Consider the following 115,343-nt stretch of genomic DNA (forward strand, 5'->3'; position numbering starts at 1 on the left):
TTGACTTGGTCACCGATTTTCTTTCTTAAGACAAGGCCCACTGCTAAATCAATAACAGATTCCTTCGTTGCTCGTCCAGCTCCAAGGATCATCGCCGCTGTACCAACTTCATCTGCAACAATTTCGGATACATAGCCATCTTCTTTGGCTTCAAGTTCAAAGGTATACTTTGCTTGAGGCATTTTTGAAGGGTCATCAACAATTGATGCATCCCCACCTTGTGAGCTTAAAAATACTTTTAATTTTTCAAGTGCTGATCCGTCCTTTATGACACCTTCAAGCAGGGTGCGTGCTTCTGCTAATGAGCCAGCCTTTTCTGCTAAGTAAACCATGTGGCTGCCTAAGGTTAAACAAAGCTCTGTTAAGTCTTCAGGACCTTCACCCTTTAAAGTATCAATCGCTTCTTTGACTTCAAGCGCGTTACCAATCGCAAAACCAAGTGGTTGACTCATGTCAGAAATAACAGCCATTGTTCTTCTGCCAACATTGTTCCCAATTCGTACCATTGCTCTTGCCAATTCCCGAGAATCATCAAGTGTCTTCATAAATGCACCCGCGCCGGTTTTGACATCAAGAACTATAGCATCTGCACCCGCTGCTATCTTTTTACTCATGATAGAACTTGCGATTAGTGGAATGCTATCAACAGTTGCTGTCACATCCCGTAAAGCATAAAGTTTTTTATCCGCAGGAGTTAAATTTCCACTTTGACCAATGACAGCAATCTTATTTTTATTAACAAGGTCGATAAATTCTTCATTTTCAATTTCAACATGGAAGCCTTTTACTGCTTCTAATTTATCAATTGTTCCTCCGGTATGGCCTAAGCCGCGTCCCGACATTTTTGCCACAGGTACACCAAGTGCAGCAACCAGAGGTCCAAGAACTAGGGTGGTTGTGTCGCCTACACCGCCAGTAGAATGTTTATCAACTTTAATTCCCTTAATTTGTGATAAATCAATTTGATCGCCTGATTCAACCATGGCCATGGTCAAATCGGCTCTTTCCTGTTCCGTCATCCCTTTGAAAAAGATAGCCATCGTTAAGGCGCTAACTTGGTAATCTGGAATCGACCCATCGGTATATCCTTTAATAATAAAATTTATTTCTTCTGTTGATAGTTCCTGACCATCTCTTTTCTTCTCTATTAAGTCAACCATTCTCATTATAATCACCACTTTACGAAATTTTCTTATAACAGAATTTTTATCACGCCGCTAACCGGCCGCTTTCGCTTTCTTATTAAGCGATCGTTTTTACAATTTCTTTTATATATTGAAGAAAATCAGCTTTCACTCTTTCCGTTGTTTCAATAACTTCATCATGGGTAAGTGGTTGATCAAGAATTCCTGCCGCCATATTCGAAATACAAGAAATCCCAAGAACCTTCATACCACTGTGACGGGCAACGATTACTTCTGGTACAGTCGACATTCCGACTGCATCTCCGCCCAAAGTGCGCACCATTCGAATTTCAGCAGGCGTTTCATAAACAGGCCCAGGATTTCCGAAATAGACGCCCTCTTTCACCTTGATATTTAAGCGGTCGGCAATTTCCCTTGCCACAGCACGTAATTCTTTCGTATATGCCTCTGACATATCAGGGAAACGGACACCAAACTTGGCATCATTCGGTCCGATTAATGGATTTGTGCCCATATTATTAATGTGATCGGATATAATCATTAAATCACCTGCAGAGAAGGTTTCATTTACTCCGCCCGCTGCATTGGTTACTATTAACATTTCAACCCCGAGTTCCTTCATGACGCGAACGGGAAAAGTTACTTTTTCCATACTATATCCTTCATAGAAATGGAACCTTCCTTGCATGGCAACAACCTCTACTCCACTTAATAAACCAAACACTAATTGTCCAGCGTGACCTTCAACTGTAGAAATTGGGAAGTCAGGTATCTGATTATATGGAATTTTTACAGGGTTCTCAATTTCATCCGCTAGGACACCAAGGCCAGATCCTAAAATAAGACCAATTCTCGGCGTACTCTCATATTTTTGTTTTAAAAATCCTGCAGCATTTTGAATTTTTTCAGCATTCATTTTTATACCCCTTTTGAATTTAATTCATTTAAAAAACTTTTTCCGAAGTTAGGTAGTTTCACATTGAAGTTTTCAGCAACAGTTGCCCCAAGGTCCGCAAAGGTCTCTCTGATCGGGAGTTCCTTCCCTCCGTTCATGCCTTTTGAATAAACAAGTAAAGGTACGTATTCACGTGTATGGTCCGTACCTGGTGCAACTGGGTCATTTCCATGGTCTGCAGTAATCATTAATAGGTCGTCGTCTTTCATTTTTGCAAACACTTCTGGCAGGCGTGCATCATATTCTTCCAGTGCTTTACCATAGCCTTCTGGGTCACGGCGGTGGCCGTATAAAGCATCAAAGTCAACTAGATTTATAAAACTAATACCTGTAAAATCCATATCCAATGTTTCCACTAACTTATCCATTCCATCCATATTAGAAACTGTTCTAAGTGATTGAGTTACACCTTCTCCATCATAAATATCGGAAATTTTTCCGATCGCAATGACATCGACGCCAGCATCTTTTAATTCACTCATAACTGTACGATCAAATGGTTTTAATGCATAGTCGTGACGGTTAGAAGTACGTTTAAAATTGCCTGGTTCTCCCAAGAAAGGTCTAGCAATGACACGGCCAACCATGTACTTCTCGTCAAGAGTCAATTCACGAGCGATTTTGCAGATTTTATATTGCTCTTCAAGGGGAATGATTTCTTCATGGGCAGCTATCTGAAGGACAGAATCTGCAGAAGTATAGACAATCAATGCACCGGTCTTCATATGCTCTTCGCCCAACTCCACGAGGATCTCAGTGCCGCTTGCAGGCTTATTGCCGATAATTTTTCTGCCTGTTCGTTTTTCTAATTCAGAGAGGAGCTCATCTGGAAAACCCTCTGGGAATACACGGAAGGGGGTTTGAATATTTAAACCCATTATTTCCCAGTGACCTGTCATGGTATCCTTTCCGTTAGAGGCCTCCATCATTTTTGTATAATACGCTAACGGTTTTTCTGCTTTTTCAATTCCTTTAACTTCACGGATATTACTTAAGCCTAACTTGCCCATATTTGGCATGTTCAGACCATTCATTCTTTCCGCAATATGACCAAAAGTATCTGCGCCCTTGTCACCAAATTTTTCAGCATCTGGTGCTTCACCGATACCTACCGAATCCATTACGATAATAAAAATACGTTTATATGTATTTGCAGCCATTCAATTCTTCCTCCTTTTTCCGTAGAAAACGTTTGCAAATATTAACATTACACCACAATAGGTTACCCTCATTTGTTTAGTATTATAAATCTAATCTAAATCTACTCGTCAGAAGTCTGACATCTCTATTGTACTAAATGTTTTAGAAATTACAAGGAAAAAGCCACCGAATTTCAGGCAGCTTTTTGACAATTATATGATTTTTATAGAACTCTCATTCTATTAAGCTCGAGGATGAAATTTACTATATACGTCTTTTAACTTTGTTTTTGAAACATGTGTATATATTTGTGTGGTAGAGATATCTGCATGACCTAACATTTCTTGGACTGCTCGTAAATCAGCACCATTTTCTAACAAATGCGTTGCAAAAGAATGGCGAAGGGTATGTGGTGTTAGTTCTTTATCTATTCCGGCTTCTCTAGCAAGCTTTTTCAATATTTTCCAAAACCCTTGGCGTGTTAGCTGCTTTCCTTGATGGTTTAAAAACAAAGCATGATCTTGTTGCTTTGCGGATGTAAACCGAGGTCTCCCATCTTCCAGGTAATGTTTTATGGCATCAGCTGCAGCACGTCCAATGGGAATAATTCGTTCTTTATTCCCGTTACAACGAACAAACCCCATCGTTAACTGAATATTATCAATCTCAAGACCTATTAGTTCACTAACACGGATACCTGTAGCATATAGCAGTTCAAGCATAGCCTTGTCCCTTATTCCAAAATGATCTTGTGTATTAGGTGCGTCCAGCAGGATTTCTACTTCTTGTAAACTCAATACATTGGGCAGTGATCTTTCAAGTCTGGGTGTTTCTATTTGAACAGATGGGTCTTGATCTGTTGCCTTGGCCCTTAATAAAAATTGATGAAATGCACGGACAGAGGCGATGTGCCGTGCCAATGTTTTCGAGGATTTCCCCTGTTCTTTTAGAAATCTTAAAAAGTGGACAATATGTACACGTTGTACATCAATTAAAGAATGGACGGATTCGACATTTATCAAATAATGAAGATAGTTTTTTAAATCTCTCTCATACGCCATAATTGTGTTTTTGGCTGAACCTTTTTCAACGGTTAAATAATCCATAAAATCCTTTATTTGCTCGTCCATCGCATTTACTCCCCATTTAAATAAAACAACATCAGCCGATCTAACAAGGAAGAATCCTCCTCATACACTGCGTTCGAAACTTTTAGCGCAGCTCCTTCCGGTTCATCATAGCGATGATAATTTTGATATTCTTCATTTACCAACATAATACCATAATAGAAAAGAATCGTGCACCCTGTGAATATGATAAAGACCTTTAAGGTTTTTAATGCTGCTTTTAAAAATAAGATCATCCCGCTTCCCCCAATTTCCAATCATCTAGTAAAATGTATGCCAAAATAGATAAATTTTATACCTAGTCATTGGTAATATAGGGGAAGTTCTTTTTTAATCTGTTAAACTTGTCTGTTGATTTCCGCTCCATGCACTTCGCTTTCCGCGGGCGTTCCGGGGAGCCTCCTCGGCGCTAAGCGCCTGTGGGGTCTCCCCTGCCCCGTACTCCCGCAGGAGTCTCGCGCATTCCGCTACAATCAACAGAGTGTGTAAAATCTTTAACACAGCCAAAAAGAAAAAAGCCCTTTTTTCAAGGAGCTTTCATTGGTTAATCCGCTTTTTCTTCCTCTTTATCTTTATCCTGGCATCGGTAACAGATCCCATGAAAAGTGAGGCGATGATCTTTTATTTTAAAATTCCATTTGCGTTCCACAACTGCTTCTACATCTTCAAGTAAATCCTCTTGAATTTCATCAACGGCACCACATTCAATACAAACAAGATGATGATGAAAATGGGCTGCACCCTCCTGGCGAAGGTCATAGCGAGAAACCCCATCCCCAAAATTTATTTTATCAACAATTTTTAATTCCGTTAATAATTCCAACGTCCGATAAACAGTTGCTAAACCAATTTCAGGCGATTTTTCTTTCACGAGGAGGTATACATCTTCCGCACTTAAATGATCCTCTTCATTTTCCAATAAAACTCGAACGGTTGCCTCACGCTGAGGTGTTAGTTTATAGCTTGCTGAATGCAACTGTTTCTTAATTCTTTCAATTCTAGTTTCCATCCTGAAGTCCCTCCCTCGCCACTGTTAATTCTCATTATAACAGATGACAATTGAGAATCAAAATAAAATTATTATAAACTACAATAAACAATATTCTATATTAAGTATTATATAATAATTACTTTAAAACGGTTGAACTAATGATGGTTTTCATTAACCAAGGCGAAAGATAGGCCTCTATCCCAGATGCTGCAGTTATAAATATTACCGCTACAATCAAGGTTAAAATATAACTTTTAAAAAAAGGAAGGATTGGCTGGGCATATTTTTTCATAAACTGCTTTTTGATCATTCGAAGTGAGAAAATCACTGATAATGCTGCCATCATTATGAATACGGGAATAATAATCAGATTCTGAGGCAAAATCGAAACAAAGGCGAGCATAAAGCCCTGCCAGCCCATTTGACTGACAAGAAAACCCACGGTAAACCCAACTACCATTCCTTTAATAAATAACAGAATAAGAATCACTGGAAGACCGATGATTGAAATTCCTAGTATCCACATAAGCCCAATAAACTTACTATTATGGAAAAGGCTTTGCAGGAATAAATCATTGTCTTCTGCTTCTTTTCCGCTCGAGACTTGGCCAAAAAATTGTGATAAATAGTAGAATAAATCTTCCTTCTGAGTAATGCTCATACTGTTTACAACAATTGCCCCAAAGATTACTCCCATTAAAAATAAGACAACAATAAACAAAAAAATTGAGGAATGCTCACGGAAATAACTAGCGGCATCGGACTGGTACAATCGTTTTTTCATTTGCGTATCCTCCTACTATTCTCAGTTCAGTTAATACATTGTATGCCAGTCTAGTATATCTATTCCCACATTTTAATAGATTACATAATAAAACCCGATAGCTTTATGCTACCGGGGTTCATCTTTTTTTAGTCTGAAATTTTTCCGTATTTCCCACCGCCGCCGGCTGCTAGATTTACTTTACCCGCTCTTGCTTTTAGGATAAGGTCGGCGATTCTTTCCGGGACAACCTCTTTCAATCCTTCATAGGGTACATCATGCAAAATCGCCATTTCACTCCCAAAATGATCAACCAGCTTCTCAAGTAAGCGAGGTCCTAAGCCGGGGATAAACTCCAGCGGGACTTGATGGATATAGGGCGGACGGTCTTCTGGACCTTGTTCAGCCGTTTTCAGTTCAAGTATTCTGTCAGCTACACCTTTAATAATTTTCTTATTTCCACATTGCGTACATATTTGATCCTCATCAGCAGCAGGATGATGGCATTCTGCACAAACTGTTTTATGGTATTTACCGAGCAATGGATCAAGACCATAATTTGCGATAATTTTACGTCCATCTTCCTTCTTTAATGCTTTCTGCAACTCTAAAAATGTTGGTTCCTTCATCGCAATAACTTGGTATTCACGGGCTATTTTTGCAAGCGAATGGGCATCAGAATTCGTAACAAATGTATAGTCATGTAATTCCTTTATTTGATCCGCCATAGTCGTATCAGAACTTAATCCAAGCTCAATTGCGTCAATCAATTCCGGGTCCAATACCTCAGTAAGTGAATGACTCACACCTTTCCCGTATAAACTTTTAAAAGGCGTGAAAACATGAGCAGGAATGAAGATTCCACCTAATTCTTTTACCTTTTTTTGCAAAACAAGACCCGTTGCATAGATCCGTTGTGAGCTCAGTTGAATATTTTTTAAGTGACCTGACAGCCAGGATGAGAACTCCCTCATCACGGAAAGATTCGGAAAAAACATAAGCAAGTGGATTGGACCGTTAGATTGTTCGTCATAAATCTCCAATTCAGAACCGGGAATAACCGTTAAATCACCAAACACTAACCCACCGTCCGGATGTTCCACTACATCTCCACTTTGGATAAGACTTTCCATTTCAAGGATGACTTCAGGCGAATGGCTATCGATGATCCCAACCATATTAAGTCCCTTTTCGTGCCGTGCATGCTCAATGATATTCGTAAACGTTAGAGACTTGGCACCGGTGATTTTTACCGGCTTCCCTGTCCAGGTACGTCCAATGTGTATATGTAAATCTACATAGTAGCGATTCATTTATTTTTCAACGCCTCTTGCAATTGTAAGTATTGAACAGCAAAAATCGTTTTAGCATCATATATTTTTTGTTCTTTTACATATTGAACTGCTTCTTCCAGAGTTAATTCCTCTAGATTAACAAACTCGTCCTCATCAAGTGCTGCTGCATTTTCTTTTTTGCTTAGTCCTGTCGCAACATAGACATGAACGATTTCATCGGCAAATCCCGGCGAGGTGTAAAAAGAAGTAAGCCATTCAAGGCTCTCGCACTCATAGCCTGTCTCTTCCTCCAGTTCACGGCGAGCACAAAGCTCAGGCTCTTCCCCTTTTTCCAGCTTTCCGGCGGGAATTTCAACAATGGTTCGTTCCAGTGCTTTCCGGTATTGTTCAACCATTACTACTTTCTTGTTGTCGGTAATGGCTAAAATAGCGACAGCCCCGGGATGTTTAATGATCTCCCGTTTCGATTGTTTCCCGTTCGGAAGCTGTACATCCTGTAAATGAAGACTGATTACTTTTCCTGAGAAAATTTCTTCACTATGAAGTGTTTTTTCTTCGAGATTGCTCATATGGGTCACTCCTGTTCTATTCCTTTAATCTGCTCATACATTTTACCATACTTTATTTGGAGGGGGATGGAATGAAGGTGTACGTTCATGATAAAGGAATCATTCTTGTTGGAAAAGGATGGGAAATACTTCAGAAACTAAAAGAATACAACAAAGATTATTTCACCTTTTCCGAATGGATTGAAAAGGTGAATCAAAAATAAAGTCTTTTGATTGTAGTCTGTCCTTTTCTTTAATAAAATTGTAGGAAAGGACGGGGTGAGTTTTTGAAAAAGAGAAGACTAGGAAATTCAGATTTATATGTGTCAGAACTGGGGCTTGGTTGTATGTCGATTGGAACCGAGGAGAAAACCGCAAGGAGAATTATTGAGGCCTCACTTGAGGAGGGGATTAATTATTTCGATACGGCCGATTTATATGATTTTGGTGAAAATGAAAAAATAGTTGGGGCAGCATTGAAGGAAGTCCGTGAAAAAGTCATTATTGCAACAAAGGTTGGGAATCGCTGGAGTCAAGATCAGAAGGGATGGTCATGGGACCCTTCGAAGTCCTATATAAAGGAAGAAGTCAAACAAAGTCTTAACCGACTGGGTACCGACTATATCGATCTTTATCAGCTACACGGCGGGACAATCAATGATCCAATTGATGAAACCATTGAAGCGTTTGAAGAATTAAAAGCTGAAGGTTATATTCGCTACTATGGCATTTCATCAATTCGACCAAATGTTATAAGGGAATATGTTAAAAAGGCCAGTATCGTATCAGTAATGATGCAATACAGTATTTTAGACCGCCGCCCTGAGGAAGAAGCCTTGCCACTGCTAGAGGAACATGGGCTTAGCGTTGTGACCCGCGGACCGCTCGCAAAAGGTCTTTTAAGTGATAAAATGCTTGAGAAGGTAACTGAGAAGGGGTATCAAGACTACAGCTTAACCGAGTTGAATGACGTCTTGCCGTTGTTAAAGGAAAAGGTAGCAGCCACACGCTCTTTTACAGAGATAGCCCTACAGTATAATCTGGCCCATCCTGTTGTAGCCTCTGTTGTTGCCGGGGCCAGTAGTCCTGAACAAATTAGGAGTAATGCGAAAGCAGTCAGAAGTCAGCCGCTTTCTGAGGAAGAAGTTTCAGTAATTAGAGAGTTAACGAAGGCTGGCATTTATAAAGAACATCGTTAAAAGGAGAGCGTTCGTACGCCCTCCTTTTTATATTGTTTTTATTTAAACTCCTTCCAGTTCATGCCGCTCTCATTTAATAGTTCTGCAAATGATTTGTTTTTTTCTTTTAATCGTCTTTCTTCTCTCTTTCTTACCTCTTCATCCTCTTTTCTTTTTTCTTCTGCTGCTTTAAGCTGTTCTTGTTGCTCTTTTAGTTGCTTGAATAAATTTGGGTTGATCATATCGCCAAGCGTTACCGCTGAATCATCTTTTTTGGGTTTCGATTGATTTTTTTGTTTAGATTGTTTTTTCATTCAAAACGCCTCCATCATCAAAATTTCATTTATATTATACCATGTCACCAAGCATCGCCCATATAAAAAAGCAGGCTATGCTTAATCATAGTCAGCCTGCTCTTACTTGTTATTTTTAATAAGCTTCAAGTACCACGTTTTCGTCCACATACAATGTGGCTTCAGTAGAATTGACAACATCCTCAATCGTATACCCGTTAGCAACTTCCACGAGCCTTAGCCCAGAATCCGTTACATCCATGACCGCACGCTCGGTAATAATTCGATTAACTACCCCTTTACCTGTTAAGGGAAGCGTACATTGTTTCAATATTTTTGATTCACCCTTTTTATTTACATGCTCCATGATAACAATTATTTTTTGTGCCCCGTGGACAAGGTCCATCGCACCACCCATTCCTTTTATCATCTTTCCAGGGATCATCCAGTTAGCTAAGTCACCTGTTTCAGATACTTCCATTCCACCGAGTATCGCTAAGTTGACATGCCCGCCGCGAATCATCGCAAACGATTCGGCGCTATCGAAATAGGCTGCACCACTAATTGCCGTAACGGTCTCTTTACCAGCATTGATTAAATCGGGGTCCACATCATCCTCACCTGGATAGGGTCCGATGCCAAGAAGACCATTTTCAGACTGCAAGACAACCTGTTTATTTGCTGACATAAAATTAGCAACAAGGGTTGGCATACCTATGCCTAGATTTACATAAAATCCGTTTTCTATTTCCTTCTCAGCCCTTATCGCAATTCTCTCTCTAACGGAGACAATTTCATTCACCATTCCGCTCTCTCCCTTCTCCCAACACTATTTTCTCACTGTCAATCTCTCAATTCGTTTTTCCTGTGTTCCTTCGATAATTGTTTGTACATAGATACTAGGGGTATGAATAAAATTAGCATCTAATTCACCAATCTCACAAAGTGTTTCCACTTCAGCAATCGTTACTTTTCCAGCAGCTGCAATCATCGGATTGAAGTTTCTCGCTGTTTTGTGGTAAACGAGATTTCCCATTTTGTCGCCCTTCCATGCCCTAACAAGACTAAAGTCGGCAGTTAGCGCCTCTTCCAAAAGGTATTCTCTCCCGTTAAAAACCTTCGTTTCTTTCCCTTCAGCAATCGGTGTTCCAACTCCGGCTGGTGTATAAAATGCTGGGATTCCGGCCCCGCCTGCCCTGATTTTTTCAGCCAATGTACCTTGTGGCGTTAATTCTACTTCGAGTTCTCCAGTTAAAACCTGTCTCTCAAACTCTTTATTTTCACCAACATATGATCCAATCATTTTTTTGATTTGTTTATTATTTAATAGAAGTCCTAAACCCCACTCATCAATCCCGCAGTTATTTGAAATAACCGTTAAATCCTTTACGCCTTTTTCTGCCAATGCAAGTATCAGGTTTTCCGGTATGCCGCACAAACCAAACCCACCAACCATTAATGTAGCCCCATCATGAATTCCGGTAACTGCATCCTGAAAGGATGTACATATTTTTTTCATTCTGGTTTCTCCCCCTAATCCCATTTTCCCTTTACTATTTCTAGTAAAATCACAGTAATCCTCTTATTTTTTTTCAAATTTTCTATTATTCTCGCTTTTTTGAAATTAACATCACTACAATGAAAGTATGATTATCAGAAGGGGAAAATGAATGCCCAAACTGTCTAATTTAAATTTTTCATGAATAATCAATCTTCCATTAATGCATCTTATTAATTGAGACTAGCTTGAAGGGAGGCTGATTATTTTGAGCCAAAAACGTGATAAAGGGTCCAGCCAAAAGGGAAAAAACTATGCAGACACAGCAGGTGGAGGCAAGCGGGTGATTGCCGCTGAAGAAATCGAAAAAGCCATTCATCCTACCAAAAGACAAAACGCAGAGCAGTAAATCATTCTGTAAACTCGGAAACCGCTCATTGGTGTCAGCGGTTTTCTTTGTGTTAAAATTAAAATGGTTAATTTATGGGCGCTTGGTACTTATTTTACATATGTTATATTAATTCCTACAGGAGGTGCCAATGGTGAGGAAGGCATTTCGAACTTTGTTTGTTTTGTTGTTTTTCTGGTTATCTCTTGGTTTGTATTTTACAAACCGCCTTATGTATATGAAAAAGAAGGATGAGGAATTAATTTTAAGGCGTGAAAAAGAAGCTGGCCGGTATAATCCCGATGAATTTGATTCTCTCCCAAAACGGGAAGTTGATATTTCTTCGCCTTTTGGATACACGATTAAAGCACAGCTCGTAGAACCGCACCAGACCAACCGCTATATCATTATTTCTCATGGTGTGACCGAAACGAAAATTAATTCCATTAAATATGCAAATATGTTCTTAGAGCGAGGGTTTAATACGTTAATTTATGACCATCGTCGTCACGGGGAATCTGGCGGCAAAACAACTAGTTTTGGTCATTATGAAAAATTTGATTTGAAGACAGTCGTCGATTGGCTCAAAAAAGAAAAAGGACCTCAACTTGAACTGGGAATTCACGGCGAATCGATGGGCGCAGCTACCATGCTGTTATATGCTGGACTCCTTGAGGATGGAGCAGATTTTTATATTGCCGATTGCCCATTTTCTGATTTTAAGGAGCAGTTGGCTTATTTGATTAAAAAAGACTTCAAGCTCATCCCTGGTCTTTTACTACCGCTTGGGGATGCCCTTTTACGCCTTCGGGACAAATATTCGATTCGAAATGTTTCACCAATTTCAGTCATTGAAAATATCAAACATCCGATTTTGTTCATTCACAGCCAAAAGGATGATTTTATCCTTCCTACCATGACAAAGGATTTATTTGAGCATAAAAAGGGTCCTAAAATGCTTTTTTTAGCGGCTAACGGCCGCCATGCCCAGTCCTTTAATGAAAACCGGGCTGATTACGAACGGGTGATTGATGAATTTTTACAAAAATATGTAGATCATCCATTGCCAAGCTAAAAACAGACTATCCATCATGGATCAGTCTGTTTTTTCTTTAATTATAAGGCTCATACGGCCATTTAGGATTTGCTGCGGACTCTTTAGTTGAAAGCAATTGCACGCTTTAGAAAAGTCAATTTTCATTTGCTCATCGAAAAAGACCATTTTTGATTTTTCTGCATAAACCGTCCGGTCATTTGTTTCAATAGCAATATCATCTGAATCTAATTCTGTGATAAACCACAAAGCTACTACCCCATTTACGGCGCATCCACAGCCGTCTGTATCGTATTTTAGCTTTAAGTAGCCTTCTCGACTTTTAATTCGCTCATTTATTTTGTTAGCTGCCTCTGCAGTAATAGTTATCTCCAAGTTTATTGCCCCTCTCATTTAGCATATGGTGATTGTACCACATGTTACGTGAGGTTGATTCATCTTTGCTCATAGATTTAGATCTCCGTCATCCGAATGTCAGCAATAGCATTCATCGGAATCCGGTGCACCTCATCAAAGCGATCTATCACATGAAGCCTTTGCGTCAGTTCATCCCAGTAATGGATTTTGCCAATCACGATTTCATAGTTCCGATTCCGGTAATGGGTAATCGTTACATACTGATCATACTCAATCGCTTCGGACAAGATCCCGTTCATGAGCTCCAGATGCTGTTCATCCATTTCTCGTTTCTGTTCGTACCGATCTTCTTTCACCCAATCCCTGAGCAATTTCACATGCTCAGGAAGCATCATCGACGTCCATTTGATTCTTCCACGGTCGCGAATCATCCGCCTCTCCTTCTTTCTCAGTATTCAGTCTTAATTATTTGACTACTGTCTAGCTTTAACGCCGCTAAACGGCCGCTTCCGCATTTATCTTTTATGTCCACCAACAAGTGTAGCCCGATGCTTAGCCGTTCCAGCAGCCGTATATGAAACCGCGCGCAATAAGGAACCTGAACCAAAGCGTCTGCGAACCGTATCCACCACATAGCCGAGCTCTCGCCTCTTATAGGCACCCATGTCGAAAAGATCAAGCTGCAGCTCACGGTCATCAACAATATTACTGATCGCAATCGAAATCTGCCGTACCGTCTTCCCGGTGTAATGCTCATGAAATAATTCCAGACACACACGGTAAAGTTCCATCGTCACATTCGTTGGCTGGCCGATGCTTCTAGAGCGATGAAAACCGCCGCCAAATTCATCCTGACTGTAGCCGACTCCGAGACTTATCGTTCTCCCTGCTTTTCGATGCGTCCTTGCCCGCCTTGCTACTTCCTCACACATTTCTAAAATGACCGTCTTAATTTCCGCTTCCTCTTTATAGTCCCTTAACAGAATTTGACTTTTTCCGAAGCTAATCTGCCCTTGGATTAGCGGTGCACCCAAATCAGACAAATCAACCCCCCAAGCATGGTGATAAAGCTGGTTCCCCATGATGCCGAATTTCTTTTCCAGCTTTTCTAAATCATAACGAGCCAGCTGGCCGACAGTGAAAATCCCCATCCCATTTAATGTTTTTTCGACGCGCCTGCCAATCCCCCACATTTCCCTGAGCGGTGACACATTCCAAAGCTTTGTCTGAACATCTTCATACGTCCACTCGGCCACCCCTCTTTTCTTGGCATCAAGATCAAGACATAGCTTTGCCAGTAACATGTTAGGGCCAATTCCAACAGCACATGGCAGTTGAAACTCCCGCTCAATATCATCCCTTATTTTTTTTGCAATCGTGTCGGCATCGCCCCACAAATGAATGGCACCATCCACTTTAATAAAGCTTTCATCGACGCTATAGACATGAATCGCTTCTTTTGGAACATAGCGGTTAAAGACACGAGAAATTTCCGTGGCAATGCGCAAATACGTTGCCATTTTTGGCTCAACGATTTGAATCCTGGGATCTTGTGGAATCTCAAACATCCGGGAACCCGTTTTGATGCCAAATTCTTTTTTCATACGCGGCGAAGCAGCAAGGACAATACTTCCCTGCCGTTCTTTTTGACCAACTACCGCTAAATAACACTCCATAGGGTCAAGGCCCCGCATGACAGCCGAACAACTGGCATAAAAGCTCTTCATGTCCACACATAAAATTTTATTTTGCGGCAGTGCGCTGTAATCCACCATGGCTTTCCCTCACAATCAGAATATCGAACATTTGTTCCTTTTTATTATATTCATTATCATAAGCGAATATGTGTTCGTATTCAATGGAAATTTTTTGACACCGTTCTTTTATGGAAGTTGAGGAAAACATAGTATAATGGATAGTGAGGTGCATGTTTATGGATAAAAAATTGGTGGCTAAGATGATTAAAAATTGTTTTAAACAGTATTATGAGACGGGGACAATGCCTATTGGAGACAACGATTTGGAGAAGCTAAGCAAACAGATCCTTCAAACGAAAGCAGAGGAACCAGCTGCAGATTTATACGAAATTGTGAATGATACGGTATATGAGTATTTAGCAGATTGATACAAAAAACCGCACTAGTGAAAAATTCACAGTGCGGTCGTGATGGACCAAACTTTCTTGATTAATTGTTGGAGAAAACGATATGTTCAATACTATTCTGGAAAAATAATATCCACAATCGATCCGAATCCTTCTTTACTTCTAATAAGGATATCGCCATGATTTTCTCTGATAATTTTTGAGCAAACAGTGTGGCCTAAACCTGTCCCGCGCTCTTTTGTCGTATAAAAGGGTTCTCCTAATTAAAAGAGGGAGCCATCTGCCTAACGTAGTTCTTCTTCAATAAACTTAAATATGAGGTTGTAAATGATACAGTTTATGAGTTTTTAACAGGATGACAGCAAAAAACAAAAAGCCTCTAAAAAAGAGGCCTAATTAACTTATAAACTATTTCTGATTAAATGCACGCTTGCCAAGGCGCTCAAACAGCCGCGGGAAGAGGACGTACACAACGCTTCCCATATTCATCCAGCGCGGCAAATTAATCTCCCTTGTTTTCGTCAGCATGCTGTCAACGATCTTCTGAGCGACGTACTCGGGCTTGAGCATAAATCTCTGCACATTTTTAACATACGTGCCTTGTTCATCGGCTATATTAAAAAAATCAGTGGCAATTGGCCCAGGGTTCACCGAAGTCACTTGTACATTATAATCGGAAAGCTCCATTCGCAGTGAGTTTGTGTATCCAAGCACGGCATGCTTAGAGGCTGAATAGACACTCGATTTGGGCGTGGCAATCTTACCAGCCTGTGAAGCAATATTGATAATATGACCAAAACGCCGTTCCCGCATTTTCGGCAACACCATGCTTGTACAGGCCATAAGCCCGACGACATTGACATCAAACATTCCCTTGATTTCATCTATTGTTGCCAAATGGGCTTCCCGGAAAATTCCAAAGCCGGCATTATTGACAAGGATATCAATCTCTCCGATTCTATCGAAAATCCGTTGAAAAACCTCCTGCACCTGAGCTGTATCCGAGACATCCAGCTTGAAAACATCCACTTTTACTTGATACTTTTGCTGTAGTACCGTTTGCAGCTGCTCGAGCTTGCCAATGCTTCGTGCAAGCAGAACAAGATTGGCACCGCTTGCCGCACAAAGCTTGGCGATTTCCGCTCCGATTCCTCCGGAGGCACCCGTAATCACGATATTTTTACCTTTTAAATGTTCCCTAACCATTTCTACACCTCATCTGAGTTGACCCAATGCTTATTGCTTAGCTTGATAAAACACGGGCTTAGTATTCATACTAATAATCTCCCCGATAGATGATAAATAGTCAAGTTGTGCGACGGTTTCCGAAATTGTCAGCATCAGTTCGCGCTGATAAACAGAAGGAAACAGGCGTTTACAGATTTCAAAAACGGTGAGCTGCTCTTCTTTTAACCAGCTATGAACCGTCATTGCCCGCTCGTGTTGGCGTATCAAACGTTTTTCAATCAACTCTGCTAACTGGTAGACTTCCTCGCCGTGACCAGTGTAGACACATTGAACCGGATACAATAGCAGCTTCTTCATGGAGTCATTATGTTGCAACTGCGGTTTCGGTCTTTCTGTTTCACCAGGGGCTGGCGGCTCGAGCAATGGATTTGGTGAAATGTGCGCTAAGATTAAATCTCCGCCAATCAAAATTCCATCCTTTTCCCGGAAAAGCGCAATTTGACTTTGAGCATGACCCGGTGTTTCAATGACCTGCCACTCACTTAGCCCAAGAGGTCTCATTCCCTCAACAAGATGTCCAGTTAGTGACCGGTTACATGAATATTTCAATGTTTTTCTTAACTTAGAAAGTAACGAAAAATATTCCTCGGGCAACCCGAATTCTAGAAAATGCACACGGAAGAATTCCTCTTGTTCTTGAAAAAAAGCTTCTGTTTGGTGAATCCATCGTTCATTCAAATAATGACCATATACTTCTAACGAATCCGGAAAAAAATCAAGCATCCCAACATGATCGGGGTGATGATGTGTTAGAATCACCTGCTCAATATCAGCAGGACTTAAGCCTAAATCCCTCATTTGCTCCTTCAGTGACATCCAGGACTGTTCCGTTTTTACGCCCGCGTCTACAAGCGTTAATCGCTCGCCTTTAATCAAATAGACATTGACATCTCCGACCGCAAAAGGAGTCGGCACCGTAATTTTGGCTATTCCGTCTTTCCATTTTGTCATTACTAAATCCCCTTAACATTATTGTCGAATAAAGAACTCAACGATATAGATATGAACATTATGTGACATTTATTATATATACTAAAGTGTAGCGACTTTTTAACCAATTGTCATTATTTCTGCATAACTTTTTAGAAAAAATAAAAAATTCAATAAATTTATCTATTGACAGATGGGTTGTTTATCTTGCATAATCTAGTAAAATTTGATTCGTTAAAGCGATGAATAAGGCCAGTAAATGAGAAATGGCGAAAGAGAGTGAAGTTCGACGGCTGAAAGACTTCACCGCCCTCTTAATCATTGAACCTACCTTAGGAGCACTTAGGAAAACCTAACGCATATCCGGCGTTATCGGAGTCGAGTGAACCCTTCTTGCAATTTAAGCAAGGGTAAATGAAGGTGGTACCACGGAAGCTAGACCTTTCGTCCTTTACGGATGAGGGGTCTTTTTGTTTTCTTAAGAATCGAAATGGAGGAATATTAATGAAAAAAATAGCAATTATTGGTGCAGGATCGATGGCTGAAGCATTCATTTCAGGAATTCTTGAAAATGGGCTAATTAATAAAAAAAATATCTGGATTACAAACAATTCTAATCAAGAAAGATTAACTAACTTAGAAACACGGTATGGAATTCGAACTACTTATAATTTGAATGAACTGTTTGATCAAGCGGACATTGTAATGTTAGCAATGAAACCAAAGGATGTCGCGACAGCCGTCCAATCCATTCGTGAACACTTAACGGAACAAATGCTCGTCGTCTCAGTCTTAGCTGGTGTTTCCATGATGACAATTGAAACATTGGCAAAATTACCACTTGCGATTGTACGGTCGATGCCAAACACTTCGGCTGCTGTTGGAAAATCGGCCACCGCTGTTGCCGTGAATCAACGTGTTACCAAGCAGCAGTTAGAAACAACCAAGAACTTGTTTGGAACAGTTGGCTTGGCTTCTTTTGTAGAAGAAGAGCAGTTAGATGCCGTTACGGGGCTATCAGGAAGTGGGCCAGCCTATATTTATTATCTTATCGAAGCCATGGAAAAAAGTGCAGTGGAAGTAGGACTAGACAAAGAAATGGCCAGTGAACTAATTGTCCAAACATTACTTGGGGCAGCAGAAATGGTGAAAAAATCAAGCAAATCATCTACTCAACTGCGTATGGAAGTAACAAGCCCTGGCGGAACAACTGAAGCTGGCATTAGAGTTCTTGAAGAACACGGGGTCCAGCAAGCATTTATTTCATGCATTAAAGCAGCAACTGCGCAATCCAAAAAAATGGGGGAAGAATTAAGTTCTAGGCTTCAGACTGCAGACCAACCTTCCTAAATTGGACTTTTGCCTTGTTTACATTACACTAGTAAAAAAAGGCTAGGGAAGTGTCGTGGATGCTAACGATCTTATTTTCTTTAGGTATGCTAGTCTGGACTATTTTTCTTTTAGACGGACTAATTGGTTTACGAAAAATAGATCCGCTGGAAAAAGAAGAAGGCATGGAGCTTGGACCGCTATTATCTGTAGTAGTTGCCGCCCGTAATGAGGAAAAACAAATCGAAGCAAGTATCCTGAGTCAGCTGGAGCAAACCTACAAAAATGTGGAATGGATACTTGTCAATGATCGGTCAACTGACATGACTGGAACCATCATGGAAGAATTAACAAAAATAGACCCGCGCCTAAAAGTCCTCCATGTTAATCAATTGCCTGAGGGCTGGCTTGGGAAGAATAACGCCTTGTACACGGGCGCACTTCAAGCTTCAGGGAAATGGCTATTGTTTACCGATGCTGACGTAAAATTTGAAAAGCAAGCCTTCGCAAAAGCGCTCCACTATTTTGAAAGACACAAGCTTGACCATCTGACCGCTGCACCAAACTTAAGTGCTAACCGATTTTGGTTAAAATCATTTGTTGCCTTTTTCCTGTTTGGTTTTTCTTATTTTAAACGTCCTTGGTTGGCAAATAACCCAAAATCAAAAATCGGAACAGGGATTGGTGCGTTTATTCTTGTTTTAAAAAAATCTTATGAATCGTTTGGAACACATGAGAAGATAAAAATGCGGCCGGATGATGACCTGCAACTTGGGATGAAAATGAAAAAAGCAGGCTATCGCCAAAGAATTGTGACTGCACTTCATCTAATCGAAGTGGAATGGTATGGAAGTTTAAAAGAAGCATTAGTTGGACTAGAGAAAAATACATTTGCCGGATTGCACTATCGTATCAGCATGGTGATCTTTGCGATCCTCGGGGTTTTTATCACCAACGTTCTGCCCTTTGTGATGATTTTTTCAGGGAATACAACTGTTGCCCTATTAAGCTTCGGAAATATTGTTCTTTGCGGAATTCTTTATGTGGTTGTCATAAAAAAATTAACCTTATTCTCCCCTATGATGTTTTTGGTCTTTCCAATCACTGCCTTACTGTTTATTTATTCGATTATTCGGGCGAGCCTCTTAACCTTTAAGCGCGGAGGAATTGTATGGAGGGGGACCACCTATCGGTTAAGTGAACTGCGAGAAAAAGATTAGAAGCTTGATTTTTTCATTAAAAAGATCCTTTTGCTATACTAGAAAAGGATAATTTAGATTGAATTCAGGAGGCTTCTGAAATGGCAGTAAAACTATTTTCACCCTATACAATAAAGGGTGTTACACTTAAAAATCGAATAGTGATGTCACCGATGTGCATGTATTCCAGTCATGAAGATGGCCATGTTCAAAACTGGCATCGGACCCACTACACAAGCAGGGCGGTCGGTCAGGTTGGTCTAATTATAGTTGAAGCAACATCAGTAACACCTCAAGGCAGGATATCCCCTAGAGATTTAGGAATCTGGAGCGATGAGCATATAGAGGGCTTTTCTGAGCTTGTTGGTCTTATGAAGGAGCATGGTGCCAAGACTGGGATTCAACTCGCTCATGCCGGCAGAAAAGCCGTATTAGAAGGTGAAATTCTTGCCCCTTCTGCACTTGCTTTTAATGAAAACATGAAAACACCAAAGGAAATGTCCAAAACGGATATTGAAGAAACAGTAGTAGCATTTAAAAAAGGCGCGGAGCGTGCAGCAAAAGCAGGTTTCGATGTGATTGAAATCCATGGTGCTCATGGGTATCTTATCAATGAATTCCTTTCACCACTTGCCAATAAAAGGACCGATGGATACGGCGGTTCGGCTGAAAACCGCTACCGAATCCTCCGAGAAGTGATTGATGCAGTGAAAACCGTTTGGGAAGGCCCATTATTTGTGAGAGTATCTGCACATGATTACCACGCAGAAGGATTAACCGCTGAAGATTACATCACGTTCGCCCAATGGATGAAAGAACAAGGTGTTGATTTAATTGATGTTAGCTCAGGTGCCGTTGTACCCGCCCATATTCATGTTTTTCCTGGATATCAAGTGAAATTCTCAGAGACCATAAAAACTGGCGCCGATATCTCAACAGGTGCGGTAGGATTAATCACTTCCGGAATCCAGGCCGAGGAAATTTTACAAAATGACAGAGCTGATTTAGTCTTCCTAGCTCGTGAATTACTTCGCGACCCATATTGGGCCCGGACAGCAGCAAAAGAATTAGGGGTTCCAATTGAGGGCCCCAAACAATACGAGCGCGGCTGGTTATAAATCAAAAAGAGGGTGTCTACTAAAATGGACATCCTCTTCTTATGTTTATCATCAGCAGGGTATTTATTTTATTTGCGAATACATCTATTTTATTTGCGCAAAGTCCTATTTTATTTGCGAAAAACCCGGTTTTATTTGCGAATCAAAAAAATTAGCGAATGTCCCTATTTAATTTCGAAGAGGAATATTAATTTCTTTAAAATCCTCAGCTATATCTGTATTCGGAAAAACTTCCTTTGCCTCATCCACCAATTCCCGCCAAGCATTTCGATCATAACGGGAGCTTATATGGGTTAGACACAGTTGCTTGCAACCGGCCCTCTTAGCAACTTCTGCTGCCTGATGTGTGGTTGAATGAAAATAGTCATGGGCAAGTTTTTCTTCATCCGCTGAAAAAGTCGCTTCATGCACCAAAATATCTGCATTTTCAGCCAATGAAATCGCATTTTCGCAGTACCGTGTGTCCCCTAGAATCGTGACAATTCTCCCCTTCTGTTCAGGACCTAGAAACTTACTCGGATCAATTGTCCTGCCGTCTTCAAGGGTAACTGTTTCACCATTTTTAATTTTTCTAAAAATGGGTCCTGGCTGTACTCCCGCTTCCTTTAGCTTATCAGCAAGTAATGTTCCAGGCCGATTCTTTTCGACAATTCGATACCCATATGAAGGGATGCCATGATCTAACCGGAGGGCTTCCACAGTAAACTGCTCATCTTCAAAAAGAATCCCCTCCTCAATTTCAATAACAGTTAGCGGGTATTTCAAATAGGTCTGGCTTAATGAAAGGCTGACATGAATATAGTCCTTAATCCCTTTTGGTCCATAAACCGTTACCTCGGATTCTCCGCCTTGAAAAGAGCGGCTTGATAATAATCCAGGCAGTCCATAGATATGATCACCATGAAGGTGAGTAATAAAGATTTTTTCAATTCTACGAGGTTTTAACGATGTATGTAAAATTTGATGCTGGGTCGCCTCACCGGCATCAAATAACCAAACGGCCCCCCGCTCTTCTAACAATTTCAGTGCAATTGACGTCACATTGCGGAGTTTTGCCGGCATCCCCGCCCCTGTTCCTAGGAAAAATATGTCCACTAATAATAGCTCCTCTCAATCCGTTCCTTTTATCCAATATTGTTAATATAGCACAAAAAGAAATCAATTTCTCCCTAGGGGACCTTTAATTAATAAGTGAATAGCACGGACCATTATGTGAAAAATAATCGAGACTTGAATGTTTTATTTTTGCGAAGTCTACAGGAATGCTATAAAATCAAGAAATGTGATATTTGTTGATTTTATAATTTACATAAATAGAAAAGAGGTTTTTACTTTGACGCAAACTGGAAACGTGACTTCATTAATTATGATTTTTGGTGCGACTGGTGATTTAGCAAAACGGAAGTTGTTTCCTTCCCTTTACCGGTTATTTGAGAAAGGCAAATTAAATAAATTTGCGGTTATTGGGGTGGCCAGAAGGTCCCTTGCTAACGATGAGTTTCAACATTCCGTTAAAGACTCCGTATTATCTGCATTAGGAAACAAAGACAAGATTGATGAATTTATCTCCCATTTTTACTATCAATCACATGATGTCGCTGATTCCAATTCATATGCAATATTAAAAAATTTAGCAGATGAGATTGATGGAAATTATCAATTAGAAGGAAATCGCATTTTTTATCTCGCTATGGCTCCAGAATTTTTCGGAACCATCGCCTTGCATTTAAAATCAGATAAACTGACGGACGTAAAAGGCTACAAACGACTTGTGATTGAGAAGCCATTCGGACATGACTTAGCATCTGCAATCGAACTTAATAAACAAATTAGAAGTGCGTTTAAGGAAAAAGAAGTTTATCGTATCGACCACTATTTAGGCAAAGAAATGGTCCGGAACATCGAAGTAATACGTTTCGCCAATGCTATTTTTGAACCGCTTTGGAATAACCGCTATATCTCGAATATTCAAATCACCTCAAGTGAAGTACTCGGTGTCGAAGAGCGCGGCCGTTATTATGAAACAAGCGGGGCCCTTAGAGATATGCTTCAAAACCATATGATGCAAATGGTAGCCTTGCTTGCAATGGAACCACCAATTAACCTTACAACCGATGAAATCCGTTCCGAAAAGGTTCGTGTATTTCGAGCCCTTCGAACCGTTGAGGGGGAACAAGTAAATAATTATTTTGTTCGTGGACAATACGGTGAGGGCACGGTTGAGGATGTCCAGGTTCCTGCCTATCGTGATGAACCGATGGTGGACAAAGAATCGAATACAGAAACCTTTGTCGCAGGGAAAATTATGATCGATAATTTCCGCTGGGCTGGTGTTCCTTTTTACATCCGTACTGGGAAAAGAATGTCGACAAAATCAACAAAAATTGTCGTTCAATTTAAAGATATTCCAATGAATTTATATTACCAAACTGACAAAATTTTAAATCCGAACCTCCTTGTGATTCATATTCAACCAGAGGAGGGAATTACCCTCCACCTAAACGCCAAGAAAGCGGGCGGACATTTGGATGCGCAAGAAGTAAAACTTAGCTTCGCCAATACTGGTATCCATGCAATGAACACTCCTGAAGGCTATGAAAAACTTCTTTTGGATTGTATGCGAGGGGATGCTACAAATTTCACGCATTGGGATGAAGTCGCCTATTCCTGGAGCTTTGTTGATAAAATTTCGGCGGTTTGGGAAAACACGAAGGCTGATTACTTCCCCAATTATCAGTCAGGAACAATGGGTCCCAAAGAGGTGGATGAACTCTTAGAAAAAGACGGCTACTTCTGGTGGCCTGTAACAGCTCTAGACGTTGATATTTGTAAGTAAATAATCAAAAGCACCACTTTGTTATAACAGCAAAGTGGTGCTTTTTAGTCTAGATCATTATTTTTATTAGGAAAGGTCCTCAGAAAATCTTTATTAAAGCTCGTTTCAGTCCCGATATTGTGAGAACCATCCATTTGGTGCGACCCCGCATTTTCAATGATACTTTTCCCGTACTTTTCACGAAGACTAGATAAGGTATTAAGTAACGGCTCTTTTTTCGCATCCTTTTCATAGGAAAATAAATCTAACTGTTTATAGGCATGATCATGATCCACTAAATCATTGCCTGTGATCCCTAACAATCGAATAGCATCTCCATTCCAAGCTTTTAGAAAAATCTGCTGCGCAAAGGAAGAAATGTCATCTTTATGACTGATGGGGTTGGGAAGCTTTTTACTTCTGGTAATTGTCTTTCGATCCTTATAGCGAATTGTAATTCCAAGAGTTCCGGCAAGGACATTCTTTCTCTTCAGCCTGATAGAGACCGTTTCCGCTAATGATGTTAACACACGAAAAAGTTCATGCTGATTACTAACATCCTTAGGCAGTGTCGTTGAATTGCCGATACTCTTAAATTCTTCAATCGATTCCGGGTCAACAGGGCGATGATCAATCCCATTGGCTCTTTCTTTTAATCGAAGGCCATTAATGCCTAGAAGCGTTTTAAGTTGAATCTCATTGCCTTTTGCTAATTCACCAATGGTGTGAATCCCCATTGTCTGTAACTTTTCCGCTGTCTTCTTCCCGACACCATGCATTTCGTTCGTGTTCAAGGGCCAAAGAACGTTTGGTATATCACGCTTACGAAGAATCGTAATCCCCATTGGCTTTTTCATATCTGAAGCCGTTTTTGCTAAAAATTTATTAGGAGCTATACCTATGCTGCAAGGTATATCTAGTTGTTCCAGAATCCTTTTTTGAATGCTTTCGGCGATTTCTATCGGGCTGCCGTATTCAAAGCTTTCCGTTATATCTAAATATCCCTCGTCAATCGAAACGGGCTCTACAAACTCTGTATAGTGCCTGAGAATTTCAAACATACCAATGGAAACGGCCCGATAACGCTCAAAATTAGGTTTCATGACGATTAACTGCGGACAAAGTTTTCTCGCTTCCCAAAGCGGCATCGTCGTTTTCACACCAAATTTTCTTGCATCGTAATTGCAGGTGACAATGATCCCTCTGCGCTCTTCGACATTTCCAGCAATTGCGAGCGGTTTACCCTTCAGATTGGGATCGTAGGCCATTTCAACCGACGCATAAAAGCTATTCATATCAACATGTAAAATGACCTTTCCGTTTTTCGGATACATTTCCTTCATGCTGGCACTTCCTTATTACTTTTTCTTCCCTAATTATATCAAAAAGGAGAACCCTCAGTTAGGTTCTCCTGACAACTACATTATTGATTTGCTACTTCATCGATAATCGCAAGAGTCATTTCTGCAAGCTTATACAATTCTTCAACCGGCATGCGTTCGTTTGTGGTATGGATTTCTTCATAGCCGACTGCAAGATTGACCGTTGGAATATTAAACCCAGCAAAAACGTTGGCATCACTGCCGCCGCCGCTATGCTGTAGTTCACAGCTGCGCCCAATTTTTGCCGCGGCCTTGCGAGCCACTTCTACGACATGATCGCCTTCGCCAAATTTAAAGCCTGGATACATGATTTCCACATCTACCTCAGCTCTGCCGCCCATTTGTGCTGCAACTGTTTCAAATGCATCCTTCATTTTGCTTACCTGGGCTTGCATTTTTTCAGGGATAAGCGAACGTGCCTCCGCTAAAATATCAACACGGTCACAAACGATGTTAGTTGCCTGACCGCCTTCAAACCTGCCAATGTTTGCTGTGGTTTCGTGATCAATTCTTCCTAATGGCATCTTCGCAATCGATTTTGCGGCAATTGTAATCGCGGAAACTCCCTTTTCAGGTGCCACACCGGCATGAGCTGTTTTACCGTAAATAACTGTTTTTACCTTTGCTTGTGTCGGAGCAGCTACAACTACATTACCAACTAAGCCATCACTATCCAGTGCGTAGCCAAATTTTGCTTTCATCAATGAAGAATCAAGTGCTTTTGCACCTACAAGACCTGATTCTTCTCCGACAGTGATGACAAATTGAATCAAACCATGAGGTAGATTTTGTTCTTTTAATTGACGAATGGTTTCAAGCATGACAGAAATACCTGTTTTATCATCTGCCCCTAAGATCGTGGTGCCATCTGTAACCACATAACCATCTTTAATCGATGGTTTCACACCTTTAGCAGGTGTAACAGTATCCATATGACAGGTAAAATAAATCGGGTCAACACCCTCTTTAGTTGCCGCAAGCGTGCAAACTAGATTCCCTGCACCATGGCCTGTTACAGCAGTGGTATCATCTTCAAAAACCTCGAGACCTAACTCAGTAAATTTTTGTTTTAATACCTTTGCAATTTCAGTCTCGAATTTTGTTTCTGAGTCAATTTGCACAAGTTCTAAAAATTCATTCAACAGACGTTCCTGATTAACCATTATATTGATCCTCCATGTTATGTAATCACTAATTGTCTAGCTCCAGCGCCTAGGGGCTCGAGGTCATAAGCCAAGCCGTCAAGAAGGTTAAAGAGCAACCTTCTCGCCGGCTCGTCTTATGCTTGTCGCCCCTGGACAAGGCGCTTCCGCTTTTCTTATATCAGTATACCTCTTTCTTATTCATATCATCAAATGAAAGAGCAGGACGTCAACTTCGATTTATACTATAGTGGAATATTCCCATGTTTTTTGTAAGGTCTTGACTCTTTTTTATTTCTAAGCATTTCTAATCCCAGCACTATTTTCAATCTTGTTTCTCTTGGGTCGATGACATCATCGACCATGCCTCTGCTCGCCGCCACATAAGGATTGGCAAACTTTTCACGGTATTCATCGATTTTTTGCTGCCTGGTCTGTTCAGGATCTTCGCTATTATTAATTTCCTTGGCAAAAATGATATTGGCAGCCCCTTGTGGACCCATAACAGCGATTTCTGCATTGGGCCAAGCAAATACCAAGTCAGCACCAATAGACTTACTATTTAACGCCACATAGGCACCGCCATAGGCTTTTCTTAAAATAACCGTCAATTTCGGAACTGTCGCCTCGGAATAGGCAAATAATATTTTAGCTCCATGGCGAATGATTCCCCCGTGTTCCTGTTTAACTCCCGGGAAGAAGCCTGTAACATCTTCAAACGTTATGATAGGGATATTAAAAGAATCACAGGTCCGGATAAACCGAGCCGCCTTATCAGAGGAATCAATATCCAAGCCGCCAGCCATGACCCTAGGCTGATTACAGACAAGCCCTACAGATTCACCTTTGATACGTGCAAAGCCAACGACAATATTTCTAGCAAAGTCCTTATGAATTTCCATGAACGAGTCCTCGTCAACAACTTGCTCAATGACTTTTCGGACATCGTATGGACGAACGGCATCGAAAGGAATAACATCCAGTAAGTCAGGACGGTAGTCTTCTTCCTCCTGCACCTCAAATCTTGGAGGTTTCTCTTCATTATTCTGTGGTAGGTAACTCAAAAGCCTGCGGACGTTCTGTAACACCTCTACTTCCGAATCGGAATGAAAATGGGCATTCCCGCTAATGGAGCTATGTACATTTGCACCGCCAAGTTCTTCAGCTGATATTTTCTCCCCTGTCACTGTTTCGATGACCTTAGGACCCGTAATAAACATTTGACTCGTTTTTTCGACCATAAACACAAAATCAGTAATTGCTGGTGAATAGACGGCACCACCTGCACACGGGCCCAAGATTACTGAGATTTGCGGAATCACACCGGAATAAATGGCATTTCGGTAAAAAATATGCCCGTATCCATCTAACGATACGACACCTTCTTGAATACGCGCTCCGCCAGAGTCATTTAGACCGATAAAGGGTGCCCCATTTTTCGCTGCTAAATCCATCACATTCGCAATCTTCTTGGCATGCATTTCACCCAATGCACCGCCAAAAACTGTAAAATCTTGCGAAAAAAGATAAATGGGCCGGCCATTTACTTTCCCGTAACCAGTCACTACCCCGTCCCCTGGGCCCTTTTGTTCATCGAGACCAAAATCATTGGTACGGTGTTCAATAAAGGGATTTAATTCAAAAAACGTCCCTTTGTCTACCAAAAGATCGATTCTTTCTCTCGCCGTCAATTTTCCTTTTTCATGCTGCTTCTCAATTCGCTCGTCACCGCCACCGAGTTCAACCTCGCGACGTTTATCATACAACTCATTTATTTTTTCATAGATGTCTATCATTTACCCCTTCATCCCCTTCTTCTCACAGAGTTCAAATAAAACCCCAGATGTTGATTTTGGATGCATAAAAGCAATGTTTGCTCCTCCAGCACCAGGTCTTGGCTGATCATCTATCATTCGAATCCCTTTTTCTTTCATTTCGCTAATTCTTTCTTTAATCGATACAACACCAAGTGCAACATGGTGGATGCCCTCACCGCGTTTTTCGATAAATTTAGCAATGGTACTTTCTTCCGATGTAGGCTCAAGCAGTTCGAGTTTTGTACCTCCTGCCTCTAAAAAGGCCACTCTTACTAGTTGAGTTTCAACCTCTTCAATTCCTAGCAATGGTAGATTCAATACATCGGTATAGAAAGGAAGCGAATGTTCAAGTGATCTTACGGCAATTCCAATATGGTCGACCTTCTTAATCATTATTATCCCTCTGTTCTAAAAATTATATTTAATTCGACAATTATCTTATTCGTGAAAAAGTTCATAAATCCTTCCTAAATTACTTAGTTGTTCCGTTGTTCATTTTTGATTTTCCTTGTACAATAGATATAAAGCGCCAAAATGTTAAGGAGGTACCCATAATGAAAAGTAAGAAAACGAGAAAAATCATTGTTTATTTAATGTTATTCGCTATGCTTGCCTCAACTCTCCTAATCGGAATTGGTACATTTCTATCATAAATATACAAAAGGAAGGGACTGTTCAAATTGAACAGTCCCTTTCCCTATTGTATTGCCCCATTATCTTTGGCAAGCGCCTCAAATGATTTTTTTGAAGAGATAACTAATACCTTTGTTCCTAGTGGAATTAACGGAAAAAGAGACGTAACGACCTCATTCTGTGTGCGAATACAGCCTTGAGAGACGTATTTTCCAATGGATGCAGGCTGATTTGTCCCATGAATGCCATAGGTTCTGCCATCTGTTCCTTTCGCATCAAAGCCAATCCATCTGGCCCCTAGTGGATTCTTGGGATCCCCTCCAGAAATATTCCCTTTTCGAAAATAAGGCTCTTTTGCCTTTACCGTAATAGTGAAAAGACCTTCCGGAGTTAATTCTTGGGTTTTACCCGTCCCGACACTTACAACTGTTTGGACTTTATTTTCATCAATAAACGCCATTTCATTGTTACTTTTGTTAACAATAACAAATGGATCGCCTGGCATAGGGTTTGGCCCCAACGGCCAAAATGGTGAAATGAAAAAAGCAATCAGGATTGGCGATAAGATTTTTATCAAAGCAGCCACCTGCCTTTTTTTCCTAGTTTGCTTCAATCTTTTTCTGTTCATTCACTTTTGAAGAAGTTTTTATTCCTTTAAACGAACTTTTTATAATCAGATAGTCATTCATTTCATTTACTAGTTGAAGTAAGGCTGCTCTCGTTTCAAATTCTTCTCTTGTCTTCGGGAGCTCCATTTCCTCAAATTCCTTTTTCATTTCTCTTAATTTTTCAATATAAATATGAGCTGTATTTCCAGGATGAACATTCTCAGAAAGTTCTTCCAGAAACTCAGCTACCATATGCCCTTGCTTTACTGTACGCGTAATGGAGGTGACAATCGGTAAGATACGTTCGATAATTTCAAATTGCTTCCCTCGCATTTTAAAATAATGAAAATATAAATTTTCATCTCGTAAAAAATGGTTTTCAACATCCTGAAGAGCTAGCGTTATCGCTTCATCTAGTAAACGAGCACTAACAGTAATCTCTTTTCCATCCCAATTACTATCTCCCGTCCGTAAATAACATACCATTTCACCGAAAATGATTTTAAAATTCTCCTCAATTTCGCTTTGATAGTCCTTTAATTTTTTATCAACGCTCGGCATATAAAGATTAATCAGTAGTGCCACGCCAATTCCAATCGTGATCACTCCAAGTTCATTTAAAAAAATTGCCAGGGAGATTTTCTCCGCCATATAAATATGTAAAATAATGACACTGCTAGTCACAATACCATCCGGCGCTTTCAGCATCACAATCGTCGGTATAAAGAAAAATAACATGATCCCAATAACAATTGGGTGATAGGAGATTCCCTCAAAAAATATAGCCGAAAACGGCATCGCTAATACACAGGCTAAAAATCGATCTCCTGCTGTTCGGAGCGATCTCCGCTTCGTCACCTGAATACATAAAATGGTTAATATGCCAGCGGAAGCAAAATTATCCAGCCCAAGCTGCTGCGCAATTAAAATCGAAATAGCAGTACCAACAGCTGTTTTAATTGTTCGGTAGCCAATGCGAAATTTCATAGTAATCTCCCCAAAATAGAAAAAATAAAAAAGATGATCGATTAGACCATCTTTAGAATATCCCTATTAAAGCATTTTTTGCAAGAAATCCTGATATTAAAGATTGATTCTACTACAATACTTTCTCTAAAAAGTCCTTTGCTCTGCTTGTCCGAGGGTTATTAAAAAATTCATTAGGAGAGCCTTCTTCTAGTAATACCCCTTCATCAAGGAAAATAATCCGGTCGGAAACCTCACGAGCAAATCCCATTTCATGTGTTACGATGGCCATAGTCATTCCTGAATGAGCAAGGTCCTTCATAACATTGAGTACTTCCTTGACCATTTCTGGGTCAAGCGCTGAAGTAGGCTCATCAAATAACATTAACTTCGGTTCCATGGCAAGTGCACGCGCTATGGCAACACGTTGCTTCTGTCCACCTGATAAATTATTCGGATAGGCTTTTTCTTTTTCGGTAAGCCCCACACGAGCTAACAATTCGCGCGCTTTTTTTTCAGCAAGTTCTCGCGATTCGCCTTTTACTTTCATCGGAGCATAGGTTAAGTTTTCCAAAACCGACAGATGTGGAAATAAATAAAAGTGTTGAAAAACCATACCGATTTGTTCACGAACTTTCATTATATTCGTTTTGCTATCAGTAATCTCTTGATTATTAATCCAAACTTTCCCTTGCGTTGGTGTCTCTAATAAATTTAAACAGCGTAAAAAAGTGGATTTACCAGATCCAGATGGTCCAATAATCGAAACTACTTCCCCACTATCAATATTGGTTGAAATATTTTTTAACACTTCGTTATTGCCAAATTGTTTATAGAGGTTTTCTACTTTAATCACTGTACTTCAGCCTCCGTTCAAACCGTTTCCCTGCCAAAGTCAGCACCATTACTAAGATCCAATAGATAAATCCAACAAAGATTAATGGTTCAAAATTACGATAAGTATCCGCTCCGACAACTTGCGCACGACGCATCAAATCTAGATAACCAATCGTAGAAACGATTGCTGATTCTTTTGTTAAGGTAATAAACTCATTCATCAATGCAGGTAAGATATTTTTTAGTGCTTGAGGTAAGATTAGGTCCTTCATCATGAGACGATAAGGAACACCTAGTGCTTGTGCTGCTTCGGTTTGACCTTTATCAACCGCTTGAATTCCGGCTCTGATAATTTCCGAAACATAGGCGGATGAATTTAAGCCAAAAGCTAAGATTGATGATAAAAATGGTGAGATGTCATACCCCGTTAATTGCGGGATCGCAAAATAGATTAGCATTAATTGTAAAATTAATGGTGTCCCACGAAAAATAGATGTATATGCATCACCAAACCAATTTAATGCTTTGTTTCGTGAAATTTTAAACAAAGCTAAAATTGTGCCGAGGATAAAACCTAAAATAATTGAAATAATAACAAATTTTAATGTAACCCATATTCCCTCTAAAATAAAAGGAATATAAGGCACAATTTGGCTAAAGTCCAAATTCATGCCTTACACCTCACTTTATAATTTTCTTTGCATCGTTAGTCTAGTTGCCATTCATTTTATGCTTATTGCTGATCTTTTAACCACTTGTCCTTTAATTCTTGGAGTTTTCCGTTCTCCTCCATGTCTTTTAGGACCTTATTTACATCATCAGTTAAGTCACTGCCTTTTGGAAATGCAACTGCCATTCCAGGAGAACTTGTTGTTGGATCATCAAATCCAGCTAAACCTTGTTCCTTTACATATCCTGTTGCAACTGATTTATCCATATAAGCAACCTGGATACGATTTGATAATAGTTCTTGAATTAAAGTTGTTGCATTGTCTAACGGCTTAATCGTAAAATCTACCTTTTTTTGAAGTGTTTTGGCACCCTCTTCTTGAATGGTTCCTAACTGTACTCCAACCGTCTTTCCTTTAAGATCATCGATAGTTTTAATTTTAGAATCTTTAAGTGTGATAAACATTTCACCTGAATGGTTATAAGCTGTTGAAAAATCAACATTTTGTTTGCGTTTTTCTGTTGCTGACATACCAGCAAGTACCATGTCCACACGTTTAGCCTGTAATGCCCCGACTAAACCATCAAACTTCATGTCTTTAATATCTAGTTTATAACCTAATTCTTTTGCAATAGCATTGGCTAAGTCAATATCAAATCCCTCGACCTTACCTGATGGATCTCTTGATTCAAATGGTGCAAAATCTGCTGATGTAGCCATTGTTAAAACTTTGTTATCTCCTGTTTTTTCTCCATTTGCTCCGTCCTTATTACTTTGGCCGCAAGCAGCCAACACCACTAATGTTAAGATCATGGTAAAAAATAAAAATGATTTTTTCATGATGTCTCCTCCTATATTTAATAATATCTGCTTATGCTAATTTGAATTTTTATTCAACAAAACGAATATTAACACATAGATTTTGTTTTGAAAAGATATTATTTTAATATAAAAATATTCAAAAAATTCTGCACTTTGATATATTAAAATAATATTAAAAACAAATAAAAAGCACCCCCTTGACAAGAGATGCCTTTTTGAGATTATGTTAATGATTGCCTACTACTGTTTGCCTAAATTCATTTTTCATTTTTTCCAATTCATCTTTATTAGTTAATAAGTCAAATCCTGTTAAGGCAAGGGCCAATGCCCCTTTAGAAAGAATCTGATGGGAATTGTCAGTGATGGTTAAGTCGGCAAATTCCCTTGTATGTGCGATTAGTCCAGGCGAATCAAGACCAATATAAGGATGTATCGCAGGAACAACATGACTTACATTTCCCATATCAATGGAACCATATGAATTCTTCGCTTTCTTAACTTGCTTCACACCTGCCGCTAAGAGATTGTCTGTAAATAATTTAGATAATACTTGATTGGTAACCATATTATCATAGCTCAATTCGTAGTTTTCAATTTGAACCTCTGCACCTGTCATTAAAGATGCACCTTTTGCTATATTAATTACCTTTTGAACAACCTCGTTTAAATAGGTTCGATCCTTTGCTCGAACATAAAACTGAGCTACTGCTTTATCTGGGACAATATTGGCTGCTACTCCTCCTTCTTTAATAATCCCATGGATTCTCACATCAGAAGTCACATGTTGACGAAGTGCATTGATGCCATTAAATAATTGTATAACAGCATCCAGTGCATTAATTCCCATCTCTGGAGAAGCTGCTGCATGACTTGTTCTGCCACGGAAGTCAAATTGAATCGCATCCATCGCTAATGAATCACCACTCTCATAAGATTCATCAGCAGGGTGTAAAATCATAGCTGCATCAATATCATCAAAAATTCCTTGTTCAGCCATTGGAACTTTTGCACCGTTTGTTTCTTCAGCAGGTGTTCCTAATACAACTACACGTCCGCCAATTTCATCTGCCACTTTACTTAAGAGAGCTCCAGCCCCGGCACTCATCGTTCCAATCAGATTATGACCGCACCCATGTCCAACCTCAGGCAGTGCATCATATTCCGATAAATAAGCAATCGTTGGTCCCTCCTTCTTAGAGTCGTATACCGCTTTAAAAGCAGTAGCTCGGCCAACAATTCCTTTTTCAACTACAAATTTATGTTCCTCAAGGAATTCTATTAACTGTTTGCTAGATTCAAATTCTTGATCCCCTAATTCAGGATGATGATACAAAGAATCACTTATCTCCCATAATCTATGTTTAATGATTTCTAAATAATTTTTTAATAAATCCTTCATGCTAGAATCTCCCCTTTAGTATGATTAAAATTACAAAATAATTAATAAATATACATTAAAAATATCATTTTGACAAGAACAAAAGGCCAAATCGATTGATGATTTGGCCCTTCCTTCATTCGGCTTTTATATTAAACTTCTTCGCAATATTCATCAAATTCTTTTTGAAGTTTTGACACGACTGTTGCTGGATCAAAACCCTCGATTTGATGTCTTTCAACCATTGTAATAATCTTGCCGTCCTTTAAGAGGGCAAATGATGGGGAGGATGGTGGATAGCCAGTGAAATAACTTCTTGCTTTTTCGGTTGCTTCTTTATCCTGTCCAGCAAAAACAGTGACAAGGTGATCCGGGCGCTTATCAAAATGTAAGGCATGTGCTGCTGCAGGACGTGCAACTCCACCCGCACAACCACATACAGAATTAATCATTACTAAAGTGGTCCCTTTTTGCTCCAGTGCTTCCTCAACATCTGCAGGTGTTTTCAACTCTTTATATCCGGCAGACACGATTTCTTGACGTGCCTGGTTAACAACATCATTCATAAAAAAATTAAAATCCATGCTCATTAAATTCACTCCTTAGATTTAAGACTATATCTACATATTAACAGTAAAAATGTGTGATTATCAAATATCAATACTTGTGGTAGCTTATTCTTTTTTTTGAAAAAAAGTCTTAAAAAGACTTTCCACAGCAGAGGCGACTGTTTTTCCACCTGCAATTACTTCATTCTCTAATTTTGGCAGGTGGTTCATAATCTCAGGATGATGATAAAAATGATAGTGCAACTGATCCGTAATCATTGCATGTAGCCATTCTCTTGATTGGGCATTCCTTCTATCTTCCAAGACTCCAGTGAACTTTCCTCTCGATTCAAAAGCTTGAATAACTTCCCATATCTTATCAATACCTTCTTGAGTCAAAGATGAACAGGTATGGGCTTTTGAAATCCAACCTTTTGTCGCTGGCTGCAGAAAGTGAAGGATTCGATTATAATCTTTCCTTGTCAATTCAGCCTTTTGTTTATTATCCCCGTCTGCTTTATGGACAATTATCGCATCAGCAAGCTCCAGGATCCCTTTCTTCATGCCTTGCAGTTCATCACCCGCCCCAGTCAGCACCAGCAGCATAAAAAAGTCGACCATATCCTTGATGATAAATTCACTTTGTCCGACGCCGACCGTTTCTATTAATATCACATTAAACCCCGCTGCCTCACAAAGCAGCATCGATTCTCTTGTTTTTCGATGAACACCACCGAGTTTTCCTGCCGATGGTGACGGACGGATAAACGCTCGTGGATTCCTTGCTAACTGTTCCATACGCGTTTTATCTCCCAAAATACTACCACCCGAGATACTCGAGGTTGGATCAATTGCTAATACAGCCACCTTTAGACCCAAACTGCAGAGATACATTCCAAACTCTTCGATAAAAGTACTTTTCCCAGCACCAGGCACCCCAGTAATTCCAACCCTTATCGAGTTTCCGCTGAAAGGCAGCAATCTTTGAAGTAACTCTTGTGATTTTTGGAAATGATGCTCTGCATTACTTTCTACAAGAGTAATAGCACGAGCAAGCAATCCTCTGTTTCCTTTTAGCACCCCGTCAAATAATTCTTCAACTTCTAGTTCGGAAGAGTTACGCTTTTTAAATCGAATATTTTTTTGCAAAGAAGTTGCTTGACCTTCAAGTTCCTCCCCTTTTCTTACCACACTTGAGCAAAGTTCGGGCTTTCTTGGATCGCTCCATTCAGGTTTTTGATCTGCAGCCATTAGTCTGCCACTTCCTCATAACCGAGTTGAAGATAAATTGATTTGATTACTTTTTGCGCTGCTATCGGAATCACTGTCCCAGGTCCAAAGATAGCCACTGCTCCGTTATCGTATAAAAATTGGTAATCTTGTGCTGGAATAACACCACCAATAACCACTAAGATATCTTCACGTCCTAGTTTTTTCAGTTCAGCTACTAATTGTGGCAATAGCGTCTTGTGCCCAGCAGCAAGCGAGCTCATACCAATGACATGGACATCGTTCTCAATTGCCTGCAAGGCCGTTTCTTCTGGTGTTTGGAATAATGGACCAATATCAACATCAAATCCCAAATCAGCAAATGCAGTGGCGATGACCTTTGCCCCGCGGTCATGTCCGTCCTGACCCATTTTTGCAATCAGAATTCTTGGTCTTCTACCTTCATTCTTCAGGAATTCGTCGGACATTTCTTTTACTATCAAAATTTCTGCCTCATTACTAAAAGCTTTACTATATACTCCGCTAATTGCATGGATGACCGCTTTATGTCGATTTGCTACTTTTTCGATGGCATCGGAAATCTCCCCAAGAGTTGCCCTCTCTCTTGCCGCCTTGACAGCAAGCTCCAAGAGGTTGTACTTACCTGTTTCCGCTGCTTTCGTTAAGGCGGTTAGCGTTTCTTCCACTTTTTTGTCATCACGATTAGCTTTTAATACATTTAATTTTTCAATTTGTTTCAAACGAACCGCTGTATTATCGATATCTAAAATATCAATTGCTTCTTCTTTCTCAAGGCGATAACGGTTGACACCAATGATGACTTCTTTTCCAGAATCAATTTGTGCTTGCCTTCTAGCGGCAGCCTCTTCAATTCTCATTTTTGGAAGCCCAGTCTCAATGGCTTTAGCCATGCCACCTAGACCTTCAATCTCCTCAATATGTGTCCAAGCTCTATTAACCAATTCATCTGTCAATTTTTCAACGTAATAGGAGCCTGCCCACGGATCAATAACATTTGTAATCCCCGTTTCTTCTTGCAAAAACAATTGCGTGTTACGAGCAATCCGAGCAGAAAAGTCAGTTGGCAGTGCAATCGCTTCATCCAAGGCGTTTGTATGCAGGGATTGGGTATGCCCCATTGCCGCAGCATGTGCTTCAATTAATGTACGTGTAACATTATTAAAAGGATCTTGCTCTGTCAAACTCCAGCCAGATGTTTGCGAATGGGTGCGTAACGCTAATGATTTTTCATTTTTAGGATGAAAAGATTTCATCATTTTTGCCCAAATCAATCGAGCGGCACGCATTTTAGCTACTTCCATGAAATAATTCATCCCAATTGCCCAAAAAAAGGATAATCTTGGTGCAAATGAATCTATTTCAATTCCTGCCTTGAGTCCCGTACGTACATATTCCAGACCATCTGCTAGTGTATAAGCTAGTTCTAAATCAGCTGGTGCACCAGCCTCCTGCATATGATAGCCCGAAATACTAATACTATTAAACTTTGGCATGTATTTTGACGTATATTCAAAAATATCAGCTATTATTTTCATTGACATTTCCGGAGGGTAAATATAAGTATTACGAACCATATATTCCTTTAAAATGTCATTTTGTATGGTTCCCGCCAGCTTCTCCTGACTTACACCTTGTTCTTCAGCCGTCACGATGAAAAAAGCAAGAATGGGTAGAACGGCCCCGTTCATTGTCATTGAAACGGACATTTGGTCTAAAGGTATCCCCTCAAATAACGTCTTCATATCAAGGATAGAATCAATGGCCACCCCTGCTTTACCGACATCTCCGACAACACGTGGATGATCAGAGTCATAACCGCGGTGGGTGGCTAAATCAAAGGCAACCGATAATCCCTTTTGCCCCATCGCTAAATTTCTGCGATAAAAGGCATTGCTTTCCTCTGCAGTTGAAAAGCCTGCATATTGTCTCACTGTCCACGGCCGATTAACATACATCGTTGGATAAGGCCCTCTTGTATAAGGAGGGAGTCCCGGCAGATTGTCTATATGCTCAAGGTCTTCACGATCTTCTTTTGTATAGAGTGGTTTTAAACTGATTTGTTCATTTGTCTCGAACAGTAAATCATTAATGGAGGTATTTATCTCTTGGTGTACTTTTTGCTGCCACTCTTCTTTAGTCATAAAACTTTGATTGTCAAATAAAGAAATATTTTGAAAATCAGGCTTTTGTTTCTTCAACCTTGCTCACCTCCAGGTCGTTAAGGATTGACGTAAGCGTTTCATAGCAATTGCTTTTCATATGGATAAACTGCTTAATACCAGCATCCTTCCATCGGTCCAGTCCTTCTTTTTCTGGAAGGCCTGCTAAGTAAAAAATCAACTCAGGGAATTCCGTTTTTAGAGCAGGCAGGATTTCATAACCGATTATTTCATATTGTTCATTCGTACCGCATAAGCAATAATACTTGGCAGGAGTTTCTAAAATAAATTGTCTAGCTTCCTCTAAAGATAATATCGGCTTACTTTCGGCTGCTTTCAAACCGCCTGCTGCAAGAAAGCCCTTCATAAAATCAAGTCTTGCTTTATGCTGCTTTAATCCACCAAGACAAATCATCCCTACAGTCGGCTTTGAGCCTAATTTTACTTCGAGATCCTTTGCCTTTTTTCGCAATTCTTCAAATGGTTCTGCCAATCTCAGATCCGGAATGGCCTCCATTTTTATTAACGAGTTTTCCATATTAGTAAAACATGAATTTCTCGTTTGAGTTTTTTTATGCGTAACAATTTCATCCAGATTAGCGTAGACATTTGTTCCAACAATGCTTTTCTTTCTTGTTTGAACATCTTGATTCTTTTTTTCATAGACAACAGCAATCTCCTGCTGCAGCCAATTTGTTTTTAAAGTTTCTAGAATGCCACCATTTGCTTCAATTTGTTGAAAAAATCCCCAAGCTTTTTCAGCTAAGTCATTGGTTAGTTCTTCTACATACCAAGAACCTCCAGCAGGATCAATCACTTTTGTTAGATGTGCTTCTTCCTTCAAAAGAAGTTGAGCATTTCTAGCAATTCTTTCCGAAAACGAAGTGGCACCTGTGAGATCATCGAAGGGTCGCACATGCAAGTATTGAATGCTCCCAACCACGGCCGCAAAGGCTTCATTTCCAGCACGCAGAAGGTTTACATTCGGGTCATTTACTGTTTTTGTGAAAGAAGAAGTTTCAGCAGCTATATGCATCCTGCCCATATCATCAGTAGATCCGTAAACATTACTTATTCGATTCCAAAGTACTCGAGCGGCGCGAAGTTTTGCAATTTCCATAAAAAAATTGCTGCCAATCGAAAATTGGAAGATCATTTTTGCAAAGATTTCATCCAATTCCATGCCTGCATTCTGAAGGTTTTCAAGATAAAATATCCCTTCGGCCATTGCGATCCCTAGTTCTTGAACAGCGCTCGCCCCACCATTATGATATGGAGCAGTATCTATTAGAATTGTACGCACATTAGGTAATTTCTCATTTGAGTGGACAATGTTTTTAACCCAATCATTGAAAAATTCCTCAGAAATACATCCCTCTTCAGCGAAAATGGCGACGGGATCAGCTCCAATATATCCTCGGAGTTTGTCGATAGCCCCTTCTTGTTCCGCCATTCTTTCTAATTTCGAAAGGAAAGCAATTTGTAAACTTTTTGCGTTAATTGAAAATGGATATTGGAAATAGGATTCTCCTAATAATTTTGCTAGGTTTGTTTCGACTTCTAGTAAAGCTTTTGAGACTTTAAATGAAATAGCCGTTTGGCCTTTATTAAATGATTGTCTGAGTTTCTGCTCCAACTCTTCTGCGGTTTGATAGGAGAGTTGTTGGGCGACCACCCAGTCATTCGTCAAGTAACCTAACGGGTAGGTCCCTCTTCTAAAATCTGAACCTCCTGGAAAATCAGGTACTGGTCTCTCATCTTGATGGGTATAAAGCGGTTTCAAAATAATGTTTTCATATGTAGTAGTTTGTAAGGATTCAACCGTTTTTCCTTTTAAAGATTGCTCTGCTTTAGTTTTCCATTCATGTGTGGATCCTGAAGGAAAAGACTGATTCTTTATTTTTTCCAAACTTTTCATCCCCCTCCCATTATACATAATTGAAATAAAATTCAATTAATTCTACTAAGTACTATTTTATGGTACAAACACAATTCAAGCAATTAAAAACAAAATAACCGCTGCCAAGCATGGAAGCGGTTGTTTTGTTTAGTAAATCGAAGTTGTTGATTTTGATGTATTTTCAAGTATTTCTTTTACGCGTTGTAGGAATCGGCCGCAAACAAGTCCGTCCAACACTCTATGATCAAGTGACATACATAAATTCACCATATCACGGACAGCAATCATTCCATTATTCATGACAACTGGACGCTTGACGATGGACTCCACTTGCAAAATGGCTGCTTGTGGATAATTGATGATACCCATTGATTGAACAGAGCCGAATGAACCTGTGTTGTTTACGGTGAAGGTTCCGCCTTGCATATCTTCTGATCTTAGCTTTCCAGTTCTCACTTTGACAGCAAGTTCAGAGATTTCACGTGCAATCCCCTTAACTGTTTTTTCATCTGCCTGTTTAATGACAGGAACATAGAGAGCATCGTCCGTAGCTACTGCTATCGAAATATTGATATCTTTCTTTTGAATGATTTTATCTCCCGCCCACATCGAATTGATTTGCGGGAATTCTTTCAGAGCTTGCGCAACGGCTTTGACAAAGAAAGCGAAGAAAGTTAAATTGAAGCCTTCTTTTTTCTTAAATTCATCTTTGAGGGAGTTGCGGTACTCCACCAAATTAGTTGCATCCACTTCAATCATTGTCCAGGCATGCGGTGCTTCGTGTTTACTGCGCAGCATATTAGCGGCAATCGCTTTGCGGATGCCTGTCACAGGGATTTCAATATCACCGACTGCAACCGGAATATTAACAGCTTGTGCAGATGCTGTAGGCGTAGAAACTGACTGAGCTGCTGCTTGTGTTGGTGCTTCCACAACTGCTGGCTCTTTGTTAGCCTCAACATTTTGTTCTGCAACTGGAATATTTCCTGATTCAATTAATTTTAATAGATCTTTTCTGGTAATTCGCCCGCCAGCACCGGTGCCTGACACCTTTGTTAAATCGATCCCATGTTCTTGAGAAATTTTTAGAACTGCAGGTGAATAACGGGCCTTGTTTCCTTGGTCCACTGGTTCTGCATTTACTGCAACGCTTTGTGCAGCGGCATCGCTTGTTACCAAAGCCGCAGTTTCCTGGGGAGTCCCACCTTCCATTTCAATCGTGCAAATCATTTCACCAACTGCTAAGGTTTCACCTTCTTCTGCAATTAACTCCTTAACCACACCTGTAAAGGAGGATGGAACTTCTGCATTTACCTTATCTGTCATAACCTCTGCTAGGGGGTCGTATTTATTTACTTTATCGCCAACGGATACGAGCCACTTACTAATCGTACCTTCGGTTACACTTTCCCCTAACTGAGGCATTTTGATTTGTTCAATTACCACTTTTTACACCCTCTTTTTCCTTAATACTCAGCTAATTCGCGCATGGCTTTTTCGACTTTATCCGGATTTACCATAAAGAATTTTTCCATTGTTGGAGAATACGGCATTGCCGGTACATCTGGTCCAGCTAAGCGCATAATTGGTGCATCTAATTCAAATAAGCAATTTTCAGCTATGATCGCAGAGACTTCACTAATAATGCTGCCTTCTTTTGTATCCTCTGTAACAAGAAGGACCTTACCCGTTTTCGATGCAGCTTCAATGATTGCCTCTTTATCAAGCGGATACACGGTCCTCAAATCAAGAATATGTGTTGAAATTCCATCCTTCGCTAATTTTTCAGCCGCTTGAAGGGCAAAATGAACACATAGGCCATAAGTAATAACAGTAATATCTTCTCCTTGGCGCTTTACATCCGCTTTTCCGATTGGAAGAGTGTAATCATCAGTCGGGACCTCACCTTTGATTAGTCGATAGGCCCGTTTATGCTCGAAAAATAATACCGGATCATTGTCTCGGACCGCGGCTTTTAATAGCCCCTTCGCATCGTATGGTGTGGAGGGCATCACAATTTTCAATCCAGGCTGATTAGCAAAAATAGCTTCAACTGACTGGGAATGATAAAGTGCACCATGAACACCACCGCCATATGGGGCACGAATAACCATCGGACAGCTCCAGTCATTATTAGAGCGATAGCGGATTTTTGCAGCTTCCGAGATAATTTGATTAACTGCCGGCATAATAAAATCGGCAAATTGCATTTCGGCAATCGGTCGCATGCCATACATCGCTGCACCGATTCCTACCCCAGCAATTGCTGATTCTGCAAGAGGTGTATCAATGACACGCTCTTCCCCAAATTGTTCATACAATCCTTGCGTCGCCTTAAACACACCGCCTTTTAAGCCAACATCTTCACCAAGAACAAAAACCCTTGGATCTCGTTCCATTTCTTCTCGCATTGCCATTGTGATTGAATCAATATATGAAATTATCGCCATGTTTCATCCCCCTTACAAGTCCGCATAAACATATTTCAGTGCTTCTTCCGGTGCAGAATACGGAGCATTTTCTGCATAGTCAGTCGCTTCATTCACTTGCTTCATCACGCGGTCATTGATTTCCTTCTCCAACTCATCATTCATGACACCAGTTTCCTTTAAATAGGCCCCAAAAGTTATAATTGGGTCTTGTGTTTTGGCTTTTGCAACCTCATCTGGAGCACGGTAGGAACGGTCGTCATCATCAGAAGAGTGTGGAGTTAGACGATACGATATGGTTTCAATCAATGAAGGGCCTTCCCCACGACGGCCACGCTCCGCTGCTTCCTTTACAACTTTATAAACTTCTAATGGGTCGTTCCCATTAACAGTAAAGCCAGGCATACCATATCCAATCGCACGATCTGAAACCTTTTCACACGCTAATTGTTTTTCGATTGGGACAGAGATCGCGTACTTGTTATTTTCACACATGAAGATAACTGGAAGTTTATGTACCCCTGCAAAGTTTGCCCCCTCATGGAAATCCCCTTGGTTAGAGGAACCCTCTCCAAATGTTACAAACGTAACCAGGTCTTTTCTTTCCATCTTCCCGGCAAGGGCAATTCCAACTGCATGTGGTACCTGAGTTGTAACTGGCGAAGAACCTGTGACAATCCGATTTTTCTTTTGGCCAAAATGGCCAGGCATTTGACGACTACCAGAATTAGGGTCTTCTGCTTTTGCAAAACCGGATAGCATCAGTTCCCTTGGAGTCATACCAAAAGCCAATACTACCCCCATATCACGATAATATGGAAGAACATAATCTTTTTCACGATCTAGTGCAAATGCCGCTCCCACCTGTGCTGCTTCTTGACCTTGACAAGAAATAACAAATGGTATTTTACCAGCGCGGTTCAATAACCACATCCGTTCATCAATTCGGCGGGCTAAAAGCATAGTTTCATACATTTCCAATACTTTTCCGTCGCTTAAACCTAAAGCATCATGACGCTTTTCTGTCATTTATTTCTTACCTCCCAATTGTTCGTTATTCGAAAAGCGGAAGTGCCTTGTTAAGGGGCGACAAGCATAAGACTAGCGCTGACAGAAGGCGTACTTTTTGCCTTCCGAAGCGATTGGCTTATGTCTCGAGCCCCTAGGCACTGTAGCTAGACACTAACACTTTTTCAAAGATTTAAACTTTTGCTTTTATTAAGAATGGATTGCTTTCCCATCAACTGCGAGTGCAGCTTCACCAATTGCCTCTGACAAAGTTGGGTGTGGATGAATTGTATGTGCAATTTCCCAAGGTGTCGCATCTAATACCATCGCAAGCCCTGCCTCGGTAATCATATCCGTTACATGTGGACCAATCATATGCACCCCAAGAATATCATTGGACTTCTCATCAGCAACAATTTTTACAAATCCATCAGATTCTCCAAAAACAAGTGCCTTCCCAATCGCACGGAAAGAAAACATACCAATTTTCACTTTATGACCTTTTTCTATTGCTTGATCTTCTGTTATCCCGACGCTTGAAACTTCTGGATTACTATAAATACATCTAGAGACCAAATTATAGTCAAATGGAGTAGGATCTTTCCCAGCGATATGTTCAACAGCTACAATCCCTTCATGTGAAGCAACATGGGCCAGTTGTAATCCACCAATCACATCACCAATCGCATAAATATGCGATTCTTTTGTTTGAAAAAATTCATTTGTTAAAATAAAACCCTTCTCCACTTGTATTTCTGTATTATCAAGCCCAATTCCTTCTGTATTTGCTTGACGTCCAACCGAAACTAGAATTTTTTCTGCTTTAAACTCTTTCAAAGCACCTTTAACTTCTGCAGAAATTGCCACGCCATTATCCTTAACCAACGTTTCTGGGAGCACTTTTGCACTGGTAACAAGTTTAATTCCCTTTTTCTTCATTAAGCGCTGCATTTCTTTTGAGATTTCCTTGTCTTCTGTCGGAATAATGCGGTCAGCATACTCAATAACCGTTACTGTCACACCAAAATCAGATAACATAGACGCCCATTCAATTCCAATTACACCCCCACCAACAATAATGATGGAACTTGGAAGTGTTTCTAACTGCAATGCTTCATCAGACGACATTATATATTCTCCATCAATTTCAAGCCCTGGAAGTGTCCTCGGTCTAGAACCTGTTGCAACAATTACATTTTTCGGTAGCAGCATTTCATTTTCTTTCCCGTTATTCATTTCAACAGAAATTGTACCCGGCATCGGCGAAAAGATGGATGGCCCCAAGATTCTGCCTAATCCCTCATAGACATCGATTTTGCCCTGCTTCATTAAATGCTGAACGCCTTTGTGAAGTTGTTCAATTATTTTATTTTTCCGATCCTGTACTAAACTAAAATCAACCGTTACATCACTTGTGATAACTCCAAAATCTTTACTATGTTTGGTTGTTGCATAAACTTCCGCACTTCTAAGCAGCGCTTTACTTGGAATACATCCTTTATGTAAACATGTCCCGCCAAGTTTTCCTTTTTCTACAATAGCTGTTTTCAATCCAAGCTGAGAGGCCCTAATGGCAGCTACATAGCCACCAGTTCCCCCGCCAAGAACGACCAAATCATATTCTGTTGCCATTTTCTTTCCTCCCCATGTACCTTAAATTTTAGCTGTTTTAAATTTACCTGGATAAACTTTTTCCTCTTCTTCACCTCGTAAGACTCGAAGTGCTCCTTCAGCTAAGGCTTGAAGTTCGTTTTCCCCTGGCTGAACAATAACATCAGCAATCCAATTAATTCGATCGGTGATAGATTTCACAAATCCTTTTCCGTAGGCAAGGCCTCCAGTCAATATAATTGCATCTACTTTTCCTGATAATACTGTACTAGCAGCCCCAATTTCCTTTGCTACTTGATAGGCCATTGCATCATATACAAGCTTTGCCTCATCATCACCAGCTGCTATTCTTTGTTCTACCTTTACCGCATCATTAGTTCCTAGGTAACCAACAAGGCCACCTTGGCCAACAAGCATCTTCATTATTTCATCACGGTAATATTCCCCCGAATAACAAAGTGCTACTAAATCCCCAACTGGAACGGTTCCAGCACGTTCAGGGCTAAATGGCCCATCTCCATGAAGACCATTATTTACATCAATTACCTTACCATGTTTATGGATACCAACGGTAATCCCACCACCCATATGGGTAACAATTAAATTCAAGTCATTGTATTTTTCCCCTAATTCCTTTGCTACCCTTCTTGCGACTGCTTTTTGATTCAAGGCATGAAAGATACTTTTCCGTTCAATTAAGGAAAATCCAGAAATTCTCGCTAGTGGTTCAAGCTCATCAACAACAACAGGATCAACGATGAAGGAGGGAATATTTAGTCCAGAAGCGATTTCGTTTGCAATGATTCCACCAAGATTTGATGCATGCTGTCCGGCGTAACCAGACCGAAGATCTGCTAACATCACATCATTAACGGCATAGGTTCCACCTTCAATTGGTCTAAGCAAACCCCCACGGCCACATACAGCAGACAGCTTGGAAATATTTATCCCTTCATTATCCAGTATTTCCAAAATTGTTGTTTTTCTAAATTCATATTGATCAATTATATTTGCAAAAGAGTTTATTTCCTCTGAATTATGACGAATTGTTTTTTCTAAAATGGAAATATCATTATCGAAAACCCCAATTTTCGTGGATGTCGAGCCTGGGTTGATGACGAGAATCCGATATTCATTATCTTGCAACGTATTTGACCTCCATTTTGGATTTCTTATGATTGAAGTCGAATGGTAATTTAATATAACTATAAGTGCCCTATGAAAGGCAAAGACGCTGAATACCTATTCAGCGCTCTGCGGATATATTTTTGTAAATTCAAATTTTAACTCTTTGAATTTAGATAACTGTCTAGCTCCAGTCCATACGCCGCTAAACGGGCGCTTCCGCTTTTCTTGTTTATCTTGATATTCTATGACTTAAGATATGATGTCCATTTTGCAGGAATTGGCTTCTTGAATTACGAATCCTTGCAATTCTTTCTTCTGCCATTCGATTAGCTGCTACGTAAGTAGGTATGCCATCACGTTTTGAAATTTCGATTACTTTTTCAATCGTTGCATAGAGTTGTTCAACCTTTTTCATTGCCCGTTCTTGGTTGTAACCATAGAGTTCATCAGCAACATTGATTACGCCGCCAGCATTAATAACATAATCGGGAGCATAAACAATTCCCATTTCATGGATGATATCACCGTGACGGGTATCTTTTAATTGATTGTTTGCCGAACCTGCAATAACTTTTGCCTTTAGCTGTGGAATCGTTTCATCATTAATTGTTGCTCCTAGAGCACATGGCGCATAAATATCACATTCTACACCATAAATTTCATCAGGGTCTACCGCAAGTGCACCAAATGCTTCAACCGCACGGTTAACAGCCTCTTTATTAATATCCGTTACAATGAGCTGAGCCCCTTCTTCATGCAAATATTCACAAAGTGTATAGGCTACATTTCCAACACCTTGAATGGCAACTACTTTTCCTTCAAGCGAATCAGATCCAAATGCCTCTTTCGCCGCTGCTTTCATTCCGCGATAAACACCGAATGCTGTTACAGGGGAAGGATTGCCTGATGAGCCAAATGCTGGAGAGATCCCCGTCACATAATCTGTCTCTTCGTGAATTAAATCCATGTCAGCTACTGTTGTGCCTACATCTTCTGCTGTAATATATCTGCCATTTAAGCCTTGGATGTAACGGCCGAATGCACGGAACATCTCTTCATTCTTATCTTTTCGAGGATCGCCGATGATAACGGTTTTACCGCCGCCAAGATTTAAACCTGCCGCAGCATTCTTATAAGTCATTCCTTTTGCTAAGCGTAGGGCATCTTCAATTGCAGCTTCTTCAGATGCATAAGTCCACATACGTGTTCCACCCAATGCTGGCCCTAAAGTTGTATCATGAATAGCAATAATTGCTTTTAATCCAGATTGTTTATCCTGGCAGAATACTACTTGCTCATAATCGTATTGTTCTAAGTACTTGAAAATTTCCATGTAAAATTCCTCCTCGATTATTGACTATCTATTTGTTGTTGCATAGCATAATGCCAGTGCAAGAGAATAAAGCTTACTTTCAGCAGAATCAGCTCTGGACGTTAACACAATTGGTGCCTTTGCTCCGGCTATCACCGCACCGACTTTTGCATTTGCGAAATATATTAATGATTTATATAATACATTGCCTACTTCGATAGTTGGTACTAATAAAATATCTGCATTTCCCGCCACTTCACTATGAATTCCTTTGTGTTCGGCAGCCAGTGTTGATACTGCATTATCTAAAGCTAATGGGCCGTCTACAATACAATCAGATATTTGTCCTCGTTTATTCATCACAGTTAATAATGCTGCATCTAATGTAGCCTGCATTGCCGGATTAACTACTTCCACGGCAGCAATAGGGGCCACTTTAGGTATTTCTATTCCAATCGACCTCGCAAGGGAAACTGCATTCTTAATTATTTGTGCTTTCTGTTCTAAATCGGGAGCAATATTCATTGCAGCATCTGTTACAATCGTAAAACGATTGAAGCCTGGAACCTCAAATGCAGCAATATGTGATAAAACATTTCCAGTCCTAAGTCCGTATTCCTTATTCAAGACTGCCTTTAAGAAAATATTGGTTGGAATATTACCTTTCATTAAGACATTTGCTTCTTTGTTAAAAACGGCCTTTACAGCTAATTCTGCAGCAGCAGCATTAGAATTTGCATTGATAACTTTTAGATAATTATTGCTAATGTTTTTCTGTTTTTTTAATTCAATAATTGAATTTATTTTTTCTTCATCACCAAATAGAATAAAATTGGCAAGATTCTGGTCTAATGCAGCTATAACCGCTTCAATGACTTCTAGATCTTCTGCAGCAGCAACTGCAACAGTGTTTGAACTTACTTGGGCTGCTTTGTTAATTAGTGAATCCAGCAACAAGTTGTCATCAACCCTTTCTCCTCTTACTGCAACTCCCATAATGTAATATGCAATTTCCGTGCCAAATAAATCCCAATGAAAACGCTTTATTATTCATTCTTAAGTGTGAAACAATTTTCATGATACGAAATTTATTGCATGCTATTCTTTTCAATGTTGTTTTTTTCAAGCTTATAATATAAATTCCTCACAGACAATCCCAGCGTTTTCGCTGTCAATGTCTTATTTCCATTTAAGCGAAGAAGTGTCTGCTTAATAATTTTCGTCTCATATTCATCCATCATATCTGATAAGGAACGGTCTATCACAAAGGAATCATTACTGTAGCTTAAAGAAGGTTCATTTGTGCTTTTTTTATTTTTTAGCTCTGGTAGATGATTAACATCAATAAGGAGCTCATAATAATTCATAAAAATAATCGCTCTGCCAAGGATATTTTCTAATTCTCGAACATTTCCTGGCCAGTCATAGTCCATTAACTGGTGTAACGCTGCCGGTGTGATTCCTTCAACGTTTCGTCCATAGTCCTGGCTTATTTTTTGAATAAGCCGCTCATTTAAAAGAGGAATTTCCTCTTTTCGCTTCCTTAATGGAGGGATATGGATTGGCATTCGATTTAAACGATAATATAAGTCTTCCCGAAAGGAGCCTTTAGCAATACCCTTTTCTAAATTGACATTAGTTGCCGCAATAATTCTTACATTAATGGAAATTGGCTTTGTCCCACCGACTCGGATAATTTCTTTTTCTTGAAGTACTCTCAGTAATTTTGCTTGCGTATTCACTGGAAGTTCACCAATTTCATCGAGAAAAATACTCCCATTATTAGCTTCTTCGAAAAAGCCTCTTTTTCCTCCTCTCATTGCACCAGAAAAAGCACCTTCCTCATAGCCGAATAGTTCACTTTCTAACAATGTTTCCGAAATTGCTGCGCAATTGACCCGAATAAATTTGTTATATTTACGGTCGCTTGCATTATGTATAGCATGGGCAAACAATTCTTTCCCGGTTCCTGATTCACCCCTAAGGAGAACGGTTGCAGGTGTTTTCGCTCCTAGTTTAGCTTGTTCAATCGCGAGCATCATTTCATCAGATTGAGCAATTATATCCTCAAAGGTGTATTTCGCTTCAAGCTTGCGGATCAGTTGTCGTGCTCGGTTCAATTCTCTATTCAGTGATTTTATTTCGGACATATCATGAATAACGCCAACACTGCCTTTTAATTTCCCTTTTACGATAATCGGGGCCACATTTACGATTACTTCGCGTTTGTTTGGCCCTACTCTCATCGGAACGCCGCGTACAGCTCTTCTGGTTTGCAACACCTTCATGTGCATACTCTCCCCTTCAGAAATATCTGCTGTAGCTGGTTGACCAATAATCTGATCATGGGACAGTCCAGTAATACGGGAATATGCTGGATTAATAAGAATGCCTCTTCCATTTTCATCCACAACAGAAATTGCATCATCACTAGAATGGATAATGGCTTGCAGCATGGTTTGAATTTCCTTTAAATCCGTAAGTTCCTCAGCAAGATTAACAACCTCAGTAATATCTTTAAAAACAGCAAATGCACCTATTAAGGTCCCATTTTCCTCGATAATTGGAATACGGGTCGTAATGATTTTTCTATCATTACTCAGAACCATTTCTTGGTTTGCTTCAATTCTTCTTGTTTCTAAAATTTGAGGCAGCCTTGTTGTTGGAATAACATCAACAACAAATTTCCCAATTGCCTGTTCACTCTTTACACCCATGATTTCTTGTGCCCGTTTGTTGAATAAAATGACCTTTCCATACTTATCAATAACGATCATTCCATCATTTGCAGCATTAAAGATTAGTTCCTGCTGGTAGGATTCATTTTTGTGCTTTTCAATTAGCTCCTCTTTTTCTTGCATAATTTTTGCGACCAGAAATGCAACGCTTCCTGGAATCAGAATGGTATTTTGACTTTTAGATTTTCTAAGTTCATGGAAAACCGTATCATTTCCTGTTACTTCAATGATAATATCAATAGGATCTGCTAAAAATGGGCGCCAGTCTTCCCCTGTTTTTATCCCTTCTTCTTGTGCGAATAAAACCCCCGGTGCATCCATGTTCCGATCAATTACCACACTGACTTTTAATACTTCAGATTCTTTTAAAATTTTTAAGATTGCCGTACCACCTTTTCCAGCACCAACAATCATGACATTTTGCATTTTTTCTACCCCTTTAAGAAATTTTTTTCATATCATCTTAAGAAAAATATGCAACTTTTTTCATATCTATTTTATAACCAATCACAATCCTTGACAAATTTTATCTATATAATAATATTTTGATGAGATATAATCTAAATATGACATGATATTACAGTAAAATTTGAAACTGGAAGGATTTATTTATGAAGCGAATAATTGCCCTCATCATAGTATTGATTCCTGGAATTTTGGCCGCTGTTGGTATTAAATTAATGCGTGATATGTTATTCGGGATTTTACAAGCCCCCTTCCCTAATTTATTGATTCAATTTCTAGCTGGGCTTATCTTTTTTGTCGGCGGTCTAGGTTTTGTGGCAGGATTTATCTTTCATCGAGACCGAAAAAGAAGCAAGGTTCAAAAAAGATTTAAAAATACAAAATAAAAAGAGGCCACTACGGTCTCTTTTCATATTGTTTTCGTATTTTTAACGCTTTTACTGGATCATCCGTAATAAACGCCGTGCAATTAATATTAAAAAGGCGATGCATATCCATCTCTTTATTAACAGTATATGGCCGTACGGCAATCCCGTTATTTATTGTATTTATGATAACATCATCAGACATGACTGAGTATTTTGGATGGATCCCCTTTGCTCGGATCGCTTGGGAATAAATCCATGGCATGTAGATGCCTTCAAGAAAAAGAGGGGCTATTTCAATTTCAGGTGCTAGGCTGTAACTATAAACAATACTATAGTGATTAAAAGAGGAAATAATAATCCGATCCATTAAATTAAATTTTCGAACAAGTTGAATGACTTTTTCTTCCATTCCCTTATAGGGAAATAGCGCATTCTTTAATTCAATATTACATAATAATCTATTGGAAGTCAGCCACTCAAGAACTTCAGCTAATGCAGGTATGGGTTCTTTTTTGCTTTTTAGATTGGCATTCAATTTCCGAAGATCTTTATATAAGAAATCTTTTACAAATCCATTCCCGTTCGTTGTTCGGTCGACTTTTTCATCATGAATAACAACTAATTCGCCGTCTTTTGTTAACTGAACATCTAATTCTAACCCGTCTGCACCTGCTTTTTCTGCTTCACGAAAGGCTCCTAATGTATTTTCTGCAAAAGAAGCCGAATAGCCACGGTGCGCAAAAATCTGAGTCATATTTTCACTTCCCAACTTTCAAATTGGAGGAATTTCAAATGAAACCATTACAGTTATCAACAGAAACAGCAATTAAGCTATCCCAAAAGTTAAATGTGCCGATAGAACAGATTATGCATATGCCCCAACATATTCTCATCCAAAAACTGATGGAATTGGAGAAAGAGAAGGAAAATTAAGTGCCACTATGTTGATTTGGGCGCCTGAGAGCGGAATTCAACAGCCACTTTTAAAGAACCTACGGAAAAAAAATAGCCTTCATTTCTTTCGATGAAGGCTTACAATTAATTATTATTTCAAGATGCCTTGTGTTCAAGCCTCAATTTATCCGCAACCATGGCAATAAATTCAGAATTGGTCGGTTTTGCCTTAGACATGCTGACAGTGTATCCGAAAAGCGAGGAAATGGAATCAATGTTTCCCCGGCTCCAAGCCACTTCAATAGCATGACGGATCGCTCTTTCCACACGGCTCGCTGTTGTATTATATTTTTTGGCGATATCTGGATACAACACTTTCGTAATAGACCCTAAAAGTTCGATATCGTTATATACCATTGAAATGGCCTCACGTAAGTACAGATATCCTTTAATATGTGCTGGGACACCAATTTCATGAATGATACTTGTAATACTAGCATCCAAATTTTTAGGTTTTTGCTCAGTTTGAGAACGATAAGTTGTTGATGTTGATTTTCGTGTAAATGAATTGTTATTTCCGCTAACTTGTCGAATATGGCTTCCTAAATTCTCCATATCAAATGGTTTCAAAATAAAGTAGGAAGCACCAAGTTCAACTGCTTTTTTTGTCACATCTTCCTGACCAAAGGCAGTGAGCATAATGACGTTTGGAAGTACACCTTTTTTAAGGTCACGGAGGCGCTCAAGTACAGCCAAACCATCAAGGTGCGGCATAATAATATCCAGAACTAAAACGTCAGGGTCGGTTGTCGATAACATTTCTAGACACTCTTGTCCATTATGAGCAATTCCTGCAACTTCCATATCATCTTGGGACGAAATAAAGTCCTCTAATAATCCAACTAGCTCCCTATTGTCATCAACGACACAAACTTTAATTTTCTTCACTTCTAGTTCCTCCTCGGGTTTAAATCATAAAATCTATTTCATCTAACATTTCTAATCAGTTGTATTCTCCTAATTCTATTCTAAATTAGAAATTCGACAATGCAACAAAAATTCCTCTCATTTTTTTAATATTTCTTAAAATAGTGATAAAATCTTATCTTATCTTTGTTTTTCTCACCTTTTCGACGTAAAACGCGTTATTTCTAAAATATGGATGTTTTTTGTCGAAAAATATTTATGTAAAAAGCAAAATAGGGGGATTTTCCTATTTTGCTCCAATGTCCTAACTCGCTTTATTCTTTGGCATTTCATATATGTTAATTCCAGCTTCATTTAACATCCATTCAATGTGTACCCCGTATCCTGAGGTTGGATCATTAACAAAAACATGTGTAACTGCTCCAATTAGTTTTCCATCTTGAATAATTGGGCTGCCGCTCATCCCTTGAACAATACCTCCTGTTTTTTTAAGGAGCTTAGGGTCGGTTACTTTTATTACCATGCCTTTGGTTGCTGGAAACTTTTGCGGGATTGTGCTGACAATTTCGATATCAAATTCTTCTACTTGGTCATCATTAACGACCGTTAATATCTTTGCAGGTCCTTCTTTTACTTGATGTGATAATGCGATAGGAAGTGGTTTATCCATAACACCATTTTTTAATTCTTTTACCATTTCACCAAAAATACCAAATGGGCTGTTCTTTTGGATATTACCAACGATTTCTCGGTCCGAAGAAAAGCGGGCAAGTTTTTCACCAGGGTCTCCGTTACTTCCCTTTTCAATGGAAGTTACGGTAGACCGAACAATTTGTCCATCTTCAACAACAATTGGCTGTTTTGTATCCATGTCTGATATTACATGCCCAAGGGCACCATATTTCTTAGATTGTGGATGAACAAAAGTCATTGTTCCAATTCCTGCAGCGGAATCTCTAATATATAAACCAAGCTTATAAATATTTTCCCCTTTGTCTTTTAATGGGGTTAATTGTGTAGTAAATTTTCCACTTTCCCGACTAATAACCATATCGAGGGGTTTTCCTTCTTGTCCAGCGGTTTGTACAAATGGTGCTACATCTGACATTTTTTCAATTTTATTACCGTTAATTTCAGTAATGATATCCCCAATTTTTATACCTGCAATTTCACCTGGAGATTTTTTTCCAGATATAGTATTGATTAAATGGTGGCCCACAACCAAAACGCCGACTGTGTTTAATTTTACGCCGATTGACTGCCCGCCTGGAATGACTCTAAAATCCTTTAAGACGCGTACGTCAACCTTTTTTATAGGAATCCCTGCAAACTCTAACAGCATTTCATTTTTTCCATTTTCAGTTGCCTTCATTGAAACCGTATGTTTTCCTTGATCAAGTGTAATATTTGAATTGTGAGAAACCAAAGCGGCTGATACCGGGGCAGCCTTTTGAAAATTATAGTCTTGTCCTTCAAAAACTGTAATCATCTTAGGTATCGCAAGGTATTGCTGTATAGGCTGAAAAAAAATAAGGCTAATTAATGAAACAAGGAGAATTCCACCAATAATCTTTCTAATTATTTCTAACTTCAAATTCTTCACTCTCCTCGCTTCTTTTCATTACATTGAAATGGCTACATCTTTAATTTTGCCTCCTTGACAATCATTTATAACTTGGTTCTACATAAAAAAGCTACCCGAAATGGATAGCATTACAATTTTTATTAAAAATATAGAAATTTTAGCCTTTTTACGGCAAATGTTTCAGTTTAGTGACTTGTCAAAGCACTTCCACTTTTTTTGTTTTCTGCAGCTAAATGTAATAATTCTTCTGCATGTTTTTTAGTGAGGTCGGTTATTTCTGTTCCAGATATCATCCGGCCAATTTCATTAATTTTTTCATCAATCTCTAACGGGGTCACAGAAGTTTTCGTTCTCCCCCCTTTTATGATCTTTGAAATGAACAAGTGAGTATCAGCCATGGCTGCCACCTGAGGCAGATGAGAAATACACAAAACCTGTGATTCGGCAGCCACCTTATAGATTTTCTCCGCAATCGATTGGGCAACCCTGCCGCTCACACCAGTATCTACCTCATCGAAAATAATGGATGTTACTCCTTGATGCTTGGAAAAAATACTTTTTAATGCCAACATAATTCTAGATAATTCCCCTCCAGAAGCAACCTTTGATAAGGGCTTCAATGGTTCTCCGGGGTTAGTTGAGATAAAAAATTCGACATGGTCTACACCGTTTTTTGTAAATTGAATGGTATTTGATTCAAAACGAATTTCAAAAACAGTTTTCGCCATATACAATTCTTTTAATTCTTTATGTATTAACCTTGTTAGTTTATCAGCCCATTTAAGACGAATTTCAGTTAACTGCTTCGCTTCAAGGATTAAGTCTTTTTTTACAGAAGTTAATTCTTTTTCTAATTCGCTTATATGTGTTTCTTTATTTTGCAATGTTTCAATTTCTTCTTCAATATTTGCAGCATACTCTAATATTTCATGAATTGTTTTTCCGTATTTTCGTTTGAGCTGATTAATTTCATTCAACCGGTCTTCGATTTCATGTAACCGTTGCGGGTCGAACTCTAACATATCTAATTCATTTCTTAAAGCACGCGCCGCATCTTCTAATTGGTAGTAGCTATTCGAGACAGATTCGTAGATGTCTTTATACGCCGTATCAAGTGCCGCAGCGTCTTCTAGGTGTCCCATAACCATACTAATCCAATCCAGCCCTTTTTGTTCTCCCTGCAAGGCTGTATGGCTGGACTGAATGGCTCCAAATACTCTTTCGAAATTAGTTAGTTTTCTTTTTTCCTCAAAAAGATCTTCATCTTCATTGAGCTTTAAATTTGCCTTTTGAATTTCATCCAATTGAAACTGTATTAAATCTAACCGATGGGCGGTTTGTTGATCATTTTCACTTAATGCTTTTAACTTTTGGAAGGTTTGCTCATAACGACGAAATACTTGCTGATATTCACCTTGCGAAGGTACTATATCATCTGCTCCAAATTGATCTAGCAGTGTTAGGTGTCTTGAGTCATCCATTAACTCTTGATGCTCATGCTGACCATGGATATCAACGAGTGTTCCTCCGATTTCCCTGAGAATGGAGATTGTCACAAGCTTTCCATTCACACGGCAAACACTTTTACCGGTTTGGGCAATATCTCGTCGTAAGATAACCGTTCCTTCGTCAATGTCAATCCCGAATTCTAAAGCTTTAGCAATTATCGGATGTTTGTTATCATCAATCTGAAAAAGCCCTTCGATTTCCGCCTTTTCCTCTCCATGACGAACAAATTCTGCAGACCCTCTGCCACCAACTAATAAATGAATAGCATCAATAATGATTGATTTACCTGCACCCGTTTCACCCGTTAAAACCGTTAATCCCTTTGTAAATGTTACAGATAAGGCTTCGATAATAGCGAAATTTTTAATTGATAATTCTGCTAACAAGGAACATTCCCCCAATTAAAGCATATCTAGGAACCGGTTTGTGATAACTTCAGTATCTTCCGGTGTTCGACAAATGATTAACATTGTGTCATCCCCACAGATGGTCCCTAATATTTCATCCCAATCGAGATTATCGATTAGTGCGCCAATTGCCATGGCATTACCTGGCAGGCACTTCATGACTAGCAAATGACCTGCCGCATCAATCCGTACAAACGCATCTATTAATGATCTTTTCAGCTTTTGTAATGGATTAAATCTTTGGTCAGCAGGTAAGCTGTACTTATATCGTCCATCGCTTAATGGAACCTTTACAAGATGTAATTCTTTAATATCCCTAGAAACGGTTGCTTGTGTTACATTATAGCCAGCACTCTTTAGTTCATCCACTAACTCGTCCTGTGTCTCGATATCATTAGTAGCAATGATTTCTCTTATTTTAATATGGCGTTGGCCTTTGTTCATTGTTTCACCCCATAATAGTTAAAACATCTAAGTAATATGCACTAACACACTCTTATACACATGTTAGCCGATTTTTACAAGCTTGTACATTTTTTCTTGTGTAAAAAGGGGGAATTTTCATTCCAAAAGAAGAAAAGGATAAGCATAAGCCTACCCTTCTGAATTTTGTTTTGTTTTAAATTCCACGTGTGATTCCTTTACAATTCCAATGGGGGTGACAAGTAATTGATTAACTCCAATTTCCCGTTCCCCTTCCCATTTTAGATGGAGCAGGTACTCAATGTTCCCATCCCCGCCAGTGATTGGTGAAAAGGATAAGTTTTTTATTGTGTATCCTTGCTGAAAGGCAAAATTAATGATTTTATCAATTACTTGTAAATGTACTTTTTCATCACGAACGATCCCCTTTTTACCAACCTGTTCACGTCCAGCCTCAAATTGCGGTTTTACTAGTGCTATGACGTCACTTCCAGGGACTAAGAGTGTTTTTAAGACAGGTAATATCAATGTTAAGGAGATAAACGATACATCGATTGTGGCGAAATTTGGCATCTCTCCATTTAAATCGGCAGGTGTAACATAGCGGAAATTTGTCCTCTCCATTACTATGACACGTTCATCCTGTCTAAGTTTCCAAGCAAGCTGATTATAGCCTACATCCAAAGCATAGGACATTTTTGCACCGTTCTGTAATGCACAATCGGTAAAGCCGCCAGTTGAAGATCCAATGTCGAGCAATACTTTGTTCGTAACACTCACATCAAATACCTTCAAAGCCTTTTCAAGCTTTAATCCACCACGGCTTACATACGGAAGGATCTTCCCTTTGATACTAAGTGGAATATCCGTTTTCACCTTTTCTCCTGGTTTATCCAACCGCTCTTCGTTTGAATAAACTAGCCCTGCCATAATCGTTCGTTTTGCTTTTTCTCTGGTTTCAATTAAACCTCTTTCTACAAGTAAAACGTCTAACCGTTCTTTATTTTTCATATTTTAAGCCCTTTGTTGTTTTTTTCCAGCTAGTATAGAAACCCGTTTGATTACTTCTTCCGTCGTTAAACCAATTTCTTTAAGAAGTGAGTCAACATCTCCATGTTCAATAAATTGGTCCGGGATTCCGATTCTGTCGATGTGCGCGTGATAAAATCCTTGGGTTTGTGCGTACTCCAGAACTGCACTCCCAAACCCCCCTTGTAAAACTGCTTCCTCAATGGTAAGAATCGGCATATTTTTCACAAGTAGATGAGTTAGCATTTTTTCATCCAAAGGCTTGATAAACCGGGCATTGACAACTTTGACGGAGATCCCCTTCTTTTCAAGCACCTCAGCTGCTTCTAAGGCCATTGGAATCGTGGTTCCAAAGGTTAGGATAGCCGCATCATCGCCCTCTTTAAGAACCTCCCACGTCCCAATTGGAATGGCTTGAAAATCCTTATCCAATGGGACACCAAGTCCATTCCCACGCGGGAATCTCATGGCAATGGGACCGTCATCATAATTCAGTGCGGTGTAAACCATATGCTGACCTTCATTTTCATCCTTTGGCATCATTAACACCATATTAGGGATATGCCTTAAAAAAGCAATATCAAAAACTCCTTGATGGGTTTCACCATCCGCACCCACCAATCCAGCACGGTCGATTCCAATAAAGACATTTAAGTTTTGACGGCAAATATCATGAACCACCTGATCATAAGCCCGCTGTAAAAAGGTGGAGTAAATCGCCAGAAAAGGCTTCATATTTTGTGTAGCTAATCCCGCAGCGACTGTCGCTGCATGCTGCTCTGCAATCCCTACATCATACATTCGCTCAGGGAACTCACTCGCAAAACCTTCGAGTTTAGAACCAACAGGCATAGCTGGTGTAATCGCCACAATCCTTTCATCCGTCCTGGCAAGCTTTCGAACCGATTCACTGACAAGGCTGCTCCATGCAGGGGGCGGTGTCTTTACCGGCTTTACGAATGCACCTGTGTCCATTTTATATGGTCCTGTTCCATGCCATGTACCTGTTTTATCACTTTCTGCCGGCTGATAGCCTTTTCCCTTTTTGGTGATGACATGAAGAAGAATCGGACCTTCTGTCTTTTTAGCATAGCTGAAGTTCTCAAATAATGCTTCAAAATTATGACCATCAATTGGGCCGAGATAGGTAAATCCCAGTTCTTCAAAAAACATACCGGAAACAAATAAATATTTAAGGCTGTCTTTCACTCTTTCAGCGGTTGCCGCTAATTTCCCGCCCACTGCAGGTACTTTTTTCAACAGTACCTCAAGCTCATCTTTCACCCATTGATACTTTCCAGCCGTCCGCAATTGACCAAGAATATTATGAAGAGCACCAACATTAGGAGCGATTGACATTTCATTATCATTTAAAATGACAATCATATCTTTTTTCTCATGACCAATATGATTTAAGGCTTCTAACGCCATTCCACCTGTTAAAGCCCCGTCGCCTATAACTGGAATAACAAATGATTTTTCCTTTTTTAAATCTCTAGCAATTGCCATTCCCATAGCTGCAGAAAGAGATGTGGAACTGTGACCTGTTTCCCAAACATCATGCTCGCTTTCAATCCGTTTAGGGAAGCCGCATAAGCCTTTATATTGCCGTAAAGTATCAAACTCACTTGCTCTGCCCGTTAATATTTTATGAACATAAGATTGATGTCCCACATCCCATATAATCTTATCTGTAGGACTGTTAAAACATTTATGTAAGGCTATGGTTAATTCCACTACACCTAAATTCGGTCCAATATGGCCTCCAGTTACAGACAGCTTTTCAATCAAAAATGTGCGAATTTCTTGACTGAAAGCCTCTAATTCGATATTCGACATGCCTTTTAAAAAGGCTGGGTCTTTTATTGATAACAGATCCATGTTTGGACCACTCACTTTCATACTTTTATACATTCTTCTTTTTGCCATTGTGTTATATTACACATTTAAATAATTAAGTATTGATTAAAAAATAGCCGCTAACACGCGAGTGATAACGGCATTGACAACGTTTTCTACAATGAAAACAATTATAACACACTTATTTCAATGCCTCAAATCCCGTTTTCTAATGGTCTCTTGAAGCAACTAATTCCGTTATTTCCATCAAAAGGGTCGTATTCAAGCCTGTCATACCCAGATATTCCTTCGACAGGTTTATTTGTTTATTCAAGGCTGCAATTGCCCCTTCTAACGATAACAACTGCGGATACGTACTTTTATTATTGGAGGTATCACTGCCAACAGGTTTCCCAATCAATTGCTGATTCCCCACCAAATCAAGAATATCATCTTGGATTTGAAAAGCGAGACCTAGATGATGGGCGAAAGAGGAAAGATTTTTTAATTGTTCCTGATTTGCACCCGCCATTATTGCTCCTCCCAGTACGCTAAATCCGAGCAGCTTACCCGTCTTATGAATGTGTATATACTCAAGTTCTTCGAGAGTTAAGGATTTCCCTTCTCCTTCCATATCTGCAACTTGACCGCCAACCATTCCTTCCGTTCCAGATGCCTTTGCCAACTCAATCACTAATTTTAGTTTTGTATCTGCTGAAGCGAATTCAGATGGAATATTCCCGATTACCTCAAAGCTATATGTTAATAAAGCATCTCCTGCTAAAATCGCAATAGCATCACCAAAAACTTTATGATTTGTGGGTTTTCCTCTTCTAAGGTCATCATTATCCATGCTTGGCAAATCGTCGTGGATTAGGGAATATGTATGAACCATCTCAATGGCCGAAGCAGCAAGAAGCCCATTTTTGGGGTCTACCCCAAATGCTTCTAGAGTAGCGAATAATAAAAGGGGGCGAATTCGTTTACCTCCTGCTTCAAGTGAATAGATCATTGATTCCTTAATAATAGGAGGGGCGTCAAGCTTATTAACCAGAGTCCGAAGCTCCGAATCAAGCTGAAGTTTATATTCTCGTGCAAATACATCTAGTAACCCGGTTCCCAAGTCTTATTCCTCCTCATCAATCGTAAAACTCTCCGTCCGACCGTCCTCCGTAATAATTTGTGTTAATTGTTCTTCAACACTTTTTAATTTATCATGGCAAAGTTTGGACAGCTCCATACCTTCTTTATAGAAGATGATCGCTTCTTCTAAAGGTACATCTCCTTCTTCAAGCTTATCCACAATTCGTTCCAATTTAGTCATTGCCTCTTCAAAGGAAATTTTCTTTTCATTCGTCACGTTTTTCGCTCTCCTTCCTATTCTCAACTCTACAGAAAAGACTGCCATCCGTTAATTGAATCTGAACTCGCTCATTCATTTTAACTTGATTAATGCTTTTAATCAGTCTGTTTTCTTCTGAATAAGCTAAACTATATCCACGTTCCATGATTTTCAAGGGGCTCAACGCACCTAAGGTCGAAAGAATCCTTTCAAATTCTGTTTGCTTTTTTGAAAGTACTTGCTGCATGGCACGTTTCATCTCTTTATTGGTTAGGTCTAAACGTTTTTGTGCTTCTCGTAATGCATCGCTCGGATGATTCCTCTGCAAGCGTTTATAAAGAATTTCGTGCTGCCCTTTTTTTATTAAGGACAACCTGGATGTCCCGCGGACCAGCATTTCCGTTAGTTTATCAACCTGCTCCAGCTTTTGTTCATATAATCGATGGGGATAGCGAAAGGCATAGGATTTCTGAACACGAGCTAATCGTTCTTTTTCAAACTGGAATTTCCCCTTCATCGTCCGAAGAAGGCGAGTTTGCCGCTGTAAAACCCTGTCCAATAACTCATCTATATGTGGGACGGCAAGTTCTGCAGCACCAGTTGGGGTCGGAGCGCGTAAATCCGCTACAAAATCAGCAATGGTAAAGTCGGTTTCATGTCCGACGGCTGATATGATCGGGATGTCTGAAGAAAATATCGCTCGGGCAACGAGCTCCTCATTAAAAGCCCACAATTCCTCTATTGATCCCCCGCCGCGTCCAACGATTAGCACATCAATTTCATTCATGCTATTTGCTTTAGCAATAGCCTTAGCAATAGAGGGAGCCGCTTGATCCCCCTGTACAAGGGCAGGAAAAACAAGAATATTAGCGATGGGATACCGTCTTTTAATGGTCGTAATAACATCCCTTAACGCCGCTCCAGTGGGTGAGGTAATCACCCCAACGGTTTTGGGATACAAAGGAATCGCCTTTTTATTTTCTATCGCAAATAATCCTTCTAATTCTAGTCTTTGTTTAAGCTGTTCATAGGCTAAAAACAATTCTCCTATACCATCTGGCCGCATTTCTTTTATATATATTTGATATTGACCACTTGGTTCATAAACAGATATTTCACCTCTAACAATTACTTTCATGCCATTTTCTGGTGTGAATTTCATTGTCCTTGACTGACTCGAAAACATAACCGCAAGAATGCGGGCTTTTTCATCCTTTAAGGTAAAATACATATGACCGCTCGAATGCTGTTTGAAATTTGAAATTTCACCTCTAACATGAACATCCCGTAAATGTGGATCCGCATCAAATTTTCTTTTTATGTATTTGGTTAAAGCATTCACAGATAAATATCTTTGTTCCTGCATAGGTAACTCCTTTTTATTCGACCAATAGTCAAATGAAAACTCTTCGATTAGCGAAAAACTGTCCTTATCTTATATATATTTATAGAAGATAAGGACAATTTCCTACTTAATTGCGGTCTAGGCTTTCTGCAGCTGATTTTAAGGTATTATACATAAGCATGGTAATGGTCATCGGTCCTACTCCCTTTGGAACAGGCGTGATATATCCAGCTTTTTCGCTTACCTCAGCAAAAGCTACATCACCGCAAAGCTTTCCGGCTTCATTACGGTTAATTCCAACATCAATGACGACAGCACCGTCTTTTACATGCTCCGCTGTAATAAAATTCGGAATTCCAGCAGCAGCAATAAGGATATCCGCTTGGTTTGTATGGAACTTTAGGTCCTTAGTTTTAGAATGACAATAGGTTACCGTTGCATGTTGATTTAAAAATAATTGACCGACCGGCTTTCCGACAATATTACTTCTCCCAACCACGACAACATGCTTCCCTGCTATTGAGATACCTGTTTCTTCAAGTAACACCATAATTCCGTACGGCGTACATGGTAAGAAGGCATTCTGCCCTGTCATCATCCTGCCGATATTAATCGGATGAAACCCATCTACATCCTTATTAGGAGAGATCGATTCAATTACTTTTTTTTCGTCAATATGTTTGGGGATTGGCAGCTGAACCAAAATGCCATGAATATGATCGTCCTGATTTAATTCTTCAATTTTTGAAAGTAATTCCTCTTCGGAAACTGCCTCTGGCATTTCAATTAAAACAGAGTTCATCCCAAGTTCTTGGCAGGCTTTTTCTTTATTTGTGACATATGTCCGAGAAGCATGGTTATTTCCAACAAGAATAACTGCTAATCCAGGAGTTACCCCAAGTTTTTTTATTCTGCTAACCTCTTCTGCGATTTCGATTCTTTTTTTTGCCGCAATTTCTTTTCCATCAATAATAGTAGCCGTCATTTTCACTTCTCCTTTTGTTCTTAAGTGCGTTCAATCCATTAATCGTTAAGAAGTTTTTGTTTCACCTTTGATAGAACACCATTAATAAACTTACTTGATTGGTCATCTCCATATATTTTTGCTATTTCGATGGCTTCATCTAAAATAACATTTTCCGGAACTTCATTTCGGAAAAACTTCATTTCGTATGTAGCTATTCTTAATAAATTTCGATCGACCGTTGCCAATCGTTCTATGGACCATTTTTCAAGATTTTCACTGATTAAATTGTCAATTAAGGTTTTTTGTTCGACTACCCCTAGAACAAGTTTAGAAAGGTACTCGTCACCCGCCTCTCCTTCCAATACATGCTCAATCGCTGCTGATGGCTCAGTGTTGCTTATATCGATTTGAAAAAGTGCCTGTAATGCCTTTTCCCTTGCTGTTCTTCTTTTCATTATACAATTAACTCCTTTAGAGATATTAATTAATTTTTGTCTATTTTTCATACATAAATAGTAAATAAGTATTCGAATAGGTTGCACATAAACGATAATAGCATAACTAAAAATGATTCGCACTCTAAGGTTGTTATTTTTCCAATATGTAAGCACTTTTATTTAGGACTTAATTGCAAATAAAGAAAAACCAAAGGAATTTTCTCCTTTGGTTTCCAAGTTTTAGATCTCTGTGTCAATGCTCTCTGGTTCATTCTTATGGTTTTCAAATTGTATCCCAACCACATGAATATTTACTTCTTCAGCATCTAAGGCAGTCATATCCAACAATGCTTGACGAATATTATCCTGCACTTTTCCTGCAACGGAAGGAATGGATACTCCAAACTTCATCATACAATAGACATCTACTTTTATTCCTGACTCTGTTAATTCGACTTTTACGCCCTTACCATGGTTCTTCTTCCCTAAACGCTCAACCACACCTGTAGCAAAATTACCACGCATCGAGGCTACACCTTCCACCTCAGAAGCAGCAATGCCTGCAATAACCTCAATCACTTCAGGAGCAATTTCAATTTTCCCATGTCCGTTATTGCCTTGTTCCATTTCCAAGACACTAAACTCACTCATTAATAACACCTCCAGATATTAAACAGACTTCATCACATCATGCAATTCCAAGAATTTGGTATTAAATCCGCCTTCGACGAACTTTTCATGATCTAGCAGTTTTAAATGGAACGGAATCGTTGTATGGATACCTTCAACAACGAATTCACTCAATGCACGTTTCATTCTTGAAATGGCCTCTTCCCTGCTGTTCCCATATGCGATAACCTTCGCAATCATAGAATCGTAATAAGGCGGAATCGTATACCCTGGATAAGCTGCTGAATCAATACGTATGCCAAACCCGCCAGGTGGAAGGTACATGTTGATTTTCCCTGCAGATGGAAGAAAATTCTTTTCTGGGTTTTCGGCATTAATCCGACATTCGATTGCCCATCCTGTAAAAGTGACATCCTGTTGTTTTAACTTTAACTTTTCTCCAGAAGCCACCCGGATTTGTTCTTTAATTAAATCGATTCCAGTGACCATTTCTGTAACAGGATGCTCCACCTGAATTCTGGTGTTCATTTCCATAAAATAAAACTTTCGATTGCGGTAGTCATATATAAATTCTACCGTTCCCGCACCTGAATAATCAACTGCTTTTGCAGCTTTTACGGCTGCATTTCCCATTTCTTCTCGGATTTCCCCATCTAATGCTGGTGATGGTGATTCTTCAAGAAGCTTTTGCAGCCTTCGCTGGATTGTGCAATCTCTTTCTCCTAAATGAATTGTGTTACCAAAGGAGTCAGCAAGAACCTGAATTTCAACATGACGGAAATCCTCAATATATTTTTCAATGTAAACACCAGGATTTCCAAAGGCTGTCATGGCTTCCTGCTGTGTAATATTAATGCCTTTAGTTAATTCCTGCTCGTTCTTGGCAACGCGAATCCCTTTGCCGCCTCCACCAGCAGTTGCTTTTATGATAACTGGGTATTGGATTTTTTTAACAAGTTCAAGTGCCTCATCGATATCATTTATAATCCCAGTTGAACCAGGGACAATTGGGACCCCGGCTTCACGCATAGTCTCCCTTGCGATATCCTTAGTACCCATTCTTGTAATGGCCTCTGGGCTTGGACCCACAAATGTTATATTGCATTCGCGGCAAAGCTCTGCGAAATCTGCGTTTTCGGCTAAAAAGCCATACCCTGGGTGAATGGCATCACAAGCTGTAAGCTTAGCCACACTAATTAGATTTGTTACATTTAAATAACTGTCTTTTGATGAAGTAGGGCCAATGCAATAGGCTTCATCTGCGAGCTGTACATGTAATGCTTCACGATCCGCTTCCGAGTAAACGGCAACAGATTCAATTCCCATTTCCCTGCACGCTCGAATAATTCTAACTGCAATTTCTCCTCTGTTTGCAATTAACAGTTTTTTAATCATCCTGTTATCGCTCCTTATTCAGGCTTTACTAAAAATAAAGGCTGTCCGTATTCTACTAATTGTCCATTTTTAGCAAGTATTTCAACAATTTCGCCGTTAATTTCAGCTTCAATTTCATTAAATAATTTCATAGCTTCCACAATACATACAATCGAATCTGTTGTTACATTTGAACCCAGTTTAACATATGCGTCAGTGTCTGGAGTCGGTGAAGCATAAAAAGTCCCTACCATTGGAGAAACAATTTTATGAAGATTGGATGTATCAGCTTGCTTTACAGTCTCTTCTTTTTGAACTTCCTGGTTTACTTCCTGAACAGGAACGGAAGGTGTTGCTGTAGATAAGACTGGTTGTGCTGGTGATACAAATTGAGTTTCTTGTGGAGCCGGACTTACTTGTGAAACATATGTAACTGCACCATTTTTTTTCATTTTAATTTTTGAACCTTCGTTTTCATATACAAATTCATCAATACTTGATTGGTCCACTAATTTAATCAATTCGCGAATTTCTTGTACTTTTAACATTGAGTTACACCCCTCGTACTACAAAATTATGACTAACTACTATAACTATACGATAATACCTAGTGAAAGTTCAATGATGGAAATTATCTCCAATGAAATCCCCCTCTCACATACTTCCTCTCTTATCATAATATTTTTATTAACAAAAGGGAACTTTTACAGTTGGCTGTCATTCAACATATTATTTTAACCTATTTCTTGGTTATCAAACCAAAAAGGAAAGTCTATATAGGGTTTTTAACTAGTTTGTTGATTTGCGCTCCAGGTGCTTCGCTTTCCGCGGGCGTGCCGGGGAGCCTCCCCGCGGAAAGCGAGTGCCCGGAGCGGAAATTAACAGGCCATTTATCAGGGGCAATCAATTAATAAAAATCGGGATTTTAGATTCAGACAAAATAAAAAATTGCCGAGAAAATGTCCCTTTCTCGACAATCTGAAGGAAAGTCGTTGACTTTCCTTTTTGGTTACATTTATTTTGTTGGTTGGAATTCTACTGCTACATAATTGGTTTCGCCAATTTCTTTTTTCACCTGTAAGATGATTTTATTGGCCTCAGTTGCTGAAGGTTTCTTCTTAGATTTAACTGTGACTCTCACTTTTTCACCATCTGCTCTTACTAATGCATCTTCATAGCCCATTGTTTTAATTAACGTTTCAAGAATTTCTTCTTTTTTGGCCGTTTGATTCAATTGGTCCATTTGATCTTTTACTTTACTTCGCTCAACCGCAGGAATATCTGTGGAGGCAAGCTCCGTCGTTAAATCCTCTCGCTGTTCGCTCCTTAGGTCATCGAGCTTCATACGTAATTCTTCAAACGCTTCATCACCTGCAACAGTTGATACAATTGTTTTATCATCCTTAGCTTCCGTTTTTGTTTTACCCTGATTTTGATCTTTCGCTTTTTGCGAAACAGCAGCTAGATCATTACTCTTCTGTTCCGGAGAGGTAATGTAATAAACAGATAATACAACTACTAAACTTAACATCGTTAATAACCAAACTGTTTGTTTTTTCAATAGCATAGGAAAACACCCCTTTTATTTTTTAGGCATGACTGCAACTCGGTGACTTGGTACATCTAAAGCGCGCGTAACTGCGTCTACAATCCACTTTTTCACTTGTATATTCTCTGCGCCTTTCGCAACCACTAGGACACCGCGAATTTCAGGTTTTTTCGTTTCTACTACAATCGGAACCTCTTTTTCACCCTCACGGATAATCACTAGTTGTTCATCAATTGAGGCTTCCTCAACTTTCCGTTCCCCACCTTCTCGATCTGTTTCTTCAGTCGTTTGTGATTTGGAAACCCTATTTTTTTCAAGCACTTTCTTATCAGTGGAATCAATATTGACAATAACTGTAACATCTTTAACCCCTAGCATTTCCTGAAGGGCCTTCTTAAGCTGATTTTCATATTTTTCTTCATATTTATCCAATGCCTTATTGCTTGAGCCCTTATTTAGACCAAATGCCGGTACATCTTCGGAATCTACTTTTTCACTCGTCGCAACAGGTGTATCAGCTGAGTTCGAATTTGTTTTAAATACAATATTGCCAACAAGCATAAACGCTGCACCGATACATAGAACAACAAGCATATACTGGTATTTCCCTGGTTTCTTGTCAGATTTACCTTCTATTTTGAGCACCTTTTTAAGCCATGAAAATGGTCCTTGGTTGTTATTCATTTTGGTTATTAATCCCCCCTTCAATCGAAACTTCAACTGTTTTTTCGGTCACATTCCATTTTTGCGAAAGAAAAGCGGCAATTTTTTCAGCTTCTTCTGTTGAGCTTTTAGATGGAAGAGGTGTTTCTGTGTTAATTTCGACTTGTTTGATCGCTTCGACTGTCTTCACTTCATTTTCTGGTTGCTTCAGAAGAACCATAACCTTTTGGAGGTTGTCTGGGAATGCTTGGTCGCTTTCTTCATTTGTAGCTAGATCAATTTTTGCTATCTCCAATCCGTATTGTTCCATCAACTCCTCTTTCACGTCCTTTTTCAGTTGGACAGCCATTTCTTCTAAAATATATGCATGTTGTTGGGCTTGTATTTCTTTTTTCTTTAAATCTATTGAATTTTTCATATTTTTTTCTCCAGGAGCTTGATATGAAGGGATCGAACCCATTGCTGATTCAAAATCCTTGGAAATCAATTTAAATATTGGGGTAAGAATAATGGCAATTAAAAGGAGTCCTGTAACCATTTTTGTGTACTTTTGCATACTTGAATTGGGGAGGAGCATATCAATTACCGTGGCTAACAAGATAAAGAGAATAATATTCGTTACCCACTCTATTAAAAATTCCATATGAATCCCCCCTATCTCATCATCATCGTCAGGTTTCCTGCCGCAACTATAACTGTTATACATAAAAAGAACATCAGTGAAACGATTCCTAAAGCTGCAAAGACATAAATGACACTCTTGCTAATAATATCCAAGCAGGTAATGATTGGCCCGCCGCCTAATGGCTGCAAGATAGCGGCAGCGAATTTATAGATAAAGGCAATCATTAAGATTTTAATAGCTGGGAAGGCTACAATGATAAGCAGGATACCAACACCAGCAATGCCTACTGTATTTTTTAATAGGACAGATGCACTAACCACCGTATCTGTAGCATCTGTAAACATCCGGCCGATTACAGGTATAAAGTTCCCGGTTACAAATTTCGCTGTCCTAATCGTAACACCATCTGTTACAGCTGCTGATGCTCCCTGTACTGATATAACACCTAGAAACACCGTCAAGAAGAGTCCCATTAACCCAATGCTCCAGTTTCTTAGCAGGGCAGCTAATTGTGACACTTTATACTGTTCTGACATCGTGCTTACAATACTCAATAAGGTGGCTAGAAACAGGAGAGGCAGGATAATATACTGCATGAATAAACCGCTTATATTCATTAAAAACAAGATCACCGGATGAAAGAAAGCTGCTGATATAAGACCGCCAGAGGCTGCAATTAATGCGAGTAACAGTGGAACAAGTGCTAGCACAAAGGAGATCATCGATCCGATTGCTTCATTTGTATAACTGATGGCGACATGGAAACTATTCAGGGCAATTATGACTAAGACCATATAAACGATTGAATATGCAACCTTGCTAATCGCGCTTTTCTCGAAGGCATTCTGCATCGATTGAAGGAACATACTAAAGATGGTTAGCATGATCAATGACCCCAGTAATTTCCCGTTAGAAACAAACTCTTGAAAGGCAAACTTTACTATTCCCAGCCCCCATTGTTTAAAAGAGAATTTCTTCTCGCCGCTAACAAAGTCATACAAGCTCCCCTTCTGGCTTTCGGGAAGGAATCCCCCGTATTTATAGGTAATGTCCTCCCAAAATTGTTTGAGTTCTGTAATATCAAGGGATTTAAGCTGGGCATCAACTAACTCCTGCGGTGAAAGAGGGATTGGGTCTTTAGTCTCGTCGGCAGCTTGTACACCTGTAAAGGATAAAAAAAAGAATACAAGAACTATAATAGGAATAAACTGCAATCGCTGCTTCAATTCTATCTACACCTCTTTTTCAGGTTTGTCATCAACTAGGAATAAGTTTGATTATCGTTTCAATCAAAACAGTTAGAATTGGAATCGCCATAGCAAGGATAATAATTTTTCCAGCTAATTCAATTTTAGAAGAGAGTGCTCCCTGACCAGCATCCTTTGTAATCTGGGCGGCAAATTCTGCAATATAAGCAATTCCAATGATTTTTAAAATCGTTTCGATATAAACCATATTCACTTTTGCATTCACTGCCAGTTTCTCAAGCATATGAATGATTTCATAAATTTTACCCACCAAAAAAAGGAAAATGACACAGCCTACAAAGACAACTAAGAGGAATGCAAAATTTGGCTTTTGTTCTTTCACAATTAAAGCTAGAAAGGTTGCTACAAGAGCTATGCCAACTATTTTTATGATTTCAATCTTAGGGCCCCCCCTTCTATTGATATAAAAATACAGATTTAATTTTTTGGAAGAGATCATCCACAATGGATGCTACCTGAAATAATATATAGATAAACCCAAACAACGTTACCCACTGTGCGTATTCTTTTTTCCCCACCTGGTCAAGAACGGTATGCAAAAAGGCAACAACTATTCCCACACCTGCAATTTTAAAAATAATATCCACTTCTAACCCCATTGCATTTCCCCCTAAAATAATAAAATAATCAGTAATAATCCTGATAAGAATCCGAGACTCTTGATCATTTTTTCGTATGTTGCTTGGGCTTGAATTGCATCCGCCTCTTCTCTTTCAAGATGTGTTAGTGTCAGCATGATATGTTTTTGCTGGGACATACGATCATGTCGACCCAGGGTCTCCCCAAATTGCTTCATAATTTCAAATTCTCCCTGCTTTAATGCTGTAGAATTCCATATTTCTCTTAAACTCGTTTCCCAAGCGTCTCTTACCGTTGTTTCGGTGTCCGTTAATTTCTTGGAAAAGGACTCAAAAAAGATTGAAAGCGGCTTTGAAAGCTGTTCTGCTAACCTTCTGGCTGCTTCATGTAATGGCGTATGACCGTACATTATTTCTGCTTCAAGTGATTGTAGTGCAGTCCTTAATGCCCTGAGCTGCCTTGGTCGCTCACTAAAACGTCTGGAAATCTCAAATCCGATCCATGTTGTTGCGACAATTATGAAAACAGCACCTATAAGCTTAATCATTTATGTCACTCTCACTTTTTGATTCATTTCTTTACCATTTCCATCTAAAATATGAGTAATAGTTCCCGGTCCTGATGCCCTGCTAAGGACAACAAAACGTTGAAAAATTTTTTGATCAAGAATCGTCCGTAAAGATGGTCTATTTCTAACTTCTTCAATGCTCGTCCCATGAGTGGTCATCATTAACTTTATTCCCGCATGAACAGCCTCTTGGATGGCTTCAGCATCTTCTTTCCGGCCTATTTCATCAACAACCAGAATATCTGGACTCATCGAGCGAATCATCATCATCATTCCTTCAGCTTTCGGACAGGCATCTAGCACATCCAAACGGTCACCAAAGGTCAATTGCGGTATCCCATTAACACATCCAGCAATTTCACTTCGTTCATCTACAATCCCTACCTTATTTGCCTGTATGCCCCTTGCTAAGTAACCTGAGGATGCAATTCTTGCAATATCACGCAGTAATGTTGTTTTTCCAGTTTGGGGCGGACCAATCACCATCGTATGCATCCAATTTCCTTGATAGATATATGGGATAATAGGTTCAGCTATCCCTACCTTTTCCCTAGCTATCCGAATATTAAAAGAGGAAATGTCCCTGATCGCCTTGACCTTTCCACCCTCAAGAATCACCTTACCAGCCAGCCCAATCCGATGGCCCCCGGAAACAGTTATAAATCCTTGCTTAAGTTCCTCTTCGAGGGTATAGATGGAGAAATGACTTATTTTATTCATTAGGTGAAACGCATCATCAGGCTGGACATTATACGGTAAAAACCTGGGTGCGCCTTTCATTGTCATTTCAATCGGTCGGTTAATTCGTATGCGGATTTCTTCCAGTTCTTCTTTTTGGTTAGGAGGGATTTTGCTGATTAGGTCGGCTATATTTTTTGGTAAAAAGTTTAGGATTGTTTCCACGTGTGCAACCTCCTCATATTTGCCTTTCTCATTATTTAAAATGTATGCCTGCTTGGTCACATTATGACTTTCAAAACTGTCATTTCTTTTCTATTTTCTGAGATGAATGCTAGAACAAAAATAAGATAAGTAGAAAGGGATAAATTTTAATATCGGAACATTTTTGGCGGTCAGTCGTATTTTAAAGAAAGAATAAACATATAGGGGGAGAGGGAAGTGTACAATTACCATCCGTTAAATCGAAATGGATTACCTCACAAGGACTATTTAATAAAAGTGTCTGGTGAAGGAGAAATGGCAATCCAACCTGACTCCGCTTCGGTAAACCTAGGAATAATAACGGAAAGCAAGCAGGTAATAACCGCCCAGAAGCAGAATTCTCTTGAAGTAACAAAGGTAATCGACTCTCTTATTTCACTGGGAATTACCAAAAATAATATACAAACCTTCGATTATCGAATTGAGTCAGATTACGATTATGACCAAGGGAAACAAATATTTCGTGGTTATAAAATAACCCATATCCTGCAGGTAAAAATAGAGGACTTATCAATCGTTGGCAAGGTCGTGGATACCGCTGTTCAAAACGGTGTGAACTATGTCTCTAACGTCCAATTTACAGTGAAAAACAAAGAGTCTTTTTATAAACAGGTCTTAGGTATGGCAGTAAATAATGCAATTGAAAAGGCTAAAACCATTGCAGGGACATTAAATGTATCGTTAATCCCCACACCGAGGTTAATTATCGAAGGAGGCAGAACGGTCCAGCCTGTTTTTAACCAGCCTGGAGCTTTCGTGAAAGGAGCTGCCTCCACACAAATTGAACCAGGACAAATAACAGTCAAGGCTGATGTGATCGCAGAATTTCACTTTAAACCACTTTAGAAAAAAGGATTGAACCTTATGATCAGGTTCAATCCTTTTTTGTGAATTTAATTGTCATATTTCTTCGCCCAATTATATAATTGCATTTCTGTAACTGGACCGTTAAAATGTTCTCTAATAATTCCTTGTTTATCAATCACAAAGGTTTCAGGCTGCCCTGTCACATTATACATTTTAGAAACCCTTGCATTATAATCAAATAAATAGTTCATTCCGGCTTTATTTTTCTCCGTTACTTTATTAATCTTATCCATTGTCTCGCCGCGATTAATCATAAGAAAATGATATTGATCACCATATTCTTTTTGGAAGGATTCTAGCTCTGGTAACTCCTCTTTACATGGAGCACACCAACTGGCAAAATAGTTCAGAATAACCACTTCCCCCTTAAAATCGGAGAGCTTGGTTGTACTTCCATCCAAATTTGGCAAAGAAAAATTATATGCCTGATCACCAACATCTGTATGTTCACCTTTTGTAACTAAACTATAACCAAAGAAACCAAACATACCAACAATAAGAATCAATACGAGTAATTTGATGACCCGCTTGTTCATCGTATTTCCTCCTAACACCAATAAGGTTCTATGCAAAAGGCCTGTTTATGCTTCACAGGCCTAATTATTACTACTAGTTATTTTTCTAGTTGTTTTAAGAATTCAATTTCATTCTTAAGCTTTGAGTGTCTTTTACCGAGTATTAACATATATCCAAAAATAACAACCCATGCAACAGAATAGGCACCATACATAAATTCAAAACCCATGATAAATTCCTCCTATTTTTCCAATTCTTCTCTTAATTTTTCTTTATAGCGCTCTACTTTAATTTTCATATTTTCAAAAGAAACACCTTTATGAAGAAGGTATGAATATAGAATGGTAAATGCTGCAAGTGAAACAAACAACGCCACTAGCATAGAACTCTCAATACCTCCACCTTTTTGGGAAGGTCCCTCACCAAACACGATTGGGTGAAACTTTGTTTGCCACCAACGAATCGCGAAAAATACAATTGGAACATCAGCAAACCCGATAATTCCAAATACAGCAGCAAGTCTGGCTTTTTTATCCCATACTCCATCCATTTGACGAATCATAATGTAGGCTATATAGATAAAGAAAAGAATTAACGTTGTAATTAACCGCGGCTCCCAAACCCACCAAGTATTCCATGATGATTTTGCCCAAATTGGTCCAGTTGTTAAGACAATGATCGTAAAGACCACACCAATTTCTGCAGAAATATAAGCATAGGTGTCAAATATTCTTTTCCGCTTGACTAAGAATAAAATACTGAAGACAAATGTCACAAAAAATGCCATGAACGCCAGCCATGCTGAGCTAACATGAAAGTAAAAGATTTTTTGGGCTGCTCCCATCGTTACTTCTTCAGCAGAAAAGATAAAGATAAAATAAAGGGCGACCAACATGGAAATAATTGTAGCACCAAACAAAATCTTTGATAGATCTGGGCTCTTCTTAACAGTTAATTGAGATCCAGTAAGTACCGCTTTCTCTCGTTCGAGATTCATACTCATCACTTAAACCTCCAGCACATAATCAATTAATAAGAAACAAACAACAAAGAAGATAACATCGTACGCAGTGACCAACTGAATCCAAGCGACTGCACTTGAAAATTTATCCATATTTGTTAAGATGATTCGAGTGGCTTGAACAACACCGATTAGGATTGGCGTTGTAATTGGAAACAGCAATAGTGGAAGCAGCATCTCACTGCTTTTGGAATTGGCTGCCAATGCCGCCAAGAATGTTCCAATGGCGATAAATCCAAAACTGCCTAAGAATATAACTAAGATAAAATAAGGAGTGCTCCCAAAAAATTTGAAATCAAATAACAAAAATAAAAACGGGATGGAAACCAGTTCTACGATCAACATCATCGCAAAATTGGCTAAAAACTTTCCTAAATAAATGCTCGCTGCCTCCATTGGTGCAGCCAATAATCCTTGCATCGTATCATTTCTCTGCTCGGATATAAATGATCTGTTAAGACCTAAAATTCCAGCAAAGACGATAATGACCCAAATGACTCCTGGTATAACTGTTTTTGTTGTATTATTGGCAGGGTCAAAGGCGAAGCTGAAAACAACAATCACCAGACCAGCGAAAATAATTTGGGTCACCATAATTTGTTTTGTTTTTAATTCGGAATATAAATCCTTTTTTGCTAGTAAGAGGGCTGTTCGAAAAAGGTTCATGATACTCCCTCCACTAATTGCTCATATTTTTCAGAAACAAAACCTAAGTTTTGATTTTCAATCCTAAAATCATCGACAATCTTGCCATTTTTTATAATGATAATTCTGTCACAGATTTCAGCTGCTTGTTTGAAATCATGCGTAACCATTAAGGTAGTGGTGCCTTTTGCTTTCATGGAAAGAATAACGTTATTAAGTATGGTAATCGCTCCTTGGTCTAATCCTGTGTGCGGTTCGTCCAAAAGGAGAATTTCCGGTTCATGAACAATCGCTCGTGCAATCGCAATCCGTTGAATCATTCCACGGGAGAAATTCTTTACCGGTTCATTTAAAAAGAATGACAAACCTACTTCTTTGACCAGTGCAATCGCTCGTTGTTCAACATTTTTAACATCATAGATATCCCCAAAGAACACAATATTTTCCAATGGGGTGTAATGATCATAAAGCAAACTGGAATGGGGTAAATAACCCATTATTTTTTTTATTTCGATATGATTTTTTTTCAAATCCATCTTATTAACCAATATAGACCCCGATGTAGGTTTGATTAAGGTTGCGAGTACTTTTAGAAGCGTACTTTTTCCGGCACCATTTGGTCCAAGGATGGCAACTGTTTCTCCTTTTTTGATTGAGAGGTCTACACCACTTAGAATTCGCTTATTATCCGCTTGCTTTGTTAGGCTTTTTATTTCTATCATTTGCAGTCTCTCCCATCCAAGCTACTACTCTACAAAATTACGTAAGTTTAATTTTACTTGGACAAGATGCTGTTTATAAGCTTCTAGCTTTGCATGATATTCATCCTCTGAAAGCTTTCCATCTCCGAAGGATTCTTCCAATTCAATGATCTTATCCATTATGGCTTTTTGCTTTGCCATTAAAAGTTTAAATGCCTTCTCTTCTTTATCTGCTCCAAGTCTTTCCTCTTCCAGCTTTGCGTTCCTTCTGAAATAGATATAATAGGAGATTCCAGCAATGACAATAGCTCCTATAATAATTAAAAAGACGTGTGGATCAAAGCGGTGTAGAGGGGACTGTGCCCATATTCTTAGATGACCTGGATTATGGAAAGCTGGCGCCGTGTGTGTAACCGAACTATTACTTTTATTAGTTGTTTTCGACTTTTTTGTCTCATTCGCTGCAGGCTGTACATCTGGCTTATAAACAAGTGTAAACGAATGGTTAGCTTTAATCCCTTCGATACTGTATCCAAAATAATTTTCGTCATCGAATTTGAAACTGCCTTGACTAGTTGCAACCGCACCCTTAACTTCAATACTCCCTCTTCCTTCTGGAACGAGAATTTGCATCATTTGTACGTTGTAGTCAGCTTTTAAATTAATTTCTTTTCCCTTTGCTATTCGATAACTGTAAGGCAACACCATCGTTTGATTTCCTGGAATTGGCGTGGTTGTAATGAATCCTTTGTCAACCTCTTTAAAGGCAATTTTATTGTCTAAAAAGTTGAGATCCTCTGTACCTTCGGGAAGGGTTACATTTAAAACCGCTTCACTTTTACCGTCACCTTTATATTCTTCAGCTGAGGTATTAGTATAATTAACCATATTCATCATATTCGTTGAGCCATCTTCTGCCGGGCTGACAACGATATAATGCATATCAATCGAAAGCTTTGAATCAGAAGCTGCTAATCCATGAAATGGAATGAATAGCATCAGTCCGAGGAAGAAAACCGTGATTTTTTTGATCACTTTCCTTCCCCCTTTTTATTCTTATAAGTTTTCATTTGAGCTTCAATTTCTTTTTCAACTTCATCCATTAAATCTTTATCGATGTTTGTATCCTTCAACTGTTCTTCTTCCTTCATAATGCCGGCAACTTCTGTTTCGTATTGCTTTTTTAAAACTTTATAATCAGCGTGTGAGATTTTATCCATCTTGTACTCAAATTCTATTTCATTAAGTGTTGTTAATAGTGCTTCTTTCGAGGCGCCGATATCCTGACCCGTTGAACTAATATGTAAATAAGCATCCCACTTAAATAACGGTGATAATATTAGAAACAGACAAGCTAGCGCAAATATGGTGGTAAAAATCATCGAGATGACTGTGATATCTTGCATTTTGTTCACATCCTAAAGATACTTTTTGCGTTCTTCATCAATCATGGAAGATAGTATTTCTCCTTCTACTTCATCCTCGGTGTTCTGGTACTCAGCAACAGGTTCATCTGTGCCTTTTTTCTTAACCCATTTACGAATAACGAAATACAATGATATTCCCGCTGCGGCCAATACTACAAACGGGAGAACCCAAGCTGTTAAACTAAAACCGCTTTTTTCAGGTGAAGTCAATATTTCTTCACCATAGATATTGACATAATAGGCACGAATTTTATCCTTATCCCACCCCTTGTTCATCATGTCAACCAGGTCTGCTTTAAATTCTGTGGTAAGATTGCACGTATTCGGATCACATTCATAATGATCCTGACCACAGCCACATGTGCAAGCGAATTGCTGAGCAACGGCTTTGAATTCAGCTGATTTATAGTCAACCTGTTTTGCTGCTTCAACGCGAAGGAATGATCCTTGAAAGATGAACGCTATTATGAGAAGGCCAATATAAATTTTGTTTTTCATATTAAGACACCTCTCTGCGAACTCCTGTGTATCTCGGAGTGACATTTCCATATTTTCCGTTCCAAACGGCGAACAGAGCGCCAATAACAATCATGAATGAACCAATCCATAACCAGTTCATCATTGGATTAATTTTTACAATAAATGTGGCTTTTCCATCATCTTCCCAGGCACTTAACACGATGTATAAGTCTTCCTTAAGCGAAGATATAATCGCCACTTCGGAAGAAGGCTGTTCCCAGTTTCCGTAAAATACCTTTTCTGGCTGATACGTGCCTAGCTTTTTACCATTTCTAAAAACGGCTACATCGGCATAGACGATATCATTAATGCCTTCTTTCTTCTGATCAAGCCGGTCGTAGTTGATACGATAATCCTTTAATTCAATTGACCGCCCTAAATCGACTGTTTTCATTGTTTGTAAATCATAATTCTGTGAACCAATAATCCCCATCGTGATGAAGGCAATACCAAGGTGAACGATGTATCCACCATACCTGCGGCGATTTCGAATCATCAAGCGGTACAGCGCCACAAGTGGTGTTTCTTTAGTCATCTTTCTTCTAGCTTTTACACCTCTATAAAACTCTAAGAAGTGGGTAATTAATAATAGAATGATTACTCCATAACCAATGACTGCCCATGCTTTTTGAATTCCTAACACTACCATCAAAATCATGCCAAGAACAGCGAGGATAGCTGGAATCATGAAGTTTTTCTTAAGATTTTTCACGGTAGATTTTTGCCAAGCAAGCATTGGACAAACTGCCATGACAAACATCATTGATAATAGAATTGGTGCTTCCACTTTATTAAAAAATGGTAGACCAACCGTTACTTTTGTACCACGTACTGCTTCTGATACTAATGGGAAAATCGTTCCCCAAAATACGGCAAAGGCTGCTCCGACAAGTAATAAATTATTTACTAAGAAGCTGCTCTCTTTGGAAACAAAGGAATTAAATTCCCCTGCACTGCGTTTCAGCAGGTTGTAACGGCTCATTAACACATATAGTGCCCCGATGACTGCCACACCCATGAAGATTAAGAAGTATAATCCCAGGTTTGAATTTGCAAAGGCATGAACAGAGGTCAGTACGCCGCTTCGCACTAAGAATGTACCAAATAGGGTAAGTGCATAGGAGACAATGATTAAGCTGATATTCCAAATTTTTAACATGTTTTTCCGTTCTTGAATCATAACGGAATGTAAGAAGGCGGTTGCTGTTAACCATGGCATAAAGGAAGCATTTTCAACTGGATCCCATGCCCAGTAACCGCCCCAGCCAAGTTCAACATATGCCCATTGACCACCAAAGATATTTCCAAGGCTTAAAAATAACCAGGCAATAATTGTCCAACGTCTAGTCATTTTAATCCAGAAATCATCGACATTTTTCAAAATCAAGGCCGCCATCGCAAAGGCAAATGGAATGGCAAGACCTACATAGCCAAGGTAAAGTGTGACAGGATGAATGATCATTCCTGGATTTTGAAGCATAGGATTTAATCCTTTTCCTTCTATTGGAATCTCATTTAATAAAAGGAAAGGTTTAGCTACAAAACCTAAAATAAAGAAGAAGAAAACCGCATTTGCAAGTAAGATGGCCGAAATGTATGGGATCATCGGGTTTCCTTTTAACTTCCGTGAGAAAGCAATCATACAAGTATAAAGAGTTAAGAAGAATGTCCACAATAACAACGAGCCTGCATTCCCCGCCCATAGTGCGGTAAGTTTATAGATAATCGGCAGTTCACTGCTTGTGTAATCATGAACATATTCATATTGAAATTGAGAGGTTGCTAATAGGTAGAACAATGAAAGCATTGCAAGTGATGAACATACTAATAATGCAATCAATCCACCTTTACCACTGTTAATAAACTTTTGATTTTTCGTGCTAATCCCCAACGTGATAATGAGGAGTGAATAAATTGCGATGGCTAAGCCTATATAAATCGTTGCGTTGGCAAATAAATACATTTCGTCACCTTCTTAAGTTAGCCTGTTATTTTTCATTCGGTGTTTTATTTAATTTATCTTTATGTGTCTCTGGATTATAATTTTTGCTATCTTTTCCTTCATACTTAGAAGGACATCTAGTTTTAACTGTCTCTGCCACAAATGTATTCTTTTTGGTCGGAGCCCCTTGGAGAATAGTAATGACACCTTCTGCAAAATTATCTGGTTTGGTACCATTATGAATAACATGCATAACATTTCCGTCGTTATCTTTAACATCAAACTTCAACTCAATTTTGTCTGGATTCCATTTAATTGAATCTTCAATAAGTAATCCTTCTACAGTTACAAAATCATCTTTATGTTGATCTTGAGTAGCCAAGAGCTCTTTCATCGTTAACTCAACACCACTTGAACCAGGAGTTGCTGCCATTAGAAGGAATACAATAGCTCCTGCAATAATAAACCCACCAAGCATAATAATCGTATTTTTTTTCATTCTTCTCACCTCATTAGATTAATTTCTTCATTTCTTCTTCGTACATTTCTTGGTCTATCTTTCCAGTTAAAAGTTTTTTGCGCAGTTCTTTCTTTTCTTCAGAATTCTCTGTTTTGTAGTCTTTTTTAACCGTTGGAGAAGGCTTCTTCGGTTGTTTTTTATTATGACTGGCTACCTTAGATGCTGATTGTTTATTTCCTTTTAAGCCAATTAAAACAAAGAGTCCGGCAATGATGATTGCAATACCGATGATCGATGCACCACCCAGCCCGATAATTGGACGTTTTGATGAATTAGTGGTTCCTCCGTTTTTCACAACTTGGTCTGATGCAGTTACACCACTGTGGTTTTCATCATTTGGTGGCCGCTTTTTGTTAATCGCCTCCATTGTTGATTCAGTACCATCTTTCTTATATGAGAAAGAGTATTTCAAGCCAGCATCTGCCTTTACATTTTTGTATTGGTAGTAATAAAGCTCTTCTCCATATTCATTTTTCGAATTGTTTGCTGCCTTTGGCTCAATTTTTATTTCCTTTGCATCCATTGGAGCATAAAAGATAACATCTAAAAGCTCGATATCAGCTTTATTTTTAAGTTCATATGTAAAGATCTTGTTGTCCTTCACGTTAATTGACTTTGTATAGTACTCAATGACAAATTCGTAGGTTTCGTTATTCTTAATTGCTTTAGCTGGTTTCCAAGTAATGATCCCATTTTCTTTATCGACATCATAGGGACGCTGTACTTCAGGCTTATTTTTTTCTGGGAGTTCTGCTACCAAGAAGGCTTCAAAGCCTTTGTCCATTGCTGGAACGGGAATCTCAATCTTCCCATCATAATCTTGACCACTTTTATTGGTAATTGTTCCGTACTGGCCCACTAGTAAAGATGGAATATCTCGTGACCAACCTTCGGGATAATCAAACTCTGGCATTACCTGAATCTGCATTTCCTTAAAAGGAAATTTTTCTGCCTGAAAGGCTATTTCAGCACTAGCCTTTGGGATGATGAAATTCGTTAAAAATGATGCGATTACGAATAATGCCAACAACTTATTTTTAAGCATCTTAATCCTCCTTGACTTAAAAAACTTATCACTAGAAAGTACTATTTTTCACTATAGTCCTCTTTGAAATAAATATAATCTTTATCAACCCTTATTTGTTGTTTCACTCTTGAACATTTTGTTAAAGGATATAAATCGTTGCGGTTTCGACAAAAAACCACCACAAAATGTTCACAAATTAATAATGGGCAAAAAAAAACCTGTATCCTTTTGTAATGGATTCAGGTCTTTTATGCTGTATTCAGTTTATTTTTTCTCCAAAGATCGGATATAGGTAACAATATCGGTAATATCCTTTTCCTTGAGCTGGCGTGCGCCTTCAAGCCCCTTTAATGAAGGACCCATCCTAGTTTCTTCACGACCGTAGGCTGCATCAATCCATATTTGCTTATTAGTTGTATATTTCAGGTATTGTCGATTAGCGAGAGCGGTTCCCATTTTATCCTTACCTGTCCCTGCTTCACCATGACAATTTAGACAATATAAATTATATTGCGCTTTTCCATTTTCAGGATTACCTGAAATCGTTTTTGGCACATCAAACTCGATTTCTTCTGTCTGCCAGTCTCTTATAAAAGCAACAAGATTTTTTAAATCCTTATCTGACATTCGAGGACCGTAAGCAGGCATGACTGTGTCTTCTCTTCCATATTTCACATAATTATACAGGTCTTTATCGGATACGGAGCTTAAAAAATTCTGGCTATTTAAAGCCGTCCCCGTTTTTGAGCCTTCTCCTTTTCCTGTTTCGCCGTGACAAAATATACAATTTTTGTTATATATCTTTTCACCAGCAGCAATTGCTTCTGATTTCTTGCTGTCAAAAATATGGCTAGTACTTAAACAGACAATAATTCCAATAATAATCAAAATGTAAACTCCGATTAGTATTTTCTTCATGGGTTTCCCCTTACTTAGGTTCAGGTGTTGGGGTCGGCTCCCCAATATCTTTATATTTTTCTGTGATTAATTGATATATTTTATTCGTATTTTTTCCACTAAGATGCATTTCAACCGCATCTCGAGCAATATCAATGCAGGTGTCGCAAGAAATTCCGTGAGAATCCCATTCTGTTACTGCATTGTCTTCACCAACTTGTTTGACAAAGCAATCTAGATTGCTCTTATGTCCTTCGACAACACATCCACAATAGCAAGGAACAGATGCTACGACTTCAGGATAAGTTGCAGCCATAACATAAGTTTCATTAATTTTTTCAGATGTATTCAGAACAAAATCTGGTAATGACACATGTTTTTTATCAAGTTTCCAGCTTTCATCACTAAGTTTGGAACTGCAGCCAGCAGCCACAATAGCAAACAAAATCCCAAGGAACAAGAGAGATGTAATTCGTTTCATGATCTGTTGCACCCCTTCCCTATTATTTTTTGTACTACTTCAGTTTAGCAAAAAGAAATTAGCCAATTAGTAACTAATTCTTACTATTTAGTGAAGTTTTTACGCAAGTTAAAGTAAAGTCGTAAAAAAAGCAAAGACCACTGAAATATCTTACATAGACTTCCAGTGGTTCAAATTACATATTACTCATATCATGTCCTGCATGGCCACCTGTTCCTAGCGCAGGATCAATCATTCCAAAAATCATTGCAATGTGTGCAACCACTAGAAAAATACTAACAAAGATCGCATGAATTTTCAGCTTTTCTTCTTCTGCTTTATTTCTATAAATAAGACCTATATCAAGTAGGGCCATGCCAAGAAATGGGATAATTCCAAGTAAATAGAATGTAACGGCTACAACATCAATCCAGCCTTTCCACTCCCCGGTTACCGTTAGTGGGATATAAGCAGTTTTCATTAAATATATGAATATGCCAGTAAAATAAAAGCCTGCAAATATGCCGGTTACTTTATTCAATTTTTTTAAGGCACCGTCTAATTTTCTTGTAAATAATATGGCAATTTCCGAAATCGCAAGGATCTCAGCACAAATTACTGGAACGGCCATAAATATTATTAAATTCCAAGGCTGATTGTCTGCTAGTAATCCCATATAATGTGTCATATTCATGTTTATCTTCTCCTTTATTTTTTCTACACACCAACTATATTTAAAAAGTGTGCAGAAACTTAGGAGAAACTATGGAGAAATTGTTAAAAAAAAGCCTTAATCCGACAATTTTCGGACTAAGGCTTTGAACTAATTATGCACGTGACACGTATGATCCATCAGTCGTATTGATAATTAACTTATCCCCTTGATTGATGAAGAAAGGAACCTGAACAGAAAGACCCGTTTCAAGGGTAGCTGACTTGGTACCGCCAGAAGACGTATCCCCCTTAATACCCGGTTCTGTTTCAGCAACCTCTAAAATTACATTGTTTGGTAATTCTACTCCAAGAGTTTCATAATTAAACATCATAATTTGTACTTCCATATTTTCTTTCAAAAACTTTAATTCATACTCTATGCTTGAAGCAGGAAGTTCTACCTGCTCGTAAGATTCCATATCCATAAATACATGATTATCACCGCTTGCATAAAGATATTGCATTTTACGGTTATCGATTTGAGCTTTCTCTACTTTCTCACCTGCACGGAATGTTTTTTCTTGAATTGCTCCATTACGAAGGTTACGAAGCTTGGAACGAACAAAGGCTGCTCCTTTACCTGGCTTTACGTGTTGGAAATCAAGGACACGCCATAAGCCGCCATCCACTTCAATTGTTAATCCTGTTTTAAAATCATTTACAGATATCATATTAAGATCCTCCTAAAAAATCATTACAGTATAATTAGTTCTTTTGTAGAATGTGTGAGTGCTTCGTTATGGTCCTTTGTAATCAATGTATCATCTTCAATCCGAACGCCGCCTAGACCTGGGATATAGATACCCGGCTCACATGTTACTACCATTCCAGGTTCTAATATTACATCAGACTTCATCGATAGACCAGGGCCTTCATGGATCTCAAGTCCGATACCGTGCCCGGTTGAATGACCAAAGTATTCACCATAACCTTTTTCTGTTATGTAGTCTCGTGTTATTGCATCTGCTTGCTTCCCTGTCAAACCTGGTTTGATTCCAGCCATTCCAAGTAATTGGGCTTCAAGTACAACATCATAAATTTCTTTAAGCTTTGCGTCTGGCTCTCCAATCGCAATAGTCCGCGTAATATCAGAAACATATCCATTGTAGTAACAGCCATAGTCCATTGTTACAATGTCCCCTGCTTCAATTACCTTATCGCTAGCAACACCATGTGGAAGTGCTGAGCGATGACCAGAAGCAACGATTGTATCAAATGAAGAGGAAGTGGCACCAGCTCTCCTCATAAAGAACTCTAACTCATTCGATACTTCTAACTCAGTTTTTCCAGGACCAATGAAGTCTAAAATATGTTTAAATGCAGCATCAGCAATATCAGCTGCTACCTTTAATATCTTAATCTCTGCATCAGTCTTTATCAAGCGTAACTTTTCGATTGCACCAGAAAGCGGAACAAGTTCAGCGTCAACTTCATTATCATATAATTTAAAGGAGGAGTATGTTAGAAAATCCTCTTCAAATCCCAGCTTTTGAATTCCAAGGTTCTTCACTTGTTGTGCCACTTCTTCAGGAATCGTTCCGGTTATTTTTATAATCTCGAAACCTTGGCATTGTTTAGTCGCTTGTTCAATATAGCGGAAATCCGTAAGAAACAAAGTTTTTTCCGCACTAATTAAAACTACACCAGCAGAGCCAGTAAAGTTTGAAATATAGCGACGATTATATGGGCTAGTGATCAAAATTCCATCAATTCCAAGTGTTGAAAAATTAGATCTTAGTTTTTCTATTTTTTCCATTGCTCTCCACTCTCCTTTTCAAATCCATATGAGGACAAAAATATTTTATCACAACCTACTTCATCCGACTAATCGTAACTTAGGAGGACTCCTCTTTCACTTGCTCGTTATTATTTTGATACTCATAATTTATGGAATATCCAATAAAGATTCCATATACGATATAAATACAAATGGATGTAATGATCGTATCTCTTTTTAAATCAAAAAATGGTTTAATACTTGGAAAGAGTGGATTTAGAATAAAGAACACCACCAAAAACAATATAATTCCATAGCCAAGTCCAAACCAAAACCCTGTGAATTTTCTCAACACTGCATAGTAAATAAATGCTGCTACCACGGAACATATTCCAATTAAAATAATGGATATGACGGTCCCCAGCCATTCGTATTTCCAATGCCCTAGTGCCCATGGCTCTAGAATGACATTGGGACGGATTTCAGTAAAACTTAAGTAGGACGCTATGAAGCCAATCAATCCCCAAAACAGACCTCCAAATAAACCCGTCCAAAATACCATTACCGAAAAGGACATGGGCTTAGGATAATTTCCTAGTTTCTTCTCAATCGCCATTGTAACAACCTCCGTTTACTTTCTGTTTATTCGGGAAGTGCCCTTTTTGCTGTTATATATGCTTGATATGCTGTCCTTTAATTGGGACAACAAAAGGCCATAATAAATTCCATTTCTTATTATGTCCTTTGGTATTCAATCCCTTTCATATAAAAAAACTTTTTAATTGGAAATATTATGTCATTCCTAGAGGTTTTTTTGTTTTTCTAGTAGAATAGAATTAAGTACATACAGATTTTATCTTTCAGCTGTTGTGCAACTATAGATTAGGTTGGTGTAAAGTATATGTCCAATTCTCAAAAACCCGTTTATGGCGGCCAAGCGGTTGTCGAAGGTGTTATGTTTGGCGGAAAACATCATTATGTTACCGCGGTACGCAGGAAGGATCAATCTGTTGAATATTTTCATTTGCCTCGTAAAGCAAATCCTTATTTTACAATCCTAAAGAAAATCCCGTTTCTGCGGGGGATAATCGCGATTATTGAGTCGAGTGCAAATGGATCGAAACATTTAAACTTCTCGACGGAAAGATTTGATGTTGATCCAAAAGAAGATGAAATTATAAAAGAAAAAGAAGTCTCTAAATTGACAATGTACCTTGGTGTTGCTGCAATTGGTGTGATTTCATTTTTATTTGGTAAATTTGCTTTTACGCTGATCCCTGTGTTCCTTGCAGTTTTGACAAAACCAATTTTTCCATCGCATTTTGCTCAAGTGTTAGTGGAAGGTTTTTTTAAACTAATTTTATTAATTTCCTATATTTATTTTGTTTCACTTACTCCATTGATAAAAAGGGTGTTTCAATATCATGGCGCCGAACATAAAGTAATTAATACCTTTGAAGCTGGGGTTGAGTTAACCGTTGAAAATGTGCAGGCTCATTCCCGTCTGCATTACCGCTGTGGCAGTAGTTTCATCCTGTTTACAGTCTTTGTTGGTGTTTTTGTCTATATGCTGGTACCTTCAACTCCGCTTTGGTTACGGGTGGCCGACCGGCTCCTCTTAATTCCTGTGGTTTTGGGTATTGCTTTTGAAATCCTTCAATTAACTAATAAACTTAAAGATATTCCAGTTTTAAAGTATCTAGGTTATCCTGGTCTTTGGCTGCAACTAATAACAACGAAGGAACCACAAAATGATCAAGTCGAAGTGGCAATACTTTCTTTTAACGAATTATTAAGAAGAGAAAAGGAATCTGAGTACTCGGTCAAAAGCGAAGAAATTGTCTAAATTCTTGTTTTATCGTGTTTAAAAGAATAAAAAAATGCTTAAGATGCTCTTAGGGAGGTGGCTTTCTTGAAAAATCGGACATTTGTTAATGTTGTTGTTGGGGGACTTATCATTCTTGCTTTACTTGGCCTTGTTGGTTCATTTACAGCTAATCCGGCCGGTTTCATTCAGAGAATAGCTGTCATCGCATTGATTGTTCTAGCCGTTTATTTCCTAGTACGGAAGTTTTCCAAATCAAACCCTCAGAAAAAAGAGCAGCGTGCATTTCTTAAAGCCGCCAAAAAATCAAAAAAACGATTACAGCAAAAGGGTGGAGACTCAACTGTAAAAACCTCCTCTCTTGGGACGCTAGCATCATTAAAGAAGAGCAACATGACCAAAAAGAAATCTCCTGCTCACTTAACTGTTATCGACGGCAAAAAGGGTAAAAAGAAAAATCGAGCGTCTCTATAGGCGCTCGATTTTCTTTTTACCCTAGTGTAATCCGTATTAGTATCCCCATGTCTTCAAAAATTGTTTTGCTCTCTCTTTTCCTAGATCGAACAACTCATGTTTCTTCTCCTCTGTTAAATGGAATTCTGTTGATAACACACCCTCGGTCGGTATAAAGATAATGTTCTTTACATGTTTTTTAGAAATGTACCTAGAATCGTGTGCATCCTTCATCGTCTCAAATAGGGCTCCAAATAGTTGAATCGCATTTTTTATTTTATGTTTTTCAGTTTCATATTCACTTGGACTTAATTTAATACCGAGGACAGGTCTTACCTTTTGTGCATTTTCCTTATCAAAAAGCCACATTGGAAAATTGCTTAGGACCCCACCATCAACTAAAATGTTCATTCCATCCATTGTACGCATTTTAACAGGTTCAAAGAAATATGGGATACTGCAGCTGATTCTAATCGCTTTTGCGATTGGAAATGAACCAGGTGAAATGCCGTATCTTTGTAAGTCATCAGGTAAAACAATCATTTGCCCATTTGATAGGTCTGATGCAATTACTCGAAGTGCCTTCGGTGGCAAATCAGCGAATGTTCTTAACCCTTTGGCTTCAAGTTTCTTACAAATCCATTTTTCAAGTTCATTGCCTTTATAAAGTCCTAGCTTCCAATAGACATACAGCCATTTTGCAAAAGGGAAAGGGATAATTGATTTGCGGGCATCCATTATTTTTGAGAGATCCAACTCGTCGACCAATTGGAAGATTTCTTTACTTGTGTAGCCAGCGGCAATTAATGCTGCAACGATCGATCCTGCACTCGTTCCCGCCACTCTGACAAATCGCAAACCTTTACTTTCTATTTCTTCGCAGGCTCCAATAAGTGCAAACCCTTTTATTCCTCCTCCAGAAAAAACGCCGTCTATATACATGGCAGCCACTCCCAAAGATGTACTCGTTTTTACATCTTTAAGCGGTTATTTTAATAAATAGTACCAAGGACAAGTAGAAAATTTATTATATATAAAAAAGAACATCGTCATTAAACGATGTTCTTGGTCAATAACAATATTGAAAACGCTTAACTTTTCATTAAAATCGCTTTGCTCCTATGTATCTTGGTTTCCAGTAACTGTTGCTTGTATAAGCGATTGAAACTCCTTTTGAAGATGCAGCTTGAATCATTTTTCCGCCACCAATGTAAATCGCAACGTGAGTAGGTCTGCTTGCCTTATTCGGTGCAAAGAACATCAAGTCTCCTGTTTGTAAAGAACTAACACGATATCCTTGCTTGTAGTACATATCAGCTGCCGTCCGTGGCAATACTTTTCCAGCCTTACCGTAAGAATACTTAACCAAACCAGAGCAGTCGAATCCTTTAGGTGTTAATCCACCCCATCTATATGGAACGCCAAGATTTGCTTTTGCTACTGAGATTGCTTTTGTATGGTAATAGGCCGCCTCCGCTTTATCACCCATAGTGGTAAACAATGAACTTAGAATAATTGTCATAGCCACGGTTGCAATGATTTTTTTCAACATATTGTTTAATCCCCCTGTGTGCTTCGTTACTCATAATATACAAAAAAAGAGTAACATGGACGTAACAGGTAGATTACAGTTATATTACAATTTTCGACTTCGTTCTACTTCAACTAGCAAAATATGCATCATTTAATGCAGTATAGTGTAACTTTCAGGAACGGATATTGACCTTGATAATACAAAAAAAGGGGGATTTTCTCCCCCTCTAAAAAATACGTATTATAAACCACATTTTAATTGAGCACCGCAGTTTGCACAGGTATTGCAGCCACCCATTTCTTTTACTTTTCCAGTCCGGCAGACTGGGCAAGTGTTACCAACTTCAGAGCCGATCGTTACACTTGTTGAGCGAAGTTCACTGATTGTATCAACAAGGACCACATGCTGCTTCGGTTTTTCATTAAAAATTGATAATTGCTCATTGGTGTTTTCTTCAGCTTTTAGTGTTAGTACCTGAGAATCACGTGAACCATCAACATAAACGGTTCCACCTTTTGCCCCGCCGCGGTACAAACGCTGATAAACTTTTTCGACCTGCTCTACGCTATACCCTTTTGGTGCGTTGACAGTTTTACTGATAGAACTATCTATCCAACGCTGGATGACACATTGAACATCCGCATGGGCTTCAGTTGAAAGCTCCATCGATGTAACAAACCAGTGCGGAAGATTGTTTTCATCTGCTTCTGGGTGCTGATCCAAGTATTCTTTCACAATATCCGCTTTAACTTCGATAAATTTACCGAGGCGTCCACTACGGAAATAAGAGAATGAGAAATAAGGCTCAAGTCCGGTGGAAACTCCAACCATGGTCCCTGTGGATCCAGTTGGTGCCACAGTTAGTAAATGCGAATTTCTAATTCCGCTTTCTAAAATAGATTGGCGGACATCTTCGGGCATTTTTTTCATAAATCCTGTATCAATGAAGGCTTGTCGTAATCGATTGGTATCTGCTGTTGTTTCACCAGTTAAGAATGGAAAACTTCCCTTTTCTTTTGCCAATTCAATTGAAGTTCTGTATGCAGTGGTTGCAATTATTTCAAATACTTGATCAACGAGTTCGTTTCCTTCTGGTGATCCATACTTCGTTTCACAATAAATCAGCATGTCATGTAAGCCCATGACTCCAAGCCCCACACGTCTTTCACCAAGAGCCTGTTTTTTATTTTCTTCCAGGAAGTATGGAGTTGCGTTAATGACATTATCCTGCATCCGTACACCCACAGCTACTGTTTTCTTAAGCTTTTCAAAATCAACAGTTTTTGTGTCCTTATCAGCCATCTCAGCGAGATTGACAGCTGCAAGATTACAGACGGAAAATGGTGCGAGAGGCTGCTCTCCACATGGATTTGTTGCAACAACTTGTTGTCCATATGCTTTTGCATTGGTCATGTCGTTTGCGTTATCGATAAAAAATATTCCCGGTTCAGCTGAGTAGGTCGCGCAAATATTGATTAGGTTCCAAAGTTCTTTTGCTTTGAACTTTTTGTACACTCGTACTTTATGCCCTTGTTTTTCCCACTCGCGAACGTCACCAACTTTATGCCATTCTTGGTTGTAAATCTCCATTTCCTCTTGATCATATTGTTCAACATACGGGAAGCGGAGTTCATAGTCACTATCGGTTTCTACAGCTTCCATAAATTCCTTTGTTAAACAGACAGAGATGTTCGCACCTGTAAGGAACTCTGAATTGTGGACAGTATAATTACCGCCAGTTAATAATTTCTCTTCTGCATCTGCGATAATGTTTTCATCAAATCCACCGAACCCAGGAATGTTTTTATAATTTACAATTCCTTGGTACATTGCAGTTTCCCTTAAAGTTAGAGGGGTAAACTTTAGCTTGTCTTTAGCAAGTTTTTTAATCGTTTCATCATTTGTATTTTCAATCAAGAATCGTAAAATTCTAGGATTTTGCATCTTAGAAATAATAAATTCAATAATGTCTGGATGCCAGTCGGACAACATGATCATCTGAGCTCCACGTCTTGATCCGCCTTGCTCAACCAAATGAGTCAATTTCGCAATATCATCCAGCCATGAAACCGATCCAGATGATTTACCATTCACGCCTCTAGCCAGTGTGTTTCTCGGTCTCAGCGTCGAGCCATTTGTTCCAACACCGCCGCCTCGGCTCATAATCTCCATTACCTGCTTACGATGATCAGAGATACCTTCACGAGAGTCAGGAACAAACGGCATCACATAGCAATTAAAGTATGTTACATCAGTATCTGCCCCAGCTCCGTAAAGAACGCGACCTGCTGGAATGAAGTTCATGTTAACAAGCTCTTGATAAAACCTTTCAGTCCATTCTCTTCGCTTCTCTTCCGTCTTTTCTACAGAAGCAAGACCAGTAGCATTACGCTTCGCAATTTGCTCATAGAAGAGCTCCAAAGGCTTCTCAATTACATCTAAGGATCTGACTATCACACCAGTACTAGCTTCTTCAGGATCATCGAGTACTCCCCTGAATTCCTCTTCGACTAAAACTTTCGCCTTTTTCTTTTCCCAGTCTATTTCCATAATGTAACCAAGACCACGAGCTGGAAATTTCGGATCTTCTTTAATAGTTAAAACAACAAAGTCGCCGTTTGTAAGAGTTATTTTTGCAGTATCTTTAAAGGTATAGCGGTCCAACATGACCAAACGAGAAACACCCTTGTGAGTTATTTTCATATCTGGGGTAACTGGATGCACCTGGGGGAATAATTGAATATCCTCATTCAACCTTTCAAAATCAATATTCATTGTTTGTCTAAAAACTACAGACATTAGAACAACTCCTTCTTAATAAAAATCCACCTATTGTGCTAAATCTAGCAGGTTTACGCTATATCTAGTTGGTTTGTATTTTTAGGTTATCATAGCCCACCTGAATAAATCAACTAAATATCAATATATAGTACCGAAAATATTTTCGACACCACTATATATTGTATGTTAAGCAAACTATAATTATTTTGTCAAACTTAAGAAATAATAGATTTAAAAGTAATCAATAGCTTTTAATAGATTTTCGTCATAAAACAGGAAAATTCAACAAATTTCGCAGGTTGCTTCTTTACATTAATCGATAAGGCAACAAAAAAAGACGGCGAATTCGCCGTTTCAAATTATCTTTTAAAATTCCATTCATCACTTTCATAGCGATCTTTTGCAATCTTTTCAACATAAGCTAGTTCTTCCTCGGTTAATTGATAAGGTTCAAGCTCAATATTTAGACCCTCAGCAAAGCCTTTATAAAAAGCTTCCTTTGCTTCCTCAAGTGAAATTCTTCTTGGACTAATGTTGTTGATAGCAACCGCTTTATCTTTAAATGCTTTTCTCATTCGTTCCTTAACTCTCTCACTTGGATATTTAAATAAACTAAATAGCTTATCTTCATCCAAATCTAATAGAATGGAGCCGTGCTGTAGAATCACTCCCTTTTGTCTCGTTTGTGCACTGCCGGCAACCTTCCTTCCTTCCACCACAAGCTCATACCAGCTTGGAGCATCAAAGCATACAGCAGAGCGAGGGTTTTTCAAAGCATCCCGTTCTTCTGCTGTTTTTGGGACAGCAAAATATGCCTCAAGTCCTAAATGGTGAAAACCTTTTAAAATCCCTTCAGAAATTACACGGTATGCCTCTGTAACAGAATTAGGCATTTCTGGATGTTCTTCAGAAACGATGACACTATAGGTAAGTTCATGCTCGTGCAGAACGCCGCGTCCTCCTGTAGGTCTTCTTACGAAACCTAATTGGTGTGCCTTGACTGCTTCCATATCAATTTCTTTCTCTACTTTTTGAAAATAACCTACTGATAGCGTTGCCGGATCCCAGCCATAGAATCGAATCACTGGAGGAAATTTCCCTTCACTATGCCAATCGAGTAACGCTTCATCTAAAGCCATATTAAAAGATGGTGAACTATTTCCAGTATCAATAAAACGCCAAACTTCTTTTTTCATTCTAAAACCTCATTTTTTTATAATTATCTCTTGTTTAAGTCTACCAAAATCTGATATAGATTCAAAATAAGATGTTTCTGCTATAATTATTTAGGCAATATCAAAAGATTTTTTTGCATTCATCTTTATCTTTATCGGATTGACTTATATAATAAATACTAGTGCAGGAAAGCTTGAAAGGAGCAAAAAGAAATTGAGTTCACTTTATCCATTATTAATCATCATTGTATCAGTTATCATTTATTCCGTTTTTACCTTTTTCTATCAGAAAAGAATTGTTAAAACGGTAACAGAAGAAGAGTTCCGTGCGGGGTACAGAAAGGCACAACTAATAGATGTTCGTGAAGCAAACGAATTCGAAGGCGGCCATATTTTAGGAGCACGTAATATCCCAATGTCGCAAATGAAAATGCGTATGAAAGAAATCCGGTCTGATATGCCAGTATATTTGTATTGCCAGAGTGGAATGCGGAGTGGACGTGCAGCCCAATTCTTACACCGAAAAGGCTATCGAGACCTTACTCAGCTACAAGGCGGGTTCAAAAAATGGTCAGGTAAAGTAAAAGCTAAGAAATAAGAAATCAATAAAGGTTCCGGATTCGGAGCCTTTTTTAATTTCAAAAACTGCTACACAAGATAAAGGTCAGATTATTTTTCGAATCTGACCTTTCCATTTATTAAGCTTCTTGGTATTTCAAAACTGGTTTACGGGCTGCTTTTGTTTCGTCCATCCGGCCGACCACTGTTGTATGTGGTGCTTCTTGAACGATTTCTGGATTTTCTTCCACTTCTTTAGCGATTTGGATCATAATATCGATGAACGAATCCAGTGTCTCTTTTGATTCGGTCTCAGTTGGTTCGATCATAATACACTCTTCCACATTTAATGGGAAGTAAATGGTTGGTGGGTGGTAACCAAAATCAAGCAGACGTTTCGCAATATCCAATGTACGAACGCCTAATTTTTTCTGACGTCTTCCACTGAGTACAAATTCATGCTTACAATGTCTATCAAATGGTAGATCATAATATTCAGCAAGCCTTCTCATCATGTAGTTCGCATTTAATACAGCGTACTCTGTTACCGCTTTTAAGCCATCTGGTCCCATCGAGCGAATGTATGTGTAAGCACGAACATTGATCCCGAAGTTTCCGTAATATGGCTTCACACGGCCAATTGATTGCGGGCGGTCATAATCAAGGACATATTCTTCGCCTTGCTTTGTGATAATCGGCTTTGGTAAGAACGGGATAAGGTCTGCCTTCACCCCGACAGGACCGGAACCAGGACCACCGCCTCCATGTGGGCCAGTGAATGTTTTATGAAGATTTAAGTGAACAACATCAAATCCCATATCCCCAGGTCTTGCTTTTGAAAGAACGGCGTTTAAGTTTGCTCCATCATAATAAAGCTTACCACCTGCTTCATGGACAATTTCAGCCAATTCAAGAATGTTTTCTTCAAATAGTCCAAGCGTATTCGGGTTGGTTAACATTAATGCAGCAGTATCTTCCCCAACAACCCTTCTTAAATCTTCAAGGTCGACAAGACCATGTTCATTTGATTTAACGGTAATTGTTTCTAGACCAGCAATCGTAGCAGAAGCTGGGTTCGTACCATGAGCAGAATCAGGGACGATTACTTTTGTACGGTTCATATCACCGTTAGCCTCATGATAAGCACGGATCATCATTAATCCAGTCCATTCCCCATGAGCCCCTGCGGCAGGTTGCAAGGTCACTTCGTCCATACCTGTTATTTCGATTAAATGCTCCTGCAAATCGTATAAAAGTTCAAGAGCACCTTGAACAGAGCTTTCATCTTGTAGCGGATGGACATGTGCAAATCCGTTAAAACGCGCTACATTTTCGTTGATTTTCGGATTATATTTCATCGTACACGAGCCTAGTGGATAGAATCCTGAATCGACGCCATGATTTCTCCTCGAAAGGGCAGTGTAGTGGCGCATAATATCAAGCTCCGAAACTTCAGGAAGTTCAGGCTCTTCTGTACGAAGGTAACCATCAGGAAGGAGACCGCTGAGATCTAGTTCCGGTACATCCATTTCCGGCAGGCTGTAGCCGATGCGGCCTGGTGTGCTAAGTTCAAAAATGAGTGCCTGGTCTTGATTATGCATGGAAATCCCCCAATTCTTTCACTAGAGTATCAATTTCTTCCTTCGATCTTTGTTCTGTTACAGCAATCAGCATATGGTTAGCCAGTTCTGAATAATCACGCCCTAAATCATAGCCCCCAATTATTCCTTTTTGTAAAAGGTTTTGGTTGATCTCTTTTACAGGCTTAGTTAATTTCACAACGAATTCATTGAAGGAATGGCCATCATAAACAACTTCAAAGCCGGCTTCCTTGAAAGCATTTTTCGCATAATGAGCTTTTTGCAAGTTGGCCGCAGCCATTTCCCTGACACCTTTTTTACCAAGAGCGGTCATCGCTACAGATGCAGCGAGTGCATTTAATGCCTGATTGGAACAAATATTTGATGTCGCTTTATCACGACGGATATGCTGTTCACGCGCTTGTAGTGTTAAGACAAAACCACGGCGCCCTTGGTCATCCGTTGTCTGTCCAACAAGACGGCCTGGAACTTTCCGCATTAACTTAGTAGTGACTGCAAAATATCCGCAGTGCGGTCCGCCAAAGGCAGTTGGGATCCCAAACGGCTGCGCATCACCAATAACGATGTCAGCACCAAATTTACCTGGAGGTGTTAATACCCCAAGGGACAGTGGGTTACTTGAAACAACAAACATGGACTTATTTGCATGAATGATTTCCTCAAGCTCTTTTAACGGCTCGACTCGCCCAAAGAAGTTTGGATATTGGACGATAACGGCTGCAACATCTTCATTAACGAGTCCTTTTAATGCGTCAAGATCTGTTACACCATCTTTGACTGGCACTTCAATCACATTGAGGTACTGACCCTTTGCATAAGTTTTTAGAACATCACGTGATTCTGGATGTACAGCACTGGATACGACTATCGTTTTTCGTTTGGTATGGCCTGCACTAAGCATTGCTGCTTCAGCAAGAGCAGTTCCGCCATCATACATCGATGAGTTGGCAACATCCATTCCAGTTAACTCACAAATCATGGTTTGGAATTCAAAGATAGCTTGAAGTTCACCTTGTGAAATTTCTGGTTGATAAGGTGTATAAGCTGTATAAAATTCTGATCTAGAAATAACATGGTCGACAATTACAGGCATGTAATGGTCATAAACACCTGCACCTATAAAAGATACGTTTCTTTTCAGGTCAGCGTTCCGACTAGCCATCTTAAAAAGCTCTTTCATTAAGTCTGTTTCAGACTTTGCCGCTTTTATATTGTACTCACCCTTAAATCTTACTTTCTCAGGGATATCGCTAAACAGTTCATCAATAGAGGAAACACCAATTGCCTCAAGCATAGTCTTCTTATCTTGTTCAGTCATAGGTAAATAGCGATGTTTCATAAACCTAACTCCCTTCTGTTATTTCTTTTCTTTTTTATAAAAAGGTGTTGGAACTACAGTAGCTTTTAAACGTTTGCCGCGAATTTCAACTTCAACTTCGGATTCAAGACCCGCAAATTCTGCATTGATCAGGGCAAGACCAATATTCCTCTTTAAGGTGGGTGATTGCGTTCCAGTTGTAACCTCACCAATTAACTGATCACCTTTATATACAGGGTAGCCATGACGTGGAATCCCACGATCAATCATTTCGATTCCAACCAATTTTCTTGTTAAGCCCTTTTCTTTTTGTTGGATTAACGCTTGTTTCCCGATAAAGTCATCTTCTTTGTTTAATTTCACAGCGAAGCCAATTCCAGCTTCAAGTGGTGAAATTTCTGGAGATAGTTCTTGACCATAAAGCGCTAAAACTGCTTCAAAGCGAAGTGTGTCGCGTGACCCTAATCCACATGGGATTACTCCATCTTCTTTACCTGCAGTTAAAATGTCTCTCCAAAGGTCCACAACATCTTTTGCATCGCAATACACTTCAAAGCCATCTTCACCAGTATAACCAGTTCTTGATACAAGTGCCTTTTTCCCATTTAGGATTACATCTTGTTGGAATTTGAAAAAGCCAATTTGGCTTAAATCATTATCTCCCGCAAGCTTTTGCAATACTTTTTCCGCAAGTGGTCCCTGAATAGCCAGCTGTGCTGTTTTTTCCGATAAGTTTTCTAAAGAGACATCACCAGTTAAATGGTCTTCAAGCCATTTGTAATCTTTTTCAATATTTGATGCGTTTACTACTAAAAGGTAATGATTGTCTTCAATCTTATATACAAGCAGGTCATCAACAGTACCGCCATTTTCATAACACATGGCGGTGTACTGGGCACCTCCATTTTTTACTTTTGAAATGTCATTAGTCATCATTTTTTGTAAAAATGCTAAGCTATTAGTGCCTTTTACTTCTACTTCACCCATATGGGAAACATCAAATAATCCTGCACATGAGCGAACAGCTTCATGCTCTTCTTTAATGCTAGAGAATTGGACCGGCAGTGCCCAACCTCCAAAATCAATGGTTTTTCCTCCCCATTCTTTATACACATCAAAAAGTGGAGTTCGTTTTAATTCAGACATTCTTAATCCTCCTTCAATCTTTGGCGCAAATTATTCAATGGATAATATAAAAAAGGACAGAAACCTCCTATGAAACGTAAGAAGGTCTCTGTCCTTGCACCTGAAAGTTTACCTAAAAAGGCTTTCCCCTTTGGTGGCTGCTTAAAGCTAGCAGCGCTCTCCAGAGCTGCGTCCTACAAGAGTTCTTTTGCCTGAGAGATTCACATTTCTGCTTGCTCCTTCGGCGCTACATAAGTAGTCTCTCCCCTTGTTATCATTCGCATTATAATATTATCCAAATTGGTCATACTAATTATACTTATAAAATAAATTACCTTATTAAAATATTTAAAACATTCAAAGCTATTATTATCCTACCATTAAAATAATACATTGAGCAATAACTTTATTAGAAAAGCATATAGCTGGAAATTGAATAAAAAGGAGCTGGAACCATGTCGATCGAAATTGAATTTGATTCCTCCTGGAAGGATGATTTTTTACATAGAATTGAAAACGATGGTCCATGGGGGAATTGGGAACTTTTTAAACTAGCAATTGGAGTTGAAAAACAGCTCGTCATTCCAGATTTCACAGGTTTATTGGCACCAAGTCATTTACCCAATCTAACCCCACTTCCTCACCAGCTTGAAACAGCTAAACAAGTAATTGAAAACATGAATGGGAAAGCCATCCTTGCCGATGAAGTAGGACTCGGAAAAACGATTGAGGCCGGGCTGATTCTAAAAGAATATATGATTCGCGGATTGGTGAAAAAGGTATTAATTCTTGTCCCTGCATCGTTAGTTACTCAATGGTCGATGGAGTTGAATAGCAAATTTTTCATTCCAGCCATTTCACAAAGGAAGAGCTATGTGTGGGAACAGTGCGATGTTGTCGTTTCGTCAATTGATACAGCTAAACGAAATCCCCATCGAGACATAATTTTTAAACAGGACTATGACCTTATTATCATTGATGAAGCCCATAAACTTAAAAATAACAAAACAAAAAACTACGAATTTGTCCAAAATCTGAAAAAGAAATTTTGTTTACTATTGACGGCAACACCCATTCAGAACCGTATCGAGGAAATTTTTAATCTGGTTTCATTATTAAAACCAGGACATTTAGGCAGCGAAACGACATTCTTTGAAAAATACAAACGAGATGCACGTTCATTAAATGATGATGAGCATTTAAAAGAATTAGTAAACAAGGTTATGATTCGGAACAGGCGGGCAGATACAGGCATTGAGTGGACGAAAAGGCATGTGGAAACCATTCCAATTGAATGCACTCAAGAGGAGAAAGATCTTTATGAGTCAATTACTGAACTAAAAAATGAGGGGAATTGGGCACAGACAAGTTCATTCTCCGTAATGACATTACAGCGTGAGGCGTGCAGCAGTAGAGAAGCAGTTTTTTATACATTAAAAAATATGCTCCAAAAAAAGGAAAATCCAACCCCAGTTTTTGAGGAACAAATTCAGTATTTAATAAAAAAAGTCGAAGCTGTCCAGAAGAATTCAAAAGCGGAAAAAGCATTAGAATTAATTCAAAAAGTAAATGATAAAGTAATTATTTTTACAGAATACCGAGCAACACAAATGTACCTCCAATGGTATTTAAAACAGCATGGAATTTCATCTGTCCCTTTTCGGGGCGGCTTTAAGCGTGGAAAAAAGGACTGGATGAGAGAATTATTCCAAAAGCACGCTCAGGTCCTTATTGCAACTGAAGCAGGCGGTGAAGGAATTAACCTTCAATTTTGTAATCATATAATTAACTTTGATTTGCCATGGAATCCAATGAGGCTCGAACAACGAATTGGTCGTATCCATCGTCTGGGCCAGGAAAAGGATGTCATGATTTATAATTTTGCGATAAAAAATACTGTCGAAGAACATATTTTGAAGCTTCTTTATGAGAAAATACATTTATTTGAAAAAGTAATTGGTGAACTGGACGATATTTTAACAAAGTTGGAATTTGGCAATATTGAAGACCATTTAATCGATATTTTTGGACAATCCTCATCCGAAGGCGAAATGCGAATTAAAATGGAAAATTTATCATCAATGATTGAATTTGCTCAGGACATGAAGAAGGGAGATTCCCATGCAGCAGCAGGAAATTCATAACTTTTTATTGAACTATTTTCAGGCTAATGACTGTGCAATTGTGGCGAATAGCCCAGGATATTTGACTGTTCAGTTAACAGTTGAACTTGATAAGGAATTAATGAATCGCCCTTTTTACTGGCACTATTTAGAAAAAACGGGTGGAATTCCAAACCCGATGAAGTTAACATTTATTACGAACCAAGATGCCGCTCCTGAAAATATAAAGGGGGAAATCATTCATTTTGGTTCACCTCGGCTTCATCAAATTTTTACTTCGACGAAAAATTTAGCCAGCTATATCCGACTTTATGAAAATCATCGGAATCAAAACAAGCAAACTCCTTTACTACCATGGCTATGTATGAATGTTAAGATCTCCTATCAATGTGACCGTAAGCGGGATATTTTCAAATCTATCGGCTTACAACTCATTAACGGAAAAATGGTTGAAGATTTCCATGACAGACTGCTTGAAATACCGTTAACACCAAAAATACCTGATTACTCCTTTACTTTGTCACCTTTAGTGAAACCTCAAAGCGGGATGTTGAGAGTTGAAACCTATCTTTCATCCATAATTGAGAAGGATGACCACTCTTGGGCAATAGATGCGCGAGAACGTTGGGATAAAGATTTACGCCTCTTGAATCATTTTTACGAGGATGTTGAAGATGAAAATGAAAACTTTGAAACCGAAAAAATGGCTCTAAAGGAACAGTACGAACCAAAAATCTCCATATCCTTCATCAATGGCGGCCTCTTTTATCTAACTGAAAAAGCAATATAAGGGACAGGGTGTCAGGCACCATGTGAAATTTTCACATGGTGTCTGACACCCTTAAAAATATTTTTGAAAATAAAGAAGGATAAGGAGGAATCATGTCGAATATTATCCCATAGAAAAATGAAAAGGCGGTGGTACTTATTGTTAGCGAGATAGAAATTTTAGCAAATCGAATCATTACAGATGCTGCACGAAACCAGGCAACAGATATTCACATTATCCCAAGGAAGAGGGACACACTCGTCCAAATCCGATTAACCAACAAGTTAATTCCTCGACTATCCCTTCCAAAAGATGAATGCGACAGATTAATCTCACATTTTAAATTCACAGCCAATATGGATATCGGAGAAAGAAGACGACCACAAAGTGGATCCATTTTTTGTGAAGTTGACGGAAATTTAATGGGGCTCAGACTTTCCACACTCCCTTCTAATAACAGAGAGAGCCTTGTCATCCGGCTATTACCACAGCAAGAACAAATTCCTTTTCACCAACTTTCACTCTTCCCAGCAATGACCCGAAAACTACTTGCCCTTCTCAAACACGCTCATGGATTAATAATTTTTACCGGCCCGACGGGCAGCGGAAAAACGACTACTCTCTATTCCCTTTTAAATGAAACCGCCCACTTATTTCATCGTAATGTCATTACACTCGAAGATCCCATTGAAAAAAACTATGACTCAGTCCTGCAGATCCAAGTCAATGAAAAAGCAGGCGTCACCTATGCAGCCGGATTAAAGGCAATTCTTCGACATGATCCTGACATTATAATGGTCGGTGAAATTAGAGATGCTGAGACGGCAAAGATTGCGGTAAGGGCAGCATTAACAGGCCATCTAGTGCTTTCCACGATGCATACCCGTGATGCGAAGGGAGCGGTTTATCGCCTGCGTGAGTTTGGAGTGAATTGGTTAGAGGTCGAGCAGACACTTATTGCCATAACAGCCCAAAGGTTGGTTGAACTTACCTGCCCTTTTTGCGAAGGAGAGTGTTCACCTATTTGTTATTCCTATGGCAGATGGAAACGTGCCAGTGTATTTGAACTTTTATCCGGACGAAATTTACACGCAGTAATGAAAGCTGCTCAAGGAGAAAAAATAGAAATTCGTTACCGAATGATAAAAGATGTAATTAATAAGGGCATTGCCCTTGGATATATCCAAGAATCTGAATATGAACGATTGGTATATGACGATGAAACGGTCTAAATGGTCAGTGAATGAACAAGCTAATTTCCTGAGAAGAACCGGTGAACTATTGGCAAGGGGGTATCCAATTGCTTTAGCAATTGAATCCATAGCATTACAATTACCGTCAAAACGAAAGGAGGATTTAAATGGTTGTTTAGAAGAGTTGAAAAAGGGTTTACCGTTTCATGATGCATTAAATAATCTTGGTTTCAACAAGGACTTAGTCGGTTATGTCTATTTTGCGGAGCAGCATGGCAGCTTTGCTGATGCTCTGTTAGAAGGAAGTGATCTTGCCCTATTAAAAGATAAAGACGTACACAAGTTGCTCAAGTTGCTTCAGTATCCGATGGTGCTTTTAGTTATTACAGGATTTCTATTTATTTTTATAGAAAATACATTGCTGCCAAGGTTCACCACCCTTTTTTCATCGCTTGGTCTGGAAGCAAATTTTTTCACAAATGTCATTTATGCTTTTGATCAATACTTCCCAACTGTTATCGGTACCCTGCTTCTGATCCTAATTATGGGAGCCGCTTATTATCTTCTCTTTTTTAGAAAACTCTCCGTCCTAAAACAAAGGTCACAACTTGTTCGAATACCTTTTGTTGGCAGGATCCTCAAATTGCTGTTTACCCACTACTTTTCCATTCAACTTAGCTTTCTCTTATCCGGTGGATTATCAGTTTCCGAAGCCTTACAACTATTTGAACAGAATCATCGACATCCTTTTTACTGTCACTTAGCTAAAAGGATTAAAACTAAGCTAATTACCGGAGAAAAGTTGGAGACAATTTTAGCGTCTCTGTCATTTTTCGAAAAAGAATTTCCGATGATTGTAAAACACGGCCAAGAAAATGGAAAATTGGAGCAGGAGTTATTATTTTTCAGTAAGCATTGTGTCACTAACATGGAAGAAATGATAGAAAAACGGTTAACAACCATCCAGCCAATTCTTTACATTTTTATTGGATTCATGGTGGTTTCGATGTATTTAGCGATTCTTTTACCCATGTTTCATCTACTGGACGGCATTTAAAAAAATGGAGGTTATTAAAAATGATGAAAAATGAAAAAGGCTTTACTTTAATTGAAATGATGATCGTCATGCTCGTAATTTCGGTCTTGTTAATTATCACAATTCCAAACGTTGCCAAACATAATTCTAACATCAACAATAAAGGCTGTGATGCCTATGTTAAAATGGTCCAGGCACAAGTTCAGGCTTATGAAATGGATAAGAATAAAGTACCAACCATCGCGGAACTAAAAGCAGAAGGATATATAAAGGAGGACGCTAAAGGTTGTCCAAACGGAAAGACAGTTGAAATAGACTCTGAAGGTACTGTAACAGCTGTTGCATCAGTAACCACTCCATAATGAATACGCATCAAAAAGGCTTCACTTTAATTGAGTCCTTGTTAGTTCTCTCCATCTTCATGATTATCTCCTCAATTACAGTTTTCTCATTAAAACCACAGCACTCAGTAATGGAGGATGAGGCCTTTTTAATCCAATTAAAAGCCGACCTATATTATGCTCAACAATATGCTATCTCCCATCATGATGAAGTATCCATTGTTTTTGTTCCAGATCAATATAGGTATTTTCTGTATTTGTGGCCGGAACCAACGCCGATCGTCAATCGAAATTACAGTACAAATATTTATCTCAAAGAAGGTTCTCTCCCCTTATATTTGAAATTCCTAAGCGACGGAAACGTAAACCAGTTTGGAAACTTTTTTATCCAAACAAAAAATAAAACATATGTTATTACTTTTTTAATTGGAGAGGGTCGGTTCTATGTTAAGGAGTACTAGAGGATTTTTTTTGCTTGAACTACTACTTTCTTTATCTGCCTGGTTAATGCTTAGTTTATTTTTACTGCCTTTATTGATCGAACTAAGAGAACAATCACGACAATTAGAATGGGAGAGCAAGGCGAGGCAGCTGATGTATGAGGAACTACAGACCAAATTAATCAGTTATAAAACATTTTCAAATTACACTTCCATTTTGAATGGAGTTGAATACCAAATCACATGGAAAGACACCGGAGCAGCTGACCAAAAGGAGGTGTGTGTAAGAATTGAAAAAAATTCATTACAGCCTGAAACCGAAATTTGTAGGCCCCTTGAATGAAAAAGCATTTACGCTCATCGAGGTACTAATTGCTTTTTCAATTTTTACGACGATTATTTTCTTTATGACACCTGTTTTTCAAATTATCCTGACTAATAAGGACACGGAGGCATCGTTACAGGCAATGGAATGGGAAGTTTTTTCGAGCCAAATCAAAAAAGAAATAAGGCAGTCCACTCGTGCCGAAGTGATTTCCGGAAGGTTAATTCTAACGAAGGATACTGAAACCATTCAATATGAAAAGTACGGTACTAATCTTAGGAGACGTGTGAATTCAACTGGTCATGAAATAATCCTCCAAAATGTTTCACAATATTCGTTCACCATTATAAACAATGCAGTCAAAACCATCGTAACGGATCTATGGGGAAAAGAATACTCAGTAACAGCTTTTCCATTAGTAAATTCGGGGACAGTCCCATGAAAAATAATGAAAAAGGCTTCACTTACCCACTTACCTTGTGCCTGATCATCATTTTTTTATTATTTTTCTCGGTACGTATTGAACAATTGTTATCCGAAAGAAAAATGGCACATGAAACGGCTATCATCCTCCAAGAGGAGTACTATTTTCTATCGTCGGTAAAAAAAGTTGAAGTAATATTTCAAAAGAGTGGGATCTTACCTGTCAAAGGAACAATTAGTTTTGTTAACGGCACCATGGATTACCAAGTTGAAACTCCTACTGGGTATGTCCAAAAAGTCAATTTTACTCTTCACCTCCTTGCTGTTGACAAAACATTCATTGGACGGGGATATTTTGATACAAGGACAAAAAGATTAAGTAAATGGGTCGAATTAAAATGAAGAAATATGGACATACTTGTTTATGAAAATTAAAGGCAGGTGTGTCCATGAAAACAAACGACTATGTGAAATATATGACCCAAACCATCGTGAAATACGCAGACCAACCGAAGGATGAACGAAAACGAATTCGTACAGCTCGAAAAGAAACAAAAGCTTCTTTTTGGTATCGCTGGTTCGGAATTCTACCCTACATCGTTTATTTTGAAGTCAAAAAAAGACGAAAATTGTAACGAGCGGATGCTGGGTCTGCTTCGTTATTTTTCCAAAATAACTATATTTCTGCTATTGACAAGAGATTATTAATGAATTTAGGCTATTTTTTATTATATTGTTACAATATAAAGTCGTAAATTGTGAACAATTTCTAAACATATAGTGTTAACATTGTTAACCTCATTCCCATGTTACAATGGCTGTATTATAATGGAATAAATTATGGGGGTCCGAGGTGAACAGTGATGGAACAAACATTAAAAATAACAAACGTTTTGTCAGATCCAACACGGTACTATATTTATCAATACATTACAAAACGTCACCAAGAAGTAACCGTTCAAGAGGTGGCGGAAAATTTTAATATTCATCCGAATGTAGCAAGATTGCATTTATCAAAGCTTGAAGATGTAAATATGTTAGCATCTGAAACCAAGAAAACAGGTAAAGGTGGCAGACCAAGTAGATTATATCGTTTATCTGACGATGTAATCCAGCTGCATTTCCCGTTTCGCGACTACATGCTTTTATCCAAAGTCGCACTCCAAACAATGATTTCGCTTGGAGAAGCAGGAAAGCAAGCCCTTTATCTAACCGGAAAACGTTTTGGTACAGAAGTGATTGAACAAGAAAAGGCAAAAAGAGCATTTGGTGAGGAATTAGAATTTGAGCAAAAGCTAACAATATTAAAAAGCGCTGCAACGCTTGCAGGTTTTTATCCAGAATTTGAAGCAAACGGTGAAAAAACAAAAATCTATTTCCAAATTTTCAATTGTCCATTTAAAGAAGTGGCAGAAGAGCATTCGGAAACAGTTTGCAGTATGCACCATGAATTTCTAAAGGGAATGTTTGGAGCACTATTTGAATCCGTTGAGTTGATTGAAAAAGATAATATTATTTCTGGCTGCGAAACTTGTTCATATCAAGCGCTGGTTACAAACTAATTCGAAACCATTATTTACATTATGTCTCCTTTTCCTTATAATATTGTAATGATGGTATCGTAGGGAAAAAGGAGGGGGATACATATGGATCGCATGTTCAGAGTTTGTGGTTTCTGGACGGGCATTTTTACAGTTATGTTTTATCTAGGTGATATGGATAAAACGGCAATGCTATTCTTAGCCCAAACAGGTTTTTTCGTTCTGCTTAGCTATCTTAAATTATCCGAGCGCATGTATTTGTGGGTATTCGGAGCATATTTAACAGTTTTCTTCGCAGGTTTCACTTATTGGACTACGTTCATGATGGTGCCTGGTGCAGGTCATTGAGAAACATTTAGAAAAAACGTCGGAATACTCCGGCGTTTTTTCTTTATTCTACGAAAGCGTCATTTTCATTTAGCTTAAACCCTTTTTGCTGGATAACCACATGAAAATAGGTGCTTATCCCGGATGGCATGATCAAACTACGAATCGCTCGATTCCGTTTGCTGACTTCTGAAAATGGATTGGGGTCATAATGGTTCGCTAATTCTTTTAGAATTCCGGACTTTAATAAAAATTCATCCTGTCTGAGTTTGGTAATTAATTCTAATTCTACCTGCTCACCCTTTTGAATGAGATAATCAAAATGAATATGCGTGGTAATGTCCATTTCACCTGGGTGCTGTAAGACATCATCAATCATCTGATGCTGATAATACCCTCTTAAACTCCCCTTTGCCCTTCTTGGGTCCATCCACTCCTCAAGTGTATAGCCATAATCAGCTGTCACAACAATTCCTTTTATGAGGGACTGAGCAATTTCCCGCACCATCTTTTCCATTGCTAACGGGATCTCTATCCGCTGTTTTTCCTTTAGTTTAAGCTTGCTTTCCTGTAAAAAAAACAGGATATCTGAATCCGTTAACAATACTTTTTGCTCATACAGTTCGTTCCTTCGAATCCCTATCATAACCTCAAAAAGCTGACCATCGACTTTCTCGATCACACGAACTGGCAGGGCATCGAATAGTTCATTGGAATAAACCATTCCCTCAAAAGCCTCAACATTGCTGATACTTTCCAATTGGACAACCGAAAAATTAGTTAGCAATTGCCTTTGCAGTTTCTGATGATAGGGACTGCTTTCTACAATTATATACTTTAATGGGGTTTTAATCGTTTCATGCCATTCCTGTAAAAATGCCTCCGCAAAACGTCCATTCCCAGCTCCAATTTCACAAAATACTGGAGCTAATTGTGTCCTTTCACATACGTGAGAAAACCATTTTGCCATCATTCTTCCGTATATATCAGATATATTGCTTGTTGTTATGAAATCTCCTTGTCGGCCAATTTTCTGTTTATCTTTCATATAATAACCGAATTCAGGATGATATAAGGCTGCCCCCATGAAATCCGCATAGGTAATTAACTCATTGGGTGAATTTGAAATTAAACTCTTTAAAAATATATTCATATATGCTCCTTTTTAAATAAACACTATTGACACAGTGTAAACTTTATAATATTGTAAAGATAGTAGCTTAACTTTTATCCCCTCCCATATTAGAATAGAATATCCCCCAGAAAAACCCTTCTCAAATTGGAGAAGGGTTTTTCTATTTTTGTCTTCTCTCTATCCTCTAAAATCCATTCAAGAACGGATTACTATCCATTTCATCAGCAATGGTTGTTACAGGGCCGTGGCCTGATAAGACATACGTTTCCTCAGGCAAAACAAGCAGCTTATCATGAATGCTTTTTAATAGCTGTGCCTCGTTTCCTCCAGGTAGGTCTGTACGGCCAATGCTGCCTTGAAACAGGGCATCACCTGAAAGAACAAACCCATCCTTTTTGAAGTAAAATGAGACACTTCCAGGTGAATGTCCTGGTGTATGAAAAATGTCAAACTCAAAACCACCTATTTTCATTTCTCCTTCATTTTTTAAAATAAAATCAGCTGGCTTTGCTGTTATTGAATCCTGAATCATAAAAAATTGCGAACCATTTAATGAAGAGTCACCCAGCCATTTTTCCTCTTGTTTGTGAAGATAAACTGGAATTTTATAAAAATCCCTTACTTCATCAACACCCCCAATATGATCGAAGTGGGCATGGGTTAGAAAAATTGCGAGAGGTTTTAATTTCCTATTGTTCAACAAATGAATGAGTTTTTTCCCTTCACTGCCTGGGTCAATAATTAAACACGAACGATCTGAATTTTCTACAATATAACAGTTAGTTTGAAGTGCCCCTAATGGGATTTGTTGCCATTTCATACTTTAGTACCTCCAATTGAAATTGCGATATCATTATTTTACACTAAGTAAACAGTTGAGTGAAAGAATACTAATTCAATGATCTCTTATTTGCACTCGACAAATGAAAGAAAAAAATATAAAATAAGAGTCGAATGTATATAATATAGGTACATAATTTTCTTTGGAATGTTTGAGGCATTGCCTGCTTATGATGAAAAAGGGGGATTTACCATGGGTTTAGTAATTATTTTTGCTATCGTAACCATCCTTGCAGCTTTCGGTGGATTTTCATCACTAAAGAATAAAAATTTCTTAGGTGCATTTTGGGGTGTAGCATCATTTGTGACTTTTGGTTGGTTTACAGTTATGACCATTGTTCATTCTGGTTTTCCAACAGGACATCATTAATAATCTTAAAAAGACTGCCATCAGGCAGTCTTTTTTCTATCCCTCGTTTAACAGTGTGGTTACCCGCTCTACTTTATATTCCATACTACGCTTAACATCCCTTCGGTCATCAATACGAATCGTTGTAGCGACCCGCTGAATCCCTTCAGAGAAGGGTACCTCATGCATTTCTTGAATTACTTCAAAAAGGATAGGTAATTCACCTTCAATTATGGTATTCATCGGTGTTAATTGGAAACGAATCTTCCCTTCTTCTTGATATTTCCTCAAAACTTTTTGAACACTTGCCACATATTTACTGACACTTGGTGTTTCCGTACCAATTGGAATGACTGCTACATCTACAATGGCCATGCAATATTACCTTCCTCTCCTATATTTTCATCACAACGTGATTTTATCATATTGGGAGATTAAATAAAAAAATGACAACCGTATTGTCATTCTTTTATCAATTCATATATTTTCTTGGCCTTAATATCAATAATTTTTTCAAACTGATTCCCATACAAGAGTGCATCACCAGTAGGAGATAAATGAATGGGCTCATTTTCTAACCCATCCATGATTAAGCTGCTACTTCCGTTCTTAGGATTAAAAGCTAGGAGTTGGAAGCCCTCTGTATAGGAATCCGCTTCACCACTTGTGACAGGACTAAAGGTAAAAAATTGTCCCTTCTGCTCATTATAGTCATAGAAAGGAACTAACCAATCTGAATAATTTGTAAGTTGTGGAATAGAAAACGTGAATAGCTTTTTCATTTCTTTGTCAAAAAATGAATAGTTGGCCATCGATTGATCTTGTTCATTAACAGAGACAGTCACGAGCAAATCGCGAAATTCGGAAAAATCGATCACTGAAGAAAACAGTGTCTTTTCCATCCCATTTTCTAAACTTCTATCAATAAGTGGTGCAAATAAGGAAGGATTATTTTCATCCCAATTAATGAAGGCAACCTCATTCTCACCCTTCCATTTTATAAAAGGTTGGGGCAAGGTAAGTTCGGTAGTGTTTGACTTATTTAGATCAAGTAATAATACTTGAAAGCTCCAATCCTCATTAAATTTCGTGACCAGAATCTCTGATTCCTTATAAGGATTCCACTCAAAAGATAATTCATAGGAAGCAAAAGATTTTTTCAATTGTTCCTTCCCTTTTATATCTATAATTGTAACTACTCCTTCGTATGATGACGGCGAGGTATGAATTAACATTCTCTTTTTTGAAGGGCTAATTTGGACGTTGACTATGGGATATTCACTTTTATAAATTAGTTCACTTTTACCTGTTAAAAGATTGTACTGATAGACACTTGAAGTTTGTTCTAGATTTGTAATGTAGAGGACTTTGGTTCCAGAAAGCCAGCCGACGAATTTATAAAATTCACCTTCAGGGATGGAAATAGGTAATTTCCATTCGTTTCCTAGAGCAGTAGCAGGTGATTTAGGCTTTTCATTTTTAGCGGTAACTTTTTGTTTCAACTGCTCTTTTTGAGCACATGCAGTTAAAATGAGAATTAAAAAAAATAAACGGAGGATCAGAAAAATAGGATAATTTCTTTTTTGCCGGCTCAATTTATCAATATTTCCTCCTCTCATTTCCGCTCTCATAGGTTAGTACGTTTTTTTGACAAAAATGTTTCAACTTTTTAGCAAATAATACTAAATAGGAAAAAGCCGCATGACAGCGGATTTTCCCTTTGGAGTTTATTGATTTAATTTATTCTTTATTAGCCATGCTGCACCAAGGACACCTGCATCATTTCCTAATGTAGCCAAAGCAAGTTTTGTGGAATCCCTTACGGGTGAAAAAGCAAACTTCTCAAAATTATTTTTTACTGGAACTACTAATATATCGCCTGCTTTTGAAACACCGCCGCCAAGAACAATTTTTTCCGGATTTAGGGTGTTGGCAATACTAGCTAATACGAATCCTAAATGAAAGGAAACCTCATCCAAAATTGATTTGGCCAATTCATCACTATTACGGGCTGCATCAAAGACATCTTTTGCTGTAATGCTGCTATTCTCAGCAAGCTTTTCAGATAATTCACCTTTTAACCCCTTAGCTAGTTCAACCTTAGCTAATCGAACAATACCTGTGGCAGAAGCGACCGTTTCTAAACAGCCGGTCTTCCCGCAATTGCATGGTGCACCACCCGATGGTATGGCTGTAATATGACCTATTTCTCCCGCAGCACCATTAATGCCTTGAACAACTTTGCCGCCAACAATTACGCCGCCACCGACACCAGTTCCGAGTGTGACACAAACAAGGTCCTTCGCTCCAGCGCCCGCTCCCATCCACATCTCACCCAATGCCGCAGAGTTTGCGTCATTTTCAATCGCAGCTGGTAGTGAGGTCGCTGCTTCAAGACGGTCCTTTAGGGGATAGTTATCTGGCCAGCCTAAATTTACGACATTTAAAACGATTCCCTTTTCATAGTTAACTGGTCCAGGTGCCCCCATACCAATTCCTAGTAAATTACTTTTTAATTGATCATGTTCAGCAAGTTTTTCATCAATTGCCTTAGCAATATTACCTGTAATGTTTTGTCCTTCATTTGAGTTATCCGTTGGGATTTCCCATTTGTGAACGATTTCACCTTCAGTTGTTACGAAGGCTAATTTAGTAGTTGTCCCACCAAGGTCAACACCAACAATCCATTTTCTTGACAATAGAATCACCTATCTTTTTTGACTTTTTCTTTTTGAAATTGTATCTCATGCCTCAAAATTAACAGAGCTGTTTGGAACTCCATTGGCTCAATCAGCTGTGATTGATATAGTTCCTTTAGCTCCATTTCCATTAATTCAAGGTCCGCGACTCTTTCACCAATATAAATAATGGTTCCAAAGCGCTTTAAAAATTGCTGAATATCATAAATAGTTTTCATTTATATCTCCTTGTATTTTAATTGAGAGAAACATATTAGTACAAGCAATATTTTTTTCGAAACATAATTTGGTATTCTATTCTCCTCCGTCAGAGGATTGAAGCTGGCGATTAATTTCGTGTAGTAATTCAGAATACTCCTGTTGATTCGGTTTAAGCTTAATTGCCTGTTCTATATTTCCTTTAGCCTCTTCCAGATCTTTTTGCTCAAGATTAATGAGAGCTAAATTAAAGAAAGCCTTATCAAAACTAGGGTCTAGTTTTATTGCTTTTTGTAGATGTGTTTTGGCTTCAGGAAGCATTTCCTTCTTAATTTCTACGAAGGATAGAAGAAAGTAGGTTTTCTCTGATAGATTGACGGCATTTTCTTCCGATTCCTTTAAAACGTTGTAGGCCTTATCGTAGTTGTTTTGCTTTATATATTCCTGGGCCATCAACAAATTAGAATTTTCATCATGTGATTTTCCTAAAGAGCTAAAACCATATGATAAAGAACCATATAGCAGTGCGACAGACGCAATAAAAAACAACATTTGCAGCCATAGTTTGTTCTTCTTGGGAAAGTGGACAGTTCCTGCTGCTATGAATCCCCCTGCCAACCCGCCTAGATGACCTGCATTATCAATTCCCGATGCAGAGAACCCAACCATAAGGTTGATCCCAAGAACGACAAGCAAATTCAATCCCATTGTTCGGAAAAATAACTTCGGATAAATAACTCCAAAATAAAGTAATGCACCAAAACAGCCGAAAATAGCACCGCTTGCCCCTGCTGATAAGTTAGCACTGAAGATGAAACTGGCAATAAAACCTGTAACCCCAGCAAACAAGTAAATCCAAAGAAAACGAAGATTGCCAAAAATTCTTTCCACTTCAGTTCCGAGAAAGTACAATGCAAGGGTGTTCATTGCCAGATGGATAAAACCAATATGAAGAAAAACGGGTGTAATAAATCTCCACCATTCTCCTTCAACGATTAATTGGTTGACCTTGGCCCCGTATTTAATCAAGGTAGAAGTATTCGTGCTTCCACCATGAAGCTGAAGCCAGAAAAAAACAGCAACCTGAATGGCAATGAAAACATACGTAAATATTGGTTTGCCATTCAACAGAATAGCTCTTTCCGTCTTAACTTTCTTAATCGCATAATCCAATGCCGCTTTCTTAACGGACTCAACATCCTCTTCTAAGTAATCATCATTGATTGAAAAATGAAGTCCAGCCCCAAGCCTCTCTGAAATACGATGAAAACCTGCTTCGTATACCCCTTGTGCAAAAAGAATCGAGCTTACCATCGTTTTATTTCCTTCAGAATGGACAAAAGGTTTCACGAGACGAAATTCATATTCATCAACTGGTGGGAATTGACTAACATAAATATTGAGCACATTTAACTCATGTCGACCAATTTGCTTGCGGACTCTCTCTCCATTTGCTGCAGTAAACTCAATATCACGCTGCATAGCATTACTCCAATCCAAATTATGGAGCAGCATACGAATGATCGGTGCTTTTTTATTTTCTATTTTTTCTAGCCATAATTCTTTTTGATTTTCAAATAATTGAATAATACGGTAACCATGATCTGAAATAAATGAATACGCTAATTCCCAAAATATGTAACGTTCTCTATTATTCATTTCCCCCCTGCTTCCTATGTAAAAATAAACGGCCTTATCAAGCTGCGATAATTCTTTTTCTTATATCTTTCATTATAAACGATTCTCGAGTAACAATAATCAATCAAGCTTTTATTTTTATTGAGATCCGTCTTCTCCATAAAAAAAAACCATCTGTGGTTTTCACCATTCAGATGGTCTTCCAAAAACCGATTGCATCATTTTTTGTTTTACACCTGGGAAGCTCATAACTGAGCCTACTGCAAGCCTGCGCATCCAACTAAATCCTAGTAGCACATTGATAAGACGGTATCTATATCGGAACCCAAAATAACCAATAGAACCAATCATCAATATGGATGTTAACATACGAGACATTCTCATCCCTCCTACTAGTATTTTGCGATTATGACCATCATTTTATCCATAAAAAAAGGACTGAATTTACAGTATAAGAATTCAATCCTTTTGATTAATAGTTCTTAAAGACCGGTTCCATTGTTTGCTTTAATACATTCACAGAATTAACGAATTTTTCCTGCTCTTCGTAACCCCAAAAAAGTTAGTTATTCAAATAAATGACTCCTATCGCTGACATAGCAGCAACAAAACCTGAAAGGAAATTCACCATATCATTATCTACAAAGATAGACCCTTTTATTCTATTTGTCGGCAAATCACAATGCCTCTTTTTTTCAGTCTCTATCCCGCATTTCACACAAACATATACCTGTTGGTAAAATGCACCAATCAACGTATCAATAACATTTCCGAAAAAACCAAAAAGGAAAACAAGAGCTGTTAAGAAATAACTTAAATCAAAAAGCCAAAATCCTATGATTGAAATTAGGAAGGAACCTGCAAGGGAAGCCAAGCTACCCAATAAACTGATTGCTCCTGATGTCCCCTTATCAACCCGTTTAAAGGAACGTATGTATAATGGTTCTTTTTTGCTTAAACTACCGATTTCCGAGGCCCAGGTATCAGAATTTGCACTAGCCAGACATACTATAAAGCCAACTAACCAGATCATATCATTGTTGAAATACTGAATGATACTGAAAAGCCCGGCCGCTCCTCCGTTCGCCCCAACCTGACGCCAATCTCTTGTAGCCCCTTTTGCAAGCTTTTCTTCTATTATGCTCTTATCACTACTTTTATATTTTGACCAAAAACTTGAAGAGGCAAAAAATACCCCAAGCAGGAAAAGACCATTTTCACCGAAGCCTAAATACACTGCAAGTCCAACTAAAATGGCAGCAAAGGCCCCTGATCTAGTCAAGGATTTGGATTTATAACCTGCCGCACCTGTCAATAGAATTCCAACGAAAATCAAAATCGCTATGATCATTTTATTTTGATAACTCCATGGTTTGTAATAATTTGGGAGACCGGTATATCATGCTCCTCAACAAGAAACTGTGGGACCAATTGATCAGTAAAGGCAAGTGAAATCGTCATACCGTGGTAATTTTGTAAATAACGATCATAATAGCCTCCGCCAAAACCCAAACGGTACCCTTCTTTTGTATAGGCTAAACCTGGAACAATCAATAGGTCAATGCTATCTGCGTCAACTTCCTGGGTTACTTCCTCAATCGGCTCAAATAGACCATAAAATACTGATTCCAGCTGAGAAAATTCATTTAAAGTTCTAAAGGATAGCCGTCTTTCATTTGGATCACATTTTGGCACAACAACTTGTTTTCCTGATTCCCAGGCTTTGCGAATCAATTGATATGTATCCACTTCTGGTTGTTTTGAAACCGTTAATCCAATAACTTTTGCTTGTTTCCATGCTTCATCCTCATAAAGTGTACAAGCAATTTTATACGAATAATCTTCGTATTGAGGTTTTGTAAGCTTTGAAAGTGTCTCTCTCATTTGCTTACGAATAGAGTTTTTATTATTCATTTTAGTAAGCTCCTAACTTTTAGACAACAAAAAAAACAGCAGGAAGCCCCTACTGTTTATTTTGTTTCGCGATGTGCTGTTGAACGTTTTTCTCTTGGGCAATATTTCTTAAGCTCAAGACGATCTGGATTATTACGTTTATTTTTTGTTGAAATATAGTTACGATCTCCACACTCAGTGCAAGCCAATGTAATATTCACACGCATGTTTATTTCCCTCCAAACAATTAAGCATTTCTTTCATACGACTTTTCCATAATATCATTTTTTAAAAGGAAATGCTAGTATGTTTTTTTGTTAATAAACTTTCATTCATTTCAGTTAATTTTCTTTAAAAGTGCTTCCTCCATTGAAATCAATTCACTTTTGTTGGAACCCGTCATGGTCCATGTGTTCATTTTAGCAATTCCATGCGACTCTATCGTCATTTTCATTGCAAAAATACTGGCCGCTGGACCTTTTGCCATGGGAAGATAATTCAAGTTCCCCTTTTGAAGTGAACTCCAAATTTGATCTGTAAAAACCTTCCACTGCGGCATGGCTGTATATTCTTTCATACCCACTCCATTGATGTCTCCATTAACTAAATAAATATTCTTATTGGCGAGGTGAAAAATCCTATAATCTGTTGGAGATACAAAAGCTAGGTTGTCTTGAATAACATTGGGAAAATAATGCAAAGCCAAGATCTTAATCTCTTTCATTTGCTCGCTGTGATTACTGACATACACACTTGAAAAACGAACTTTGGAGTGGGGTTGCTCCTGTTTCACTTGAATAATTATTTCTTCCTCTTGAAAGACCTTTTCTGTACAATCATGGAGCCAAACATACTTTCCGTTTGCCCATAAACCAGGAATAAATTGCAGCGTATCCGGCGGCAGTTGGTGGACAGGAGTCTGTTTATATTTTTGTTGTTCAGTTAGAGTCATCGTTTTACACCTTTTTTAAATTATTTGGTGTTTCTTTTTGTGCATCAGTATGAACACGTTTGTTCAATACAGTATCTTCCATTACCCTGCTTGTTTCGGATGCAATACGTTTCCATCCATACAGGCTTGTTACAATTTGTCTTCCTTTTTTACCAATTTCTTCAGCTTTAAGTGGATGATTTATTAGAAAGTCGATTTGTTCGAGCATGCTCTCTGCATCCCCAGGGGT

129 protein-coding genes, 1 pseudogene and 2 riboswitches (2 of these 132 running past the window's edge) are annotated in these 115,343 nt (G+C 38.7%); of the genes and pseudogenes, 29 read left to right on the plus strand and 101 right to left on the minus strand.

The genetic code is table 11. The annotated features are described in order from the left end of the window. The 9 genes from AB7942_RS06340 to AB7942_RS06380 all read right to left on the minus strand — a co-directional run. Nucleotides 1–1,166: the 5' portion of a pyrimidine-nucleoside phosphorylase gene (locus AB7942_RS06340; protein WP_369446226.1), read on the minus strand. Its footprint begins 139 nt before the window's first position; only the first 1,166 of its 1,305 coding nucleotides appear in the window; it begins with the start codon at nucleotides 1,164–1,166; the stop codon falls past the left edge of the window. A gap of 76 nt (nucleotides 1,167–1,242) precedes the next feature. Further along, a complete protein-coding gene (locus AB7942_RS06345; protein ID WP_335712012.1) occupies nucleotides 1,243–2,061 on the minus strand; it encodes a purine-nucleoside phosphorylase in 819 nt (272 codons plus the stop codon). 2 nt (nucleotides 2,062–2,063) lie between these two features. After that, nucleotides 2,064–3,260, minus strand: coding sequence for a phosphopentomutase (deoB, locus tag AB7942_RS06350; RefSeq protein WP_369446227.1), 1,197 nt, complete (start codon nucleotides 3,258–3,260; stop codon nucleotides 2,064–2,066). A 222-nt stretch (nucleotides 3,261–3,482) separates the two neighbouring features. Then, a complete protein-coding gene (gene xerD / locus AB7942_RS06355; protein WP_369446228.1) occupies nucleotides 3,483–4,370 on the minus strand; it encodes a site-specific tyrosine recombinase XerD in 888 nt (295 codons plus the stop codon). A gap of 5 nt (nucleotides 4,371–4,375) precedes the next feature. Next, nucleotides 4,376–4,603, minus strand: a complete 228-nt coding sequence (locus AB7942_RS06360) for a YqzK family protein (RefSeq protein WP_088088865.1) — start codon at nucleotides 4,601–4,603, stop codon at nucleotides 4,376–4,378. 308 nt (nucleotides 4,604–4,911) lie between these two features. After that, a complete protein-coding gene (gene fur, locus AB7942_RS06365; RefSeq protein ID WP_369446229.1) occupies nucleotides 4,912–5,376 on the minus strand; it encodes a ferric iron uptake transcriptional regulator in 465 nt (154 codons plus the stop codon). A gap of 118 nt (nucleotides 5,377–5,494) precedes the next feature. Beyond that, on the minus strand, nucleotides 5,495–6,142 hold the full coding sequence (gene spoIIM, locus AB7942_RS06370; protein ID WP_088088867.1) for a stage II sporulation protein M: 648 nt from the start codon (nucleotides 6,140–6,142) through the stop codon (nucleotides 5,495–5,497). Nucleotides 6,143–6,270: 128 nt separating this feature from the next. Beyond that, complete coding sequence (locus AB7942_RS06375; RefSeq protein WP_335712525.1) at nucleotides 6,271–7,434, minus strand: endonuclease Q family protein; 1,164 nt, start codon at nucleotides 7,432–7,434, stop codon at nucleotides 6,271–6,273. Beyond that, complete coding sequence (locus AB7942_RS06380) at nucleotides 7,431–7,985, minus strand: NUDIX hydrolase (protein ID WP_369446230.1); 555 nt, start codon at nucleotides 7,983–7,985, stop codon at nucleotides 7,431–7,433. Before AB7942_RS06380 ends, AB7942_RS06375 begins: the two co-directional genes overlap by 4 nt. Nucleotides 7,986–8,056: 71 nt before the next feature. Between AB7942_RS06380 and mciZ the strand changes: the two genes are divergently transcribed. Next, nucleotides 8,057–8,188 (plus strand): Z-ring formation inhibitor MciZ, encoded by a 132-nt coding sequence (mciZ, locus tag AB7942_RS06385; protein ID WP_369446231.1) that lies wholly within the window; start codon nucleotides 8,057–8,059, stop codon nucleotides 8,186–8,188. A gap of 63 nt (nucleotides 8,189–8,251) precedes the next feature. After that, a complete protein-coding gene (locus tag AB7942_RS06390) occupies nucleotides 8,252–9,163 on the plus strand; it encodes an aldo/keto reductase (RefSeq protein ID WP_369446232.1) in 912 nt (303 codons plus the stop codon). Between the two features lie 38 nt (nucleotides 9,164–9,201). On the opposite strand, the gene AB7942_RS06395 is transcribed toward AB7942_RS06390, so the two are convergent. From AB7942_RS06395 to AB7942_RS06405, 3 genes are all read right to left on the minus strand, one after another. Further along, nucleotides 9,202–9,456: a YqkE family protein gene (locus AB7942_RS06395; RefSeq protein WP_369446233.1), complete on the minus strand. Its 255-nt coding sequence runs from the start codon at nucleotides 9,454–9,456 to the stop codon at nucleotides 9,202–9,204. A 115-nt stretch (nucleotides 9,457–9,571) separates the two neighbouring features. Then, nucleotides 9,572–10,240: a 3-oxoacid CoA-transferase subunit B gene (locus AB7942_RS06400; RefSeq protein WP_369446234.1), complete on the minus strand. Its 669-nt coding sequence runs from the start codon at nucleotides 10,238–10,240 to the stop codon at nucleotides 9,572–9,574. Between the two features lie 24 nt (nucleotides 10,241–10,264). Continuing rightward, nucleotides 10,265–10,954, minus strand: coding sequence for a CoA transferase subunit A (locus AB7942_RS06405; protein ID WP_369446235.1), 690 nt, complete (start codon nucleotides 10,952–10,954; stop codon nucleotides 10,265–10,267). A 247-nt stretch (nucleotides 10,955–11,201) separates the two neighbouring features. On the opposite strand from AB7942_RS06405, the gene AB7942_RS06410 reads away from it, so the two are divergent. Then, entirely contained in the window at nucleotides 11,202–11,342 is a 141-nt protein-coding gene (locus tag AB7942_RS06410; protein WP_168244984.1) for a hypothetical protein, read from the plus strand. A 133-nt stretch (nucleotides 11,343–11,475) separates the two neighbouring features. Next, nucleotides 11,476–12,396: an alpha/beta hydrolase gene (locus AB7942_RS06415; protein ID WP_088090535.1), complete on the plus strand. Its 921-nt coding sequence runs from the start codon at nucleotides 11,476–11,478 to the stop codon at nucleotides 12,394–12,396. Nucleotides 12,397–12,417: 21 nt separating this feature from the next. Here the strand turns inward: AB7942_RS06415 and AB7942_RS06420 are convergent, their stop codons facing one another. The 3 genes from AB7942_RS06420 to AB7942_RS06430 all read right to left on the minus strand — a co-directional run bounded on the left by AB7942_RS06420 (nucleotide 12,418) and on the right by AB7942_RS06430 (nucleotide 14,507). Next, nucleotides 12,418–12,750 carry an iron-sulfur cluster biosynthesis family protein gene (locus AB7942_RS06420; RefSeq protein WP_369446236.1) on the minus strand — a complete coding sequence of 111 codons (333 nt, stop codon included), beginning with the start codon at nucleotides 12,748–12,750 and terminating at the stop codon, nucleotides 12,418–12,420. A gap of 77 nt (nucleotides 12,751–12,827) precedes the next feature. Further along, the gene (locus tag AB7942_RS06425) at nucleotides 12,828–13,163 is read right to left on the minus strand and encodes a YolD-like family protein (protein ID WP_369446237.1); all 336 of its coding nucleotides are present in this window, start codon (nucleotides 13,161–13,163) and stop codon (nucleotides 12,828–12,830) included. 84 nt (nucleotides 13,164–13,247) lie between these two features. After that, complete coding sequence (locus tag AB7942_RS06430; RefSeq protein ID WP_335712532.1) at nucleotides 13,248–14,507, minus strand: Y-family DNA polymerase; 1,260 nt, start codon at nucleotides 14,505–14,507, stop codon at nucleotides 13,248–13,250. 158 nt (nucleotides 14,508–14,665) lie between these two features. On the opposite strand from AB7942_RS06430, the gene AB7942_RS06435 reads away from it, so the two are divergent. Beyond that, on the plus strand, nucleotides 14,666–14,857 hold the full coding sequence (locus tag AB7942_RS06435) for a YqzH family protein (RefSeq protein WP_369446238.1): 192 nt from the start codon (nucleotides 14,666–14,668) through the stop codon (nucleotides 14,855–14,857). Between the two features lie 92 nt (nucleotides 14,858–14,949). Here the strand turns inward: AB7942_RS06435 and AB7942_RS06440 are convergent. The 3 genes and pseudogenes from AB7942_RS06440 to AB7942_RS06450 form a co-directional block, all read right to left on the minus strand. Further along, a pseudogene (locus tag AB7942_RS06440) lies at nucleotides 14,950–15,084 on the minus strand (ATP-binding protein); the annotation flags it as partial. A 160-nt stretch (nucleotides 15,085–15,244) separates the two neighbouring features. Next, nucleotides 15,245–16,042, minus strand: a complete 798-nt coding sequence (locus tag AB7942_RS06445; protein WP_098931522.1) for an SDR family NAD(P)-dependent oxidoreductase — start codon at nucleotides 16,040–16,042, stop codon at nucleotides 15,245–15,247. 30 nt (nucleotides 16,043–16,072) lie between these two features. Further along, nucleotides 16,073–17,035, minus strand: coding sequence for an MBL fold metallo-hydrolase (locus AB7942_RS06450; RefSeq protein WP_369446239.1), 963 nt, complete (start codon nucleotides 17,033–17,035; stop codon nucleotides 16,073–16,075). Nucleotides 17,036–17,518: 483 nt separating this feature from the next. On the opposite strand from AB7942_RS06450, the gene proC reads away from it, so the two are divergent. From proC to namA, 3 genes are all read left to right on the plus strand, one after another. Beyond that, complete coding sequence (gene proC, locus AB7942_RS06455; protein WP_369446240.1) at nucleotides 17,519–18,364, plus strand: pyrroline-5-carboxylate reductase; 846 nt, start codon at nucleotides 17,519–17,521, stop codon at nucleotides 18,362–18,364. A 59-nt stretch (nucleotides 18,365–18,423) separates the two neighbouring features. Then, nucleotides 18,424–19,563: a glycosyltransferase family 2 protein gene (locus tag AB7942_RS06460; protein ID WP_088088882.1), complete on the plus strand. Its 1,140-nt coding sequence runs from the start codon at nucleotides 18,424–18,426 to the stop codon at nucleotides 19,561–19,563. 80 nt (nucleotides 19,564–19,643) lie between these two features. Next, a complete protein-coding gene (namA, locus tag AB7942_RS06465) occupies nucleotides 19,644–20,660 on the plus strand; it encodes an NADPH dehydrogenase NamA (protein WP_369446241.1) in 1,017 nt (338 codons plus the stop codon). A gap of 168 nt (nucleotides 20,661–20,828) precedes the next feature. On the opposite strand, the gene rnz is transcribed toward namA, so the two are convergent. Further along, nucleotides 20,829–21,755 carry a ribonuclease Z gene (gene rnz, locus AB7942_RS06470; RefSeq protein ID WP_369446242.1) on the minus strand — a complete coding sequence of 309 codons (927 nt, stop codon included), beginning with the start codon at nucleotides 21,753–21,755 and terminating at the stop codon, nucleotides 20,829–20,831. Nucleotides 21,756–22,026: 271 nt separating this feature from the next. On the opposite strand from rnz, the gene zwf reads away from it, so the two are divergent. After that, on the plus strand, nucleotides 22,027–23,496 hold the full coding sequence (gene zwf, locus AB7942_RS06475; RefSeq protein ID WP_369446436.1) for a glucose-6-phosphate dehydrogenase: 1,470 nt from the start codon (nucleotides 22,027–22,029) through the stop codon (nucleotides 23,494–23,496). A 44-nt stretch (nucleotides 23,497–23,540) separates the two neighbouring features. On the opposite strand, the gene AB7942_RS06480 is transcribed toward zwf, so the two are convergent. The 4 genes from AB7942_RS06480 to mce form a co-directional block, all read right to left on the minus strand. Beyond that, entirely contained in the window at nucleotides 23,541–24,818 is a 1,278-nt protein-coding gene (locus tag AB7942_RS06480; RefSeq protein ID WP_369446243.1) for a DNA polymerase IV, read from the minus strand. Nucleotides 24,819–24,898: 80 nt separating this feature from the next. Next, on the minus strand, nucleotides 24,899–26,020 hold the full coding sequence (locus AB7942_RS06485) for a tripeptidase T (protein WP_088088886.1): 1,122 nt from the start codon (nucleotides 26,018–26,020) through the stop codon (nucleotides 24,899–24,901). Nucleotides 26,021–26,244: 224 nt separating this feature from the next. Beyond that, a complete protein-coding gene (locus tag AB7942_RS06490) occupies nucleotides 26,245–27,795 on the minus strand; it encodes an acyl-CoA carboxylase subunit beta (RefSeq protein WP_369446244.1) in 1,551 nt (516 codons plus the stop codon). Then, nucleotides 27,796–28,209, minus strand: a complete 414-nt coding sequence (gene mce / locus AB7942_RS06495; protein WP_088088888.1) for a methylmalonyl-CoA epimerase — start codon at nucleotides 28,207–28,209, stop codon at nucleotides 27,796–27,798. Nucleotides 28,210–28,370: 161 nt separating this feature from the next. On the opposite strand from mce, the gene prli42 reads away from it, so the two are divergent. Next, the gene (gene prli42 / locus AB7942_RS06500; protein WP_179195915.1) at nucleotides 28,371–28,469 is read left to right on the plus strand and encodes a stressosome-associated protein Prli42; all 99 of its coding nucleotides are present in this window, start codon (nucleotides 28,371–28,373) and stop codon (nucleotides 28,467–28,469) included. A gap of 44 nt (nucleotides 28,470–28,513) precedes the next feature. On the opposite strand, the gene AB7942_RS06505 is transcribed toward prli42, so the two are convergent. The 18 genes from AB7942_RS06505 to AB7942_RS06590 form a co-directional block, all read right to left on the minus strand. After that, the gene (locus AB7942_RS06505) at nucleotides 28,514–29,026 is read right to left on the minus strand and encodes a L,D-transpeptidase (RefSeq protein ID WP_088088889.1); all 513 of its coding nucleotides are present in this window, start codon (nucleotides 29,024–29,026) and stop codon (nucleotides 28,514–28,516) included. A gap of 22 nt (nucleotides 29,027–29,048) precedes the next feature. Beyond that, nucleotides 29,049–30,044, minus strand: a complete 996-nt coding sequence (locus tag AB7942_RS06510; RefSeq protein ID WP_369446245.1) for an aromatic acid exporter family protein — start codon at nucleotides 30,042–30,044, stop codon at nucleotides 29,049–29,051. 112 nt (nucleotides 30,045–30,156) lie between these two features. Continuing rightward, nucleotides 30,157–30,879, minus strand: a complete 723-nt coding sequence (locus AB7942_RS06515) for an amino acid ABC transporter ATP-binding protein (RefSeq protein WP_088088891.1) — start codon at nucleotides 30,877–30,879, stop codon at nucleotides 30,157–30,159. Beyond that, nucleotides 30,872–31,531 (minus strand): amino acid ABC transporter permease, encoded by a 660-nt coding sequence (locus AB7942_RS06520; protein ID WP_088088892.1) that lies wholly within the window; start codon nucleotides 31,529–31,531, stop codon nucleotides 30,872–30,874. The genes AB7942_RS06515 and AB7942_RS06520 overlap by 8 nt, the downstream gene beginning before the upstream one ends. Before the next feature lie 62 nt (nucleotides 31,532–31,593). Then, a complete protein-coding gene (locus AB7942_RS06525) occupies nucleotides 31,594–32,370 on the minus strand; it encodes an ABC transporter substrate-binding protein (protein ID WP_369446246.1) in 777 nt (258 codons plus the stop codon). Nucleotides 32,371–32,578: 208 nt separating this feature from the next. Then, nucleotides 32,579–33,751: a M20 family metallopeptidase gene (locus AB7942_RS06530; protein ID WP_369446247.1), complete on the minus strand. Its 1,173-nt coding sequence runs from the start codon at nucleotides 33,749–33,751 to the stop codon at nucleotides 32,579–32,581. 131 nt (nucleotides 33,752–33,882) lie between these two features. Continuing rightward, entirely contained in the window at nucleotides 33,883–34,320 is a 438-nt protein-coding gene (locus AB7942_RS06535; protein WP_088088895.1) for a BrxA/BrxB family bacilliredoxin, read from the minus strand. An 84-nt stretch (nucleotides 34,321–34,404) separates the two neighbouring features. Continuing rightward, nucleotides 34,405–35,529: a methylmalonyl Co-A mutase-associated GTPase MeaB gene (gene meaB / locus AB7942_RS06540; RefSeq protein WP_369446248.1), complete on the minus strand. Its 1,125-nt coding sequence runs from the start codon at nucleotides 35,527–35,529 to the stop codon at nucleotides 34,405–34,407. Further along, the gene (gene scpA, locus AB7942_RS06545; RefSeq protein ID WP_369446249.1) at nucleotides 35,529–37,727 is read right to left on the minus strand and encodes a methylmalonyl-CoA mutase; all 2,199 of its coding nucleotides are present in this window, start codon (nucleotides 37,725–37,727) and stop codon (nucleotides 35,529–35,531) included. The genes meaB and scpA overlap by 1 nt, the downstream gene beginning before the upstream one ends. Next, on the minus strand, nucleotides 37,708–39,606 hold the full coding sequence (locus AB7942_RS06550) for a methylmalonyl-CoA mutase family protein (protein WP_369446250.1): 1,899 nt from the start codon (nucleotides 39,604–39,606) through the stop codon (nucleotides 37,708–37,710). The genes scpA and AB7942_RS06550 overlap by 20 nt, the downstream gene beginning before the upstream one ends. A gap of 129 nt (nucleotides 39,607–39,735) precedes the next feature. Further along, nucleotides 39,736–41,034, minus strand: a complete 1,299-nt coding sequence (locus AB7942_RS06555; protein ID WP_369446251.1) for a dihydrolipoamide acetyltransferase family protein — start codon at nucleotides 41,032–41,034, stop codon at nucleotides 39,736–39,738. A 20-nt stretch (nucleotides 41,035–41,054) separates the two neighbouring features. Next, entirely contained in the window at nucleotides 41,055–42,038 is a 984-nt protein-coding gene (locus tag AB7942_RS06560) for an alpha-ketoacid dehydrogenase subunit beta (RefSeq protein WP_088088900.1), read from the minus strand. A gap of 12 nt (nucleotides 42,039–42,050) precedes the next feature. Continuing rightward, nucleotides 42,051–43,046: a thiamine pyrophosphate-dependent dehydrogenase E1 component subunit alpha gene (locus tag AB7942_RS06565; RefSeq protein WP_088088901.1), complete on the minus strand. Its 996-nt coding sequence runs from the start codon at nucleotides 43,044–43,046 to the stop codon at nucleotides 42,051–42,053. Nucleotides 43,047–43,235: 189 nt separating this feature from the next. Then, nucleotides 43,236–44,657 carry a dihydrolipoyl dehydrogenase gene (gene lpdA / locus AB7942_RS06570; RefSeq protein WP_369446252.1) on the minus strand — a complete coding sequence of 474 codons (1,422 nt, stop codon included), beginning with the start codon at nucleotides 44,655–44,657 and terminating at the stop codon, nucleotides 43,236–43,238. A 21-nt stretch (nucleotides 44,658–44,678) separates the two neighbouring features. Continuing rightward, nucleotides 44,679–45,782 (minus strand): butyrate kinase, encoded by a 1,104-nt coding sequence (buk, locus tag AB7942_RS06575; RefSeq protein WP_369446253.1) that lies wholly within the window; start codon nucleotides 45,780–45,782, stop codon nucleotides 44,679–44,681. A gap of 211 nt (nucleotides 45,783–45,993) precedes the next feature. Beyond that, nucleotides 45,994–47,097: a branched-chain amino acid dehydrogenase gene (gene bcd / locus AB7942_RS06580; protein ID WP_098931493.1), complete on the minus strand. Its 1,104-nt coding sequence runs from the start codon at nucleotides 47,095–47,097 to the stop codon at nucleotides 45,994–45,996. A gap of 24 nt (nucleotides 47,098–47,121) precedes the next feature. Then, on the minus strand, nucleotides 47,122–48,033 hold the full coding sequence (gene yqiS, locus AB7942_RS06585; protein ID WP_369446437.1) for a phosphate butyryltransferase: 912 nt from the start codon (nucleotides 48,031–48,033) through the stop codon (nucleotides 47,122–47,124). 131 nt (nucleotides 48,034–48,164) lie between these two features. Then, nucleotides 48,165–50,240 carry a sigma 54-interacting transcriptional regulator gene (locus AB7942_RS06590; RefSeq protein ID WP_369446254.1) on the minus strand — a complete coding sequence of 692 codons (2,076 nt, stop codon included), beginning with the start codon at nucleotides 50,238–50,240 and terminating at the stop codon, nucleotides 48,165–48,167. Nucleotides 50,241–50,425: 185 nt separating this feature from the next. Between AB7942_RS06590 and AB7942_RS06595 the strand changes: the two genes are divergently transcribed. Next, a complete protein-coding gene (locus AB7942_RS06595) occupies nucleotides 50,426–50,665 on the plus strand; it encodes a DUF2627 domain-containing protein (RefSeq protein ID WP_088088906.1) in 240 nt (79 codons plus the stop codon). Between the two features lie 10 nt (nucleotides 50,666–50,675). Here the strand turns inward: AB7942_RS06595 and AB7942_RS06600 are convergent, their stop codons facing one another. Beyond that, a complete protein-coding gene (locus tag AB7942_RS06600; protein ID WP_088088907.1) occupies nucleotides 50,676–51,401 on the minus strand; it encodes a glycerophosphodiester phosphodiesterase in 726 nt (241 codons plus the stop codon). 38 nt (nucleotides 51,402–51,439) lie between these two features. Here AB7942_RS06600 and AB7942_RS06605 point away from each other — a divergent pair, with 38 nt between their 5' ends. Next, a complete protein-coding gene (locus tag AB7942_RS06605) occupies nucleotides 51,440–51,580 on the plus strand; it encodes a YycC family protein (RefSeq protein ID WP_088088908.1) in 141 nt (46 codons plus the stop codon). Between the two features lie 117 nt (nucleotides 51,581–51,697). Here the strand turns inward: AB7942_RS06605 and spo0A are convergent, their stop codons facing one another. From spo0A to spoIIIAA, 22 genes are all read right to left on the minus strand, one after another. Beyond that, entirely contained in the window at nucleotides 51,698–52,489 is a 792-nt protein-coding gene (gene spo0A / locus AB7942_RS06610) for a sporulation transcription factor Spo0A (RefSeq protein ID WP_088088909.1), read from the minus strand. Between the two features lie 283 nt (nucleotides 52,490–52,772). Further along, nucleotides 52,773–54,062 (minus strand): SpoIVB peptidase, encoded by a 1,290-nt coding sequence (gene spoIVB / locus AB7942_RS06615; RefSeq protein WP_088088910.1) that lies wholly within the window; start codon nucleotides 54,060–54,062, stop codon nucleotides 52,773–52,775. A 176-nt stretch (nucleotides 54,063–54,238) separates the two neighbouring features. Continuing rightward, nucleotides 54,239–55,948: a DNA repair protein RecN gene (recN, locus tag AB7942_RS06620; protein ID WP_369446255.1), complete on the minus strand. Its 1,710-nt coding sequence runs from the start codon at nucleotides 55,946–55,948 to the stop codon at nucleotides 54,239–54,241. A 15-nt stretch (nucleotides 55,949–55,963) separates the two neighbouring features. Next, on the minus strand, nucleotides 55,964–56,413 hold the full coding sequence (gene ahrC / locus AB7942_RS06625) for a transcriptional regulator AhrC/ArgR (protein ID WP_088088912.1): 450 nt from the start codon (nucleotides 56,411–56,413) through the stop codon (nucleotides 55,964–55,966). Between the two features lie 150 nt (nucleotides 56,414–56,563). Then, nucleotides 56,564–57,403 carry a TlyA family RNA methyltransferase gene (locus AB7942_RS06630; protein WP_369446256.1) on the minus strand — a complete coding sequence of 280 codons (840 nt, stop codon included), beginning with the start codon at nucleotides 57,401–57,403 and terminating at the stop codon, nucleotides 56,564–56,566. Nucleotides 57,404–57,406: 3 nt separating this feature from the next. Beyond that, entirely contained in the window at nucleotides 57,407–59,302 is a 1,896-nt protein-coding gene (gene dxs / locus AB7942_RS06635) for a 1-deoxy-D-xylulose-5-phosphate synthase (RefSeq protein ID WP_369446257.1), read from the minus strand. 187 nt (nucleotides 59,303–59,489) lie between these two features. Next, nucleotides 59,490–60,383: a polyprenyl synthetase family protein gene (locus AB7942_RS06640; RefSeq protein ID WP_369446258.1), complete on the minus strand. Its 894-nt coding sequence runs from the start codon at nucleotides 60,381–60,383 to the stop codon at nucleotides 59,490–59,492. A gap of 3 nt (nucleotides 60,384–60,386) precedes the next feature. Then, a complete protein-coding gene (locus tag AB7942_RS06645) occupies nucleotides 60,387–60,620 on the minus strand; it encodes an exodeoxyribonuclease VII small subunit (protein ID WP_088088916.1) in 234 nt (77 codons plus the stop codon). Next, a complete protein-coding gene (gene xseA / locus AB7942_RS06650; RefSeq protein WP_369446259.1) occupies nucleotides 60,610–61,968 on the minus strand; it encodes an exodeoxyribonuclease VII large subunit in 1,359 nt (452 codons plus the stop codon). The genes AB7942_RS06645 and xseA overlap by 11 nt, the downstream gene beginning before the upstream one ends. A gap of 106 nt (nucleotides 61,969–62,074) precedes the next feature. Further along, nucleotides 62,075–62,932 (minus strand): bifunctional methylenetetrahydrofolate dehydrogenase/methenyltetrahydrofolate cyclohydrolase FolD, encoded by an 858-nt coding sequence (gene folD, locus AB7942_RS06655; protein WP_369446260.1) that lies wholly within the window; start codon nucleotides 62,930–62,932, stop codon nucleotides 62,075–62,077. A gap of 38 nt (nucleotides 62,933–62,970) precedes the next feature. Beyond that, the gene (gene nusB / locus AB7942_RS06660; RefSeq protein ID WP_088088919.1) at nucleotides 62,971–63,369 is read right to left on the minus strand and encodes a transcription antitermination factor NusB; all 399 of its coding nucleotides are present in this window, start codon (nucleotides 63,367–63,369) and stop codon (nucleotides 62,971–62,973) included. Nucleotides 63,370–63,591: 222 nt separating this feature from the next. Beyond that, nucleotides 63,592–64,002 (minus strand): Asp23/Gls24 family envelope stress response protein, encoded by a 411-nt coding sequence (locus AB7942_RS06665; protein ID WP_369446261.1) that lies wholly within the window; start codon nucleotides 64,000–64,002, stop codon nucleotides 63,592–63,594. Nucleotides 64,003–64,020: 18 nt separating this feature from the next. Next, entirely contained in the window at nucleotides 64,021–65,376 is a 1,356-nt protein-coding gene (accC, locus tag AB7942_RS06670) for an acetyl-CoA carboxylase biotin carboxylase subunit (RefSeq protein WP_369446262.1), read from the minus strand. Nucleotides 65,377–65,390: 14 nt separating this feature from the next. After that, nucleotides 65,391–65,903 (minus strand): acetyl-CoA carboxylase biotin carboxyl carrier protein, encoded by a 513-nt coding sequence (gene accB, locus AB7942_RS06675; protein WP_215018758.1) that lies wholly within the window; start codon nucleotides 65,901–65,903, stop codon nucleotides 65,391–65,393. Nucleotides 65,904–66,370: 467 nt separating this feature from the next. Next, the gene (locus tag AB7942_RS06680; protein WP_335401622.1) at nucleotides 66,371–66,922 is read right to left on the minus strand and encodes a SpoIIIAH-like family protein; all 552 of its coding nucleotides are present in this window, start codon (nucleotides 66,920–66,922) and stop codon (nucleotides 66,371–66,373) included. Nucleotides 66,923–66,937: 15 nt separating this feature from the next. Next, the gene (gene spoIIIAG, locus AB7942_RS06685) at nucleotides 66,938–67,588 is read right to left on the minus strand and encodes a stage III sporulation protein AG (RefSeq protein ID WP_369446263.1); all 651 of its coding nucleotides are present in this window, start codon (nucleotides 67,586–67,588) and stop codon (nucleotides 66,938–66,940) included. Then, nucleotides 67,581–68,210 (minus strand): stage III sporulation protein AF, encoded by a 630-nt coding sequence (gene spoIIIAF / locus AB7942_RS06690; protein ID WP_214713119.1) that lies wholly within the window; start codon nucleotides 68,208–68,210, stop codon nucleotides 67,581–67,583. Before spoIIIAF ends, spoIIIAG begins: the two co-directional genes overlap by 8 nt. A gap of 11 nt (nucleotides 68,211–68,221) precedes the next feature. Continuing rightward, nucleotides 68,222–69,418, minus strand: a complete 1,197-nt coding sequence (spoIIIAE, locus tag AB7942_RS06695; RefSeq protein WP_369446264.1) for a stage III sporulation protein AE — start codon at nucleotides 69,416–69,418, stop codon at nucleotides 68,222–68,224. A 31-nt stretch (nucleotides 69,419–69,449) separates the two neighbouring features. After that, a complete protein-coding gene (spoIIIAD, locus tag AB7942_RS06700; RefSeq protein WP_369446438.1) occupies nucleotides 69,450–69,899 on the minus strand; it encodes a stage III sporulation protein AD in 450 nt (149 codons plus the stop codon). Further along, nucleotides 69,856–70,059: a stage III sporulation protein AC gene (spoIIIAC, locus tag AB7942_RS06705; RefSeq protein ID WP_066060661.1), complete on the minus strand. Its 204-nt coding sequence runs from the start codon at nucleotides 70,057–70,059 to the stop codon at nucleotides 69,856–69,858. The genes spoIIIAD and spoIIIAC overlap by 44 nt, the downstream gene beginning before the upstream one ends. 11 nt (nucleotides 70,060–70,070) lie before the next feature. Then, a complete protein-coding gene (gene spoIIIAB / locus AB7942_RS06710) occupies nucleotides 70,071–70,586 on the minus strand; it encodes a stage III sporulation protein SpoIIIAB (RefSeq protein WP_088088928.1) in 516 nt (171 codons plus the stop codon). Next, nucleotides 70,587–71,510, minus strand: a complete 924-nt coding sequence (gene spoIIIAA, locus AB7942_RS06715; RefSeq protein ID WP_369446265.1) for a stage III sporulation protein AA — start codon at nucleotides 71,508–71,510, stop codon at nucleotides 70,587–70,589. A 216-nt stretch (nucleotides 71,511–71,726) separates the two neighbouring features. On the opposite strand from spoIIIAA, the gene AB7942_RS06720 reads away from it, so the two are divergent. After that, nucleotides 71,727–72,395 carry an SIMPL domain-containing protein gene (locus tag AB7942_RS06720; RefSeq protein ID WP_369446266.1) on the plus strand — a complete coding sequence of 223 codons (669 nt, stop codon included), beginning with the start codon at nucleotides 71,727–71,729 and terminating at the stop codon, nucleotides 72,393–72,395. Between the two features lie 47 nt (nucleotides 72,396–72,442). On the opposite strand, the gene AB7942_RS06725 is transcribed toward AB7942_RS06720, so the two are convergent. From AB7942_RS06725 to AB7942_RS06805, 17 genes are all read right to left on the minus strand, one after another. After that, complete coding sequence (locus AB7942_RS06725; RefSeq protein ID WP_369446267.1) at nucleotides 72,443–72,952, minus strand: TlpA family protein disulfide reductase; 510 nt, start codon at nucleotides 72,950–72,952, stop codon at nucleotides 72,443–72,445. 77 nt (nucleotides 72,953–73,029) lie between these two features. Next, nucleotides 73,030–73,161 (minus strand): CcmD family protein, encoded by a 132-nt coding sequence (locus AB7942_RS06730; RefSeq protein ID WP_369446268.1) that lies wholly within the window; start codon nucleotides 73,159–73,161, stop codon nucleotides 73,030–73,032. Nucleotides 73,162–73,173: 12 nt separating this feature from the next. After that, nucleotides 73,174–73,935, minus strand: a complete 762-nt coding sequence (locus AB7942_RS06735) for a cytochrome c biogenesis protein (protein WP_369446269.1) — start codon at nucleotides 73,933–73,935, stop codon at nucleotides 73,174–73,176. A 3-nt stretch (nucleotides 73,936–73,938) separates the two neighbouring features. Continuing rightward, nucleotides 73,939–74,619, minus strand: a complete 681-nt coding sequence (locus AB7942_RS06740; RefSeq protein ID WP_369446270.1) for a heme exporter protein CcmB — start codon at nucleotides 74,617–74,619, stop codon at nucleotides 73,939–73,941. Next, nucleotides 74,616–75,320, minus strand: a complete 705-nt coding sequence (locus AB7942_RS06745) for an ABC transporter ATP-binding protein (protein WP_369446271.1) — start codon at nucleotides 75,318–75,320, stop codon at nucleotides 74,616–74,618. Before AB7942_RS06745 ends, AB7942_RS06740 begins: the two co-directional genes overlap by 4 nt. Before the next feature lie 24 nt (nucleotides 75,321–75,344). Continuing rightward, nucleotides 75,345–76,334 carry a hypothetical protein gene (locus tag AB7942_RS06750; protein WP_369446272.1) on the minus strand — a complete coding sequence of 330 codons (990 nt, stop codon included), beginning with the start codon at nucleotides 76,332–76,334 and terminating at the stop codon, nucleotides 75,345–75,347. Beyond that, the gene (locus AB7942_RS06755) at nucleotides 76,331–76,705 is read right to left on the minus strand and encodes a hypothetical protein (protein ID WP_369446273.1); all 375 of its coding nucleotides are present in this window, start codon (nucleotides 76,703–76,705) and stop codon (nucleotides 76,331–76,333) included. The genes AB7942_RS06750 and AB7942_RS06755 overlap by 4 nt, the downstream gene beginning before the upstream one ends. 12 nt (nucleotides 76,706–76,717) lie before the next feature. Further along, nucleotides 76,718–77,224, minus strand: a complete 507-nt coding sequence (locus AB7942_RS06760; protein WP_369446274.1) for a cytochrome c-type biogenesis protein CcmH — start codon at nucleotides 77,222–77,224, stop codon at nucleotides 76,718–76,720. A gap of 1 nt (nucleotide 77,225) precedes the next feature. Next, nucleotides 77,226–79,208 carry a heme lyase CcmF/NrfE family subunit gene (locus tag AB7942_RS06765; RefSeq protein WP_369446275.1) on the minus strand — a complete coding sequence of 661 codons (1,983 nt, stop codon included), beginning with the start codon at nucleotides 79,206–79,208 and terminating at the stop codon, nucleotides 77,226–77,228. Between the two features lie 25 nt (nucleotides 79,209–79,233). After that, nucleotides 79,234–79,686, minus strand: a complete 453-nt coding sequence (locus AB7942_RS06770) for a cytochrome c maturation protein CcmE (RefSeq protein ID WP_369446276.1) — start codon at nucleotides 79,684–79,686, stop codon at nucleotides 79,234–79,236. Between the two features lie 13 nt (nucleotides 79,687–79,699). Beyond that, complete coding sequence (locus AB7942_RS06775) at nucleotides 79,700–80,752, minus strand: hypothetical protein (protein ID WP_369446277.1); 1,053 nt, start codon at nucleotides 80,750–80,752, stop codon at nucleotides 79,700–79,702. A 246-nt stretch (nucleotides 80,753–80,998) separates the two neighbouring features. After that, nucleotides 80,999–81,622, minus strand: coding sequence for a c-type cytochrome (locus AB7942_RS06780; protein WP_369446278.1), 624 nt, complete (start codon nucleotides 81,620–81,622; stop codon nucleotides 80,999–81,001). Nucleotides 81,623–81,662: 40 nt separating this feature from the next. Next, a complete protein-coding gene (locus tag AB7942_RS06785; RefSeq protein ID WP_369446279.1) occupies nucleotides 81,663–82,112 on the minus strand; it encodes a PCYCGC motif-containing (lipo)protein in 450 nt (149 codons plus the stop codon). A 175-nt stretch (nucleotides 82,113–82,287) separates the two neighbouring features. After that, nucleotides 82,288–82,785, minus strand: a complete 498-nt coding sequence (locus AB7942_RS06790) for a DUF6803 family protein (protein WP_369446280.1) — start codon at nucleotides 82,783–82,785, stop codon at nucleotides 82,288–82,290. A gap of 133 nt (nucleotides 82,786–82,918) precedes the next feature. Continuing rightward, nucleotides 82,919–83,476 (minus strand): elongation factor P, encoded by a 558-nt coding sequence (gene efp, locus AB7942_RS06795; RefSeq protein WP_088088945.1) that lies wholly within the window; start codon nucleotides 83,474–83,476, stop codon nucleotides 82,919–82,921. 23 nt (nucleotides 83,477–83,499) lie between these two features. Then, nucleotides 83,500–84,561, minus strand: coding sequence for a M24 family metallopeptidase (locus tag AB7942_RS06800; RefSeq protein WP_369446281.1), 1,062 nt, complete (start codon nucleotides 84,559–84,561; stop codon nucleotides 83,500–83,502). 79 nt (nucleotides 84,562–84,640) lie between these two features. After that, nucleotides 84,641–85,138 (minus strand): YqhR family membrane protein, encoded by a 498-nt coding sequence (locus AB7942_RS06805; RefSeq protein WP_369446282.1) that lies wholly within the window; start codon nucleotides 85,136–85,138, stop codon nucleotides 84,641–84,643. Between the two features lie 285 nt (nucleotides 85,139–85,423). Here AB7942_RS06805 and AB7942_RS06810 point away from each other — a divergent pair, with 285 nt between their 5' ends. After that, complete coding sequence (locus tag AB7942_RS06810; protein WP_215010712.1) at nucleotides 85,424–86,368, plus strand: DUF1385 domain-containing protein; 945 nt, start codon at nucleotides 85,424–85,426, stop codon at nucleotides 86,366–86,368. A gap of 57 nt (nucleotides 86,369–86,425) precedes the next feature. Then, nucleotides 86,426–86,821 carry an SA1362 family protein gene (locus AB7942_RS06815; RefSeq protein ID WP_369446283.1) on the plus strand — a complete coding sequence of 132 codons (396 nt, stop codon included), beginning with the start codon at nucleotides 86,426–86,428 and terminating at the stop codon, nucleotides 86,819–86,821. Between the two features lie 36 nt (nucleotides 86,822–86,857). Here the strand turns inward: AB7942_RS06815 and AB7942_RS06820 are convergent, their stop codons facing one another. From AB7942_RS06820 to AB7942_RS06835, 4 genes are all read right to left on the minus strand, one after another. After that, the gene (locus AB7942_RS06820; protein WP_088088950.1) at nucleotides 86,858–87,742 is read right to left on the minus strand and encodes a patatin-like phospholipase family protein; all 885 of its coding nucleotides are present in this window, start codon (nucleotides 87,740–87,742) and stop codon (nucleotides 86,858–86,860) included. A 160-nt stretch (nucleotides 87,743–87,902) separates the two neighbouring features. Continuing rightward, entirely contained in the window at nucleotides 87,903–88,352 is a 450-nt protein-coding gene (locus AB7942_RS06825; protein WP_369446284.1) for a C40 family peptidase, read from the minus strand. 222 nt (nucleotides 88,353–88,574) lie between these two features. Beyond that, a complete protein-coding gene (locus AB7942_RS06830; protein WP_369446285.1) occupies nucleotides 88,575–91,133 on the minus strand; it encodes a vitamin B12-dependent ribonucleotide reductase in 2,559 nt (852 codons plus the stop codon). A gap of 341 nt (nucleotides 91,134–91,474) precedes the next feature. Continuing rightward, a complete protein-coding gene (locus AB7942_RS06835; RefSeq protein WP_335712682.1) occupies nucleotides 91,475–92,311 on the minus strand; it encodes a lipoate--protein ligase family protein in 837 nt (278 codons plus the stop codon). Nucleotides 92,312–92,504: 193 nt separating this feature from the next. On the opposite strand from AB7942_RS06835, the gene AB7942_RS06840 reads away from it, so the two are divergent. Beyond that, nucleotides 92,505–92,888, plus strand: a complete 384-nt coding sequence (locus AB7942_RS06840; RefSeq protein ID WP_369446286.1) for a rhodanese-like domain-containing protein — start codon at nucleotides 92,505–92,507, stop codon at nucleotides 92,886–92,888. A 100-nt stretch (nucleotides 92,889–92,988) separates the two neighbouring features. On the opposite strand, the gene gcvPB is transcribed toward AB7942_RS06840, so the two are convergent. The 3 genes from gcvPB to gcvT are packed head-to-tail and all read right to left on the minus strand — an operon-like array spanning nucleotide 92,989 to nucleotide 96,913. Beyond that, nucleotides 92,989–94,449, minus strand: a complete 1,461-nt coding sequence (gcvPB, locus tag AB7942_RS06845; protein ID WP_088088955.1) for an aminomethyl-transferring glycine dehydrogenase subunit GcvPB — start codon at nucleotides 94,447–94,449, stop codon at nucleotides 92,989–92,991. Continuing rightward, nucleotides 94,442–95,788, minus strand: a complete 1,347-nt coding sequence (gcvPA, locus tag AB7942_RS06850) for an aminomethyl-transferring glycine dehydrogenase subunit GcvPA (protein WP_215010706.1) — start codon at nucleotides 95,786–95,788, stop codon at nucleotides 94,442–94,444. Before gcvPA ends, gcvPB begins: the two co-directional genes overlap by 8 nt. An 18-nt stretch (nucleotides 95,789–95,806) precedes the next feature. Further along, nucleotides 95,807–96,913: a glycine cleavage system aminomethyltransferase GcvT gene (gene gcvT, locus AB7942_RS06855; RefSeq protein WP_369446287.1), complete on the minus strand. Its 1,107-nt coding sequence runs from the start codon at nucleotides 96,911–96,913 to the stop codon at nucleotides 95,807–95,809. A gap of 86 nt (nucleotides 96,914–96,999) precedes the next feature. Continuing rightward, a riboswitch (glycine riboswitch) is annotated at nucleotides 97,000–97,079 on the minus strand. Nucleotides 97,080–97,082: 3 nt separating this feature from the next. Then, nucleotides 97,083–97,170, minus strand: a riboswitch (glycine riboswitch). Nucleotides 97,171–97,347: 177 nt separating this feature from the next. Here gcvT and AB7942_RS06860 point away from each other — a divergent pair. From AB7942_RS06860 to AB7942_RS06915, 12 genes are all read left to right on the plus strand, one after another. Then, on the plus strand, nucleotides 97,348–99,036 hold the full coding sequence (locus AB7942_RS06860) for a DEAD/DEAH box helicase (RefSeq protein WP_369446288.1): 1,689 nt from the start codon (nucleotides 97,348–97,350) through the stop codon (nucleotides 99,034–99,036). Next, nucleotides 99,014–99,805 carry a YqhG family protein gene (locus AB7942_RS06865; RefSeq protein WP_369446289.1) on the plus strand — a complete coding sequence of 264 codons (792 nt, stop codon included), beginning with the start codon at nucleotides 99,014–99,016 and terminating at the stop codon, nucleotides 99,803–99,805. Before AB7942_RS06860 ends, AB7942_RS06865 begins: the two co-directional genes overlap by 23 nt. A 128-nt stretch (nucleotides 99,806–99,933) precedes the next feature. Beyond that, nucleotides 99,934–101,016 carry a competence type IV pilus ATPase ComGA gene (comGA, locus tag AB7942_RS06870; RefSeq protein ID WP_088088960.1) on the plus strand — a complete coding sequence of 361 codons (1,083 nt, stop codon included), beginning with the start codon at nucleotides 99,934–99,936 and terminating at the stop codon, nucleotides 101,014–101,016. Beyond that, a complete protein-coding gene (comGB, locus tag AB7942_RS06875; protein ID WP_369446290.1) occupies nucleotides 100,997–102,034 on the plus strand; it encodes a competence type IV pilus assembly protein ComGB in 1,038 nt (345 codons plus the stop codon). The genes comGA and comGB overlap by 20 nt, the downstream gene beginning before the upstream one ends. Nucleotides 102,035–102,054: 20 nt before the next feature. Continuing rightward, a complete protein-coding gene (gene comGC / locus AB7942_RS06880; RefSeq protein WP_088088962.1) occupies nucleotides 102,055–102,375 on the plus strand; it encodes a competence type IV pilus major pilin ComGC in 321 nt (106 codons plus the stop codon). Continuing rightward, nucleotides 102,375–102,815, plus strand: coding sequence for a competence type IV pilus minor pilin ComGD (gene comGD / locus AB7942_RS06885; protein ID WP_088088963.1), 441 nt, complete (start codon nucleotides 102,375–102,377; stop codon nucleotides 102,813–102,815). The genes comGC and comGD overlap by 1 nt, the downstream gene beginning before the upstream one ends. 10 nt (nucleotides 102,816–102,825) lie before the next feature. Further along, nucleotides 102,826–103,137, plus strand: coding sequence for a hypothetical protein (locus tag AB7942_RS06890; protein ID WP_369446291.1), 312 nt, complete (start codon nucleotides 102,826–102,828; stop codon nucleotides 103,135–103,137). After that, nucleotides 103,085–103,561, plus strand: a complete 477-nt coding sequence (gene comGF, locus AB7942_RS06895; protein ID WP_369446292.1) for a competence type IV pilus minor pilin ComGF — start codon at nucleotides 103,085–103,087, stop codon at nucleotides 103,559–103,561. The genes AB7942_RS06890 and comGF overlap by 53 nt, the downstream gene beginning before the upstream one ends. Beyond that, complete coding sequence (gene comGG, locus AB7942_RS06900) at nucleotides 103,558–103,944, plus strand: competence type IV pilus minor pilin ComGG (RefSeq protein WP_335713097.1); 387 nt, start codon at nucleotides 103,558–103,560, stop codon at nucleotides 103,942–103,944. The genes comGF and comGG overlap by 4 nt, the downstream gene beginning before the upstream one ends. Nucleotides 103,945–103,991: 47 nt before the next feature. Next, nucleotides 103,992–104,177, plus strand: a complete 186-nt coding sequence (locus AB7942_RS06905; RefSeq protein ID WP_088088967.1) for a YqzE family protein — start codon at nucleotides 103,992–103,994, stop codon at nucleotides 104,175–104,177. A gap of 228 nt (nucleotides 104,178–104,405) precedes the next feature. Then, on the plus strand, nucleotides 104,406–105,104 hold the full coding sequence (locus tag AB7942_RS06910; RefSeq protein WP_335713583.1) for a helix-turn-helix transcriptional regulator: 699 nt from the start codon (nucleotides 104,406–104,408) through the stop codon (nucleotides 105,102–105,104). A gap of 84 nt (nucleotides 105,105–105,188) precedes the next feature. Further along, nucleotides 105,189–105,431 carry a DUF2626 domain-containing protein gene (locus AB7942_RS06915; RefSeq protein WP_088088969.1) on the plus strand — a complete coding sequence of 81 codons (243 nt, stop codon included), beginning with the start codon at nucleotides 105,189–105,191 and terminating at the stop codon, nucleotides 105,429–105,431. Between the two features lie 43 nt (nucleotides 105,432–105,474). Here AB7942_RS06915 and AB7942_RS06920 read toward each other — a convergent pair whose 3' ends face one another. Both AB7942_RS06920 and AB7942_RS06925 read right to left on the minus strand, forming a co-directional pair. After that, nucleotides 105,475–106,563: a class I SAM-dependent methyltransferase gene (locus AB7942_RS06920; protein WP_369446293.1), complete on the minus strand. Its 1,089-nt coding sequence runs from the start codon at nucleotides 106,561–106,563 to the stop codon at nucleotides 105,475–105,477. Nucleotides 106,564–106,729: 166 nt separating this feature from the next. Continuing rightward, a complete protein-coding gene (locus tag AB7942_RS06925; protein ID WP_369446294.1) occupies nucleotides 106,730–107,365 on the minus strand; it encodes an MBL fold metallo-hydrolase in 636 nt (211 codons plus the stop codon). A gap of 213 nt (nucleotides 107,366–107,578) precedes the next feature. Between AB7942_RS06925 and AB7942_RS06930 the strand changes: the two genes are divergently transcribed. Continuing rightward, complete coding sequence (locus AB7942_RS06930; RefSeq protein ID WP_088088972.1) at nucleotides 107,579–107,755, plus strand: DUF2759 domain-containing protein; 177 nt, start codon at nucleotides 107,579–107,581, stop codon at nucleotides 107,753–107,755. 36 nt (nucleotides 107,756–107,791) lie between these two features. Here AB7942_RS06930 and AB7942_RS06935 read toward each other — a convergent pair whose 3' ends face one another. The 11 genes from AB7942_RS06935 to AB7942_RS06985 all read right to left on the minus strand — a co-directional run. Next, nucleotides 107,792–108,109 (minus strand): MTH1187 family thiamine-binding protein, encoded by a 318-nt coding sequence (locus AB7942_RS06935; RefSeq protein WP_088088973.1) that lies wholly within the window; start codon nucleotides 108,107–108,109, stop codon nucleotides 107,792–107,794. A gap of 86 nt (nucleotides 108,110–108,195) precedes the next feature. Further along, the gene (locus AB7942_RS06940) at nucleotides 108,196–109,353 is read right to left on the minus strand and encodes a YqgU-like beta propeller domain-containing protein (protein WP_369446295.1); all 1,158 of its coding nucleotides are present in this window, start codon (nucleotides 109,351–109,353) and stop codon (nucleotides 108,196–108,198) included. 108 nt (nucleotides 109,354–109,461) lie between these two features. Beyond that, nucleotides 109,462–110,433 (minus strand): ROK family glucokinase, encoded by a 972-nt coding sequence (locus tag AB7942_RS06945; protein WP_369446296.1) that lies wholly within the window; start codon nucleotides 110,431–110,433, stop codon nucleotides 109,462–109,464. A gap of 5 nt (nucleotides 110,434–110,438) precedes the next feature. Beyond that, nucleotides 110,439–110,651, minus strand: a complete 213-nt coding sequence (locus AB7942_RS06950) for a YqgQ family protein (RefSeq protein ID WP_088088976.1) — start codon at nucleotides 110,649–110,651, stop codon at nucleotides 110,439–110,441. 76 nt (nucleotides 110,652–110,727) lie between these two features. After that, complete coding sequence (locus tag AB7942_RS06955; RefSeq protein WP_369446297.1) at nucleotides 110,728–112,290, minus strand: rhomboid family intramembrane serine protease; 1,563 nt, start codon at nucleotides 112,288–112,290, stop codon at nucleotides 110,728–110,730. Nucleotides 112,291–112,452: 162 nt separating this feature from the next. Next, entirely contained in the window at nucleotides 112,453–112,647 is a 195-nt protein-coding gene (locus AB7942_RS06960; protein WP_369446298.1) for a hypothetical protein, read from the minus strand. 184 nt (nucleotides 112,648–112,831) lie between these two features. Further along, nucleotides 112,832–113,620 (minus strand): DUF92 domain-containing protein, encoded by a 789-nt coding sequence (locus AB7942_RS06965; RefSeq protein WP_369446299.1) that lies wholly within the window; start codon nucleotides 113,618–113,620, stop codon nucleotides 112,832–112,834. After that, complete coding sequence (locus AB7942_RS06970; protein ID WP_369446300.1) at nucleotides 113,617–114,183, minus strand: 5-formyltetrahydrofolate cyclo-ligase; 567 nt, start codon at nucleotides 114,181–114,183, stop codon at nucleotides 113,617–113,619. The genes AB7942_RS06965 and AB7942_RS06970 overlap by 4 nt, the downstream gene beginning before the upstream one ends. 56 nt (nucleotides 114,184–114,239) lie before the next feature. Beyond that, nucleotides 114,240–114,389: a 50S ribosomal protein L33 gene (rpmG, locus tag AB7942_RS06975; RefSeq protein WP_066064234.1), complete on the minus strand. Its 150-nt coding sequence runs from the start codon at nucleotides 114,387–114,389 to the stop codon at nucleotides 114,240–114,242. A 110-nt stretch (nucleotides 114,390–114,499) separates the two neighbouring features. Then, nucleotides 114,500–115,114 (minus strand): hypothetical protein, encoded by a 615-nt coding sequence (locus AB7942_RS06980; RefSeq protein ID WP_369446301.1) that lies wholly within the window; start codon nucleotides 115,112–115,114, stop codon nucleotides 114,500–114,502. A 4-nt stretch (nucleotides 115,115–115,118) separates the two neighbouring features. After that, nucleotides 115,119–115,343 carry the 3' portion of a glycosyltransferase family 4 protein gene (locus tag AB7942_RS06985; protein WP_369446302.1) on the minus strand. Its footprint extends 1,044 nt past the window's final position, so the window shows 225 of its 1,269 coding nt (coding positions 1,045–1,269); its start codon lies beyond the right edge, outside the window; its stop codon occupies nucleotides 115,119–115,121.

The organism is Neobacillus sp. BF23-41, assembly GCF_041106275.1.

Coding starts and splice junctions, on each gene's coding strand:
- AB7942_RS06345 (WP_335712012.1), bottom strand. CDS start 2,061: ATGAATGCTGAAAAAATTCAAAATGCTGCAGGATTTTTAAAACAAAAA.
- deoB (WP_369446227.1), bottom strand. CDS start 3,260: ATGGCTGCAAATACATATAAACGTATTTTTATTATCGTAATGGATTCG.
- xerD (WP_369446228.1), bottom strand. CDS start 4,370: ATGGACGAGCAAATAAAGGATTTTATGGATTATTTAACCGTTGAAAAA.
- AB7942_RS06360 (WP_088088865.1), bottom strand. CDS start 4,603: ATGATCTTATTTTTAAAAGCAGCATTAAAAACCTTAAAGGTCTTTATC.
- fur (WP_369446229.1), bottom strand. CDS start 5,376: ATGGAAACTAGAATTGAAAGAATTAAGAAACAGTTGCATTCAGCAAGC.
- spoIIM (WP_088088867.1), bottom strand. CDS start 6,142: ATGAAAAAACGATTGTACCAGTCCGATGCCGCTAGTTATTTCCGTGAG.
- AB7942_RS06375 (WP_335712525.1), bottom strand. CDS start 7,434: ATGAATCGCTACTATGTAGATTTACATATACACATTGGACGTACCTGG.
- AB7942_RS06380 (WP_369446230.1), bottom strand. CDS start 7,985: ATGAGCAATCTCGAAGAAAAAACACTTCATAGTGAAGAAATTTTCTCA.
- mciZ (WP_369446231.1), top strand. CDS start 8,057: ATGAAGGTGTACGTTCATGATAAAGGAATCATTCTTGTTGGAAAAGGA.
- AB7942_RS06395 (WP_369446233.1), bottom strand. CDS start 9,456: ATGAAAAAACAATCTAAACAAAAAAATCAATCGAAACCCAAAAAAGAT.
- AB7942_RS06400 (WP_369446234.1), bottom strand. CDS start 10,240: ATGGTGAATGAAATTGTCTCCGTTAGAGAGAGAATTGCGATAAGGGCT.
- AB7942_RS06405 (WP_369446235.1), bottom strand. CDS start 10,954: ATGAAAAAAATATGTACATCCTTTCAGGATGCAGTTACCGGAATTCAT.
- AB7942_RS06425 (WP_369446237.1), bottom strand. CDS start 13,163: ATGATTCGCGACCGTGGAAGAATCAAATGGACGTCGATGATGCTTCCT.
- AB7942_RS06430 (WP_335712532.1), bottom strand. CDS start 14,507: ATGGTGGATTACAGCGCACTGCCGCAAAATAAAATTTTATGTGTGGAC.
- AB7942_RS06435 (WP_369446238.1), top strand. CDS start 14,666: ATGGATAAAAAATTGGTGGCTAAGATGATTAAAAATTGTTTTAAACAG.
- AB7942_RS06445 (WP_098931522.1), bottom strand. CDS start 16,042: ATGGTTAGGGAACATTTAAAAGGTAAAAATATCGTGATTACGGGTGCC.
- AB7942_RS06450 (WP_369446239.1), bottom strand. CDS start 17,035: ATGACAAAATGGAAAGACGGAATAGCCAAAATTACGGTGCCGACTCCT.
- proC (WP_369446240.1), top strand. CDS start 17,519: ATGAAAAAAATAGCAATTATTGGTGCAGGATCGATGGCTGAAGCATTC.
- AB7942_RS06460 (WP_088088882.1), top strand. CDS start 18,424: ATGCTAACGATCTTATTTTCTTTAGGTATGCTAGTCTGGACTATTTTT.
- namA (WP_369446241.1), top strand. CDS start 19,644: ATGGCAGTAAAACTATTTTCACCCTATACAATAAAGGGTGTTACACTT.
- zwf (WP_369446436.1), top strand. CDS start 22,027: ATGATTTTTGGTGCGACTGGTGATTTAGCAAAACGGAAGTTGTTTCCT.
- AB7942_RS06480 (WP_369446243.1), bottom strand. CDS start 24,818: ATGAAGGAAATGTATCCGAAAAACGGAAAGGTCATTTTACATGTTGAT.
- AB7942_RS06485 (WP_088088886.1), bottom strand. CDS start 26,020: ATGGTTAATCAGGAACGTCTGTTGAATGAATTTTTAGAACTTGTGCAA.
- AB7942_RS06490 (WP_369446244.1), bottom strand. CDS start 27,795: ATGATAGACATCTATGAAAAAATAAATGAGTTGTATGATAAACGTCGC.
- mce (WP_088088888.1), bottom strand. CDS start 28,209: ATGATTAAGAAGGTCGACCATATTGGAATTGCCGTAAGATCACTTGAA.
- prli42 (WP_179195915.1), top strand. CDS start 28,371: ATGAAAAGTAAGAAAACGAGAAAAATCATTGTTTATTTAATGTTATTC.
- AB7942_RS06510 (WP_369446245.1), bottom strand. CDS start 30,044: ATGAAATTTCGCATTGGCTACCGAACAATTAAAACAGCTGTTGGTACT.
- AB7942_RS06520 (WP_088088892.1), bottom strand. CDS start 31,531: ATGAATTTGGACTTTAGCCAAATTGTGCCTTATATTCCTTTTATTTTA.
- AB7942_RS06525 (WP_369446246.1), bottom strand. CDS start 32,370: ATGAAAAAATCATTTTTATTTTTTACCATGATCTTAACATTAGTGGTG.
- AB7942_RS06530 (WP_369446247.1), bottom strand. CDS start 33,751: ATGAAGGATTTATTAAAAAATTATTTAGAAATCATTAAACATAGATTA.
- AB7942_RS06535 (WP_088088895.1), bottom strand. CDS start 34,320: ATGAGCATGGATTTTAATTTTTTTATGAATGATGTTGTTAACCAGGCA.
- meaB (WP_369446248.1), bottom strand. CDS start 35,529: ATGGCTGCAGATCAAAAACCTGAATGGAGCGATCCAAGAAAGCCCGAA.
- AB7942_RS06550 (WP_369446250.1), bottom strand. CDS start 39,606: ATGAAAAGTTTGGAAAAAATAAAGAATCAGTCTTTTCCTTCAGGATCC.
- AB7942_RS06560 (WP_088088900.1), bottom strand. CDS start 42,038: ATGGCGATAATTTCATATATTGATTCAATCACAATGGCAATGCGAGAA.
- AB7942_RS06565 (WP_088088901.1), bottom strand. CDS start 43,046: ATGACAGAAAAGCGTCATGATGCTTTAGGTTTAAGCGACGGAAAAGTA.
- lpdA (WP_369446252.1), bottom strand. CDS start 44,657: ATGGCAACAGAATATGATTTGGTCGTTCTTGGCGGGGGAACTGGTGGC.
- bcd (WP_098931493.1), bottom strand. CDS start 47,097: ATGGAAATTTTCAAGTACTTAGAACAATACGATTATGAGCAAGTAGTA.
- AB7942_RS06590 (WP_369446254.1), bottom strand. CDS start 50,240: ATGCAAAATGTCATGATTGTTGGTGCTGGAAAAGGTGGTACGGCAATC.
- AB7942_RS06595 (WP_088088906.1), top strand. CDS start 50,426: ATGAAGCGAATAATTGCCCTCATCATAGTATTGATTCCTGGAATTTTG.
- AB7942_RS06600 (WP_088088907.1), bottom strand. CDS start 51,401: ATGACTCAGATTTTTGCGCACCGTGGCTATTCGGCTTCTTTTGCAGAA.
- AB7942_RS06605 (WP_088088908.1), top strand. CDS start 51,440: ATGAAACCATTACAGTTATCAACAGAAACAGCAATTAAGCTATCCCAA.
- ahrC (WP_088088912.1), bottom strand. CDS start 56,413: ATGAACAAAGGCCAACGCCATATTAAAATAAGAGAAATCATTGCTACT.
- AB7942_RS06630 (WP_369446256.1), bottom strand. CDS start 57,403: ATGAAAAATAAAGAACGGTTAGACGTTTTACTTGTAGAAAGAGGTTTA.
- dxs (WP_369446257.1), bottom strand. CDS start 59,302: ATGGATCTGTTATCAATAAAAGACCCAGCCTTTTTAAAAGGCATGTCG.
- xseA (WP_369446259.1), bottom strand. CDS start 61,968: ATGCAGGAACAAAGATATTTATCTGTGAATGCTTTAACCAAATACATA.
- folD (WP_369446260.1), bottom strand. CDS start 62,932: ATGACGGCTACTATTATTGATGGAAAAGAAATTGCGGCAAAAAAAAGA.
- nusB (WP_088088919.1), bottom strand. CDS start 63,369: ATGAAAAGAAGAACAGCAAGGGAAAAGGCATTACAGGCACTTTTTCAA.
- AB7942_RS06665 (WP_369446261.1), bottom strand. CDS start 64,002: ATGAGTGAGTTTAGTGTCTTGGAAATGGAACAAGGCAATAACGGACAT.
- accC (WP_369446262.1), bottom strand. CDS start 65,376: ATGATTAAAAAACTGTTAATTGCAAACAGAGGAGAAATTGCAGTTAGA.
- accB (WP_215018758.1), bottom strand. CDS start 65,903: ATGTTAAAAGTACAAGAAATTCGCGAATTGATTAAATTAGTGGACCAA.
- AB7942_RS06680 (WP_335401622.1), bottom strand. CDS start 66,922: ATGCTATTGAAAAAACAAACAGTTTGGTTATTAACGATGTTAAGTTTA.
- spoIIIAG (WP_369446263.1), bottom strand. CDS start 67,588: ATGAATAACAACCAAGGACCATTTTCATGGCTTAAAAAGGTGCTCAAA.
- spoIIIAF (WP_214713119.1), bottom strand. CDS start 68,210: ATGGAATTTTTAATAGAGTGGGTAACGAATATTATTCTCTTTATCTTG.
- spoIIIAD (WP_369446438.1), bottom strand. CDS start 69,899: ATGATCTCTTCCAAAAAATTAAATCTGTATTTTTATATCAATAGAAGG.
- spoIIIAC (WP_066060661.1), bottom strand. CDS start 70,059: ATGGGGTTAGAAGTGGATATTATTTTTAAAATTGCAGGTGTGGGAATA.
- spoIIIAB (WP_088088928.1), bottom strand. CDS start 70,586: ATGATTAAGCTTATAGGTGCTGTTTTCATAATTGTCGCAACAACATGG.
- AB7942_RS06725 (WP_369446267.1), bottom strand. CDS start 72,952: ATGAACAAGCGGGTCATCAAATTACTCGTATTGATTCTTATTGTTGGT.
- AB7942_RS06730 (WP_369446268.1), bottom strand. CDS start 73,161: ATGGGTTTTGAATTTATGTATGGTGCCTATTCTGTTGCATGGGTTGTT.
- AB7942_RS06735 (WP_369446269.1), bottom strand. CDS start 73,935: ATGAGTATGAATCTCGAACGAGAGAAAGCGGTACTTACTGGATCTCAA.
- AB7942_RS06740 (WP_369446270.1), bottom strand. CDS start 74,619: ATGAACCTTTTTCGAACAGCCCTCTTACTAGCAAAAAAGGATTTATAT.
- AB7942_RS06745 (WP_369446271.1), bottom strand. CDS start 75,320: ATGATAGAAATAAAAAGCCTAACAAAGCAAGCGGATAATAAGCGAATT.
- AB7942_RS06755 (WP_369446273.1), bottom strand. CDS start 76,705: ATGCAAGATATCACAGTCATCTCGATGATTTTTACCACCATATTTGCG.
- AB7942_RS06760 (WP_369446274.1), bottom strand. CDS start 77,224: ATGAAAAACAAAATTTATATTGGCCTTCTCATAATAGCGTTCATCTTT.
- AB7942_RS06765 (WP_369446275.1), bottom strand. CDS start 79,208: ATGTATTTATTTGCCAACGCAACGATTTATATAGGCTTAGCCATCGCA.
- AB7942_RS06770 (WP_369446276.1), bottom strand. CDS start 79,686: ATGAAAAAAAATACGATTATTATGCTTGGTGGGTTTATTATTGCAGGA.
- AB7942_RS06775 (WP_369446277.1), bottom strand. CDS start 80,752: ATGCTTAAAAATAAGTTGTTGGCATTATTCGTAATCGCATCATTTTTA.
- AB7942_RS06785 (WP_369446279.1), bottom strand. CDS start 82,112: ATGAAACGAATTACATCTCTCTTGTTCCTTGGGATTTTGTTTGCTATT.
- AB7942_RS06790 (WP_369446280.1), bottom strand. CDS start 82,785: ATGAATATGACACATTATATGGGATTACTAGCAGACAATCAGCCTTGG.
- efp (WP_088088945.1), bottom strand. CDS start 83,476: ATGATATCTGTAAATGATTTTAAAACAGGATTAACAATTGAAGTGGAT.
- AB7942_RS06800 (WP_369446281.1), bottom strand. CDS start 84,561: ATGGAAAAAATAGAAAAACTAAGATCTAATTTTTCAACACTTGGAATT.
- AB7942_RS06805 (WP_369446282.1), bottom strand. CDS start 85,138: ATGGCGATTGAGAAGAAACTAGGAAATTATCCTAAGCCCATGTCCTTT.
- AB7942_RS06810 (WP_215010712.1), top strand. CDS start 85,424: ATGTCCAATTCTCAAAAACCCGTTTATGGCGGCCAAGCGGTTGTCGAA.
- AB7942_RS06820 (WP_088088950.1), bottom strand. CDS start 87,742: ATGTATATAGACGGCGTTTTTTCTGGAGGAGGAATAAAAGGGTTTGCA.
- AB7942_RS06825 (WP_369446284.1), bottom strand. CDS start 88,352: ATGTTGAAAAAAATCATTGCAACCGTGGCTATGACAATTATTCTAAGT.
- AB7942_RS06830 (WP_369446285.1), bottom strand. CDS start 91,133: ATGTCTGTAGTTTTTAGACAAACAATGAATATTGATTTTGAAAGGTTG.
- AB7942_RS06835 (WP_335712682.1), bottom strand. CDS start 92,311: ATGAAAAAAGAAGTTTGGCGTTTTATTGATACTGGAAATAGTTCACCA.
- gcvPB (WP_088088955.1), bottom strand. CDS start 94,449: ATGCATAATCAAGACCAGGCACTCATTTTTGAACTTAGCACACCAGGC.
- gcvPA (WP_215010706.1), bottom strand. CDS start 95,788: ATGAAACATCGCTATTTACCTATGACTGAACAAGATAAGAAGACTATG.
- gcvT (WP_369446287.1), bottom strand. CDS start 96,913: ATGTCTGAATTAAAACGAACTCCACTTTTTGATGTGTATAAAGAATGG.
- AB7942_RS06860 (WP_369446288.1), top strand. CDS start 97,348: ATGTCGATCGAAATTGAATTTGATTCCTCCTGGAAGGATGATTTTTTA.
- AB7942_RS06865 (WP_369446289.1), top strand. CDS start 99,014: ATGCAGCAGCAGGAAATTCATAACTTTTTATTGAACTATTTTCAGGCT.
- comGB (WP_369446290.1), top strand. CDS start 100,997: ATGACGATGAAACGGTCTAAATGGTCAGTGAATGAACAAGCTAATTTC.
- comGC (WP_088088962.1), top strand. CDS start 102,055: ATGATGAAAAATGAAAAAGGCTTTACTTTAATTGAAATGATGATCGTC.
- comGD (WP_088088963.1), top strand. CDS start 102,375: ATGAATACGCATCAAAAAGGCTTCACTTTAATTGAGTCCTTGTTAGTT.
- comGG (WP_335713097.1), top strand. CDS start 103,558: ATGAAAAATAATGAAAAAGGCTTCACTTACCCACTTACCTTGTGCCTG.
- AB7942_RS06905 (WP_088088967.1), top strand. CDS start 103,992: ATGAAAACAAACGACTATGTGAAATATATGACCCAAACCATCGTGAAA.
- AB7942_RS06910 (WP_335713583.1), top strand. CDS start 104,406: ATGGAACAAACATTAAAAATAACAAACGTTTTGTCAGATCCAACACGG.
- AB7942_RS06915 (WP_088088969.1), top strand. CDS start 105,189: ATGGATCGCATGTTCAGAGTTTGTGGTTTCTGGACGGGCATTTTTACA.
- AB7942_RS06920 (WP_369446293.1), bottom strand. CDS start 106,563: ATGAATATATTTTTAAAGAGTTTAATTTCAAATTCACCCAATGAGTTA.
- AB7942_RS06925 (WP_369446294.1), bottom strand. CDS start 107,365: ATGAAATGGCAACAAATCCCATTAGGGGCACTTCAAACTAACTGTTAT.
- AB7942_RS06930 (WP_088088972.1), top strand. CDS start 107,579: ATGGGTTTAGTAATTATTTTTGCTATCGTAACCATCCTTGCAGCTTTC.
- AB7942_RS06935 (WP_088088973.1), bottom strand. CDS start 108,109: ATGGCCATTGTAGATGTAGCAGTCATTCCAATTGGTACGGAAACACCA.
- AB7942_RS06940 (WP_369446295.1), bottom strand. CDS start 109,353: ATGAGAGGAGGAAATATTGATAAATTGAGCCGGCAAAAAAGAAATTAT.
- AB7942_RS06950 (WP_088088976.1), bottom strand. CDS start 110,651: ATGAAAACTATTTATGATATTCAGCAATTTTTAAAGCGCTTTGGAACC.
- AB7942_RS06955 (WP_369446297.1), bottom strand. CDS start 112,290: ATGAATAATAGAGAACGTTACATATTTTGGGAATTAGCGTATTCATTT.
- AB7942_RS06960 (WP_369446298.1), bottom strand. CDS start 112,647: ATGTCTCGTATGTTAACATCCATATTGATGATTGGTTCTATTGGTTAT.
- AB7942_RS06965 (WP_369446299.1), bottom strand. CDS start 113,620: ATGATCATAGCGATTTTGATTTTCGTTGGAATTCTATTGACAGGTGCG.
- AB7942_RS06970 (WP_369446300.1), bottom strand. CDS start 114,183: ATGAATAATAAAAACTCTATTCGTAAGCAAATGAGAGAGACACTTTCA.
- rpmG (WP_066064234.1), bottom strand. CDS start 114,389: ATGCGTGTGAATATTACATTGGCTTGCACTGAGTGTGGAGATCGTAAC.
- AB7942_RS06980 (WP_369446301.1), bottom strand. CDS start 115,114: ATGACTCTAACTGAACAACAAAAATATAAACAGACTCCTGTCCACCAA.